The organism is Paraburkholderia sp. BR10872, from assembly GCF_040965835.1.
Classification (GTDB): domain Bacteria; phylum Pseudomonadota; class Gammaproteobacteria; order Burkholderiales; family Burkholderiaceae; genus Paraburkholderia; species Paraburkholderia nodosa_A.
The window spans coordinates 1-114,098 of the sequence record NZ_JBFRCN010000018.1; the positions used below are offsets into that span (position 1 = coordinate 1).

General features: G+C 64.7%; 99 protein-coding genes and 2 pseudogenes (1 of these 101 running past the window's edge). 46 read left to right on the forward strand and 55 right to left on the reverse strand.

Going from position 1 to position 114,098, the window contains the following annotated elements:
• Positions 1-9: 9 nt before the first annotated feature.
• Positions 10-138 (reverse strand): annotated as a pseudogene (locus AB4Y43_RS15985) (2-oxo-hepta-3-ene-1,7-dioic acid hydratase); the annotation flags it as partial.
• Between AB4Y43_RS15985 and AB4Y43_RS15990 the strand changes: the two are divergent.
• Entirely contained in the window at positions 133-912 is a 780-nt protein-coding gene (locus tag AB4Y43_RS15990) for a 2-dehydropantoate 2-reductase (RefSeq protein WP_368728249.1), read from the forward strand. The pseudogene AB4Y43_RS15985 and the gene AB4Y43_RS15990 sit on opposite strands and share 6 nt — an antisense overlap.
• Before the next feature lie 3 nt (positions 913-915).
• Here AB4Y43_RS15990 and AB4Y43_RS15995 read toward each other — a convergent pair whose 3' ends face one another.
• Positions 916-2,205, reverse strand: a complete 1,290-nt coding sequence (locus tag AB4Y43_RS15995; protein WP_368728208.1) for an MFS transporter — start codon at positions 2,203-2,205, stop codon at positions 916-918.
• 436 nt (positions 2,206-2,641) lie between these two features.
• Between AB4Y43_RS15995 and AB4Y43_RS16000 the strand changes: the two genes are divergently transcribed.
• Entirely contained in the window at positions 2,642-5,548 is a 2,907-nt protein-coding gene (locus AB4Y43_RS16000; RefSeq protein WP_368728209.1) for a mechanosensitive ion channel family protein, read from the forward strand.
• A 271-nt stretch (positions 5,549-5,819) separates the two neighbouring features.
• Positions 5,820-6,218 carry an FKBP-type peptidyl-prolyl cis-trans isomerase gene (locus AB4Y43_RS16005; protein ID WP_069261520.1) on the forward strand — a complete coding sequence of 133 codons (399 nt, stop codon included), beginning with the start codon at positions 5,820-5,822 and terminating at the stop codon, positions 6,216-6,218.
• A gap of 83 nt (positions 6,219-6,301) precedes the next feature.
• On the opposite strand, the gene AB4Y43_RS16010 is transcribed toward AB4Y43_RS16005, so the two are convergent.
• The 7 genes from AB4Y43_RS16010 to AB4Y43_RS16040 form a co-directional block, all read right to left on the reverse strand.
• Positions 6,302-7,636, reverse strand: coding sequence for an AAA-associated domain-containing protein (locus AB4Y43_RS16010; protein WP_069261521.1), 1,335 nt, complete (start codon positions 7,634-7,636; stop codon positions 6,302-6,304).
• A 14-nt stretch (positions 7,637-7,650) separates the two neighbouring features.
• Positions 7,651-9,399 carry an ABC transporter permease gene (locus AB4Y43_RS16015; RefSeq protein WP_368728210.1) on the reverse strand — a complete coding sequence of 583 codons (1,749 nt, stop codon included), beginning with the start codon at positions 9,397-9,399 and terminating at the stop codon, positions 7,651-7,653.
• Between the two features lie 206 nt (positions 9,400-9,605).
• Positions 9,606-9,776, reverse strand: a complete 171-nt coding sequence (locus AB4Y43_RS16020) for a hypothetical protein (protein WP_176732804.1) — start codon at positions 9,774-9,776, stop codon at positions 9,606-9,608.
• 873 nt (positions 9,777-10,649) lie between these two features.
• Complete coding sequence (locus tag AB4Y43_RS16025; RefSeq protein WP_342946863.1) at positions 10,650-11,048, reverse strand: hypothetical protein; 399 nt, start codon at positions 11,046-11,048, stop codon at positions 10,650-10,652.
• Between the two features lie 210 nt (positions 11,049-11,258).
• Positions 11,259-11,723 (reverse strand): zinc-finger-containing protein, encoded by a 465-nt coding sequence (locus AB4Y43_RS16030; RefSeq protein WP_069261524.1) that lies wholly within the window; start codon positions 11,721-11,723, stop codon positions 11,259-11,261.
• Between the two features lie 168 nt (positions 11,724-11,891).
• Positions 11,892-13,160 carry an MFS transporter gene (locus tag AB4Y43_RS16035; RefSeq protein WP_342946862.1) on the reverse strand — a complete coding sequence of 423 codons (1,269 nt, stop codon included), beginning with the start codon at positions 13,158-13,160 and terminating at the stop codon, positions 11,892-11,894.
• Positions 13,161-13,232: 72 nt separating this feature from the next.
• Positions 13,233-13,865 (reverse strand): hypothetical protein, encoded by a 633-nt coding sequence (locus tag AB4Y43_RS16040; RefSeq protein WP_368728211.1) that lies wholly within the window; start codon positions 13,863-13,865, stop codon positions 13,233-13,235.
• Positions 13,866-14,170: 305 nt separating this feature from the next.
• Here AB4Y43_RS16040 and AB4Y43_RS16045 point away from each other — a divergent pair, with 305 nt between their 5' ends.
• Positions 14,171-15,490 (forward strand): DUF2325 domain-containing protein, encoded by a 1,320-nt coding sequence (locus AB4Y43_RS16045; protein ID WP_368728212.1) that lies wholly within the window; start codon positions 14,171-14,173, stop codon positions 15,488-15,490.
• A gap of 52 nt (positions 15,491-15,542) precedes the next feature.
• On the opposite strand, the gene AB4Y43_RS16050 is transcribed toward AB4Y43_RS16045, so the two are convergent.
• From AB4Y43_RS16050 to AB4Y43_RS16060, 3 genes are all read right to left on the reverse strand, one after another.
• On the reverse strand, positions 15,543-15,866 hold the full coding sequence (locus AB4Y43_RS16050; protein ID WP_069261862.1) for a winged helix-turn-helix domain-containing protein: 324 nt from the start codon (positions 15,864-15,866) through the stop codon (positions 15,543-15,545).
• A 139-nt stretch (positions 15,867-16,005) separates the two neighbouring features.
• On the reverse strand, positions 16,006-16,611 hold the full coding sequence (locus AB4Y43_RS16055) for a nitrogen fixation protein NifQ (RefSeq protein ID WP_368728213.1): 606 nt from the start codon (positions 16,609-16,611) through the stop codon (positions 16,006-16,008).
• 25 nt (positions 16,612-16,636) lie between these two features.
• Entirely contained in the window at positions 16,637-17,065 is a 429-nt protein-coding gene (locus AB4Y43_RS16060) for a molybdopterin-binding protein (protein WP_069261529.1), read from the reverse strand.
• A 222-nt stretch (positions 17,066-17,287) separates the two neighbouring features.
• Between AB4Y43_RS16060 and AB4Y43_RS16065 the strand changes: the two genes are divergently transcribed.
• Positions 17,288-18,133, forward strand: coding sequence for an extracellular solute-binding protein (locus tag AB4Y43_RS16065; RefSeq protein WP_368728250.1), 846 nt, complete (start codon positions 17,288-17,290; stop codon positions 18,131-18,133).
• Positions 18,134-18,165: 32 nt separating this feature from the next.
• On the forward strand, positions 18,166-19,998 hold the full coding sequence (locus tag AB4Y43_RS16070) for an ATP-binding cassette domain-containing protein (protein WP_368728214.1): 1,833 nt from the start codon (positions 18,166-18,168) through the stop codon (positions 19,996-19,998).
• 414 nt (positions 19,999-20,412) lie between these two features.
• Here the strand turns inward: AB4Y43_RS16070 and AB4Y43_RS16075 are convergent, their stop codons facing one another.
• Entirely contained in the window at positions 20,413-21,435 is a 1,023-nt protein-coding gene (locus AB4Y43_RS16075; protein WP_069261531.1) for a hypothetical protein, read from the reverse strand.
• Positions 21,436-22,181: 746 nt separating this feature from the next.
• On the opposite strand from AB4Y43_RS16075, the gene AB4Y43_RS16080 reads away from it, so the two are divergent.
• From AB4Y43_RS16080 to AB4Y43_RS16125, 10 genes are all read left to right on the forward strand, one after another.
• Complete coding sequence (locus tag AB4Y43_RS16080) at positions 22,182-23,591, forward strand: DUF2957 domain-containing protein (protein WP_069261532.1); 1,410 nt, start codon at positions 22,182-22,184, stop codon at positions 23,589-23,591.
• A 105-nt stretch (positions 23,592-23,696) separates the two neighbouring features.
• Positions 23,697-24,962 carry a DUF2957 domain-containing protein gene (locus AB4Y43_RS16085; protein ID WP_069261533.1) on the forward strand — a complete coding sequence of 422 codons (1,266 nt, stop codon included), beginning with the start codon at positions 23,697-23,699 and terminating at the stop codon, positions 24,960-24,962.
• A gap of 208 nt (positions 24,963-25,170) precedes the next feature.
• On the forward strand, positions 25,171-25,995 hold the full coding sequence (locus tag AB4Y43_RS16090) for an OmpW family outer membrane protein (RefSeq protein WP_342947170.1): 825 nt from the start codon (positions 25,171-25,173) through the stop codon (positions 25,993-25,995).
• Positions 25,996-26,118: 123 nt separating this feature from the next.
• Complete coding sequence (locus AB4Y43_RS16095; RefSeq protein WP_368728215.1) at positions 26,119-27,066, forward strand: MerR family transcriptional regulator; 948 nt, start codon at positions 26,119-26,121, stop codon at positions 27,064-27,066.
• Between the two features lie 214 nt (positions 27,067-27,280).
• Positions 27,281-28,825, forward strand: a complete 1,545-nt coding sequence (locus tag AB4Y43_RS16100) for a flavin-containing monooxygenase (protein WP_368728216.1) — start codon at positions 27,281-27,283, stop codon at positions 28,823-28,825.
• Between the two features lie 32 nt (positions 28,826-28,857).
• Positions 28,858-29,742, forward strand: a complete 885-nt coding sequence (locus AB4Y43_RS16105; RefSeq protein WP_368606532.1) for an SDR family NAD(P)-dependent oxidoreductase — start codon at positions 28,858-28,860, stop codon at positions 29,740-29,742.
• Positions 29,743-29,774: 32 nt separating this feature from the next.
• A complete protein-coding gene (locus AB4Y43_RS16110; protein ID WP_368728217.1) occupies positions 29,775-30,674 on the forward strand; it encodes a metal-dependent hydrolase in 900 nt (299 codons plus the stop codon).
• An 8-nt stretch (positions 30,675-30,682) separates the two neighbouring features.
• Entirely contained in the window at positions 30,683-31,573 is an 891-nt protein-coding gene (locus tag AB4Y43_RS16115) for an alpha/beta fold hydrolase (RefSeq protein WP_368728251.1), read from the forward strand.
• Positions 31,570-32,616 carry an alpha/beta fold hydrolase gene (locus tag AB4Y43_RS16120; protein ID WP_368728218.1) on the forward strand — a complete coding sequence of 349 codons (1,047 nt, stop codon included), beginning with the start codon at positions 31,570-31,572 and terminating at the stop codon, positions 32,614-32,616. Before AB4Y43_RS16115 ends, AB4Y43_RS16120 begins: the two co-directional genes overlap by 4 nt.
• Before the next feature lie 112 nt (positions 32,617-32,728).
• Positions 32,729-33,622, forward strand: a complete 894-nt coding sequence (locus AB4Y43_RS16125) for a DUF1571 domain-containing protein (protein ID WP_368616567.1) — start codon at positions 32,729-32,731, stop codon at positions 33,620-33,622.
• 128 nt (positions 33,623-33,750) lie between these two features.
• On the opposite strand, the gene AB4Y43_RS16130 is transcribed toward AB4Y43_RS16125, so the two are convergent.
• The 9 genes from AB4Y43_RS16130 to AB4Y43_RS16170 all read right to left on the reverse strand — a co-directional run bounded on the left by AB4Y43_RS16130 (position 33,751) and on the right by AB4Y43_RS16170 (position 46,169).
• Positions 33,751-34,365, reverse strand: coding sequence for a thioredoxin fold domain-containing protein (locus AB4Y43_RS16130; protein ID WP_368728219.1), 615 nt, complete (start codon positions 34,363-34,365; stop codon positions 33,751-33,753).
• Between the two features lie 618 nt (positions 34,366-34,983).
• Positions 34,984-35,814 (reverse strand): XRE family transcriptional regulator, encoded by an 831-nt coding sequence (locus AB4Y43_RS16135; protein WP_368728220.1) that lies wholly within the window; start codon positions 35,812-35,814, stop codon positions 34,984-34,986.
• Positions 35,815-37,770: 1,956 nt separating this feature from the next.
• The gene (locus tag AB4Y43_RS16140) at positions 37,771-38,832 is read right to left on the reverse strand and encodes a hypothetical protein (protein WP_368728221.1); all 1,062 of its coding nucleotides are present in this window, start codon (positions 38,830-38,832) and stop codon (positions 37,771-37,773) included.
• A 2,449-nt stretch (positions 38,833-41,281) separates the two neighbouring features.
• Positions 41,282-41,593: a helix-turn-helix transcriptional regulator gene (locus AB4Y43_RS16145; RefSeq protein ID WP_368728252.1), complete on the reverse strand. Its 312-nt coding sequence runs from the start codon at positions 41,591-41,593 to the stop codon at positions 41,282-41,284.
• 635 nt (positions 41,594-42,228) lie between these two features.
• Complete coding sequence (locus AB4Y43_RS16150; protein WP_368682439.1) at positions 42,229-42,735, reverse strand: hypothetical protein; 507 nt, start codon at positions 42,733-42,735, stop codon at positions 42,229-42,231.
• Between the two features lie 253 nt (positions 42,736-42,988).
• Positions 42,989-43,468, reverse strand: coding sequence for a nuclear transport factor 2 family protein (locus tag AB4Y43_RS16155; protein ID WP_069261541.1), 480 nt, complete (start codon positions 43,466-43,468; stop codon positions 42,989-42,991).
• Positions 43,461-44,183, reverse strand: a complete 723-nt coding sequence (locus AB4Y43_RS16160; protein WP_368606527.1) for a TetR/AcrR family transcriptional regulator — start codon at positions 44,181-44,183, stop codon at positions 43,461-43,463. Before AB4Y43_RS16160 ends, AB4Y43_RS16155 begins: the two co-directional genes overlap by 8 nt.
• A gap of 98 nt (positions 44,184-44,281) precedes the next feature.
• Positions 44,282-45,256, reverse strand: coding sequence for a DMT family transporter (locus AB4Y43_RS16165; RefSeq protein ID WP_368728222.1), 975 nt, complete (start codon positions 45,254-45,256; stop codon positions 44,282-44,284).
• 67 nt (positions 45,257-45,323) lie between these two features.
• On the reverse strand, positions 45,324-46,169 hold the full coding sequence (locus AB4Y43_RS16170; protein ID WP_069261543.1) for an AraC family transcriptional regulator: 846 nt from the start codon (positions 46,167-46,169) through the stop codon (positions 45,324-45,326).
• Positions 46,170-46,370: 201 nt separating this feature from the next.
• Here AB4Y43_RS16170 and AB4Y43_RS16175 point away from each other — a divergent pair, with 201 nt between their 5' ends.
• Complete coding sequence (locus AB4Y43_RS16175; RefSeq protein ID WP_342946847.1) at positions 46,371-47,048, forward strand: YceI family protein; 678 nt, start codon at positions 46,371-46,373, stop codon at positions 47,046-47,048.
• A gap of 24 nt (positions 47,049-47,072) precedes the next feature.
• On the opposite strand, the gene tdh is transcribed toward AB4Y43_RS16175, so the two are convergent.
• Both tdh and AB4Y43_RS16185 read right to left on the reverse strand, forming a co-directional pair.
• The gene (gene tdh, locus AB4Y43_RS16180) at positions 47,073-48,104 is read right to left on the reverse strand and encodes an L-threonine 3-dehydrogenase (protein WP_069261545.1); all 1,032 of its coding nucleotides are present in this window, start codon (positions 48,102-48,104) and stop codon (positions 47,073-47,075) included.
• A 17-nt stretch (positions 48,105-48,121) separates the two neighbouring features.
• The gene (locus AB4Y43_RS16185; protein WP_069261546.1) at positions 48,122-49,321 is read right to left on the reverse strand and encodes a glycine C-acetyltransferase; all 1,200 of its coding nucleotides are present in this window, start codon (positions 49,319-49,321) and stop codon (positions 48,122-48,124) included.
• Positions 49,322-49,577: 256 nt separating this feature from the next.
• On the opposite strand from AB4Y43_RS16185, the gene AB4Y43_RS16190 reads away from it, so the two are divergent.
• From AB4Y43_RS16190 to AB4Y43_RS16200, 3 genes are all read left to right on the forward strand, one after another.
• Positions 49,578-50,138: a helix-turn-helix domain-containing protein gene (locus AB4Y43_RS16190; RefSeq protein WP_368606541.1), complete on the forward strand. Its 561-nt coding sequence runs from the start codon at positions 49,578-49,580 to the stop codon at positions 50,136-50,138.
• Between the two features lie 98 nt (positions 50,139-50,236).
• Complete coding sequence (locus AB4Y43_RS16195) at positions 50,237-50,644, forward strand: DUF2471 family protein (protein WP_069261548.1); 408 nt, start codon at positions 50,237-50,239, stop codon at positions 50,642-50,644.
• Positions 50,645-50,697: 53 nt separating this feature from the next.
• Entirely contained in the window at positions 50,698-51,690 is a 993-nt protein-coding gene (locus AB4Y43_RS16200; RefSeq protein ID WP_368728223.1) for a tyrosine-type recombinase/integrase, read from the forward strand.
• A gap of 65 nt (positions 51,691-51,755) precedes the next feature.
• On the opposite strand, the gene AB4Y43_RS16205 is transcribed toward AB4Y43_RS16200, so the two are convergent.
• Together AB4Y43_RS16205 and AB4Y43_RS16210 are read right to left on the reverse strand one after the other, a co-directional pair.
• Positions 51,756-52,958 (reverse strand): DNA-binding protein, encoded by a 1,203-nt coding sequence (locus AB4Y43_RS16205; protein WP_342946844.1) that lies wholly within the window; start codon positions 52,956-52,958, stop codon positions 51,756-51,758.
• A gap of 1,058 nt (positions 52,959-54,016) precedes the next feature.
• Complete coding sequence (locus tag AB4Y43_RS16210) at positions 54,017-54,430, reverse strand: hypothetical protein (RefSeq protein ID WP_368728224.1); 414 nt, start codon at positions 54,428-54,430, stop codon at positions 54,017-54,019.
• A gap of 403 nt (positions 54,431-54,833) precedes the next feature.
• On the opposite strand from AB4Y43_RS16210, the gene AB4Y43_RS16215 reads away from it, so the two are divergent.
• Complete coding sequence (locus AB4Y43_RS16215; RefSeq protein ID WP_069261550.1) at positions 54,834-56,192, forward strand: replication initiation protein; 1,359 nt, start codon at positions 54,834-54,836, stop codon at positions 56,190-56,192.
• A gap of 137 nt (positions 56,193-56,329) precedes the next feature.
• Here the strand turns inward: AB4Y43_RS16215 and AB4Y43_RS16220 are convergent, their stop codons facing one another.
• Both AB4Y43_RS16220 and parA read right to left on the reverse strand, forming a co-directional pair.
• Complete coding sequence (locus AB4Y43_RS16220; RefSeq protein ID WP_069261551.1) at positions 56,330-57,409, reverse strand: ParB/RepB/Spo0J family partition protein; 1,080 nt, start codon at positions 57,407-57,409, stop codon at positions 56,330-56,332.
• Positions 57,410-57,433: 24 nt separating this feature from the next.
• Entirely contained in the window at positions 57,434-58,096 is a 663-nt protein-coding gene (gene parA / locus AB4Y43_RS16225) for a ParA family partition ATPase (RefSeq protein ID WP_042271984.1), read from the reverse strand.
• A gap of 491 nt (positions 58,097-58,587) precedes the next feature.
• Between parA and arsC the strand changes: the two genes are divergently transcribed.
• On the forward strand, positions 58,588-58,941 hold the full coding sequence (arsC, locus tag AB4Y43_RS16230) for an arsenate reductase (glutaredoxin) (protein WP_368728225.1): 354 nt from the start codon (positions 58,588-58,590) through the stop codon (positions 58,939-58,941).
• Positions 58,942-59,303: 362 nt separating this feature from the next.
• A complete protein-coding gene (locus AB4Y43_RS16235; RefSeq protein ID WP_069261867.1) occupies positions 59,304-59,858 on the forward strand; it encodes an NADPH-dependent FMN reductase in 555 nt (184 codons plus the stop codon).
• Between the two features lie 40 nt (positions 59,859-59,898).
• Here the strand turns inward: AB4Y43_RS16235 and AB4Y43_RS16240 are convergent, their stop codons facing one another.
• Positions 59,899-60,618 (reverse strand): hypothetical protein, encoded by a 720-nt coding sequence (locus tag AB4Y43_RS16240; protein ID WP_342946841.1) that lies wholly within the window; start codon positions 60,616-60,618, stop codon positions 59,899-59,901.
• Between the two features lie 165 nt (positions 60,619-60,783).
• Entirely contained in the window at positions 60,784-63,063 is a 2,280-nt protein-coding gene (locus tag AB4Y43_RS16245) for an ATP-binding protein (RefSeq protein ID WP_368616574.1), read from the reverse strand.
• 616 nt (positions 63,064-63,679) lie between these two features.
• On the opposite strand from AB4Y43_RS16245, the gene AB4Y43_RS16250 reads away from it, so the two are divergent.
• From AB4Y43_RS16250 to AB4Y43_RS16285, 8 genes are all read left to right on the forward strand, one after another.
• Positions 63,680-64,048, forward strand: a complete 369-nt coding sequence (locus tag AB4Y43_RS16250) for a response regulator (protein ID WP_028202798.1) — start codon at positions 63,680-63,682, stop codon at positions 64,046-64,048.
• Positions 64,041-64,664 (forward strand): chemotaxis protein CheC, encoded by a 624-nt coding sequence (locus AB4Y43_RS16255; protein WP_069261555.1) that lies wholly within the window; start codon positions 64,041-64,043, stop codon positions 64,662-64,664. Before AB4Y43_RS16250 ends, AB4Y43_RS16255 begins: the two co-directional genes overlap by 8 nt.
• Positions 64,661-65,605, forward strand: a complete 945-nt coding sequence (locus AB4Y43_RS16260) for a diguanylate cyclase (RefSeq protein WP_368728226.1) — start codon at positions 64,661-64,663, stop codon at positions 65,603-65,605. Before AB4Y43_RS16255 ends, AB4Y43_RS16260 begins: the two co-directional genes overlap by 4 nt.
• Before the next feature lie 280 nt (positions 65,606-65,885).
• Positions 65,886-66,737, forward strand: a complete 852-nt coding sequence (gene hpnD / locus AB4Y43_RS16265; protein ID WP_368728227.1) for a presqualene diphosphate synthase HpnD — start codon at positions 65,886-65,888, stop codon at positions 66,735-66,737.
• Entirely contained in the window at positions 66,737-68,005 is a 1,269-nt protein-coding gene (hpnE, locus tag AB4Y43_RS16270; RefSeq protein WP_069261558.1) for a hydroxysqualene dehydroxylase HpnE, read from the forward strand. Before hpnD ends, hpnE begins: the two co-directional genes overlap by 1 nt.
• A 47-nt stretch (positions 68,006-68,052) precedes the next feature.
• Positions 68,053-70,020, forward strand: a complete 1,968-nt coding sequence (shc, locus tag AB4Y43_RS16275; RefSeq protein ID WP_368728253.1) for a squalene--hopene cyclase — start codon at positions 68,053-68,055, stop codon at positions 70,018-70,020.
• A gap of 53 nt (positions 70,021-70,073) precedes the next feature.
• Entirely contained in the window at positions 70,074-70,739 is a 666-nt protein-coding gene (locus AB4Y43_RS16280; protein WP_342947166.1) for a phosphorylase, read from the forward strand.
• 117 nt (positions 70,740-70,856) lie between these two features.
• Complete coding sequence (locus AB4Y43_RS16285) at positions 70,857-71,342, forward strand: hotdog domain-containing protein (protein ID WP_342946838.1); 486 nt, start codon at positions 70,857-70,859, stop codon at positions 71,340-71,342.
• A gap of 103 nt (positions 71,343-71,445) precedes the next feature.
• Here the strand turns inward: AB4Y43_RS16285 and AB4Y43_RS16290 are convergent, their stop codons facing one another.
• Both AB4Y43_RS16290 and AB4Y43_RS16295 read right to left on the reverse strand, forming a co-directional pair.
• On the reverse strand, positions 71,446-72,528 hold the full coding sequence (locus AB4Y43_RS16290) for a VacJ family lipoprotein (protein ID WP_368728228.1): 1,083 nt from the start codon (positions 72,526-72,528) through the stop codon (positions 71,446-71,448).
• Positions 72,525-75,152 carry an MMPL family transporter gene (locus AB4Y43_RS16295; protein WP_368728229.1) on the reverse strand — a complete coding sequence of 876 codons (2,628 nt, stop codon included), beginning with the start codon at positions 75,150-75,152 and terminating at the stop codon, positions 72,525-72,527. Before AB4Y43_RS16295 ends, AB4Y43_RS16290 begins: the two co-directional genes overlap by 4 nt.
• 243 nt (positions 75,153-75,395) lie before the next feature.
• Here AB4Y43_RS16295 and AB4Y43_RS16300 point away from each other — a divergent pair, with 243 nt between their 5' ends.
• Entirely contained in the window at positions 75,396-76,004 is a 609-nt protein-coding gene (locus AB4Y43_RS16300; RefSeq protein ID WP_069261562.1) for a phospholipid-binding protein MlaC, read from the forward strand.
• Between the two features lie 67 nt (positions 76,005-76,071).
• Here the strand turns inward: AB4Y43_RS16300 and AB4Y43_RS16305 are convergent, their stop codons facing one another.
• Positions 76,072-76,737 carry a response regulator transcription factor gene (locus AB4Y43_RS16305; protein WP_069261870.1) on the reverse strand — a complete coding sequence of 222 codons (666 nt, stop codon included), beginning with the start codon at positions 76,735-76,737 and terminating at the stop codon, positions 76,072-76,074.
• 2 nt (positions 76,738-76,739) lie between these two features.
• Positions 76,740-78,218, reverse strand: a complete 1,479-nt coding sequence (locus AB4Y43_RS16310) for a cache domain-containing protein (RefSeq protein WP_368728230.1) — start codon at positions 78,216-78,218, stop codon at positions 76,740-76,742.
• 340 nt (positions 78,219-78,558) lie between these two features.
• On the opposite strand from AB4Y43_RS16310, the gene AB4Y43_RS16315 reads away from it, so the two are divergent.
• Positions 78,559-80,646 carry a carbon starvation CstA family protein gene (locus tag AB4Y43_RS16315; protein ID WP_368728231.1) on the forward strand — a complete coding sequence of 696 codons (2,088 nt, stop codon included), beginning with the start codon at positions 78,559-78,561 and terminating at the stop codon, positions 80,644-80,646.
• A gap of 26 nt (positions 80,647-80,672) precedes the next feature.
• Positions 80,673-80,879: a YbdD/YjiX family protein gene (locus tag AB4Y43_RS16320; RefSeq protein ID WP_069261565.1), complete on the forward strand. Its 207-nt coding sequence runs from the start codon at positions 80,673-80,675 to the stop codon at positions 80,877-80,879.
• Here AB4Y43_RS16320 and AB4Y43_RS16325 read toward each other — a convergent pair.
• Positions 80,849-81,169, reverse strand: a complete 321-nt coding sequence (locus AB4Y43_RS16325) for a hypothetical protein (RefSeq protein WP_368728232.1) — start codon at positions 81,167-81,169, stop codon at positions 80,849-80,851. The two genes, AB4Y43_RS16320 and AB4Y43_RS16325, sit on opposite strands and share 31 nt — an antisense overlap.
• Here AB4Y43_RS16325 and AB4Y43_RS16330 point away from each other — a divergent pair.
• Positions 81,168-83,141 carry an SMP-30/gluconolactonase/LRE family protein gene (locus tag AB4Y43_RS16330; RefSeq protein ID WP_368728233.1) on the forward strand — a complete coding sequence of 658 codons (1,974 nt, stop codon included), beginning with the start codon at positions 81,168-81,170 and terminating at the stop codon, positions 83,139-83,141. The genes AB4Y43_RS16325 and AB4Y43_RS16330 overlap by 2 nt on opposite strands.
• A gap of 76 nt (positions 83,142-83,217) precedes the next feature.
• On the opposite strand, the gene hpnH is transcribed toward AB4Y43_RS16330, so the two are convergent.
• Together hpnH and ispH are read right to left on the reverse strand one after the other, a co-directional pair.
• Positions 83,218-84,369, reverse strand: coding sequence for an adenosyl-hopene transferase HpnH (gene hpnH / locus AB4Y43_RS16335; RefSeq protein WP_028202781.1), 1,152 nt, complete (start codon positions 84,367-84,369; stop codon positions 83,218-83,220).
• 12 nt (positions 84,370-84,381) lie between these two features.
• Entirely contained in the window at positions 84,382-85,326 is a 945-nt protein-coding gene (gene ispH / locus AB4Y43_RS16340; RefSeq protein ID WP_028202780.1) for a 4-hydroxy-3-methylbut-2-enyl diphosphate reductase, read from the reverse strand.
• Positions 85,327-85,734: 408 nt separating this feature from the next.
• Here ispH and hpnC point away from each other — a divergent pair, with 408 nt between their 5' ends.
• Positions 85,735-86,604 carry a squalene synthase HpnC gene (hpnC, locus tag AB4Y43_RS16345; protein WP_368728234.1) on the forward strand — a complete coding sequence of 290 codons (870 nt, stop codon included), beginning with the start codon at positions 85,735-85,737 and terminating at the stop codon, positions 86,602-86,604.
• Positions 86,601-87,779: a glycosyltransferase gene (locus AB4Y43_RS16350; protein ID WP_069261568.1), complete on the forward strand. Its 1,179-nt coding sequence runs from the start codon at positions 86,601-86,603 to the stop codon at positions 87,777-87,779. The genes hpnC and AB4Y43_RS16350 overlap by 4 nt, the downstream gene beginning before the upstream one ends.
• A gap of 73 nt (positions 87,780-87,852) precedes the next feature.
• Here AB4Y43_RS16350 and AB4Y43_RS16355 read toward each other — a convergent pair whose 3' ends face one another.
• Together AB4Y43_RS16355 and hpnA are read right to left on the reverse strand one after the other, a co-directional pair.
• The gene (locus AB4Y43_RS16355; protein WP_368728235.1) at positions 87,853-88,485 is read right to left on the reverse strand and encodes a hypothetical protein; all 633 of its coding nucleotides are present in this window, start codon (positions 88,483-88,485) and stop codon (positions 87,853-87,855) included.
• A gap of 109 nt (positions 88,486-88,594) precedes the next feature.
• Entirely contained in the window at positions 88,595-89,617 is a 1,023-nt protein-coding gene (gene hpnA / locus AB4Y43_RS16360) for a hopanoid-associated sugar epimerase (protein ID WP_069261570.1), read from the reverse strand.
• A 128-nt stretch (positions 89,618-89,745) separates the two neighbouring features.
• On the opposite strand from hpnA, the gene AB4Y43_RS16365 reads away from it, so the two are divergent.
• Positions 89,746-90,042 carry an acylphosphatase gene (locus AB4Y43_RS16365; protein WP_069261571.1) on the forward strand — a complete coding sequence of 99 codons (297 nt, stop codon included), beginning with the start codon at positions 89,746-89,748 and terminating at the stop codon, positions 90,040-90,042.
• Positions 90,043-90,107: 65 nt separating this feature from the next.
• On the opposite strand, the gene egtD is transcribed toward AB4Y43_RS16365, so the two are convergent.
• The gene (egtD, locus tag AB4Y43_RS16370; RefSeq protein ID WP_368728236.1) at positions 90,108-91,112 is read right to left on the reverse strand and encodes an L-histidine N(alpha)-methyltransferase; all 1,005 of its coding nucleotides are present in this window, start codon (positions 91,110-91,112) and stop codon (positions 90,108-90,110) included.
• A 479-nt stretch (positions 91,113-91,591) separates the two neighbouring features.
• Between egtD and rarD the strand changes: the two genes are divergently transcribed.
• The gene (gene rarD / locus AB4Y43_RS16375; protein WP_368728237.1) at positions 91,592-92,485 is read left to right on the forward strand and encodes an EamA family transporter RarD; all 894 of its coding nucleotides are present in this window, start codon (positions 91,592-91,594) and stop codon (positions 92,483-92,485) included.
• 18 nt (positions 92,486-92,503) lie between these two features.
• Here the strand turns inward: rarD and AB4Y43_RS16380 are convergent, their stop codons facing one another.
• Positions 92,504-93,043, reverse strand: coding sequence for a DUF962 domain-containing protein (locus AB4Y43_RS16380; RefSeq protein ID WP_069261574.1), 540 nt, complete (start codon positions 93,041-93,043; stop codon positions 92,504-92,506).
• Between the two features lie 115 nt (positions 93,044-93,158).
• On the opposite strand from AB4Y43_RS16380, the gene AB4Y43_RS16385 reads away from it, so the two are divergent.
• The 3 genes from AB4Y43_RS16385 to AB4Y43_RS16395 all read left to right on the forward strand — a co-directional run bounded on the left by AB4Y43_RS16385 (position 93,159) and on the right by AB4Y43_RS16395 (position 96,028).
• Positions 93,159-93,887 (forward strand): Crp/Fnr family transcriptional regulator, encoded by a 729-nt coding sequence (locus AB4Y43_RS16385; protein ID WP_368728238.1) that lies wholly within the window; start codon positions 93,159-93,161, stop codon positions 93,885-93,887.
• Between the two features lie 176 nt (positions 93,888-94,063).
• Complete coding sequence (locus tag AB4Y43_RS16390) at positions 94,064-94,705, forward strand: HAD-IB family hydrolase (protein WP_368728239.1); 642 nt, start codon at positions 94,064-94,066, stop codon at positions 94,703-94,705.
• 81 nt (positions 94,706-94,786) lie between these two features.
• The gene (locus AB4Y43_RS16395; RefSeq protein ID WP_069261577.1) at positions 94,787-96,028 is read left to right on the forward strand and encodes a dienelactone hydrolase family protein; all 1,242 of its coding nucleotides are present in this window, start codon (positions 94,787-94,789) and stop codon (positions 96,026-96,028) included.
• Between the two features lie 24 nt (positions 96,029-96,052).
• On the opposite strand, the gene AB4Y43_RS16400 is transcribed toward AB4Y43_RS16395, so the two are convergent.
• The 3 genes from AB4Y43_RS16400 to AB4Y43_RS16410 form a co-directional block, all read right to left on the reverse strand.
• Positions 96,053-96,313, reverse strand: coding sequence for a hypothetical protein (locus AB4Y43_RS16400; protein WP_069261578.1), 261 nt, complete (start codon positions 96,311-96,313; stop codon positions 96,053-96,055).
• A 35-nt stretch (positions 96,314-96,348) separates the two neighbouring features.
• Entirely contained in the window at positions 96,349-97,137 is a 789-nt protein-coding gene (locus tag AB4Y43_RS16405; protein ID WP_368728240.1) for a DNA/RNA non-specific endonuclease, read from the reverse strand.
• Positions 97,138-97,380: 243 nt separating this feature from the next.
• The gene (locus AB4Y43_RS16410) at positions 97,381-97,740 is read right to left on the reverse strand and encodes a DUF3564 domain-containing protein (protein WP_042268533.1); all 360 of its coding nucleotides are present in this window, start codon (positions 97,738-97,740) and stop codon (positions 97,381-97,383) included.
• Between the two features lie 306 nt (positions 97,741-98,046).
• Here AB4Y43_RS16410 and AB4Y43_RS16415 point away from each other — a divergent pair, with 306 nt between their 5' ends.
• The 3 genes from AB4Y43_RS16415 (at position 98,047) to AB4Y43_RS16425 (ending at position 100,572) form a co-directional block, all read left to right on the forward strand.
• Positions 98,047-98,469, forward strand: coding sequence for a rubrerythrin family protein (locus AB4Y43_RS16415; RefSeq protein WP_069261580.1), 423 nt, complete (start codon positions 98,047-98,049; stop codon positions 98,467-98,469).
• Positions 98,470-98,613: 144 nt separating this feature from the next.
• On the forward strand, positions 98,614-99,951 hold the full coding sequence (locus AB4Y43_RS16420) for a heterodisulfide reductase-related iron-sulfur binding cluster (RefSeq protein WP_368728241.1): 1,338 nt from the start codon (positions 98,614-98,616) through the stop codon (positions 99,949-99,951).
• 39 nt (positions 99,952-99,990) lie between these two features.
• Positions 99,991-100,572: a DUF3501 family protein gene (locus AB4Y43_RS16425; RefSeq protein WP_368606039.1), complete on the forward strand. Its 582-nt coding sequence runs from the start codon at positions 99,991-99,993 to the stop codon at positions 100,570-100,572.
• Between the two features lie 18 nt (positions 100,573-100,590).
• Here the strand turns inward: AB4Y43_RS16425 and AB4Y43_RS16430 are convergent, their stop codons facing one another.
• Positions 100,591-101,055, reverse strand: coding sequence for a GNAT family N-acetyltransferase (locus tag AB4Y43_RS16430; RefSeq protein WP_069261583.1), 465 nt, complete (start codon positions 101,053-101,055; stop codon positions 100,591-100,593).
• A 102-nt stretch (positions 101,056-101,157) separates the two neighbouring features.
• On the opposite strand from AB4Y43_RS16430, the gene AB4Y43_RS16435 reads away from it, so the two are divergent.
• Entirely contained in the window at positions 101,158-102,690 is a 1,533-nt protein-coding gene (locus AB4Y43_RS16435) for a PLP-dependent aminotransferase family protein (RefSeq protein ID WP_342946821.1), read from the forward strand.
• Here the strand turns inward: AB4Y43_RS16435 and AB4Y43_RS16440 are convergent.
• From AB4Y43_RS16440 to AB4Y43_RS16485, 10 genes and pseudogenes are all read right to left on the reverse strand, one after another.
• Positions 102,638-103,612 carry an aldo/keto reductase gene (locus AB4Y43_RS16440; RefSeq protein WP_069261584.1) on the reverse strand — a complete coding sequence of 325 codons (975 nt, stop codon included), beginning with the start codon at positions 103,610-103,612 and terminating at the stop codon, positions 102,638-102,640. The two genes, AB4Y43_RS16435 and AB4Y43_RS16440, sit on opposite strands and share 53 nt — an antisense overlap.
• Positions 103,613-103,727: 115 nt before the next feature.
• Complete coding sequence (locus AB4Y43_RS16445; protein WP_368728242.1) at positions 103,728-105,032, reverse strand: NAD(P)/FAD-dependent oxidoreductase; 1,305 nt, start codon at positions 105,030-105,032, stop codon at positions 103,728-103,730.
• Entirely contained in the window at positions 105,032-106,324 is a 1,293-nt protein-coding gene (locus AB4Y43_RS16450) for an NAD(P)/FAD-dependent oxidoreductase (RefSeq protein WP_368728243.1), read from the reverse strand. The genes AB4Y43_RS16445 and AB4Y43_RS16450 overlap by 1 nt, the downstream gene beginning before the upstream one ends.
• Before the next feature lie 62 nt (positions 106,325-106,386).
• Complete coding sequence (locus AB4Y43_RS16455) at positions 106,387-107,967, reverse strand: DUF3138 family protein (protein WP_069261586.1); 1,581 nt, start codon at positions 107,965-107,967, stop codon at positions 106,387-106,389.
• Positions 107,968-108,081: 114 nt separating this feature from the next.
• Positions 108,082-108,996, reverse strand: a complete 915-nt coding sequence (locus AB4Y43_RS16460; protein WP_368728244.1) for an ABC transporter permease subunit — start codon at positions 108,994-108,996, stop codon at positions 108,082-108,084.
• The gene (locus AB4Y43_RS16465) at positions 108,993-109,964 is read right to left on the reverse strand and encodes an ABC transporter permease subunit (protein ID WP_368728245.1); all 972 of its coding nucleotides are present in this window, start codon (positions 109,962-109,964) and stop codon (positions 108,993-108,995) included. The genes AB4Y43_RS16460 and AB4Y43_RS16465 overlap by 4 nt, the downstream gene beginning before the upstream one ends.
• 13 nt (positions 109,965-109,977) lie before the next feature.
• Positions 109,978-111,066 (reverse strand): annotated as a pseudogene (locus tag AB4Y43_RS16470) (ABC transporter ATP-binding protein); the annotation flags it as partial.
• 313 nt (positions 111,067-111,379) lie between these two features.
• The gene (locus AB4Y43_RS16475; RefSeq protein ID WP_069261590.1) at positions 111,380-112,501 is read right to left on the reverse strand and encodes a polyamine ABC transporter substrate-binding protein; all 1,122 of its coding nucleotides are present in this window, start codon (positions 112,499-112,501) and stop codon (positions 111,380-111,382) included.
• A 75-nt stretch (positions 112,502-112,576) separates the two neighbouring features.
• Positions 112,577-114,019 carry an aspartate aminotransferase family protein gene (locus AB4Y43_RS16480; protein WP_368606046.1) on the reverse strand — a complete coding sequence of 481 codons (1,443 nt, stop codon included), beginning with the start codon at positions 114,017-114,019 and terminating at the stop codon, positions 112,577-112,579.
• A 20-nt stretch (positions 114,020-114,039) separates the two neighbouring features.
• On the reverse strand, positions 114,040-114,098 hold the final stretch of the coding sequence (locus AB4Y43_RS16485) for a glutamine synthetase family protein (protein ID WP_069261872.1). It continues 1,276 nt past the right edge of the window; only the last 59 of its 1,335 coding nucleotides appear in the window; its start codon lies beyond the right edge, outside the window — the gene reads right to left on this strand; its stop codon occupies positions 114,040-114,042.

The following is a 114,098-nucleotide window of genomic DNA, read 5'->3' on the forward strand; positions in this document are numbered from 1 at the left end:
GCATCCTGATCAGATGAAATGGAAACCGATGCCGCCCAGCGTGCCGTAATCGGCATGGAACGTATCGCCCGCGCGTGCCGGAATCGGCGCCGTGAACGAGCCGCTCAGGATCACATCGCCGGCGCGCAAGACATCGTCTTCGTTTGCCTGAAGGGTCAGGCGCTCGCCCAGTCGGCCGCTTCGCTCGCACCGCTCGTGGGCCCGCACACGCATATCGTCTCGGCGATGAACGGCGTGCCCTGGTGGTTTCTCCACGGCTTCGGCGGCACGCATGCGAACGGCCCGCTCGAAGCGGTCGATCCCGGTGGTGTCGTCTCCATGGCGTTGCCGCCCGCGCAGGCTTCGGGCTGTGTCGTGCATCTGTCGTCGTCGATTGCGGGGCCGGGCGTGATCCGCAAGGGCGGCGGCAATCATCTGATCGTCGGCGAGGGCTCGGCGCACATGGCCGCGCGCGCACAGGAAGCGCGCGAGCTGCTTGCGCGGGCCGGCTTCGAGGTCACGAAGGCCGCGCCGATTCAGGCCGATATCTGGGCGAAGCTCTGGGGCAACATGACGATGAACCCCATCAGTGCGCTCACGCGCTCGACCGCCGACGTGATTCTCGACGACCCGCTCACGGCGCAGCTCGTGAGCGCGGTCATGGCCGAGGCGCGTGCGATCGGCGAAGCGCTCGGCATTCGCCTCGCGATGACCATCGAGGAGCGCAACGCGATCACGCGCAAGCTAGGCGCGTTCAAGACCTCGATGCTGCAAGACGTGGAAGCGGGCCGCTCGCTCGAAGTCGAAGCACTTCTTGGCGCGCCCTATGAACTGGCACAGCGTGTGGGCGTCGCGGCGCCCTCGCTCGGCATGCTCTACGGTCTGGCGCGGCAGCTCGACGCGAATCTCGAAGCGGCGCGCCAGAAAGGCTAACCGTCAATCCTCGAGCGGCTTGCCCGTAAGGTCGCGAATAAACGGCAACGCGAGGCACGAGATCGCCACGCACGCCATCACGTACCACGCGGGCGCGAGCAGATTGCCCGTGCTCTTCACGAGCCAGGTGGCAACGGTCTGCGCGAAGCCGCCGAAAATCGCCACGCCGATGCCGTAGACGATCGCCATGCCTGTCGCGCGTACGGCGCGCGGGAACATCTCGGGCAGCATCGTGATGGAGGGCGCGGCCTGCAGCCCAAGCAGCACGCTCAGGCCGCCTACGGTGACCAAAAGACGCGCGGCATCGGGGCCGCTCGCGAGCCACAGGAACGCCGGGTAGATCAACAGCAGGACACCCACGCGCGGCCAGAAGATCAGCGCGCGGCGGCTGAACCGGTCGCAGAGCAGGCCCGATACGGGCGCCACCAGAAAGGTCACGACGCCGGAAACGAGCCCCGCGAGCAAGGCCGTGGGCGCGGGCACCTTCAGTTCGTGAATCGCATACGTCGGCATATAGAACGTGACGACATAGGCCGTGACCGTGGAGCCGATCGTCAGCAGGATGCCGAGCGCCGCGCGCCGCCAGTGATCGCGCAGCACGGCGAGCACCGGCATGCGCACCACGCTCCCCTGCGGCGGCAACTGCTCGTCAAGACGCCGGCGAATCCACATACCGAGCGGCGCGATCGCCACGCCCATGAGGAAAGGCACGCGCCAGCCCCAGACGAGCAGCGTGTCGGCGGCGAGGAAAGTCGTCAGGAGTCCGGCCGTTAATGCGCCGAGCGAAACGCCCATCCCCTGGCTCGCGAACTGCCAGCTGCCGAGCAGGCCGCGATTGACGGGCGTGCCCGCCTCGATCAGCAGCGTGGTGGATGCGCCCACTTCGCCGCCCGCGGAAAATCCCTGCAGCAAGCGCGCGAACACGATCAGGACCGGCGCGGCCACCCCGATCTGCGCGTAGGTGGGGGCGAGGCCGATCAGCATGCAGCCCAGCGCCATCATGAAGATGGTGAGCGTCATGGCGGGCTTGCGTCCGGCGCGGTCGGCATACGCGCCGATCACCACGCCGCCAAGCGGCCGCATGACGAAGCCCACGCCGAAGGTCGCGACCGAGGCCAGCAACTGCCCGTAGCTCGACATGGTGGGAAAAAACAGCTTGCCGATGGTCAGCGCGAAGAAGCTGTAGACGGTGAAATCGAAGAATTCGAGCGCATTGCCGATTGTCGCGGCGACGATCAACTGCGTTCGGCTCAGTTTGCCCTTGCGCACTCCGGTCATGCTGACGCTGTTCATGGCTCTCCTCGTCGGCCTCTGGCGGGCCTGAATGTTGACCGTGCAACGGTAGCATTCGCCCGGGCGCACGCGCCACTGATCAAAACCCGCGTACGCCACGAACCGCGTATGGCAATGAAACGTCCCTTTTATCGGCGCCCGGCATGCGCGTCTCATCCGCGTTCGTAAGGTAAAAGAGGCATACTCCCGGCATAGTCAGCACTCACGTTTCGCGCGCCGCGCCATTTTTTGGCGGTTCCGCAAACGCACTGCGGGCCACCCACGCACAAAGTGGGCACCGAAATTGCGGCAGCGCGTCGAACGTTCCGACGAATCGGGCGCCGGCAGGCTATGCGCCGCGCCAATGCGCTTCCAGCCGCGCACTTTGTCCCGCTGTCTTTTCCTCCGCCGCCACTGAAGGGTCGCCGCAGTCGCGACCCGTAAGCCCATGACAAGGATGTCCCTTTCTTCTGCCTTTCGGTTCCCGCGCGCGTCGCGCCTGCAAGCTCTCGTTGCCGTCCTCGCCGTTTCAGCCGGCCTGACGCTCGCGCTCGGCGCGTCGCGTGCAGCGGCGGCGACACCGGCCACCGTCGCCGAAGCGTTCAAGCCCGGCGCGAGCCCAGCGCGTCCCGCCCAGCCTGCCGCGCCCGCCGCTAATGCCAACGCGGCCAACCCGGCCGCCCCCGTGGCGCTCACGCCCACCCAGGCGCAAGCCGCCCTGCAGGTGCTCGACGATCCCGTGCAGCGCGGCCACATGGAAGACACGCTGCGCGCCATCGCCGCCGCTGGCGCGCTGGCCGTGCCCGCCTCGGCGAGCGCGGCGGCCAGTGCGCCCGCCGCGGCCTCCGGCGCGGCGGCCGCCACGCCCGCTTCGGCGCCGCTCGCGGGCGCATTGCGCTCCAACGGTCTGGTCGTGCAGATCGCCGATCACGCGGCGCACGGCGCGCGCACGATGGGCCAGCATCTGAGCCATACGTTCGCGACGCTGCTCGGCCTCTGGTCCACGCGCAACTGGTGGCAGGACCATCTGAACACGCCGGAAGGCCACGCGCTGATGCTCGCGCTGCTGCGCGTGCTGCTGCTCACGCTCGTGCCCGCGCTCGCGCTCGCCACGCTGCTGCGCCGCGTCGTCGCCACGCCGGAGCGCGCCATTGCCGCGCATCAGGCCGCGAAACAGCGCGAGGACGCCGGCCCTGCGCAAGGCGGCACGCCGACGCCGCAGCCACAAACACCTGAAGCGACGGGCACGAGCCTCGCGCTCGCCGCGCAGGCGAAAGCCGCCGATGCGAAGGCCGACGCGCAACAAGACGCCCTGCGCGAAGCCGCCGGCATGGAGCCGGCCGAGGGCAAGAGCGGCCAGGACGAAAAGGACAGCGACCCGAACGCCGGCCCCAACGCGAACGCGGGCGCCAACGCGGCAGCGCGCGCCACCGTGGTCGCGGCGCAAGCCGAGGACAACGCCAGCGCCTCGCCAAAAACCGCCGCCGACCGCGCGAAAGAGGCGTACCACGCGCTGCGCGGCGCGCATCACTGGCGCCTCTTGCAGCGTCTGCCGGGCGCGTTGCTCGTGATGCTGCTCGAAGTCGTGCCCGTGATCGCCTTCGGCCTGTGCGCCGCGGGCGTGCTGTCGCTCTTCGGCCCCGACGACGCCGCGCCCGCTGAAGCCGTGGGCCAGATCGTCGATACGTATGTGATCTGCCGCGTGATCGTGATGTTCGGCAAGCTGCTGTTCGCGCCCGACGCCGCCGCGCTGCGCCTCGTGCCGCTGCCCGACGACTGGGCCGCTTACGCGCAGCGCTGGCTCGTGCGCGTCGTCGTGATCGGCGGCGTGGGCGGAGCGATTGGCGGCGCGGTGCCGCTCGGCATGACCGAGGACGCGCATCTCGCACTCGTGAAGGTCGTCACGCTGGTCGGCCACCTCGCGCTTGCCGTGATGATCCTGCAGCTGCGCCGCCCCGTGGCCGACGCCATGCGCGCCGCCGCCGCACGCCATGGCTCGTATGCCTGGTTCATGCAATGGTTCGCCGACATCTGGGTGGGCGTGGCGCTCTTCGTCGTCCTCGCGCTCTGGTTCGTCTGGGCGCTCGATCTGCGCGGCGGCTACGCGGCGCTGCTGCGCGCGGGCGGACTCTCGCTCGTCGTGCTGCTCGCCGCGCGCGTGAGCGCCATCGTGCTGCTCGGGGCGTTGAGCCGCGCGTTCGGCTTGCGCGACGATCAGGAGAAGATGAGCTTCGGCCAGCGCCGTGCGTATCGCTATTACCCGGCACTGCGGCGCATCGTCGTCGTGGCGATCTGGATCGTCTCGCTCGACCTGCTGCTGCACGTCTGGGGCCTGCGTCCCGCACGCATTCTCGCGCTCGCGCCGATGGGGCATCTGCTGGGCTCTGCACTCCTCACTATCGTGATCGCCGTCATTGCCGCCGTCGCGATCTGGGAGTTCGCGAACGGCGCGGCCGAGCGGCGCCTGAACGCATGGACCGACGCGGGCGACTTTGTACGCGCCGCGCGACTGCGCACGCTCTTGCCGATGTTCCGCACCACGCTGCTCGTTTCGATCCTCGTCGTGGTCGGGCTCACCGCGCTCTCGCAGCTCGGCGTGAACACCGCGCCGCTAATCGCGGGCGCGAGTATTTTCGGCGTGGCGCTCGGCTTTGGCTCGCAAAAGCTCGTGCAGGACTTCATCACCGGCATCTTCCTGTTGACGGAAAACGCCATGCAGGTGGGCGACTGGGTGACGGTGGCGGGCGTCTCGGGCACGGTCGAGTTTCTCTCGATCCGCACCGTGCGCCTGCGCGGCGGCGACGGTTCGCTCTACACTGTGCCGTTCAGCTCGGTGACGACGGTGAACAACACGAATCGCGGCATCGGCAACGCGGCGGTGAAGGTGCAGATCGCGCATGGCGCGGATCTGCAGCGCGCCATCGACACACTCAAGGACATCGGCGCCGAGATCCGCAAGGAAGACGCGTTCAAGAACGGCATTCTCAGCGACTTCGCATACTGGGGCGTCGATCAGGTGGATGGCGCGGCCGTCACGCTCGTCGGGCAGATTCAGTGTAAGGACTCGGCGCGCTGGGGTGTGCAGCGCGAGTTCAACAAGCGCGTGTTGCTGCGCTTCACGGAGCGCGGCATCGAGCTGGCGAATCCGCAGCGCAACTTCCTCGTGGGCATGGCGCGCGGTGACGATGTCGAAGGGCATACGCACGGCGACGATCACGACGATGACGACGCCACCGACAACGATCGCGCGCGGGCGCAGGCGCACGGCGCTTCGAAGACGGGCGCGCAAGGCGGCAAGCCGCGCGCCGGCCGCGCCGGTGCGTCGGGCGACGGTAACGGGTCGTCGAGCGGCAAGCCGAATTGATGCGTGGACATCATGGCCGGTGCGCGGCTCGCGCGCGCCGGCCTCACCCGTCGCTTCGCCCGATCGATCTCCCGAAAAGTCTCACCGATACGGGGCGAGCAACGTCGCGGCGCAACGCTGGCAGGGTAAAGTTCTCCGTCTAATCAAGGGTCTGCGAGCGGTGGCATGAGGCGCTGCACGCGCGGCGCGGTGAGTCCCGAAGAAGCTCACCTTTCGTCTGCTTGCGCGGCGCGCCCGATATAATCGATTTGCCATTCAACGAGGACATCTCATGAAATCACTGATTGCCCTGGTCGCCGCTGCCACCGTTGCAACGACCGCGTTCGCCGCCAACCCCATCGACAAGTTGCCGTCGGGCGTCGTCGTCGAACACATCAAGCAAGGCACCGGTCCGCAACCCACCGCCACCGACGTCGTGCGCGTGAACTATCGCGGCACGCTCGCGAACGGCACCGAATTCGACAGCTCCGACAAGCACGGCGGCCCGGCGACCTTCCCGCTCAATCGCGTGATTCCGTGCTGGACGCAAGGCGTGCAGAAGATGAAGGTCGGCGGCAAGGCGAAGCTGACCTGCCCGGCGGCGACCGCTTATGGCGATCGCGCGGTCGGCCCGATTCCGCCGAACAGCGATCTCACGTTCGAAATCGAGCTGATCGGGATCGGCCAATAAGGCCAGCAGATTCTGCAGGCAAAAAACGGGCGGTTGAGGTGTCATCCTCGCCGCCCGTTCTTGTTTTTGCAGGGACGCAGGCCTTACGCCTCGACGTCCTCGAAACTGAAGATTTCCGACTGGTCGTTGTACGAAAAGACCTCGCCGTAACGCGCCCACTCGATCACGGTATCGAGCGTTTCTTCGGCGTCGACATCGGAAAGCACGTCCTCCAGCTCCTGCTCGAAGCGCACGCGCGGCGCGCGATGGCCCGGGCGCTCGTCGAGCACCTTCTTGATGCGCGCCGCGAGCGGCACGTTGCGCAGCAGGTGATCGGCGAACATGAGCTTGCGCGCCTGCGTGCCCATCTCCGCAAACACGCGGGCGGGCGGCGTGAGCAGCACATCGCCTTCGCGCACGTCGGCGAAGCCGAGCTGCTGCAGCATTTCCACGATCGGGAACAGGTCGTCGACTTCCAGATGCAGCGAGCGCGCGATTTCCGGCATGTCGGCGCGGCCGTGATACGGTGCGGCCGCCAGCGTTTCGATCAGACCGGCCATGATGTTGGTCGACACGTCCGGCAGGCGGCTGCCCACTTCGAGACGGCGAGTCGTGGCCTCGGCGGCTTCGCGCGCCGTCATCTTCGCGTAGATGTCGTCGACGAGCTTGCGGAACGCCGGGTCGAGCCGGTTGCGCGGATGCTTGAACGGCACCTTGATCTCTGCCGACACGCGCCCAGGGTTCGACGACAACACGAGAATGCGGTCGCACATGAACACCGCTTCCTCGATGTTGTGCGTGACGATCAGCACGGACTTGATCGGCAGACGCCCTTGCGTCCACAGGTCGAGCAAATCGGTACGCAGCGTTTCGGCCGTGAGCACGTCGAGCGCGGAGAACGGCTCGTCCATGAGCAGGAGCGTCGGGTCGACCACGAGCGCGCGCGCGAAGCCCACGCGCTGGCGCATGCCGCCCGAAAGCTCACGCGGATAGGCGTTTTCGAAGCCGTCCAGACCGATCAGGTCGATGGCCGCCAGCGCCCGCTCGCGGCGCTCGCGCGCGCCCACGCCCTGCGCTTCGAGGCCCGCTTCCACGTTCTGCAGCACCGTGAGCCACGGGAACAGCGCGAAGGTCTGGAACACCATCGACACGCCTTCGGCCGGCCCTTCGAGCGGCTTGCCGAGCCAGTTCACCTCGCCTTCGGTCGGCTCGATGAGCCCGGAGATGATGCGCAGCAGCGTGGACTTGCCCGAGCCGGAACGGCCCAGCAAGCCGACGATCTCGCCCTCGCGCAGCGTGAGGTTCACGTCGTCGAGCACGAGGCGCTCGTCCTCTTTCTTCGCGAAGCCGCGCGAAACATGCTTGACGGCGAGCACTTCCTGGCCGGGAGCGGGCCGCATCGGCAGCAGGTCGGAAGAGACGATTTTCGGATTCAGCATGATGTCACTCCATCTCAATCGAGGCGCAGCCGGGACTCGGCGTAGGTGTACAGCGGACGCCAGAGCACGCGATTGAACAACGTAACGAACAGGGACATCATCGCGATGCCCAGAATGATCTTCGGGAAGTCGCCGGCGGCGGTCGTTTGGGCGATGTACGAGCCGAGGCCATGCGCGACGACTTTCGTGTCGCCCCACTGCACGAACTCGGAGACGATGCTCGCGTTCCATGCGCCGCCGGAAGCCGTGATCGCGCCCGTGATGTAGTACGGGAAAATGCCCGGCAGCATGGCCTTCTTCCACCATTGCCAGCCGCGAATGCGGAAGTTCTTCGCCGCTTCCTTGTAGTCGTTCGGATAGGCGCTGGCCCCCGCGATCACGTTGAACAGGATATACCACTGGGTGCCGAGGACGATCAGCGGCGACAGCCAGATGTCCGGGTTCAGGTGAAAGCGCACGATCACGATTACGAACACCGGGAACAGCAGGTTCGCCGGGAACGCGGCGAGGAACTGCGCGAGCGGCTGAACCTTCTCGGCAATCGCCGGACGCAGGCCGATCAGCACGCCGAGCGGCACCCAGATCACCGAAGCGATAGCGATCAAGAGCAGCACGCGAAAGAGCGTGATGAGGCCGAGCACGAACACGTGCCAGACTTCATCGAGCGTGACGCCCGTGCGCACATAGGCCACGACGCGCCACACCACGAACACAGTCAGCGCGATCACGAACGCGGCCCAGACGATGTCGCCGATACGCGAGCGCTTGCTGATCGTGGTGACGACGGGCAGCGACTTCGGCAGTTGCACGCGCAACGGAATGCGCGCGAGCGTGGCGAGCAGGAAGCCCATCGGCACGAGCAGACGGTGAATGAGACGCGTGCGGCGAATCAGGTCGAGCAGCCACGATTCGGGCGCGTCGCCCGAGCTCGTGTTCTCCATGCGGAACTTGTCGGCCCACGCGACGAGCGGGCGGAACAGGAACTGGTCGTACGCGAGAATCACGACGACCATCGCGAGGATCACCCAGCCCACGGCGTGCAGGTTCTTTTCCGCGATCGCCTGGGCCAGATACGCGCCGACACCCGGCAGCGTGATCGTGTTGTTGCCCACCGTGATCGCTTCGGAGGCCACCACGAAGAACCAGCCGCCCGACATCGACATCATCATGTTCCAGATGAGGCCCGGCATCGAGAACGGCACTTCGAGCTTCCAGAAGCGCTGCCAGCCCGTGAGATGGAAACCTCGCGAGACTTCATCCAGATCGCGCGGCACCGTGCGCAGCGACTGGTAGAAGCTGAAGGTCATGTTCCACGCCTGGCTCGTGAAGATCGCGAAGATCGCCGCGAGCTCGGCCCCCAGCACGCGCGAGGGAAAGAGCGCGAGAAAGAACGTGACCGTAAACGAGATGTAGCCGAGCACCGGCACCGACTGCAGGATGTCGAGAATCGGCACGAGCACCTGGCCCGCGCGGCGGCTCTTCGCCGCGAGCGTGCCGTAGACGAGCGTGAAGATGAGCGAGGCCACCATCGCCGCAAGCATGCGCAGCGTGGTGCGCATGGCGTACTCGGGCAGGTTCGCGGGATCGAGCGAGATGGGCTGCGCCTTCAACGTGGCAATGGGCGCCATCGTTTCGTGAAAGCCCACGGCCGCCATTGCGATCAGGCCGATCATCAGCGGGAACGCCACGAAGTCCCAGCGGTTCGGCAGCACGCGCCACGCCGAGGCGTTGGCCGTGCGGTTCAGGTTGAAGCTGAACTCCATTAGCGGCCTCCGTTAGCGAGTACTGGCGTGGGCACGAGCACGCCGGCGCAGGCGCGCGCTGCGCGGCGGGTCGTTCGCAATGTGTGGTTGAACTGGTTCATGTCGAAGCACCGGCGATGGGTTATTGCGCGAATCCCTCGCGCGGCGCGTAGGGCCGGCCAGGCCGGCTGGGCATACGCGCGGGGATCCGTTACTGCTTGTCTGATTCAGACCCGAAACACGCGCGCTCGCAGGTCTCGCCAGCGCGCGGCGAGTCGCGATTCCCGGCAGGGCGGCGGGGCGCTCGCGCGCTCACGCGCGCCGAGCAGATCGGGATGGAAGGTGTGCTGCGTTTGCTGCAGTTGCGACAGATGCGGCAAAAGAAGGCCGAAGTTCATACTGGTTCTCCTGGCGTCGCGGGGGACGCGTGGGGGAGGAAAGCCAGCAGACCCGGCAGGGCGCAATCTTTCAGCGCGCGGCGGCTCGCGTCTGCCCGCTTTCCTCAGTGCAATTCAAAAGGAAGCGGCATAACGGATAACTGTCACTGTCAGACATCGGAACTCCTTATCGTCACGGCGGCTGAGCCCAGGGCTTGCATCGAGTCGGCAGCTCGAACGCGAAGCGGCTTCAAGGGCTTCAAAGCGCGCATGTGTCGATCCGCGCGTCGCGCTCAGGGCGCAACGAACGAACCGTGCCGCAAGCGCGCATCGATCAGGGCGGGCTTACGGCGCGATGTCGGCCATCCGCGGCGCTCGATACGGTCAAGGCGCTGCGGCGTCGGTCGACGCTATTCAAGAGTGCACGAGGATTTACTGCTGGACGCGCACCATCTGCCTGGCTGGCAAGACGGCGGCGGGAAGAAAAGGAGCGCGGACGTCCTGCCGGTCAGGCAGCGAAACTGTTCGAAGATCGACAACTGCTACTGTCCAAGGCGTCAGCCCCTTTTGTTAAGACGGGCGAATTTTAGGCGCGCCACCTGTCCGAAGTCAACACGATTCGCATCCCGCGTCAAATCTCGTGCCAATGTCACCACAGCGCGCACCGGCGGCCCGCTCGGGCACGCGCCCGGTTCGCCACAGCGCATCCCTGGCTCGATCGGCGCGGCCATGCATTTTTTGGGGATGCATCGCCCGCCGGCGGCCTTCCGTCTCTCGCCTCGATCGTCTTTCAAAGAGGATCGTTCACTTCACCATACTGCCTGCTAACTACTGGGTCTGTGCGGCGACGGTCATCCAAGCCGGCCGCAATGTGCGTACCCGGCGTCGCGCGCGTCACGCGCTCTTGCGCAATGCGTGCTGGCTGGCATCGCCTGCGCCCATGCGCTCGAGCCGCTCGCTTGCCTCGGTCAGCGCCCACAGCGGCGCGCCTTGCAACTGGCGGTCGTACACATTCACGAGTTGCGCAACAGCCTCGAATCCCGCATCGTCCAGCTGCCAGCCGCCGCCCGTGTTGCCGCTCTCGAAACAGGCGATCAGCGCGGCATCCGCCGCTCGCACCTGTTCCGGCTCGAGCGTGCCATATCCGGCCTCCGCAATCGATTGCGCGAGCACGTGAGCATGGAGCAACGCGCGTGCGTCGTCGCCGGTGCCGCCGCGGCGCAGCGCGGCGAGCGCGAGATGCACCTGCAGCGCGAGTTCGTTGGCGACCGCGCGCGGGATCGGCAGCAGCATCGACTTGCTACGTCGGGGGCGACCGGCTTGCGAGCGCTGCGGAAAAGGGATGGTCCTGGCCATGGAAGGGCAAGTAAGAGTCTGTTCCGTGCAATAACGGCACGGCGCGCCGAAGGTTAAGCGCCGACCCTCAAATCGAATGTAACTATCAGTGACAGACATGCGCCGCGCATCGCCTGACAGGCGGGCAAGCGGCTGGCGGCGGCCGGCTCAGCGCGGTTCGCGCTCGCCCCCGCCGTCGGCGCGTCGCGCGGCCATGAACGCCTCGATGTGGGCGATGGCCCGCTCGCACTGCTCGAGGCTCAGAAGGTGGATCGACGGATTGGGCAGGTCGAAGCCCAGTTCGTCCCCGAGCCAGCGGATGGCCTTGCCCCGTGCCTCGAAGGCGTTGACCTTGTCGCGCCGCATCTTCGCGGCCACCAGCGGTTCGAGCGCGTCGTGCAGGCGGCTCTTGGCGTCGCGCAGGGCGGCGTTGGCAAGCCGGCCGAGCGGCACGTTGCGCGTGCTGCGCGCGGGCACGCCGATCCAGGCCTCGCAGGGCGTGCAGACCCATAGCGGGCCGTGATCGTCGCGATACGGGTAGGCCTCGTCGGCGAAGCGCGCGAGCACCGCTTTCGCGCCGCAGTAATCGCACAGCGGCTGCGGCAGCGCCTTGACGGGGCGGCCTACGCGCATGCGGCGCTCCTCGGGACGATGGTCGATGGATGCATGACTTGATGGGTGGATGAGAAAAACGGGGGTCCGCTACCTCCGCTGCTGCGAGCGGGCCTCGCGAAAGGATAACGGCAAACCCCGGCGCACGGCAGCGGTGAAACGGGGCGCCGCGGGTTGCCGCATGCGCGATCAGTTCGCGCTGGCGGTGGCGTGCGCCTCTTCGCGCTCGAGCGAGCGCGTGTCGCGCAGGGCCGGAAAGAGCCGCATCCACAGCAGCGCGACGCAGATCGTCGCCACGCCGCCCACCAGCACGGCGCGCTGCGCGCCCCACCAGCCAGCGGTGAGGCCCGACTCGAACTCGCCAAGCTGGTTCGACGTGCCAATGAACAGCGAATTGACCGCGCTCACGCGGCCGAGCTTTTCGTCGGGCGTGCGCAGCTGCACGAGCGACGTGCGCACGACCACGCTCACGACGTCGGAAGCGCCCAGCACCGCCAGCGCCATCAGCGACACGACGATGTCATGCGACAGCCCGAACGCGATCGTCGCGCAGCCGAACACGATCACGCCGCCAAACATCGCGAGACCCGGGCGGCGGCGAAGCGGAAAATGTGCGAGCCAGATCGAGCCCGCCAGCGCGCCCGCGGCCGTCGCCGAGCGCAACAGACCGAGCGCGATGGGCCCGGCGTGCAGGATGTCGCGGGCGAACACGGGCAAGAGTGCCGTCGCGCCGCCGAACAGCACCGCGAACAGATCGAGCGACAGCGCGCCGAGAATGACGGGCTGCGAACGGATGAACGCGATGCCCGAGAACACCGATTCGAGCGTGACGGGGGCTCGCGCGGGCGGTTTGGCGCGCAGCGGGATCGTGCCCGAGAGCGTAGCGGCCGCCGCGAACGCGAGCGAGCAGGCCGCGTAGGCCGGCGTCGCGCCGATGCCGTACAGCAGGCCGCCCAGCGCCGGGCCGACGATGTTCGCGGTCTGGTTCGCCGAGGTCGACCACGCGGTCGCGTTCGGCAGCTGCGAGCGCGGCACGACACCCGGCAGCAAGGACGAAATGGCGGGCGACTCGAATGCGCGCGCTGCGCCCACGCACGCGGCGAGCGCGTAGATGAGCGGCGCGCTCAGCCAGCCGCCGACCGTGCCGGCCGCGAAGGTCAGGGCGGCGGCGCATTCGATGAGCTGGCAGACGGAGGCGATGCGTCTGCGGTCGTAGCGGTCCGCCACGTGGCCGACGACGAGCGTGAGGCAGAACATCGGCAGGAACTGCGCGAGGCCGACGAGACCGAGCGCGAACGCACTATGCGTGAGCGCGTAGATGTGCCAGCCCATGGCGACGGCGAGCATCTGGAACGCGAGCGACGACAGCACGCGCGCGCCATAGAAGCGCTGGAAACCGCGATTGCGCGAAAGGCTGGGCGGGTCGTCGGACGCCGCCTCCGGAGAAGGTGTGGTCATTGAACAGCGGGAAAAAGCGAAAAATCGGGTGCGCGCGCAACGAGGCAATAAGCGAGGCGCAAAGCGGTAATTTTAGTTCATGCGGCGTGGCGCCACAGGAACACGGGCGCCGCGCGATTCATGCGCTCCGTCTCCGAATCGATGTATCCTATAGAATACATCGAACGACCATCCAGCAGACGGAGGCAGGAATTGGCGAGTAGTCGGCGCCTCGTAAGCGCAACAACGGCAATATCGATACCGCAGGTGCGTCGCGTACCCGCGCCGGCCGGTGCGAACGGCTTCGCGGCCACGATCACCACGCTGCGCCCCGCGTCGGGGCACGAGCGCGCGGAGCTGATCCGCGACCTGATCGACGCGTTCCGGCGGCTGCGCAGCAGCATCGAGCGCTTCGAGCGCATGCTCGCGCGTGGCGACGGCGCTGGCAGTGGCGGCATGGCTGACGCGCACGCATCGCCAGCCGGGGTGTCGCTGCAGCCGCTCCTCGTCGCGCTCTCGCGACGCATCGATGTGGCCCGCTTCGCCCGTCAGCGCGAACTCAAGCGCGCGATTCGCGACGCGCGCCGCCTCGACAAGACGCGCGATGCGCTTTTCAGCGACGCGTTCTGTCTCGACACCGAAGCGCTGCGCCGCACCGTGGCCGAACTGGAGCGGCTCGATGCGGCCTTCGTCGGGCTCGGCGTCGAACATGTGCTTGCGCAGCACGCGAACGCGGCCGAAGCGCGCAATTCGAAGCGCGCTGCGAAGCGCAATCGTCCGGGGCGGCCGCAGGCTGGTCAGTGGCCAATGCCGTCGCCGTCACCGGCATCGCAACGACGCTCATGCGCGAAACCGCCACCTGAACCGCGTCCCCCGGCCGTTATCCGGCCTTCGTTATATTCCATTGTATATTGCGCTCTCGACGCGCAGCCAGCCGGGGGCGCCCAGCCGGGGGCGCCCAGCCGGGTCGAGGCGCAGTCGCCGCTCACGCCATGCACAGCCCCGCGTTCCGCAGTGGATCAGAGGTCACCATGCACGCACCGCCGTTCCGCCTCGCCCGCACCCCGGGCGGCACATCTGCCGAAGAGACCACGCTGCGCGCGATGACGAGCGCAGACTGCTGCGGCCCATCGCAAGCCGAACTCGCCCGCGCGCGTCAGCGCACGCGCCTCGTCGAACTCGACGCCCATCTGCATTGCTCCATCATCGGCACCTGCCTGAGCACGCACGAACTGCGCAAGCTCGTCCCTAAATTCACCCGGCTCGACGCCCAGCGCGCGAGCGATCTCGAGATCCATCACGCCGCGGTCGAACTGGCGATCGAAGGCGGCGCAGGCGGCAAGGCATTGCAAAAGGCTCTCGACACCCGCTATGCAGGCGCGGTGCGCCGATTCGCCAGTGCGCGCGACACGCAGGCCGTGCTCGCGCTCTGGAACGACGCGCTCGCGAACGGCGACATCCCGCCCGCGTACTGGGCGGTGATGACACATCCGGCCACGACGATGGAAGTGCGCCAGGCCGCGTTCGGCGAGCTGCACATGCTCTCGCACCTGGTTGGCGCGGCCAATCGCGCGGACTTGCGCCGCCTCGTGGCGCTGGAAGCGGAAAACGCCGAACTCCGGGCCAAGATCGAGCGCCAGCAGGCGCGCCTGCACGAGATGAGCCGTGAGCGCGACGCCGCACGCCAAGCCCTCGACGCGCAGACCGCACAGCTGACGGCGCAGCGCGAAAACACGCCGCAGCACGCGCAACTCGAGGCGCTGCAGGAAGCGCTCGCGGCACGCGACGCGCGGGTCGCGCTGCACACGAGCCGCCGCGAGATCGCGGAGCAGCGCGCGAATGCCGATGCCGCCGCACTCCACACGCTACGCGCGCAGCTCGACGAAGCCCACGCGCTGATCGACGCCTTGCGCGCCGAAGTCCACGCGATGGAGCAGACCACGCAAGCGCACGAAGACCCGCAAGCCCAACGCACGCTTCCCGAGGATGCGTTAAAGGGCCGCCGGATCGTCTACGTGGGTGGCAGGCCGGGTTCGAATCACGCGCTCAGGCGCTGGGTGGAGTCGGCGGGAGGCGAGCTGACCGTGCACGACGGCGGTGTGGAAGATCGCAAGGGCCTGCTCGCCGCAGCCCTCGCCAACGCGGATCTCGCGGTGTTTCCCGTCGACTGCATCGACCACGATTCGATGAGCACGCTCAGGCGCGTGTGCGAACGGCACCAGGTCACGTGGCACCCATTGCGAACGGCGAGTCTCGCCAGCTTCGTCGAGTTGATGATGCGGCTCCATGCGAACGCGCCGCCCACGCTCGCGGCGGTACCCGTCTCGCGTTTCTGCCTGCGCCACGGCTAGGCGCCTGGCGTTGGCGGCAGTGCGCCGCCGCGGCACATCACGTCACATCGCGTCAGGATTTCACGAGTTTGACGAGGGCTTCGATCTCGGCCTCGCAGACCGCCGCCGCACGCGCCTCGATGCTGCGATACAGGCGCACGATCTCTTCGCCCACCGGCGTCAGCATGCTACCGCCGCCGCTCTGCCCGCCATGCTCCGAAACCGTGGCCGGCGACTCCAGCGCGCGGTTGAGTTCATCCATCAGCAGCCACGCGCGGCGGTACGACATGTTCATGCTGCGCGCCGCAGCCGAGATCGAGCCATGTTCGCGGACGGCTTCGAGCAGCGACACCTTGCCTGGACCGAGCGCGATCGTGCCATCCTGAAGGATGCGCATGCGAAAACGCACCTCGGGTCGGCCCGGTTTCTGCGCCTGGGCGGGCGCGGGAGCGTCTGCGCGCGGTTGATCGTTGGGGGACTTGGTCATGCGCGCAAGCATACACGATGCGTGCTACGCGCCGTTCCCCTCTGCATGGCTAACGCCCGGCGGGAAAACAGAAGCCGAAGTCCTCGCAGCCGGGGCAACCGGGCGCAGGTCCTGGCGTGGCGCCCGACGCCAGCGCGAGTTCACGCGCCAGCAGCTTCTTCCAGCGCAAGCCTTCCACGTTGCGCGCCACGACCTCGGGAAAGAAGCGCTCCAGCATGCCTGTCACGTCATCGCGGCCACGCAGGCCGAGATCGCGCCACAGATGATCGGGACGCAGGCACGCGTGGGCAACGATCGCGGCGAGGCAACGCACGTCGTCGGGGTCGGCTTGCGGCGCGGCAAGCGCAACGAGAAAGTCATGCATTGCGGTGGCGAATGCAGCATGCGACGCATCGGCCATCACGTGCGTGTGCAGCGCTTCACTCGTCACCGCACACACGAAGTGCCGCGCACCGAGCGCGTCGAACTGCGCGCGCGTTAGACCGAGCAACGGCAATTCGCCGCGCACCTCGCGCGCCGCAACGAGCCGCGCGAAGAGCCAGGCGTCGGGCGTGCGCGGCGCCTCCGGCGCCCCCGTCAGAGTGTCGCAGCGCGCGACGGCCAGCGCATCGACATCGCGCGGCGGCGCGCCGGAGTCCTGTCTACCGTGTGTCATGGCATTCACGCGAGTTTGGAGCGCATCAACCGTCTACGCCGACGATCACGCTCGATGCCTTGAAAAGCGCCGCAGCCTGCTTGCCCGCCGCGAGGCCGAGACGATCGACGCTGTCGTTCGTTACGATGGCCGCGATCTGCGCACCGCCCGGGGCCGCGAGCACGACTTCGGCGTTCACCGCGCCCTTCGTGACCGACGAAACCGTGCCCGCCACCACATTGCGCGTGGACACCTTGCTCGCATCGCCGTCGACCATGAGGATCACCGACGATGCCTTCACAAGCGCGAAGGCCGGCTTGCCAGCGGCGAGACCCAGCGAAGCGGCGCTGCCATGCGTAATGATCGCGACGATCTCGAGGCCGCCGTCGGCGCGCAGCGTGACTTCGTCGTTGACAGCGCCGGCCTTGACCGCGCTGATCTGGCCGGAGAAATGGTTGCGGGCGCTGGTACGCATAAGGACCTCCACAATTGAACAGAACAATGAAACGGCAAAGAACCGGAGCCTCAGTTTAGCCGTGTCACTGTGACGCGCACAGGCATGGATCGCCAAAATAGCGAATGTCGCAAGCACATGAATACAGCAGTCCATCGTAATATATGGGCCTTTATAACGAACGGGGTGTCGAACATGTTTATCCGCAAGCTGGCGGCCTCAGTCGTCGTGATGAGCGGTGTGATGGGCGCGATGGGTGCGAGCGCCAACGCATTCGCCGACGAATCCGATGTCAACGTGCTCTATGCAGGCTCGCTCGTGAACCTCATGGAAAAGAGCGTGGGCCCCGCGTTCGAAAAGGAAACGGGCCTGCATTTCAAGGGATACGCAGCCGGCTCGAACAAGATCGCCAATGAGATCAAGGGCAAGCTGCGCCGCGGCGATGTGTTCATCAGCGCGAGCCCGAAGGTCAACACGAGCCTCATGGGCGAGGCCAGCGGCAATCACGTCACGTGGTACGTGAATTTCGCCGAATCGCCGCTCCTGATCGGCTACAACCCGAAGAGCCGTTTCGCCGCCGACTTCAAGACGAAGCAGTGGGATCAGGTCCTGCAGGAACCGGGCATCCGCCTCGGCCGCACTGATCCGAAGCTCGACCCGAAGGGCGCCTTCACCGTCGAACTCATGACGAAGGCCGCGCAGGCGTACAACCAGCCTGATCTCGTGCAGAAAACACTTGGCACGCCGGAGAATCCCGAGCAGGTGCTGCCGGAAGAAACGCTCGTTGGCCGTCTGCAGTCGGGTCAGCTCGACGCTGGCTTCTTCTACTCGACCGAAACGTCCGACCTGAAGATTCCGGCGATCCACCCCGCGCCTGAACTGAAGATCAAGGCGAACTACACGCTCACGATTCTCAACGACGCCCCCAACAGCGCCGGCGCCGCGCGCTTCGTGAACTTCCTGCTTTCGGCGGAAGGCCGCAAGCTGCTCGCCGAGCACGGCGTGGATGTGACCAGGCCTGCCGTCAACGGTCAGGTCCAGGCGATCCCGCCGTCGGTGCAAGCCGTAATCGACGCTGCACAGCAATGACACAAGCCGCGCAACGTGCCGAACAGGTTGCCGTGAAACGCTCCCAGCCGCTCTGGTGGCTCGGCGCGCTGCTCGCGGTCTACCTGTGCGCGCCGTTCGTTGCGAGCATTCCGCAGATCGGGCAGGCGGACTGGGCCGGCGTCGACTGGCACGCCACCTGGTCGGCGGTTGGCGTGTCGGTCGCGAGCGCGAGCGTGGCCGCACTCGTCATCCTGGTGGGCGGCGTGCCGCTCGGCTATTGGCTCGCGCGTTCGCGCGCGCGCGGCATTGCCCTGCTCGGCTTCGTCGTGCAGTTGCCGCTCGCGTTGCCGCCGCTCACGAGCGGTGTGCTGCTGCTGTTTCTCATCGGGCCGTATAGCGGCATTGGCCAGCTCTTCGGCGGCTCGCTCACCGACTCCTTCACGGGCATCGTGCTCGCCGAGACCTTCGTGGCGGCGCCCTTCCTGATCGTCGCGGCACGCTCGGCGTTCAGCGCCGTCGATCCCGTCTACGACGACGTTGCCGCCACGCTCGGCCATCACGCCGCCAGCCGTTTCTTTCGCGTCACGCTGCCCATTGCGTGGCCCGCTATCCGCGCGGGGCTCGCGCTCGCCTGGCTGCGCGCGTTCGGCGAATTCGGCGCGACCGTGATGGTCGCGTATCACCCGTATTCGCTGCCTGTGTATACCTACGTCGTGTTCGGCGGCCAGGGCCTGCCCGCGATGATGCCGCTCCTGCTGCCCACGCTCGGCATTGCGATCATCTGCGCGGTGCTCTCCGTCTATAGCCGCGGCGCACGCCCGACGCCGGCGGTGAGCCTGGACAACGGCGACGAACTCACCAGTATCACGCCGGCCGCCACCGCGGCAGAAAACGCCGGCCTGCGTCTTGCCTTCGCGGCGCGCCGGCATCTCGGCGCGTTCACGCTCGATGTGGCGTGGCAGCCGCAAACGCACCGGCTCGCGATCATCGGCCCTTCGGGCTCGGGCAAGTCGCTCGCGCTGCGCATCATCGCCGGGCTCGAGCGCAACGACGCGGGCTCTGTCACGCTCGGGGCAACCGACCTCGGCGCGCTGCCGCCCGAGCGCCGCCAGATCGGCTACATGCCGCAGGATTACGGGCTCTTCCCGCACATGACAGTGGCGCAGCAACTCGCGTTTCCTGTCGATGCCGACGCGGCCAGCGCCCGCTACTGGCTCGCGCACCTCGGCCTCGACACGCTCACCGAACGCCTGCCGCGGCAGCTCTCGTTCGGCCAGCGCCAGCGCGTGGCGCTCGCGCGCGCGCTCACGCGGCACACGCAACTGCTGCTGTTCGACGAACCGTTCGCCGCGCTCGACACGCCGCGCCGCCGCCGTCTACAGCAGTCGTTGCGGGCGCTGCAACGCGAAGTAGGCGCAGTGACGGTGATCGTCACGCACGACCCCGACGAGGCGGCGCTGCTCGCCGACGAAGTGCTCGTGATCGAACAGGGCTGCGTGCTGCAGGCGGGCGCCGTGGCCGACGTGTTCCGGCGGCCCGCCACGCTGCGCGTGGCCGAACTGCTCGGCCTGCACAACGTCGGCGAGGGGATCGTGCGTGCCGGTGGCACGATCGAAACGCCGGCGGGACTGCGCCTGCCCTGCGCCGATCCATCGCTTGCGGTGAGCACGCGCGTGATGTGGCGGGTCTCGCCGCGCGCGCTCGTCGCGACGCAGGAAGGCGCGTGGCAAGGGCGTATTGCCGGCACGTCGCTGCGTCACGGAGACCGCTACGTTACCGTCGAGATCGCCGGAGAAACCTTCGATATCGCCGCAGAAGATGCGCCGGCATCGCATGCCGGCGAGCTGCGCTTCTCGATCGACGCGAACGGCGTGCTCGCCTGGCCGGCGTCGCAGGGCGCCTGATTCACCACTCCTGAAAACGCTCACCTTTCGCGGCGACATACCAGCAGCGGTGTCGCCGCTGATGACAAAATAGCCCCTGTTAAAGGGGCTTTTTGCATAAGCGGTTAGCGATCCGATGCGCCATTTCGCACCGTTGCTCACGGTTCCCGAAAACGCTCACCTTTCGGCGTCTCGCGCTCGGACACGCAAGGTTTCGACTGCCAACACCTGGTAGTCGGCAATATTCGCATCCCTTAACCTGGGACTACCAGGAAAATCTTGCGCGCCAGAACCAGGTTCTCCTGTCCATCGGGATCACGAAACTTCTGCAGCCGATCACGCGCGACGGTGATTTCGGCACGCTTCGTTCACGAACCGTCGAAACGCTATGCGCGCGGCTCCCGGATCTTCTCACCTATGACCGTGGCGCCGTGTTCAGATCATGAAGCGGCTGTCTTCCACGAGCACACGCGGCAACGGTTGCAGGTCGGTGCGCGCGAAGCGCACCAGAGAGAAGGCGCGCAGACCTTGCGGGCTCGACGGCAGCCGCGCGAGCGGGAACGTGATCGAGGCGCTGTTGCCCGGGCCGCCGTTTGCGAGCAGCACATTCATCGGACTCAGGCAGATCTCGCGCATTTCGACGTTCGTGTATTGCGCGGGATTCGCGAGCACCCTGCAGATCACCGTGAGCTGGTGTTCGAGCGCTTCGCTCTTGAGGCCGAGTGCGGCAATCTCGCTCTCGTTCTGCGCAATCTGCGCCTCGACCTTCGCCACTTCGGCGACGTTTGGCACGGCGTGCTCGCCGAGCATGCGTTGCGTCCCCGCGCCGTGGCGCGTGAGCAGTTGCAGGCGCGTCCTGAGCAGCGCACGCTCCTGTTCCAGCACGTCGCGGCGCGACTCGTCGGCGCCGATCTGCTCGAGGCCTTCCAGGGCGATCTGCTCGACCACGCGCTGTACGATCTGCTCGCGAAGGTCGCTCTCGGTTTCGCCGCATACACGCACCTGATGGTCGTCGAAGCTCAGCGTCGTCTGCATGACATCGGTGTGCACCTCGTCGCCATGCTGCTCGGCACCGAAGGCATGCCGCTCGTTCAGGGCCATGCCGAGCACCGCGTAAGTCTCGCGCGCAAGTGGATGAGCCTCGAACCAGGCATGCAGTTCAGGCGAGCGGCTCAGCACATGGCCGACCTCGTCGGGCGCAGCGAAAAACGCGTGGATATAGGGGTCGCTCGACCAGGTGGCGGCGCTCGCTTCGCGCGCGGGTGGCATGCGGTCCACCACCTCGCGCACGTACGCGACCGATTGCGCGAGCGCGGGGGCGAGCCGCTCGCGCCACTCGGGCACGAGCTTGAGCGTAGGGCTGAGCACGAGCAGACGCTCGATCAGCGTCTGGATTTGCGGCGATTGCGGCGCCTGCTTCGCGCGGGCGCGCGGCCAAAGCCTTTCCAGGATACCCATCGATAACTCCGTTGCAGACCGCTAGGACGCGGCGGCGGTGAAGCGCAGGGCGCACAACGAGGCCTCTTGTCGCGAATGACTATACCGCGAATCACGACCCGGCCGCGGCGATACTGCCGCAACGCAGCAACGCCTCACGTTGCGTTCATGTTCCCGGAAACACTCACCTTTGAGTTGCGTGACGTGCGCCACATAGACCTGAACCTGGCCGCCGATATGCGCAACGGTGCAACGAAAACCCGTGCGGCGCACACCGCAGTGAACTTGCGCTCCCGCACACGCTCACCTTTGGTTTTCTTTGGAGCGCCCACCTTGCTACGCAGGTTTGTGCAGTGCTTCATCCCGGCCGTTCCCGTATGCACTCACCGTCGAGCATGGCGGCGCGATGACGGCTCCCGAATATCCTCACCATCAGACAGCACGCGCTGTCTTGATCTGCAATCCGAATCAATTGCCTCGCTAACGTGATCCCATCCTCACCTTTCCTCTGCCTTTCAGGGACCGTCGCGGACGCAACGAATCGCGATGACATGTCAACGAGGCGTTTCAGGCACGCCAATTGCGCAGGGGGCACGGCGCGTGCACGAGGGCCTCGGGAAAAACCCCGCTTGCTGGGTGCGCAAACCGCGAAGCATCAAGCAAGAGCGACCTCGTCACGCGTTTTAGACGGTTCGTTCAATTGACAGTGGCCAATGTCATGATCCAATCTTCTGCGCATAAATACGACACAGGGAGGCAGACAAATCATGGAGAGCATTGTCCGCAGCAGCTTGATGCTGGCCGCGGCCGCGACCCCTTTGCTGGTCGCCTGCGGCGGAGGTACCGCCAGCAATCCGGCACCCATCACCCCGGCGCAATGCTCGGGTTCGTCATGCGCGAACCAGGGTCCGCCCAGCAGCGCACCGACCGCCACGGCGTTGTGTCCCGCCGCGGCGGACATCGCGGCGAACACGTATCTGGGCGGTGCAGGCAGTGGCGAGGTCGTGAGCCTGAACATCGACCCGACGAAGATGACGTACAAGCTCACGTTCCTCGCCTCGCCCATTCCCGTGGCCGCGAGTTCGGTGCAGAACACGCGTGCGGGTCTCACCATCACGGGCGCCGTGCAGCATCCGCCCGCGGGCTCGCTGCCGACCGCCGCGCAGATCACGTGTGCGTTCCAGCTTCAGGCGGGCACGGGCACGATCAACGGCAGCACCTACACGACGGCGTACAACGCCAACAATCCGCCCACGATCTATGTTGGCTTTGGCGTGGCGGGCGGCGGCATTCCGGGCGCGACCGTGAACATCGACGGCGACACCACTGCAAATCTGCTCTTCAGCGGGGTGGCGCCGCGCACGTTCGACTTCTATCCGTTCATCGGCTTTTCGTCGGTCAGCACGAGCCTCGCCGATCTCAAAGGCTCGTATAACGCGCTGCTCTATCACATCCTGCCTTCCAGCAGTTTCGCGCCGGCGGCGAAGGTGACGCAGGAGCAGTACGACGCAAGCGGCAATTGCAGCGTGCCGGCTGGCGCGACCAACACGAGTTGCGCAACCGCTGCGAACGCATGGACGGCGAGCACGAGCGGCAGCTATTTCGACAGTACCGACGCACCGCAGATCGAGACGCCCACACCGTTGCCGTTCCCCTTGAACCTCGGCAACAACGTCATCGTCAGCCGCCAGGGCGGCGCCGGACACCTCATCCTCGGCAAGCTCAATGGGGCCATCGTGCCCGTGGTCGTACGCACCGGCTACGTGAACGAAACCATCAGCCTGAGCAATCAGATCGCCGTGGACGACGAGTCCGGCATCGCCCTGCTCGCGCCCGCGACGACGCTCACGTCGGGCGCGTTCGACGGTAGCTACATTGGCGCGGACTCGAATTTCGCCTACACGGCAACGCTCATCAACGGCCAGCAAGCCGGCTTCCTCAAGCCCTCGACGATGACGACGCAGAGCCAGTTCACGCTCGATTACACGCAGACGCACCCCGGCCTGATCGGCGTAACCGATACCCAGGGCAAAGCGGGCAATCTGATTGCGGTGGGCGGTCTTTACGGCATCTTCATCAACGGCGAGGAGAACGGCGGCGTCACGGCCAGCTCGGCGAATAGCGCCACGCCCAATCAGCCTTACTTCGGCGTCGGTGCACTGATCCAGCCACAGTAGTTCATCAGGCGGTCGCGGCATCCTGATCGTTGACGACCGCCTTAATTTCGCACTGCGAATGACTGTCAGTCGCTCTCGCCAACAACAATACTCTGGAGACGCGGTATGAAATGGAAACTTTTTGCGGCGCTCTCGATTGCCGCACCGACGATCGCAGCGCTCAGTGCATGCGGTGGCGGCAACGGCAGCAGCAGTAGCCCTCCGCTCGTGGAAGCAGCGCTTTGCCCCACCTCGCTCGATTACAACACGGTGTACACCGGCGGCGGCGGCGACGGCGAACTCGTCAAGCTGCAGCTCGACACGGCCAAAATGACGTGGCAGATCACTTATGTCGAGTCGCCGATCCCGCAGACCACCGGCACCGTGACGCCCACGCGCAAAGGCCAGGTCGCCACCGGCACGCTGACGGCGGAAACCGGGCTCCCCACGGCGAAGCTCAACCAGTGCGCGTTCCGCCTGAATGGCGCGAGTCTCGATCCCAACCGCCCGGCGCGCGTCTTCATCGGCGAAGGCGTGGCCGGCGGCACGATTCCGGGCGCCGAGATCGCGTACAAGGGCTCCGGCGGTATTGGCGTCGTGCCGGACACGACGTTCCCGTACTACCCGTTCATCGGCTTCTCCGCGATCGAAACGAATCTCGCGAATGTCGCCGGCACGTACAGCCAGCTCGGCTATCACCAGGTGCCTTCGCAGAATTTCCAGCCCGCAGCGGTCGACGCAAAGATCACGATCAACGCCAACGGCACCTGGACCGAATGCGACAACACGGGCGTGAACGCCGGCAAATGCCAGCAGCCCGGCACGAATTTCGCGCAGTCGGCCGATGGCAGCGGCGCGTTCGAAACCGATCACTTCCAGGGGCAGGTGAAGCCGACGCTCGTCACCACGGAGCCGGCCGGCAAGGGCTTCATGATCGTCGGCAAGTTGCGCGGCCAGCTCGTGCCCGTGCTCGTCCGCACCGGCGTGGCGTATCCGCAGGTTGGCGTCGATCCGCAAAGCGGCGCCACGGGCCCGGTGGCCGACGACGAATCGGGCATCTCCGTGCTCGCGCCGCAAACGGCTATCGCGCAGGGCTCGCAGAACGGCGAATACATCGGCGTGGACAGCCAGTTCGACTATCGCACGCTCGCGCTGGAAGGCACGCAGGCCACGCTGCTCGATCCGTTCAACGCCTCGCAGGCCGCGCTCGCCACTGCCCTCGATCTGAACTTCACCCAGACCGTACCGGGCACGGTGACGACCACGCATGTGGGCGCCTCCACCGGCTCGACACCCACCGGCAAGATGATCTTCACGGGCGGCGTGTTCGGCTACCTCGACATGACGACGCCGTCGGACCCGTACTTCACGGCTGGCGCGTTCGTTCAGTAAGGATGACGAAGCAACGTATCGAACAATAACCGGCGCGGCAAACCGCGCCATTCACGAGGTGGCCACTCCCGGCCGTCGCGCAACGCGGCGGCGGCCGGGCCACAAAGGCGCGCGCAGCAAAGGCGGACGACGCATGCCGGACATCCCGAAGCATGCATCGAGCCGTCCCGCGCGCGGGTAAGGCACACCCGCTCCTGGGAGGGACATGATGAAACGCATTGCAGTGGCGGCGCTGACCGCCGGGCTGGCGGCGAGTGCGTATGCACAGCACGCCGGCGACAACGTCGTCGCACTCGGCTGGTTTCACGTCACGACGCAGCATTCGAGCACGCCGCTCACCACGGACGTCGCGCCCGTGCCGATCAACACGCCGCTGCGGCTGCCCAGTTCGTTCACTTCGGCGGGCACGGGGCTTTCGGCATCGAATGCGGATACGGTCGGCCTCGTCATCAGCCACTTCTTCACGGACCATATCGCGCTTACCTCGGTGGCGGGCGTGCCGCCCACGTTCAAGCTCTATGGTCACGGCACGATCAAGCCGCCAGGCCCGGCGGGCGCGCTCGGTAGCCAGAATCTCAGCGATCCGGCGACGAACCCCATTGTCGGCAGCGTGCGCCAATGGAGCCCGGCGCTGATCTTCCAGTATTACTTTCGCGACGCCGATGCGAAATTCCGCCCGTTCCTCGGCATCGGCGTGTCGTACAACTGGTTCTCGGACATCCAGCTCAATCCGAACTTCGTGAAGGCCACCCAGGACGATCTCGGCTCCGTGCTCGCAGCGGGCGCCGGCAAGTCGGGGCAAACGCAGATCAGCGCGAAGGCGTCGTCGTCGTGGTCGCCGGTTTTCAATCTCGGGGCCACCTACAACGTCACGAAGCATCTGGGGATCGTTGCGTCGGTCACCTATATTCCGCTGAAGACGACGTCCTCGGTGATCGTCAAGGCAGCGGACGGCAGCGAGCTCGGCGTGAGCCGGGCCGACCTCAAGGCTGATCCGATCATCTCGTTCCTCGCGCTTTCTTACCGCTTCTAAGGGCGCGTCGTGCCGGCGCAACGGCGAGGAGGCGCATGCGCGTAAGGGCGAGAACGCCCGCGCCAGAGCATGCACCCTCCCGTGCGCTCGCGTGGGCCGGGCCGCTCGCGCTAAAATTGCGGCATGCCGAAAACGCCCAAAGCCCCCGTGACCGATTCCGCGCCCGAGCGTGTCACCGACAGCGAATACACCGTCGACGAACTCGCTCGCGTGGCGGGCACGACGGTGCGCAACGTGCGCGCCTATCAGGACCGCGACCTGCTCATGCCGCCCGAGAAGCGCGGGCGTGTCGGCATTTACAACGATTCGCACGTCGCGCGGCTCAAGCTCATCAACCACCTGCTGGCGCGCGGCTACACGCTCGCCAACATTCAGGATCTCATCCTGGCGATCGACGACGGCGGCGACCTGCGCTCGATCCTCGGCCTGGAGAATGCGATCGGCGGTCCGTGGTCGCACGCGCGGCCAAAAACGTATTCGCTGCCGCAGCTCATCAAGCTGTTCGGGCCGCAGGCGCCGAGCAGCCTTTCGCGTCTTGCGGATCTCGGGCTGCTCGAACGCCAGGGACTGTCGTTCGTCTCGCGCAATCCGGGTATGCTCGACGCGGCGGCCGCCACCGTGCGCGAAGGCATTCCCGCACGCGAGCTGCTCGACGTGCTCGAAGAAACGCGTCCGCATTTCGACGCCATCGCGCGCGTGCTGGTGGAAATGGTCGTGCGCCATCTGGATCGCTACGATCAGGGCGCGCTGCCGCCCGCCACGGACATGCCCGCGCTCGTCGACGCGATCTGGCGGCTGCGCCCGCTTTCCACGGTGTTCGTCGAGCACGAGATCCTGCGCGCGCTTGAAGCGCAGTCGAGCGACTACCTCGGCGGCCGGGTCGCGACGATCCTCGACAAGACGCTCGGCCGCGAGCGTGCAAGCGAGGCCGCGCCTTCGCCCGCTTCCGCGCCTGCCAGCGCCGCGAAGCAGCGCGCGCCCAAAGCCGCGCCTCGCAAGAGCGCCGCGCGCGCGCCGGCTGCCGCAAAACCGGCTCGCCCCGCGGAGAAAACCGCGCTCAAGAAGCGTTAAACGCGCGCGTCGTCTCTCCTCGTTTCTGCTTCCCCGAGCGCGTGAAAGGCCCCGCCAGGCGGCCTTTCGCGCGCTGGCGTCCCCTTGCGCCCCTACTGTTGTTCATGTGTTAGAGCGCTGAATCTAGCCCCTTGCGCATTGGCGTCGATCGCACTATGTTTACATCCATCAATGTCACAGTCATAGATGGATGGACAACAGGGAGACGCTCCGGATGAACGCACCCGCCCGTACCGGCGACGCGATCGGCATCGCCATCATCGGCACTGGTTTTGCCGGCCTGGGCATGGCGATCCGCCTGCTGCAAAGCGGCAACCAGGACTTCGCGGTGTTCGAGAAGGCTGACTCCGTGGGCGGCACCTGGCGCGACAACCATTACCCCGGTTGCGCCTGCGACGTGCAATCGCACGTGTACTCGTTTTCGTTCGCACCCAATCCGCGCTGGACCCGCATGTTCGCGCCGCAGCCCGAGATTCGCGCCTATTTGAATCGCTGCGTCGAGCGCTTCCGGCTTTTCCCGTGGCTCAACTTCGGGCACGAACTCACGAACGCGACGTGGGACGAAGCCGCGCACTGCTGGCGCCTTGCGTTCGCCAATGGCCGGCGCCTCACCGCGCGCGTGCTGATCTCGGGCATGGGCGGCCTTTCGCGCCCCGCGTTGCCGGCGATTGCGGGACTCGACACCTTCGAAGGCAAGGCCTTCCACTCGCAGCACTGGGACCACGACTATGCGCTCGAAGGCAAGCGCGTCGCCGTGATCGGCACGGGGGCAAGCGCTATTCAGTTCGTGCCGCAGATCGCGCCGCGCGTGGCGCAACTCTCGCTCTTCCAGCGCACGCCGCCGTGGATCATGCCCAAGCCCGACCGCGCCATTTCGGGCTTCGAACAATGGCTGTTCCGCACGCTGCCCATCACGCAGGCGCTCGCTCGCGCGGGCCTTTACTGGATGCTCGAAACGCGCGTGCTCGGCTTCGCGGTGCATCCCGCGCTCATGAAGAACGTGCAGAAGCTGGCGTTGCGCCATATCCGCCACCAGGTGCCCGATCCTGAACTGCGCGCGGCCGTGACGCCCGACTACACGATCGGCTGCAAGCGCGTGCTCATATCGAACGACTACTATCCGGCGCTCTTACGCGAGAACGTGCAGGTGGTGACGAACGCAATCGAGCGCGTGGACCGCACCGGCGTCGTGACCGCCGACGGCGTGCATCACGAGGTCGATTGCCTGATCTACGGCACCGGCTTTCAGGTGGCCGATCCATTCCCGCCGGGCACGATCGTGGGCCGCGGCGGCATCGATATCGTCGAGACCTGGCGCGACGGCGCACATGCCTACCTCGGTACGAGTCTGCCTGGTTATCCGAACTTTTTCATGCTGGTCGGCCCGAACACCGGCCTCGGCCACAGCTCGATGGTGTTCATGATCGAATCGCAGATCGAGTATGTGCTTGGCGCGCTCGCCGCCATGAAGCGCGACCACGCCGATTCGATCGACGTGCGGCCCTATGTGGAAGCGCGCTACAACGAGCGCATCCAGAACAAGCTTGGCCGCGCGATCTGGTCGGTGGGCGGCTGCAAGAGCTGGTACCTCGACCCGCGCAACGGCAGGAACACGACACTGTGGCCCGGTTTCACCTGGCGCTTTCGCCGCGCCACCGCGCACTTCTCCCTCGCCGATTACCAGGTCTATCGCGCGCCGCATGCCGCACAGCACGAAGCGCCGCTCGCCGTGGCCACGCAACCCACCGAGGCCGCCTGAACAGGCGCAATCGCCCCACCCGGAGCCCGCCCATGAAACGCTTTGACAACAAGGTCGCCGCCATTACCGGAGCCGGTTCGGGCATGGGCCGCGCGCTCGCGCTCCAGCTTGCCGGTGCCGGCTGCCATCTCGCGCTCGCCGACCGGAACGCCCCGGCGCTCGAGGAGACCGCTCGCATCGTGGGCGCGCTTGCCCCTTCAGTACGCGTGAGCACGCGCGTGCTCGACGTGAGCGAGCGCGACGCCGTATTCGCGTGGGCCGACGAAACAGTCGCCACGCACGGCGGCATCAACCTCGTCTTCAACAACGCGGGCGTCGCGCTGTCGAGCACCATCGAAGGCATGGCGTACAGCGACCTCGAGTGGATCGTGAATATCAACTTCTGGGGCGTCGTGCATGGCACGAAGGCATTTCTGCCGCATCTGAAGGCGAGCGGCGACGGACACATCGTCAATACGTCGAGCGTGTTCGGTCTTTTCGCACAACCAGGCATGAGCGGCTACAACGCGACCAAATATGCCGTGCGCGGCTTTACCGAAGCGCTGCGCCAGGAACTCGACATGATGCGCTGCGGCGTGTCCGCGACCTGCGTGCATCCGGGCGGCATTCGCACGAACATCGCGCAATCGAGCCGCGTGGCGCACAACATGGTCGGCTTTATGGTGGCGAGCGAGCAGCAAGGCAAAGACGACTTCGAGAAGTTCTTCATCACCACTGCCGACGACGCTGCCCGCATCATCCTGAACGGCGTGAGGCGCAACGCGCGGCGCGTGCTGATTGGCCGCGACGCGCGCGCAGCCGACTGGCTCGCGCGCACGTTGCCCGCCGCGTACCAGGCGCTGGTCGTGATGAGCGCGCGGCGCGAAGCCGCGAAGGCGCGCCGCCGCGCCGCGCGCGGGTCCGCCGCCACGCAATGAATAACAGCAGGCACACAACAGGGAGCCATAACATGATGCCGATACGGCGCGACATCCGCTTCGCATTACCGCCCGAAAGGGCCTGTGACTGGCACGTCCAGGGCGTGCCGGTCACCCACTTCTTCAACGCGCTTTCGCTGCTTTTTCCCGCGGGCGAGCGCTTCTTCATGGATTCGGTGCGGCACTATCGCGACCGCATCGAGGACCCCGAACTCAAGAAGCAGGTCATGGGCTTCATCGGCCAGGAAGCGATGCACACGCGCGAACATGTCGAATACAACGACTTGCTGCAGGCGGCGGGCTTGCCTGCGCACAAGCTCGACAAGCGGTTGTGGGCCATCCTCAACTTCGCGCGCAAGGTGTTGCCGCCTTCGCTGCAACTCGCGCAAACCGTGGCGCTCGAACACTACACGGCCATGCTCGCCGACCTGCTGCTCGCCGATACGGGCACGCGCATCGAAGGCTCGGTGGCGGGCTACAAGCAGATGTGGCTTTGGCACGCGCTGGAGGAAACCGAGCACAAGTCGGTCTCGTTCGATGTCTGGAATCTCGTGATCGAGCCGGGCGTCAAGCGCTATTTCATGCGAACCGGTACGATGCTCGCCACCACGGTTCTCTTCTGGCTCATCGTGTTCGACTATCATCTGGCGCTTTTGCGCGCGCACCGCCGACGCCAGGGCAAGGTGCGCGGCACATGGAGGCTCGTGAAGTTTCTCTACGGGCCGCGTCACGGCGTGTTTCCCGGCATCGCGCTCGAATGGCTGCGCTTTTTCAAGCCCGGCTTTCATCCGTGGGATCACGACAACCGGCAGCATCTCGCGCGCATCGACGGCCTCGTTGCGCAGATCGACGAGACCAACGCGCAGTACGCCTCGCGTGCCGCCCCGCGCCGCGTGCCGCTGCATCCGGCGGCAACGCCGCGCGCGGTGTGAGCCACGTCATGCGCGGCGCACCCGAACCCGTGTTCGTCCAGTCCGACGACGTGCGCCTCGCGGTCTACGTCAGCGGGCCCAACGATGCGCCGCCCGTCGTGCTCGTACACGGCTACCCGGACTCGGCGCGCATCTGGAGCGCGCTGCGCAGCGAACTGGAGACGCGCTTTCGCGTGATCGCCTACGACGTGCGCGGCATGGGGGCCTCCGAAGCGCCGCGTGCGCAGTCTGGCTACGCGCTCGCGCAACTCGCGCGCGATCTGTTTGCGGTCGCCAATGCCACCTGCGGCGCGCAGCCGTTTCATCTGCTGGCGCACGACTGGGGATCGATCCAGTGCTGGGAGGCCGTGACCGATCCGGCGAACGCTTCGCGCATTGCTTCGTACACCTCGATATCTGGCCCGTGTCTCGACCATGTTTTTCTCAAGCCGCGCGTCCCGGCGCAGTTGCTGAAGTCGTGGTACATCGCGTTCTTTCATCTGCCGTTCGTGCCCGAACTGGCCTGGCGGCTTGGCGGCGCGGCGTTGTGGCCGTGGTGGCTGCGCAAGACCGAGCGCGTGCGCGTCGAGCCTGATCCCCGGCAGTTGCGCAACGCGCTCAACGGGCTGCAACTCTATCGCGCGAATTTTCTTGCCTGTGCGCGGCGCCCGCGCGAGCGCAGCACGCGTATTCCGGTACAGTTCATCGTGCCGCGTTTCGACCGCTATGTGACGCCGGCCATGTCCGAAGGCATCGAGCGCTGGCTTGGACAACATCAGCGCGAGATTATCGCCGCGCCGCATTGGGCGGTGGTGAGCGAGGCGCGGCAGATCGCGGCGCGCTTCACGCGTTTTGCCACTTGCGCTTCGTCACGCGCACAAGGCTTCGAACCCAACCTGCCCCCAGAGGACCGCCAGTGAACCCACTTGCCCTGCCTGCCGCGGTCGTTGCAGCCGGCGCTGCACTCGCCGCGCTCGCCGCATTCACGCGACGCGCCACGCGCCGCATCGAAGCCGCCGTGCCGATGGACGGTCAATTGGTCGACATCGACGGCGACCAGATTCATTACGTCGAGTTCGGCAGTGGGCCGCCCATCGTGTTCATTCACGGCCTGAGCGGACAAATGCGCAACTTCGCGTGGCTGCCCATGCAGGCGCTCGCGCGCGAACATCGCGTGATACTCATCGATCGCCCGGGTTCCGGCTACTCCACACGCGGGCCGCACGCATCGGCGACCATCCGCGCGCAGGCGCGCACGGTCGCGCGCTTCATCGAAGCGCTGGGTCTCGAATCGCCGGTGCTCGTCGGGCATTCGCTCGGCGGCGCGATCGCGCTGGCCGTAGCGCTCGATCATCCGCACGCCGTTTCGCGGCTCGCGCTGATCGCGCCGCTCACGCACGTGCAGACCGAGGTGCCCAAGGCCTTCCGCGCGCTCGTGCTGCGCTCGAACGCCGTGCGCCGCTTCGTGGCGTGCACGTTCGCTACGCCCATCGGCCTCGCGACCAGTTCCGCGGTCCTCAAGCAGGTGTTCGCGCCCGAGGCCGTACCGGGCGATTTCCGCACACGCGGCGGCGGACTCCTGAGCTTGCGGCCCAGCGGCTTCTACAACGCCTCCGCCGATCTCATCGCGATTGAAGACGCCGATGATCTCGTGCAGATGGAACAACGCTACGCAGAACTGAGCGTTCCCGTTGATGTTCTGTTTGGCCGTGACGACGTCGTGCTCGACTGGACCCGACACGGCGAGGCGCTCAGCCGCCTCACGAGCCAGGTGACGCTCAAGGTGGTGAGCGGCGGCCATATGCTGCCCGTCACCGCGCCGTCCACGACCTACGACTGGCTGCTCTCCGCGCTCTCGGGCACAGTGCACGCGAGCCACGCGCGCGCGATCGAGGCGGATGAGTCGCGCACGGACATCGGTTCGCCGGCACCGGGCGTGTTGGGCAATCCGTCTGTGACTTAGCCGGCCTCGCCACACGGCGTGCGCTGCGTGAAGAGGAAATCGCGAAGCCGAAAAATGCGTCGGCCCGCGTGCGAACGCGCGGGCCGCAAGCATTCATCAAGGGAGACAGGAAATGAAAATTCAGAAAGCGCGGACGTTCATCGCGTGTGCGGCGCTTGCGCTCGCCAGCAGCGCGGCATTCGCGCAAGGCAACGGCGCGCAAACAAGCGACGCATCGCAAAGCGCAGCGTCCGCCGCCGAAGTCGCAAAACTGAGCGTCGATCAACAGGTGCGCTGGCTGCAGCGCGCACAGAAGAACGACACGCTCACGAAGATGGACGACGCGCAACTGACCGCGCTCTTCGAGGCGTTCGATCCGCTCGTCGTGCCCACGCTCATCAAGCTCGGCCCGGCGGGCTATCCCTCATACGAATTCGTGCTGTCGCGCTGGGAGCGCCTGAACGGCAAGTGGCCCGCGAAGCCCGCGCACATGCTAGTGAAGCTCGAGCACGAGCCGCTGCGCATCTACGCGAAATGGCTGCCCGACGGCGATCATTCGGGCGAGGAGGTGATCTACGACGCCTCGAAGCGCAGCGACGAAATGTACGGACACCTGGGCGGCCTGCTCGGCGTGATGCCGATGTGGACCGCACTCGACGGCACGCTCGCGCGCTCGCAATCGAATCACAAGATCACGGATCTCGGCACCGAATTCATCGTGAGCCAGTTCATGACCGACGCGAAGAAGTACGTCGAAGTGGGCGCGTCCTACAAGCCGCAAGTCGAGGTGAAAACGATAGACGGCGTGCGTGTGGTGGCGCTGACCTACGTTTCGCCGAGCGGCAAGCCGCAGTTCTACGCGAAGAAGCAGACGCTGGGGCTGGACCTGCGGCATCCGTATTTCCGCACCGTCGAAGCCTACGGCGACGACGGACAGATGTTCGAGAAAATCGTCATCGACAGCATCACGCCGAAGTCCTTCGACGACGAAGCATTCGATCCGAAGAATCCCGATTACAAGTTCTGAAACCTGGGCTACGAGAACAAAGGTGAGGCTTTTCGGGAGGAGCGCACGACATTCGACTCCTGGAACTCCTCACCTATCGTTGTATCGGTGAACTCACGATGCGGTGAATGACTCACCGCCGCGCGCGCTCAACGATACTTCTGCAACTCGGCATCGGTGATGGGTTGCGCCGGCAGATTCAGCATGCCCGGCAAGTCGTCCAGCTTCGGCAAGCCGCTGACATTGGCCCAGCGTCCGCCCGAGCCTTGATAAACAAGCGTAGGCGTACCGTCGAAACCGAGGTCCTGAAAGAGCTTGATGTTGTCGTCGAGCTTGTTCTTGTCGGCGGCGGAGATGTGCGCGAGCGGGGCGATGCCGCCCGATTCGTCCTTCTCCGAGTAATGCGTTTCCAGCTCTTTGAGCAGCGCGGCGCCGTCTTTCGCCTCCAGCAGCGCAGCCGCCTTGCCCGCCGAATCGGGCTTCAGAAAGCCCATAGGAATCCAATGCACCTGCAGGCCGACCGCTTCATACGGTTGCAGTGCTTTCCACACTAAGTGACAGTAAATACAGTTTGGGTCCATAAAGACATAAAGCGTCGACTTCACGTTCGGCCCATTCGCGCCTTCGACGATCGCACTCGCATTCTGCAGGCTTGCAGCCGCCGTTGCGGGCAACCAGGTGGGCTCAGCGGCCGCGGCGGCCGTAGCGCCAGCGCTCATTGCCAGCGCGCCTGCAGCGATCAGCATGCGTGTGAACTTCTTCATTCTTTCCCTCTGACTGGATAGCGCGTCACGTCGCGAGTCTGTGAAGCGAAGGCTCGTATCTTAGGTTCGGGCCATGGCACGTCACTGACGCCAATATGGCAAAGGCGTCAGGTGAGCAGCAAAGGTGAGAGTTTGCGGGAGGACGTTGGACCTGTCAGTATTCAATTGAGTTGTGACACCACACCTAGCGCAGACAATGCCTTCAAGACAGTGGTGCCTGCTCACTCCTCATGCAGAGTTGGAAACAAGTCCGTTGCAAAGGGTCTAGCTGCGACGAAGTCTGCACACAAAGTCGTGACAGCCGCAAGCAGCAGGGCTTTGCGGGGTCGCCTTAGACCGATGCAAAACTGCTGGCCCACTCCGAGTTCTGTGCGGCCAGTTTGAGAGTTTTCGCCCTCAGCGCGTGCCAAGGCGACACGATAGATGACGCAAGGAGGCCACTGTAAGGGTCACCGTGCCGACCTTACTCATCGCTTTCATGCGAATTCCTCTGAGTCAGGAGAATTGCTTCACGCACTTGGTCAGCCCCGTCGCGATCTGCGAAATCGTTCGGGACGCCGTGTCGAGCGTGATGCGACAAGCAGCCGGTCTCCGGTTCCGTTCGAGATGATCGTTGCCTTAGTTGACCCACATCTGTGATTCATCAAACTCGAAATCATCTATCCCGAGCTTCTTCATTATCACAGGCAGAACCTGGTGAATTGCCCGCATCCCACGCAGCAATTCGTTCATGTAGACGTCAGGGTGAAGTTGAAACGCGTTCAGTCCCAAGCTCTCTTTCTCGGCTTCCTCGCGAAGATCTTCAACGTCTGCCTGCACCAACCAGAGAAGTTCCGCACGCAGGGCAACACCCGACCGATAAGCCTTCCGCTTGACAGTGTTGAGCCAGGCAACATACTGCCTAAGCAGTTCGTGCTTGAATTTCCGGAATTTACCAGCGAAATTAGCCTTCTCGCCAATATCGATCTTGGTAGCTGCAAGCGACATCAGGTGTGAGTCAATGTTCTCGCCAACACCGTTCCAAACATCCAGTTCCTCATCGAACAGCAAGTTAAGAACGTATGCGGCATAGAAGCCGTAGACATTGACGAACGCGTCGAACATCTTGGCAATCAACGACGCGACCGGGTCCTCCTTAACCAGCTCATCGAAATTATCGGGAACATCGTCGTAGTCGACGTCCAACTTTTTCGGGAACGTCTTGGGCAATTCAACGCCCATCTCGTTCAGAGTGTCAAACACGCGCCAGCCAAGGAGACCCGTATCGTCGCTGAACGGCTCCGTGTCGTATCCAGTTTCCGACCTAGACTCCGCAACCTCGGCCAGGTAATTGATAAGGTTCTCCCACTTCTCCGCAGCCTCAAGCGAACCCGCCCATGCTATGAATTGCGGATCCTTATCTCCAATGTTCGCAAGAGCTCGAATCTTGGCTTCCATATCGGAAGACATGTGCTCATTTTTCTTCCACTTGCTGATTTGAGTAGGCGACACTCCTACCGGCTGAAGGACAAGCGAAAAGCAGGACAAACGGGAACGCGGGCAACAGCCAAAGCAGCCGCGTGACACAGGACCCGGGTGGGTCAGATTTACTTCGGCGAATCGTCGAAAGGTGGGTCAGAATTCAATCGGCGTTGACAGCCGGGCTCGTGCTCGAGCCCGGTCGCTTATTTCAACTGCAGCGCCCTACTTCAAACCGCCTGTTCGCCGTGCATGTATAAACCGCTCCGTCGAGCATCAGACCAATATTGCCAAAGCGCGAACGACCGTTTGAGAGAGGCCGGTACGAGCCGACATCCATTCTCACCCCAGGGCGAGACTCGTTATCAACTTTTGCCATAGTTTCGTCACCGCGTCCGTTCTGCACAATCTCGCAGTTTGGGCTTCAACACTTACCGGCCTTCTTGCGTAGACCGGAGACCACAAAGCGGTACATCTCCTTGTCTTAGAGTCGGATCTTCCTGTGCGAACTGCGGGTAACCAGAACAATGCCGCGCTTACGCAGTTCAGCAAGAACTGACTTTTCCAAGAATTCGGTGCCACGAACTTCACCAATCCCGGAGCCAGTTCGTCGACAAGGGTAAAGCGCATCCCAAACGTTGATCTATCGGCGTATAGCTGTATGCCGGGGGTAAAGCGCGGCGCGAATATTCCGGTGGGGTCAACATGGAGAGCCGAATAGCGATTCATTGCACATCGCATATCCCACCGCAGATTTTGAATTGCGCGCGGGGTCGTATTCGCCCGGAGTTTGAAGGGGCGCAATCGATTGCCAATGCTCATCAACCGATCCTGCATCTCGTCCGCTGTTGCGGGAGGTGGCGAACCATTAGCGGACACGGAGATATAGACGCGACCGTCTTTCGGTTGACGTTGAGGGTAGTCAGCTAACCATTCGAGGTCTCCGCAATATCTATCCGACGTTCCCTCGCGAATCCAGCCGACTCCGGCGTTCTCAGAAGTCGGGTTATCCTCTCGGTCGTCTTTTGGCGGCTGCCCCAAAGGCACTCCTCCGATGCGCAGGCAGCCTATGTCGATCTCCGAGCGGTTAAGTATTCGCAAACTGCGAGTCCTTAGTTGGCGTACGGCCGCCAGTGCTGTTTCAGCGCATTCCCGATGGCTCGATGCGCCCAGAAACGCGGGTGTCCACAAGATCGGTACATCCGCTGAAATTGCTTTGAGCCAGTGACGTGCGCTATCTATCTGCGCCTCATCGATGTCGCCAAGGAGTAGTAAAAAGTCAATGTCGCCGGGTATCGGACTGATGTTCCAAGAGAATTTTGCACAATGGACGACCACTCCGTGAGGCAACTTCGTGCCGCAAATTTCGTCTGAGAAATTCGTTCTACTGAACATGTATTTTCCTTTCCGCGATAATTCGGGAACCGACTGAAGCAAACTTTAACGGCACGTTACGCAGCGAGCCCTCATCGGACGTTTGCTAATTCGTGATATGGAGGACGACCGCAAGCGATCTATTGTGATGGCGAGGGTTCGTCGAAGAGGTTTGGCAGTCGATGGACGAACGGTAGCCGGACTCACTCGAGCGTTGGGCTGGGGGTGCGGCCGCGAGGACAGGGAACCTCTGTACGCCAAGGTCAAAGCGATTGGCTTAGCGGCAGATCTAGATGAACTAGGTTCAACGCAACAGGTCCGTCCGCGCACTCGGCGCTTGACATACTTCCGATGAAAAGAAGGAACGGGTCGTTTTGGTCGATGTGCTCGGTGCACCTGAACGCCGATAGCTACGTACGACGTAATACGCCTATATCGACCTGAAAGGAGTACGAATAATACAAAAAAGTCGCTTCGAATGTCAATTTTACAGCGCATATCTCCAGCAAACCGTTGCCCAGCGGGCGTCTGGCGTTGCTACCGTGCCAGCCGCCCCTGACCAGTCGCAGCTAGTTAGAGCACGCCCATAAGATCGACACCGTCCAGAACCCCAACTTCGTTGTGGGCCCCATCATCGAAGGCATCGATTTCATCAACGCAATCAAGCCAGTCGCCGGACATCGCGGTTTCGACGCGGAAGATCGCAGGTTCCTCAAGCTCGTCGATCTCAGGGGGCTCTTCGGCCAGTACCTCGGAAAAGTCGAGTTTGGGTGTTCCATACACCACGTGACAGAATTCGGCGAGGCGCGCGGACAGAGTGACGGCGTTGAAGCTGCCACGGCCCACCGTCTTGCGATGCTCCTCTGCCACGATAGCGAGCGTTTCGAGCCTGTAAACGGAACCGCTTGCCCAGTTGAGCAAAGGCGATATCGCGAATTGCGGGAGCGGAGTCGACGAATGCGTGCTCCAGACCAAGCTGCACATCAGACGGCCATCAACCTCGTCGAAAGTGCCAAATCGAAAAGCGCGCTCGAATGCGCAAACGCATTTGCGCTTCAGCCGCGCTTGAATCTGGGCAGCACGGTCCGGTCGTTCGTCGCTAGCGGCCAAAACGACTGTCGCCGCCTTACTTCGAATAGCTTTGCCGATCCCGTCAGCGAGCCCATTCAGGCCCTGAACACGGTCTACTCCCTCAATAAGGATTACGGTTGGCGAACGGTGCGCCTCATGGTCGAGAAGCGCCTTCGTCACCCAACGCAGGACCTTCCAAGCGCGCATTTTTCGATGAACATGGAGTGGGCCCTCGAAGTTCGCGGCTAATGACGAAAGTTCGCTAACGAGCCAGCGCATTACGTGTAGCGCGATCCTCTCTGGTAGGTCGCTCACGTGAATCAGGCAGCGTTGAGTCAGGAAAGGCTGACGAAGCAACATGAGACCAAACGCAAGGCACGAAGAGTAGTCGCCAAAGCTAAAACTCGCCTGCTCCGAGTGGCTCCCGCGATTCGGAGGCTCACCACCGGCAGGAGGTCGACCACCAGATGCTCCTCCGCCAGTTGACGACGCCAGGGGAGTCTCGTCGGCGCGGTGACAATCGGAAGAAGCCCCAACGCCAATGGAAATTTCCGGGTTTTCCATTATTCTCGTCCTTTCGCTAAGTTATTGACGAGCGAACACGCCGGGAGTTAAATTAACCCACCGTGAGCAGTTCACCACGAGATGCGGCGACCCCCGGCCCGTCAAAGCAAGGGTCGCCGCTTTTTTTAAGTATCTACTTCCACACTCCCTCCCATTTCAGCGTAACTTCAAACTCGTCCCGAATTGAATCTGCATCTTCTGTCAATCGGGATATTCAGCGTCAGCCAAAATCTGAAAAACAGAAATCGTGGTTTACCTAGGATTTTCTCGATTATTCATTCCACTCAAAATCGATAACAAACATATTATCTTCTCACAACCATATAGTTAACTAACTTATATTAATAATATGATACGATGTTTTGTAAGTATCTGATAAAGTTGAATTTTTGTATAAGCGAGTCAAAAATTTACACATCGAATTTTTAATAATTGAAAAGTCTTGTTTTGCTGTTTTCAAATCGAAATAATATCAACTGCGCCATTGTCAATTGCCGGAACGCTGAATTTTCAATGCGGGTTGCGGCGCGGTCCTATGGGCACGGATTTAAAATCGCAGCAACCGTTAAATCAGTGTCAGTTCGAACACCCTTATACAGTTGACAAAGCCTTACAAATAATGAAATATTGCTTTGTGATTTTGGCACCTAGACTGCGGCGTGAATATTTGAATGCTTTTCTTAAGAGTCCAAGTATTAACAGCGCCGAGCAGGGCCGGTCGGCACTGGGAGGCTCAACGGTCTACAGATCCTCGTCGTCTCTGAGCGCGGAAAATGCGATTACCCAGAAGCTTGTTGCCACATAGCGACCACAGAACGCAGGGAGAATTTGAGGAGTCGCCTTCATTGTGGTTATTGCTACTAGCCCTGACTCATTCAACCCGTCGGCGCGACCACTTGACGGGAACCCGTGGCGACTGATTCACTGGCTCAGCGAGACTTATCGGGCTTGCTTATCAATTGCCACTCCGGCTTTGAAAATTCCCGATGAGCTCGGTAATCGAGGCCTTGGCAGCATTCCTAACCACGCGATCCTCTGTGTTCGCGGGCAACGGGGTGACTAAGATTGCTGGAAGGCGCTCACCAAAATTGCCGTCTGTGTGTCCCCTGGTTTTCCTCACCTATTGGGCAAATGAGCTATTGGGCTGCACTGCTGCGTCAGCCAGAATGCTTCTGCGCAAACCGTCAGCTACCGACACGCACGGTCTCGGCCTGTCAAAGTCGACTTGAGTTTTGGGCAGCGAGGTGAATTCGATTGGCAGATGACGCTCACCGAAGCCCCGAATCTCATGGTTTTCCTCACCGATGCTGCGAATGCTATTAGATAGGGCTCTCGCGTCCAGCCAGAATGCCTCTGAGCAAGCCGTCAGCCACTGCCACGCGTGGGCTCGGCCTGTCAATATCGACCCGCGTTCGAGTTCTGGGCCGCGAGGTGAAATCGATCGGTAGATGACACTCACCGAAGCCCCGCATCTCCTGGTTTTCCTCACCGATGCTCCAAAAGCTATCAAGCAGCGCTGTCGCGTCCAGTCAGAATCCCTAACGCGGTTATGTGGATCGAAACCTTCACCACTAAATACGGACTACCAATCAATTACTCCGGTTTTGCTTTGAACAACCCATGACTCTTCCTACCTAGAAAAGAATCTCTCAAACGTCAACAATCAAATTCGGGTCGAACGGTCGTCGCATTGAGCTAGGCTGCCACGGATAACCTCGCCCATTACATATCACACGGGTACCGGAGATTTCACTCATGGTGAAGATCGGACGCTATTTGTAGTCTCACCGAACCATCTCCCCGAATCCAAGCAATCGAGATACACCATAGGGTAGATGAGCGAGAAATGCAATCTATAGATGTCTTTTTCTGGGGGGATCCAGAAGGTCTGCTTGCGCCGGTGAAGACTGCAATTGGGGACGGATATGCCGCCAGTAATGGTTTGCCCGGCGCGCCACCACCGCGATAGTCAGGGTCCGCTCGCGTATCGGATCTTGAACGGGAGACTGTGCCGGCCATTGATGAAGCGAGGCCTTGTTAGCAATTCCACTTCGGCTTGGACGATCATTGAGCGAATTCAGCCGGCACGTAGGTCGTTGAATTCCGTCGCAGCCTTTTCGCGCCGGCAACCCCGCAGAGCGTCCAGAGTCGCCGACTGACGGTGAGAATTTCCAGGAGGGCGAGGAATTGGTGAGGAATTCCAGGAGATGTCCGTATGGTGAGGACTTCCAGGAGAAGACACTGCTTTCGCTCGCGACAGGCTCTTGTCGTCCCACTGCACCCGGATAGTTACGTGGAAAATGTAGACGAAAAGATTCGCAACTCCAGGGTCGCGGCTATCGAACTGCAATTTTGGCGGATCGCCATGACCGTGGTTAGCGGCCCGAAGCTCCGCAAAAGGCGGAGCAGCAGACAACAACGATCTGCACATCACGTCGTTCCGTCCGGACTAGTCGCCCACCGACGGCTCTTGAGTGCCTTCGAATTCGGACGCGCTCCTGCCATTTTGCTCGACCTCCCGGAACAGCAATGCAGGAGTGGTTTCGAGTACAGAGCAAATTCGAAGAAGAGTTTCCAAGGAAACGTTTATGCCTCCGCGCTCAAGCAGCCCGAAGAACTGGCGCGTTACACCTGCAGCATCCGCTGCGGATTTCTGTGTAAGCCGCCGCCTCTTTCGAGCGCTCAGGATCGCATCACCCAACCGACGGCGATAGTCCTCGACTTCATGATCAGAAGGTTTCGTCAATTGACAACGCCGCATTAAATACTGTTGATCTGGTCCAAGCAGACCGCGAGATCGCTTCGAACGAGATTTTATCAATTCGCACACTTCCGTCCCAACGGCGGCCGCCGGAGAGCGAACAGCGGACGGACGATGTGCCAAATTCCGGCCCTTGCCAGCGATGGAGACCAAACCTGCCACCCGATTAAAAATGAAAGGTTCGACATTACAGGTTCGTCGCGGCTGAGGCCCAAGCTAATAATCGCTGATTTGCACACACCCAAAAGCACTAAGAGGCTATCCAGTGAGAGGCAACGTGGCCATTCTGCATCGCACACCGTCGGGAGCCCCACCCATTGGGCACCCCATACGCCGGTGCTTCACGGGCGAAATCCCTATTTTTCTGGTCAATGATTCTTCAAAATTGGCAAAAATGGCTACAGAGCCCGGCGGACACGGTTGACACAACCTTTAATTCGGCATCCTTAGCTAGCATTCACTTGGTTTTCTGCCGATGCGAGTTTGCTGCTATGCAGCATAAATCAAGTAGCGGCGGCGGGAATCCTTTGTCTGGCGGACGTCACCCCACTTTGATCAGTTGGTTTGTTCTAGACTTAATTGTGCAAAATTAGCGCTGTTTTCTTGTCACAACTCTATTGTTTGGGCACAGGACCCTAGAACTTGAACCGCAACTGAAACCCGATGGTAAACGGCAGATCGTCAGACGGTATCGGCGGAATGACGATGAAGTTCACGCCCACGCGCTTGTACGCGACCATCACGATAGGCGCGACCACGGGCCCGATCGTATGGTCGTGGCCGAGGCCCCAATTGCCATAGTTGTAGCCGGAGATGATGCCGCCCATCGCCGCGAGCCGCACGAAGCCCCAGTGCAGAAACTCGGGCGCCCACACTGCGCCGCCATAATAAGAGGGCCGGCGCAACGAGTTGCGAAAACCGCCTGCCGTGAGCGCCCACGTGTCGCCAGGCCAGCATTCGATGCCGAGGCCCGGATTGAATTGTTCGAAGTCCTTGTCGGGATGGATGTGGTACGAGCCCACCATTGCATCGACCCACAGGCCCGAACTACACCAGTTCGCCGCGTGCGCCGACTGCGCTGCGCCGAACAGCAGCAGCGGCAAGAGCAGCAGGGCAGCCGCCGCGCCGCGTTTCGTTCTCATCGCCTGCGTTGTCGACGTCGTTGTCGTTATGCTTGCTGCGTCACCTTGCTTCTGCCAAAACCGCATGGGCTCTCCGTCCTTTCTTGCGCCGATCCGCTTGAGGATCGTCAGTTTTCTGATTGCTGGTTCGCGGTGAATGACGAACTGTACCGCAACCCGAAGCGTGCGCAATGGAGTCGAGGCTCGGATCGGGCAACTCGCTCGCCGCCGGCATGGTGCCAGCGTAGCGAGTCGTCCCGATGAAAGCGAAGCGTCAGAGGCCGAGGTCGGAGAGGCCCGGATGATCGTCGGGACGGCGCCCGAGCGGCCAGTGATAGAGACGATCCGCCTCGCGGATCGGCAGGTCGTTGATCGATGCGTGACGGCGCGCCATCAGGCCGTTCGCGTCGAACTCCCAGTTTTCGTTGCCATACGAGCGGAACCAGCTGCCCGAATCGTCGTGCCACTCATAGGCGAATCGCACCGCGATGCGATTGTCCGTGTACGCCCATAGCTCCTTGATCAGGCGATAGTCGAGTTCGCGCGCCCACTTGCGCGTGAGAAGTTCGACGATGGCCCCGCGGCCCGTCACGAACTCGGCGCGATTGCGCCACACGCTTTGCGGCGTGTATGCAAGCGAAACGCGTTGCGGGTCGCGCGTGTTCCAGCCGTCTTCCGCTGCGCGCACTTTCTGTATGGCGCTCTCGCGCGTGAACGGCGGCAGCGGCGGACGCACTTCGGGCGAATCACTCATGGTCTTGCTCCTTGCGTTGGGCGGCGCGCCGTGGCGGTGCGCGCGATGGGGATCGGTTTTGGGATTGGCTTGGGGAATCGGAACCGCTTTTCGGTGCGAGGGCGTCGAGCAACGATCGGCCTGCCGCGCGTGCGTCGAGCGCCGCATCGGCGTCGCCGCTGACGAGCGCGACGCCGATCGCGCCATCGATCAGGATCAGCCATTGCCGCGCGAGACGGGCGGCGATCCGGCGATCGACGCCGACGATCGCGGCCCACGCCTCGCTCTGTTCGCGCACGAAGTCGAGCAGACGCTCCTTGTGTTCGCGCGCGACCACGCGCACGGGGTCGGCAGGCGACGCGATCTCGCCGGCGGCGTTGAGAAACGCGCAACCGTGAAAGCCTTCGGACGTGAACCACTCGCGCAATACGTCGAACATGCCGACAAGACGTGCCTGCGGCGTGCGTCCACGCGCGAGCGTGCCGGCGACGAACCAGCGCATCCAGCGCTCGTCGCGCCGCGAAAGCGCAGCCGCGACGAGCGCGTCCTTCGATTCGAAATACGTGTAGAAGCTCTTGCGCGCCGCCCCCGCCGCGCGAACGATCGCATCGACGCCCGTTGCGTGAATGCCGCCCGCGTAGATCAGCGCCTCAGCGGCTTCGAGCAGGCGCTCGCGCGCATCGGCCTGCGGCGCATCTGCGTTCGCTTCGGTGTTCGTTACGGCGGGCGGGCTCATAGCTAGTCTCGTTGGGCGCGATTGCGGCGGGATTGCGAAGGTCAGCGGGAGAATGATCGTTCTCCCAGTCCGCAATGTAGAACGATCATTCTCCCAAGTCAAGACACTTTGCTGTCGCGCGCGCTGCGCTGCGCCCTAACGCGATCCCACAGCCCGCGTCCTGAGACCGCGAACACGGCGACCACGACCAGCGTGAGGCCGAGCACGCGCGTGAGCGTAAGCGGCTCGCCGAGCAGCACCGTGGCCAGCGCCACGCTCGACACCGGCGCCACCGCGGTAAAGACTGCGGCCTCGCCGCCCGGCACGCGCGCCGCGCCCGCATACCAGAGCCAGAATCCGGCCACCGTCGGCACGAGCGCGTAATACGCCACGCCGAGCAAGGCGTTCAACTGCACGGTGTGAGCCGCGCCAAACCAGCCGGGCAGCGCGCACAAGCCCGCTACGACGAAGCCGATGCCCGTCATCGCGCTCGCCTGCGCAAGGGGCGGCCACGGTTGCGACAGCCGTTTGTTCAGCAGGACGAACAGGCTTTCGCACACGACGGCGCCAAGGATCATCGCGTCGCCCGTGAGCGAGCGAGCGCCATCGCGATGCTCGCCGGGCGCGAGTGTGACCATCGCCACGCCGAGGCTCGCGATCGTTACCGAAACGAGCGTCCTTGCGCGCAGCCGCTCTCCGAGCACCAGCGCCGCCGTCAACGCGCAGACCGCCGGTAGCGTGCCGAGGATGATGCCGGCATCGCTCGCCGAAGTACGCTGCGTGCCCGCGATCAGCAAGACCGTATACCCGACGCTGCCGATCGCAGCCTGTGAGACGAGCAATAGCGCGTCGCGCAGGCCGGGACGCGGAAACGCCGTACCGGTCAGACGCATGAGCAGCAGAAAGACCGGCAACGCCATCCCGAAGCGCAGCGCGGTGGCCGGCAGCGGATCGAGCCCGGCGCCGATGGCCTTGCTCGCAATGACCGTGCTGCCCACGGTGAGCATGGCCGCCGTCAATTGCGCCTGCGCGACGGATCGGGGGGAGAGGGTCAAGCGCCGCGCGTTTTCGCGCGACGGCAATCGGTTCGACATGGAGCGCTCCTCGTGGTGATACGCCTGTATAGGCTCACGACGGCGCGCCGTCTTGGATCGTTGTGCGTCAGCGGATGATGCGCGTGCGACTCATGCCGCGCGCAAGCCGGTAACGCCCCGGCGATACGCCGAACTGCCGCGCGAACGCGCGGTTCAAGTGGCTCTGGTCGCAAAAACCGGCGGCCAGCGCGGTCTGCGCCGGGGCATGGCCCGCCTTGAGCAGGCGCCGCGCGAGCGCCACGCGGCGATGCAGGATGTAGCCGTGCGGCGCGACACCGAACGCACGCAAAAAGCCGCGATGGAGCTGGAAGCGGCTCAGCCCCGCCGCCTGCGCGAGTTCGGCGAGTAAGAACGGTTGGGCCGGGTCGGTGTCGATCATGTCGCGCACGCGCGCGAGCGACGCCGGTGAGCACTGCGCGAGCACGCGCCGGTGGCCGAGCGCCTCGACGAGCCGGGTCATCATCTCGAGCGCGGCGGCGTCGAAGGCCATCTGCGAGAGGTCATGGCCTGGGTCGGTGACATGAGTGAAAGCCGCATCGAACAGCGCGCGCAAACGCGGCTCGCTGATCACCGGCGCGTGGAGCGCAAAAGTGGCGTCCTCACCTTGCGTGATGTCGGCTTGCAGCGCGTCGACCCAGCGCGGCTCGAAATACAACATGCGCCACGTGCGCCCAGCGGCGTCGAGCGGGCGGCCGTCGTGCACCTCGCCCGGATTGACGAGGATGAGGTCGCCCGGCACGGCCTCGACCTGGCCCGCATCGCTGAGCGAGACATGGCCGCCGCGATCGATCACGCCAATGCCGTACTGGTCGTGCGTGTGACGCCCGAACGCGCGCGCCGTGGCGGCCGTCATCGCGTCGACGTCGCGCACGAGCGTGGCGTGAAAACGCACGGCGTGGTTCGTGGCTGGCATGGTCGGCTCTCCGCTCGTTCGGGCTCCAATCGGCGTATGAGACCCGAGTTTCGCGCGGCGCGCAATGTGCGCGTGACCTGGACAAGAAACTGCGCGGGTCGCCGCGATCCGGCCCCGTCGCGTTATGCTTCGCGAACCGGATGGAAGAAACGCACGTCGCCAAACGTCCTTACGGGTGTCGACGAGTCAAAGGGAGATGAGATGAAAGACCGGCAGCTGGTATCGCTTGCGCCCCTCGTTCGCGGCTCGCGCCGCGCCTTCTGCGTGGCGCTGTGCGCAGCGAGTCTCGCCGCGTGTACGCCGCTGCGCGTGGTCACGCACAGCGTGAGCCGCACGGAAGCCGACGTGCCGGCGGGACACTACGTGATGGATGCGCATCACTGGAGCGTCGTGTTCGACGTCGATCACTTCCACTACACGCGCTTCGTCATGCGCTTCGACCGCGCGCAGGCGACGCTCGACTGGCAGGCAGGCGGCCTCGAAGCGGCCGCGGTCGACGCAACCATCGACGCCACGAGCCTCGACACCAATGTCAGTGCGCTCGACACCATGGTCAAAGGACCGCAGATGCTCGATGTAGCACGCTATGCGCAGATCCGCTTCACGAGCACGCACTTCGAGCGCACGGGCGAAGGGCGCGGCACGCTCACCGGTAATCTCACGATACGCGGCGTAACGCAACCGGTGACGCTCGACGTCACCTTGAATGGCTACGCGCCGAATCCGCTCACCAAGCAGCCTACGTTAGGCTTCACCGCATCGGGCCATTTCAAGCGCTCGGCGTTCGGGTTGACGAGCTGGTATCCCGCCGTGGGCGACGAGATCGACGTGCGCATCGAGGCCGAATTCGAACAGCCGGCGCCGGGCGCAGCGCCGTAACAGCCTCTTCAAATCAATGCGCGTTCAGGCCGTGGTCCAGTCGAGAATCACCTTGCCGCTCTCGCCCGAGAGCATGGCCGCGAAGCCCTTCTCGTAGTCGTCCACCCCGAAGCGGTGCGTGATGATGGGCGAGAGATCGAGCCCGCTCTGCAGCATCGCGACCATCTTGTACCAGGTCTCGAACATCTCGCGGCCGTAAATGCCCTTGATTTCCAGCCCCTTGAAGATGACCTGATTCCAGTCGATGGCGGTTTGCGCGGGCGGAATGCCGAGCAGCGCCACCTTGCCGCCGTGGTTCATCGACTCGAGCAACGCCGTAAACGCGCTCGGCACGCCCGACATTTCGAGGCCCACGTCGAAGCCTTCGGCCATGTGCAGTTCGTTCATCACGTCGCGCAGCGACTCGCGCGAAACGTTCACGGCGCGCGTTGCGCCCATCCTGCGCGCAAGCTCGAGCCGGTAGTCGTTGACGTCCGTGATGACGACGTTGCGCGCCCCCACGTGCTTCGCGATCGCCACCGCCATGATGCCGATCGGCCCCGCGCCCGTAATCAGCACGTCCTCGCCCACGAGGTTGAACGAAAGCGCCGTGTGCGTGGCATTGCCGAACGGATCGAAGATCGCGGCGAGATCGTCGGAGATCTCGGGCGGAATCTTGAACGCGTTGAAGGCCGGAATCACGAGGTATTCGGCGAACGCGCCTTCGCGGTTCACGCCGACGCCCGTGGTGTTGCGGCACAGGTGACGCCGCCCCGCGCGGCAATTGCGGCAAAAGCCGCAGGTGATATGCCCTTCGCCCGATACGCGATCGCCAATCTGGAAGCCGCGCACCTCCTGGCCCATTTCGACGATCTCGCCCACGTATTCGTGGCCCACGTGCATCGGTACCGGAATGGTCTTCTGCGCCCAGTCGTCCCATTTCCAGATGTGGATGTCCGTGCCACAGATCGCGGTCTTGCGGATCTTGATCATCACGTCGTTGTGGCCGACTTCGGGCTTCTTCACGCGCGTGAGCGTGAGTCCGGGCGCGCGTTCGAGTTTGGCGAGTACTTTCATTTGATTCGCAATCCTTGTTAAATCACGCCGAGCTGCCGCCCGACCCGCGCAAACGCCTCGACGGCGCGGCCGATCTGTGCGGACGTGTGCGCGGCGCTCATCTGCGTGCGAATGCGCGCGCGGCCCTTCGGCACGACGGGATACGAAAAGCCGATGACGTAGACGCCCTCGTGCAGCAGCGCGTCGGCCATTTTCGAGGCGACCTGGGCATCGCCGAGCATCACCGGAATGATCGGGTGCTCGCCGGGCACGAGCGTGAAGCCGAGCGCGCTCATTTCGCGACGGAACTGTGCGCCGTTCTCGCGTACCTGGCGGCGCAGTTGTGCGCCTTCGTCGCTCTCAATCAACTCGAGCACCGCAAGCGTGGCGGCCGCGATGCTCGGCGTCAGCGTGTTCGAGAAAAGATAGGGGCGCGAGCGCTGGCGCAGCAAGTCGACGACTTCCTGCTTCGCCGCGATATAGCCACCCGACGCGCCACCCAGCGCCTTGCCGAGTGTGCCGGTGATGATGTCCACGCGCTGCAGGACGCCGCAGTGCTCCGGCGTGCCGCGCCCATGCTCGCCGATGAAGCCGACCGCGTGCGAGTCGTCGACCATCACGAGCGCGTCGTAGCGGTCCGCGAGATCGCAGATGCCCTTGAGGTCGGCGATGATGCCGTCCATCGAAAACACGCCGTCGGTGGCGATGAGCTTGTAGCGCGCGCCGGCTTCGTCCGCTTCTTTCAGCTTTGCTTCGAGATCCGAAAGATCGTTGTTCTTGTAGCGATAGCGGCGCGCCTTCGAAAGGCGCACGCCGTCGATGATGCTTGCGTGATTGAGTTCGTCGCTGATGATGGCGTCTTCTTCGCCGAGCAGCGTTTCGAAGAGACCGCCGTTCGCGTCGAAACAGCTGGAATAGAGAATGCAGTCTTCGGTTTGCAAAAACGTGGCGAGCGCGCTTTCGAGCTGCTTGTGCACGCTTTGCGTGCCGCAGATGAAACGCACCGACGCCATGCCGAAACCATCGCGCTCGAGCCCGTCCTTTGCGGCGGCGATGAGACGCGCGTCGTTGGCGAGGCCGAGGTAGTTGTTTGCGCAGAAGTTGAGCACGTCGCTGCCGTCTGCGAGCCGGATGTCGGCCGACTGCGGCGTGGCGATCACGCGCTCGTTCTTGTAGAAGCCATCGGCGCGAATCTGGTCGAGCGTCGCGCGCAAGTGGTCGAGATACGGGGTACGCATGAATCGTGCTCCTCACATCGCTGCGGCCTGCCGCAGTTTTGCTGCGACAGGCCTGCGGTTTGTCTGCAGTTTGCTATAGTCGCCGTCAGCCGCTGGCGAAAATTTCCTTTATTTCGAACCCGGGTTCGATATGTCGAACGCACTCTAATCGATGAGGCCGTGAATGGCAAGCACCCGCAAACCGCGATCCGCCCCGGCGGGCGCCGTTCCTGACGCCCCTGCGTCGGCCGCAACTCACGTACTACCTGCTTCCGCCATGCCGGCCATCGCGCCGCCGCGCGTGGGCGAGCAGATCCAGCGGCTGCGCACCGAGCGCAAGATGACGCTCGACGACCTCTCGCGCGCCGCGGGCGTCTCAAAATCCATGCTATCGGAAATCGAGCGCGACAAGGCGAACCCGACCATTGCCGTGGCATGGCGGCTCACGAACGCGCTGGGCGTCAAACTCGATTCGCTGTTCGCCGCCCCGAAGGCGCCCGAGGCGATCGCGGTGGCCGGGCCGCACGACATCCCAACGCTGCACGGCCACGACGCGGGTTACCAGTTGCGCGTGTGGGGACCCATTGAGCTGGCCGGCCACTTCGAATGGTATGAGCTGACGCTCAAGCCCGGCGGGGCGCTGGTTTCGGCCGCGCACGAACCCGGCACGCGCGAGCATCTCACTGTGCTGCAGGGAAGCATCGAGGTGGAGGCGGCCGGCGCGACGCAGCGTCTGAAGGCCGCGGACACGGCGCGCTACATCGCCGATCAGGCGCATGCGATCCGCAACGCCGGCAAGGGTGAAGCACGCGCGCTGCTGGTGGTGATTCATGGCTGACGGCCCGCCTCACGGCTGGCGCTGACCGAACGGACGAGGCTGCGCGATCGGTCCGACTACTGTATATTTATACAGTTAAAGTCCGACTGGAGCCGTCGATGTCCCTCCCAACCGAACTACCGCGTGAGCCCGCTCTGGCGGCCTTGCGCTTTCAGGCCGCCGCACGCGACCTCGAACACATCGTTCGCAACATCGCGCAGCGTTATATCGCGCGGCAGGTGCCGCTAACGTGGCGCCTGCTGCATGCCATCGAGGCCGAAGCCCTCGCGGATCTCGGCTTTGCCAGCCGCCACGACGCCTTGATGCTTGGCCTCTTTCAGCGGCCGGGCGACCTCGCCTGGCCGGAAACCGACGAGGCCGTCGACTTCGGACACTCCAACGCGTTGCCGGCGGTATTTGCATTCGCGGTGTCGGCCTACGAACGCGCCGCACAAGGCGCGGAAGAGTCGCGCCGGCAGGCAAGACGCCACGACGCGGTACGGCGTGCGAGGGCTTGGGGTGGCTGATCATCGAGCTATCGCTATAATGTTCGTGTAACGCAACTAACGGAATGATAGAGATGGCGTCTTCGACTTCCTCACGCGACCTCTTCGACCAGCAACGCCAGGACTGGCAGCGCGACCCCGTCGCGGCGTTCGACGCCTGGCTCGCCTCGCAGGACTTGCGCAGTTCGTCCGCCGAGGTCTATCGCGTGCAATGGGGACGCTTCCTCGAATGGCTCGCGCTCAAGCGCAAGACGATCATGACCGTCGATACGGGCACGATCGCCGAATTCGTCGCTAGCCTCGATATAAAAAAACCGCAGCGGCTTCGCTACCTGCGGCTCATCGAGCGCGTGCTCGATCACGTGCGCGAAATCGAACTCGCCTCCACGAATCCGGCGCGCTTCATCGCCCAGGACGGCGAAGCCGCATGGCGCAACGCGCGCGAAAACGAGCCAACCGGCTTCCTGACGCCCGCCGAGCGCGCCGCGATCATCGGCCAATTGTTCTCGCCGCTCGTCGAGCCATCGGCTGCGAAACGATGGCGCGAGCGCCGCGACCGTGCGCTCGTTGCCATCTTCCTGGGCGGCGGATTGAAAACGGGAGACGCCATCGCGCTCACGCTCGATTGTGTGGCGATCGGCTCGGAGTGGGTCACGATTGAAGCCGCCAATCCGGCGTTTACGCGCGTCACGCGACTGACGCCATTTGCCGTCGACGTGCTCGGCGCCTGGCTCGATGCGCGCCGCCTGGCCGGATTGCCCGGGCAGCTGGTGTTTCCGGGTTCGCCCTCAGGGCGCCCCATGCACAAAGCCACAGTGCTGCGCGCCATCGACGCATTGATGGAAGCGGCGGGCGTGGCGAAAACGCGCGCCGAACGCGCGAGTCCGCAGACCTTGCGTAACACGTTCGCGGCAGACCTGTTCGAGCGCGGCGCGGATATCGATCAGGTAGGACAGTGGCTCGGCTTTCTGCAGCCGATCTCTGCGGGGAGGCTCCATCGTGCATGGAAGACGTGGGCGGAACGCGAGGCGTCGCAGCACGTATCGGCGCAAAACGACGAGGCATGAAACGTCGCGTCGGCCGGCGATTGAACGTTTGAGAGGCGTGTGCGCGCCTCCCGTAAAAGCTCACGTCAAGCCTGTTCGTGTGAATGCTTGCCGGCCATGAAGCGCGCGTACGCCGCAAGCTTCGTCGCGCCCGTGCCCGAGGTGTGCTCGCACTCCGGGCAAGTGAATTCGAAACCATCGTCCACTTCGGACAACTCCGGTTCCCCTTCGTGACAGTTAGGACAACGCGCCGGCAAGGCGACTTGACCGTCGACTACGGTGCCGAGACTCGCCAGTTCGGCTGCGCCCAGCCGGCCCGCGGCAGCGAGTGAACACAGCAACGACGCGACCGAGGTATCGAGTCCCTGCTGCCCGCGTAATGCCGTGACCTGCCGGGTAAGCACGTCCACTTCGTCGGACCGTTCGCGCAGCACGGCGTCGAGCCGGTCGGCGCGGGCCTTCGCCGTCGCCAACTGCTGGATGAAATCGAATTCCTTCTTGCTGGCATCGCGCTGGGCCGCCTGCCACGTCGACGACATGGTGCGCAGCGAATCCAGTTCGACCAGCATAGGCTTCACGCGCCGTTCGGCCTCGGCGAGCGCGTCCTTGATCTGCTGCGCGTAGTGCTCGGTGCTCTTGCGCATTTCCTCGTGCAAGCCGTCGATGCGGTCGCGGAGCCCCGCGTTGGTGGTCTGCTCCGCCTCGAGCCGCTTGCGCAGGGCGTCGTTTTCCATCTCCAGACGCTGTACCAGCACTTCCCGATTGCCATGCGCTGCGACGCCCTGCGCGGACGCCGCGGCGAGCTGGCTTTCGAGTTCGCGCACCCGCTCATAGGCCGCTTCCACGCGCGCTTCGCTGCGCTGCAGCATCTCATCGGCGGCTGAACGACGGGCCTCGGCCTCCCGGGTCGCCTGCTCGGCATCGAGGCGGCCGGCTTCGAATTCCGTACGTTCCGCCTGCAGGGCTTCGCCCGCGAGCGCGAGCGCTTCCTCGAAAAGCGCGCCCAGCAGCTCGCCGGCGCGCTCTTCCAGTGCGGGCGGAATCGCCCCGGCGCCGACACGCACTTTGGAGGTCGCGCGAATGCGCTGCCAGAAAAGCTCTATATCCTTGGGGATGTCGCTGGCGCTTCCGGTTTGGGTCAGCTCGCGGACGGCAGCCATCGAGGGCTTGATCTCGAAATCGAAGAACAAGCGTTTGCAGGCGTGTAAGGACAGTTCCTGCCTGCGTGCTCCGTTTTTTCGCAAATCCTCGATTTCTTCGCGGATTGCCTGGCGGTCCTGGTCTCGCATATTCGTCTTCTCGGCAGTGGAGTGGACGAATAATAACAAATTACGTTCTATTTGCTACGTTTTTGAGTCCTGAGCTTGCCAGCGATAGGGTGATGGCCGTCAAGGGGTCATCTATCTCGTCACGAGAAGAGATCAGCGCGGGTTTTCCGTGAAACAAATCGAACTTTGTTTCATAAGCCCTTGTAAACACGTGAATTTCTCGCCTGATTCTACTGCGATCCGTTGTTTCACGCGAGCCGCCTCGGGGAGGTGGCGCGGTGGTGGGTTAGGAATGTGGATATCTCGGGTAGCTCGCGGGAGGATTCTTGCTTGAGAGATATAAAAGTAAACACCCTTGATACCGGTTAAAAACGTTAACGCCACGGCAAATCCTTGCCTGGCGGGGGTTTCCGGCCGATCAGGTGAAGCTTTACGGGATCTTGGGTGAGCGCCTGCGGGACAGTTCGGTGGCGGGCTTCGGGAACGCCGGTGAGCCACTGCAGGAGAGGACGTGAGCGGGTTCAGGAGCGGGGGGATTCTTGACTTCCCGGCAAGGGTGAGGCGATACGGGAGGCCACGGCCGGGCATATCACGCACGGCCGGGCCCGGCTCCGATGTTACGGGAAATGCAACGGTGAGGGGATTCGGGAGCGGCGATTCGCGCCATTTTTTGGCTAAATCGAGGGGCTGAAATGCGTGCGGTGAGAAGGATCGGGAAAAAATGCAGTTCGAAGGTGAAGTTTTTCGGGAGCCAACGCCCGAAATCGGGCGAAATGGGCGCTTTCAGGGCCCAGAGGTGAGCTTTTTCGGGGGCTTGCCATCGAGCCGCACGAATCTTCCGGCTGCTCGAAGGACGTTCCCGAAGACTTTACGCGACATAGGGTGAGGATTTTCGGGAGATTGCCGCAGTGCCGCGAAAGTCTCAGGATCCGCCGACGCTCTTTAGCTAAGGTGAGGTTTTTCGGGAGCATTTTTTGGCATATTTCCTGCCGAAGGTGAGCAGTTTCGGGAGAAAGTTGGCGTTCACTGCGCTGCAGACGCCGAGAATACGGGCTCGCGGAGGGTGTTACTCCCGGTTGTCATCCGGTATGGGTGAGAATATTCAGGAGGTTTTTCTCGGCAAACTCGCATATGCCTGAATCTGGTGTCTCGATCTGAGGTGAGGGAATGCGGGAGCCGATATCGCCTTCCCCTGCCTGCCGCACATGTGGATAAGTTACGGAATCCATTGATTTTTTCTTTTCGGCGCAATGAGCGGTGAGGATTTCCGGGAGGCGCCACGACGGTGCAGCGCAACCGGACCGGATGCAAAAGGTGAGGTTTTTCGGGAGCAATTCCGGCGTAACAGCCGCAGCGTCGGCTTTCGGGAGCGCGCCAATAACTTTGGCCTGCACGACGACAGGTGAGGATTTTCGGGATATCTGGGGCACTCCCTCGTAACGCGCTGATGATTTGGCGCTTCGATCGCCGTGTCGGACAGCTTTTGCCGCCACAAGTGGGACTTTCCGATCGTTTTGTCCGTGCGGCGGGCCACGCTTTGTTGCAGTGCGATCGCACCGTTGTGGATTTTTTAGCTGGCAACCGGTTGGTTGCCAGGATTTCGCGACCATCGACGGACTTTTTTCACCGTCAGCACGAAAATATTTAAGGTGAGCGAATACGGGAGCCGATGGCAACCTTTGGTACTCAGGCAGAAATGCGGGATCCGGCCGGAGCGTGCATGACGCAAAGCGCCCCACTGGATGGGCGTCTGACCAAAGGTGAGGCGATACGGGAGAGTGCCGCGGTGAGCGGCGCGCGCGAGATGCGCATCACCGGCAATGGTGAGGGAGGCCCTATAGACGCCTATCACCACAGACGGTATCCTTTCGCGAAATTCTCTTCTCGACCCGACGCATGGCCACGAAGCGCGTGAAAAAGACCGATGTGGTAAGCCCCAGCTCGGCGGAATTGCGCAAGGCCGTCGAGGCGATCGCGATCCAGCCGAAGAGCGGCAAGATCACCCTGCTGACCCGCAAGCTGTTCAATGTCCTGTTGGCCGTCGCCCAGCAGGCCGACGAGTCAGGTGATACCTACCGTGCGCTACTGTCCGACATCGTCGCCAACTCGGCGTTTGATTCGAACGATACGGCGCTCGTAAAGGAGCATTTGCGCCGCATGGTGTCGGTGCAGGTCGAATGGAGCCAGGGCACGTCGAGCCAGAAGCCCGGCCGCAAGTGGGGCATCTCCACGCTGATTGCGGACGCGGAAATTCTCGAGGATCCGCAAACCCGTCGCGTCTGGGTGGAGTTCTCGTTCGCGCCGAAGATCAAAAAGAAGCTGCTGGATCCGGTCCAGTACGCCCGCCTGAGCCTGCAGTTCCAGAGTCAGTTGCGCAGCAGCGCGGGGCTGGCGCTCTACGAGATCTGCGTGCGCTATCTGACCAACCCCAGCCATCTGACGATGCGCGAGACCTGGGAGTGGTGGCGCCCAATCCTTTCCGGTACCCCGGACACCGAAGCCGGCGACGAAGCCAAACGCGAGTACAAGTATTTCAAGCGCGATTATCTGCGGCCCGCAATTGCCGAAGTCAACGCGGTGACGAACATCTTCGTCGAGTTGATCGAGCATCGCGAAGGGCGCCGTGTCGCCGAGATCCAGTTTCGCGTGACCGAGCGCAAACAGCCGATGCTCGCGCTCGACGAGCATCCGAATGTGTTCGACAGCACGCTCGTCGACCGCATGGTCAAGATCGGGATTCCGCTCAAGGAAGCGCAGTCGCTTTACGCCGACAGCGAGGAAAACCGCATTCGCGCAGCGTTGCAGCTGACCGAACAGCGCATGCGCAGTACGAGCTTGCCGCCGGTACGCAGCGCCGCTGCGCTGTTCAAGGACGCGTTGAAGAAGGGCTATGCGCCGCCGGTCGAGACCGCGGCAGGCGCCACACCGGCCGTTGGCCGCGGTGCGGCGGCAGCGGTCTCAGCCGACGATCCGAAGGCGCGGCTGCTCGATGAGTACGCGGCGTATCGGCGCAAGGAAGCGCGCTCGCTCTATGAGGAGCAGGGCGACATGGAGCGTGAACTGGCGCGTCAGTCGTTTGAGACGGATGAACTGCCGGGACTGGGATCGCATTTGCGCGACGACTGGCGTCGTCGCGGGCTGGAATCGAAACTGGCCGATACGGCGTTCTTCGACTGGCTCGCGCGCAAGACCTGGGGCGAACCGACCGACGGCGATCTGCTCGCGTTCACGCTGAGCCAAACGCGCGCTGCATGAGCATCAGTTATGGCCGGCCCGTGCAATGCGGGGCGGTGAGGGTGTGACCGTTCGGGCGATTGTGAGGCATGAAACGATCGTGCCTCGATCGTCGACGGTCCGCCAGTGCGTGGCAGCCGTCGACACATTTTCCAAGGTTATTTCGTTTTCAGGATCTGTTCGATCTGCTGAAGAATCGCGTCCCGTCGATCTTTGGTGAGTCCCTTCAGGCGCAACTCGAGCCGGTCGTCGCCATAAGACTTCAAGTCGCCGACGGCGACACCGTCCAGCTTGATCTCCAGCCGTTGTGCGTAGCGTTGCCGCCCAGCCGGTTTCGGGCTTTCCTGCGCGCTCGCCCGGCCTTTCACGATATCCGCTACCTGACGCGTGCTGAGGTCGTCGGCCACGATGCGGTTGATGAGACGCAGCGTGGCATCGGTGCCGCGCGCGCCGTGATAGCGCCCGACCTGATAGGCCATGTTCGAGCCGAAGCGGTCCGGGCGTGCCACCATTTCCTGCATGACCGATTCCGGCAACTTGCCGATCGATAGCGCAACCGCCACCGTCGATTCGTCGAGGCCGAGGTGGTCGGCAAGTTCACGTTGACTCAGAAAATGCTTTTCGTCGATGAATCGCTTCCACACCACCGCGTTATCGAAAACGGTCTGCGAATCGCGCTGGACGTTCAGGTCGTAACCGAGTTTGTAGCTCTGAATGCCGATCGGCAGGTCGACGACGATTGCCTTGACGACTTCCTTGTTCGCTTCTTTCAGTGCCCGCACGCGACGGCCGCCATCGCTCACGTAGTAGCTGCCCGGCGCCGCATAGTCGGGAATGACATGGATCGCCTGCTGTTGCCCTTGCTTCGCAAGATTGACAGCGAGTTCAGCGATCGATGCCTTCAGATAGAAGTGACGCGGATTGAAGGGGCTCGGCTTGATGTCCTTGAGCGGCAACTCGATGATCTGCCCCGGACGGTAGCCTTGAGCGATGCGCCAGGTGCGGTATTCGACCGATTCATTTTCGAGGCCAGGCGCATCGTCGAGGATCGGCTCGACGGCAGGTTCAAGGCCGGTCACAAGCGCAGGCTGACTCGAGCGCCCAGCAACTTCGCGCGTTTTTGGCTTGTCCTGGACGAGGCCGTCGATGGCGTTGAGACGGTCGAGCGCAGTGCGCTTCTCGCTGCTCGTCGTATCCGGACGAGCCTGAAAGCCTTTGGCGAATTGGGAGGGTTTCATTCAGGGTCCTTTATGCGCATAAAGTCAGGGAAGCATGGCCGCGATCTCGTCGGCGCATGCGCGCACTTCCACCGCGGCGAGGCGAGCGCCGCGATCGTTCATTTGCAGAACGGTCTGGCCCAAGGCCATCGCCTGCTTGTACGCCTCACGTGTGGGAATCTGCGTTCTGAGCAGAGGGAAACCAAGCTCTTCGAGGGCGCGCTTCAGCTCGCGGGTGAGCATGCGCTTCTCCTCGGTCTTGTTCAGCAGAAATACCGCGCGCAGATCTTCGTTCATGACCTGAGCCTGCTGGATGAGCTTCACGAGACCAACACTCGACCAGTAGTCAGCCGGAGAAGACGAAGTCGGAATGACGGCGACGGTCGCAGCGAGCAACACCACACCCGAGACCTTTTCCGTGATCGACGGCGGACAGTCCACGACGATCACGTCGTAGTCGTTGACGAACTTCTTGATCTCCCGATGGATCTGGCCACCGGCTTCGGAAAGATTGACGACCGGGAACGGGATGCCGGTGTCACCATCGGCTGACGCACTGGCCCAATGGACCAGCGTGTTTTGGCCGTCGGCATCCACGACGAGAACCCGCTTCCCCTTTTCGTGAAAGGCCGCGCCGAGATGCATCGCGATCGTGCTTTTGCCGACCCCGCCCTTTTGCTGCGTGACTGCGATTATCTCTGCTGCCAATTGGTATTCTCCTTTTTGCTATTAGCTTGGGATTTTACCTGGAATGTTTTTCAGTTCAATGATTTTTGGCGTAATTTGCAGTCGAATTAGCCATTCGGACAAGGTTTATGCGCATAAAGCTCGGACAGGGGCGTGGGAACGTCGCTAGCGTTCGCGCGCGGCACTGAAATCTGCCTCGGCAATGCCTTCGATGCATGGCGTCGATCTGCTAACGGGCACACCGGACGATGATATCGGCGCACCTCACGGCTTTATGCACATAAAGTCCGCGCCTCACTCCATCGCTTCCCCGTCGCACACAAAGCGCGACCGGAAAATCTCACCGCGAATCCACATGACGCCCCCATGGCAGCAAACCTCGGCACCAAGAGTCAGGAATGGTCCGCAGAAGCGGCCTACGCGTGCCAGCGCGCCCCCCGGTAAAATCGCAGCGAGGCCCCAGTCTCACCGAGGCTCACCCACCACCACTCCTCTCTCGCAATTGCGACGTCATGATCACGATCTACCACAACCCCCGCTGCTCCAAGTCCCGCGCGGCTTACGAACGGGTATCCACTGCAACGGCAAACGAGTCAGTCAAGGTAATTGAATACCTGACACAACCGCTCACCGTCGACCAACTCAAAGCGCTGCACGCGATGCTGGGCTGCCCGCTGCTCGACATGATTCGCACCGGCGAAACCGAGTACGCAGAACTCGGCCTCGATGCGCCTGGCGTTACAGATGATCAGCTCTACGAAGCAATTGTGCGGCATCCGATTCTGCTGCAGCGACCCATCGTCGTGCGCAATGGCCGCGCCGTGATCGGGCGCCCGACCGAAAACATTGCCGCACTGTTTGGCTGACATCGCCGGGATGCATGCGTTGGGGTACTCAGGCGCCAAAAGCGAGCGAATCGCGAGCGCGAGCGCCCGCGTGCATGGACGAGGTGCAATCCCTGCCATGCACGCATGGAAATTGCATCTTTGCTAACCTGCAGACGAATCCGACGCGAGGCCCGTGTTCATCGGCTCTTCGCGCAAGTTGTCCACAAGCTTATGCCCAAAATCTGTGGATAAATTCGCGTTACCCACGGTTATCCACAACGCCTCGCCGATCCCGATATCGGGCTGACCCGAGCGAGCGTCTGCGCATCGCCGGAAGGCGCATACGTCTATGATGACGTTTCCTTCCATTGCGCTTCGCGCGCGCTTCCGAGGAAACCGAAATGGCCTACAAGATCGCAGTGGTAGTCGGCAGTCTGCGCAAGGATTCATTCAACCGGCAACTCGCACACGCGGTGACTTCGCTCGCACCCGCCGATTTTACTTTCGAGTATCTCGACATCGGCGTGCTGCCGCTCTACAGCCAGGATTACGACGCCGACTATCCCGAGGTGGCGCGCCGCTTCAAGCAACAGATCGAAGCGGTCGACGCCCTGCTGTTCGTCACGCCCGAATACAACCGCTCGATTCCGGGCGGGTTGAAAAACGCACTCGACTGGGGTTCGCGGCCGTGGGGCACGAATTCGTGGCGCGGCAAGCCGGGCGCGGTGCTCGGCACGTCGGTGGGGGCAACGGGCACAGCGCTCTCGCAGCAACATCTGCGTAACGTGCTCGCCTATCTCGACGTCCCGCTGCTCGGTCAGCCCGAGATGTTCATCAAGCACGACCCGAGCCGCGTTAACGAGAAAGGCGAGATCGTCAACGAGGACACCCGCAAGTTCCTGCAGGGCTTCGTCGATACGTACGTGGCCTGGGTCAAGCGCCAGCTCGGCCGCTGACGCCTGAAACGCAACCCACGCGGCATTTGCGCGAGGGGCTTCAGTGCAACGTTCGGCGCTGCCCCGGCATGTCCTTGTGGTGCTCGGGCGTATCTTCCTCGTATTCGAGGAATTCGTCCGGAATTTGCGGCGCGACGCCTGCTGCGGGTCGCGTCGCTTCGGGTGCGCCAGGAACGTCCACATGATGCGCGCCCATCACCGCACCAGCGCCCGGTGCACTGGCCGATGTGAGCACGGTCGCTTCGGCCTCGCTCGTCGGCCGCATCGGTTCGACAGTGGGTTCGACGGTCGGGTCAACGGAGGCTTGTTCGCGCGCGGCTTCGGTCTGCGCGGCACGGCGGCGCATGGCATCGGCGAATTCGGAGAGACCCAGTTCGTCGAGCGCCGAGTGCTCGCGCGCGACCGGACGGTCCGTCGCGGGCCATGCCCACGGCGTGCCGCGTAGCGCGACTTCCGTCGCATGCTCTTCGCGCAGCGTCTCGTACGCGAGGTTGGCGTGCGCCTCGTCGCTCACATGCACGCCGATGCGCACCGCTTCGCCCGGCGGCGGCGTCATGCCCGTCTGGGCCTCGGTGGTGCGACGCGCATCGCCCGTCGACGAGAAAAAACTTCCCACGAGCCGCTCGATGCCGGCCAGCACACCCTCGGTGCGCGCCGGCAGGTCGATGTCGCCCGCCGCGAAGCCGCGCTGCAGCAGCGCGTCCTGCGCGTGGCGTGCTTCCTCGTAGGTTTGGAAAACGCCGGTCACGGTCTGTTTCATGGCAGCCTCCTTCGCCAGATGGCGACGCCTGCTTACATCATGCGCCGATTGTGCTTTGCTCGTGCATCGGTTGGCGCATGCTGCGCGCGACGTCTAACCGCCTGATTCTGCGGGTCGTGCTGGCTGTCGCAAGCCTCGTGCCGCGAAGCGTGTTCCTGCGACTTGTCATGCTCGCGGGCTCGGGAGCGTCGCATCGTGTTCGCGCTTCGCGCGCGCCTGGCGGTCCTCGCGAATCGCCTCGAGCATCTTCTCCAGCAGCGCGATGTCGAAGGGCTTCGATAGCACACGCACATCGGCATTGCGCGTGCGCTCGAGCTCCTCCGCATAGCCCGTCACGAGGATCACGGGCAGGTCCGGCTCGAGCCCCTGCAGCGCCTCGGCCAGATCGATGCCGTTCATCGTCCCCGGCATGTGGATGTCGGAAAGCACGAGGTCGAAGCGCGGCGTGGGCTCGCCCTCGGCAGGCGGCGCTTCGACCCGTTCCAGCGCACTCGCCGCGTCGCTCGCGCAGGTCACGCGGTGGCCCATCATCTGCAGGAGCGCCTCGGTGCCGGCCGCGACTTCGTCGTTGTCCTCCACGAGCAGCACGTTCAGCCCATGCTGCACCTCGGCGCTCTCCTCGCGCGGCTCGCTCGGACGCGGCGCGGGCGGCTCGGCGAGCGAGCGCGGCAGATACAGATGCACCGTCGTGCCCGCGCCGATCGCACTGTCGATCGCGGCGAGTCCGCCGGTGCGCTCGCAGAACGCGAACACCTGCGGCAGCCCGAGGCCGGTGCCCGTGCCCTTCGACTTGGTCGTGTAGAGCGGCTCGAACGCGCGCGCGAGCACGTCCGGCGGCATGCCGGTGCCGGTGTCTTCGAGGGTGACGTGCACGAAGTCGCCGTCGAGCGGGAAGCCTTCGTCGGGCCGGAAGCTGATGTTGCGCGCGCGCACCGTGAAGCGGCCGCCGTTGGGCATCGCGTCGCGCGCGTTCACCGCGAGATTGATGAGCGCGAGCTCGAATTCGGCCACATCGACGAGCACGGGCCACACGTCGTCGTCGACTTCGACGATGAGCGACACTTTCGCGCCCAGCGACGCGCGCAGCAGTTCGCGGGCCGCCGGCAGCCAGCGCCCGACGTGGATCGTCTCGTTGCGCAGCGGCTGCTTGCGCGCCACGCCGAGCAGTTGGCGCGTGAGCGACTGGCCGCTCTTGAGCGCGCGCTCGACCGCCGAGAGTTCGCGCTCCAAACCCGCCGCGCCGCGCCGCCGCGCGATCTGCACGTTGGCCGAGACGATCATCAGCAGGTTGTTGAAGTCGTGCGCGACGCTGCCCACGAGGTTGCCGAGCGCTTCCATCTTGCGCGACTGCCGGTAGGCGGATTCGATCGAGCGGCGCATCGAGGCTTCGGCCTGCCAGCGCTCCCACGCCTCCTCTTCGGCGGCGAGGCGCCGCAGCGACAGCCAGATCACGCACCAGAGGGCAATCGACGGGACGAACATCGAGATGATGAGCACGCTCAGGTGCCGGTACCACGCCGCCCAGATCGCGGGCGTGCGATACGCGCAGGTCACATAGACGGGGTACGCGCCCACGCGCCGGAACGCGAGGATCACGTTGCTGCCGAGCAGCGCGGAATGCATGCGCACGACACCGGACTCCGTGCCGCGCTGGAGCGCGGCGCCCAGCGGCGAGTGCGGCGTGATCGTGGGCCCGTCCACGCGCGGGGGCGGATCGAAGGCGAGGATCGTGCCGTCGCTGCGCACGAGGCCGAGCGACATCGGCGAGCCGGAGCCGAGCAGGTCGCGGTAGAACGAGCTGAAATAGCCGGGGCGCAAGGCGACCGAGACGAGACCCGCGAATCCGCCGGCTTCGTCGAGGCGCGCCACGCCCATGTTGAACACGGTCTCGCCGCTCACCTGGCCCTGCATCACGCGCGAGACGTGGTCGAGCACGCGGCCGTCGCGGATGCCGGCGAAGTCGTCGCGCGAGGCGATCGACATGGTCGGCGGCGGCGAATAGCGGCTGCTCGCGAGCAGGTCGCCGTTAGTGCCGAAAATCGACACCGCGGCCACTTGCGGATAACCGCCGCCGATGGCATCGAGTTTCTCGTGGATCTGCGGCTCGCTGGCGCGGATGCCGTCGTCGTTCAGATCGCGCACGAGGTCGACTACGCGAGCATCGAGCGCCTCGTTCATGTCGAACACCTTGAGCGCGTGCTCTTCGGCCACGCGCACGGTGCGCAGCGTGGTGTCGGTGGCGTCGGCTTCGCGCGCGCGCAAGTCGTTGTACGCCATGGCGGCGACGTAGAGGCACGGCAGCACGATCGCCGCGACGAGCAGCGCGAGCAGCGTGCGCCGGCGTACCGTGAAGTCGTGGCCCGGCGCGGCCGGAAACGGCGCGTCGTCGGCAGGGGGTGGCTGGGGTATGCGTTCGTCTGGCCGCTCGGGCCGGTCAGCAATCATCGTACGGAAAAGCAGGGAAAAGGCGGCGGGGCAGTCGACATGATAAACGACCGCGATGACGCCCCGACGGCCAGCGCATACCCGGTGCGCCGCAAGCATCGCCGGTCAGGCAGGCCGCCAGGGGTTTTCTCTCGCTGAATGCCGAATTCGCGAAAATCGGCGAAGCGCAAACGTACCACAAAGGGATAATCAACGTTCTTTATTTAAGGGATGGATAATTTATTTCCATAAATTAGCCAGAATGAGTCGATTTTGTTCGTCGAATGATTAACGGCGAGTTGCATTTGATTCAATTTGATTCGAGAATCCCGGACACGATAAATAACGCATTCGCATGAACGCCACGCTCGCCATTACGGCGGATGGCCATGCTACGGGGTGGCTGCAGGCATGCAGACGAGGGCCTTCACACCGGCGCACGGGTTGCCGGTAGCCATTGGGCAACGGCGCAGCCATGCGCGTTGCGTCGGCGCGCCAGCGCGCGGGTCCGTTTATGCGTTACGAATTATTCGGCCCGGTTCGCATTTTTCTTTGAAGTCTCCCTAAAGTAATTGCCCGCTCCGCCGTTAATCCGTCGAAACGCACTCCGTCCAACGCACACTCATTCAGCATATCCATGTCCTTGCCCATCGTGATCGCCGATGACTCGCTGTTAGCCCGCAAGGTGCTCACGAAGGCGCTGCCCGAGGACTGGGACGTGGCGATTTCGTACGCGTCGAACGGACACGAAGCGCTTGCCCATTACCGCGCCGGTCGTGCGGCTGTGATGTTCCTCGACCTCACGATGCCCGACCTGACGGGCTTCCAGGTCCTCGAAGCGTTGCAGCACGAAGACCTGAACACGTTCGTGATCGTCGTTTCCGCGGACGTCCAGCCTCGTGCCCGCGAGCGCGTGCAGGCACTCGGCGCGGCGGCGTTCGTCGCAAAGCCGGTAACCCAGGAGGCGCTGCTGCCCATCCTGAAGGAGTACGGGTTGTATGCCTGATCGAGTGTTCACGGAACTCCAGCGCGACGCGCTGCAGGAGATCGCCAATCTCGGCATGGGGCAGGCCGCGACGCGTCTGTCGGCGCTGCTCAACGCCTTCATCGAGTTGTCGGTGCCGCGCGTGCGCGTGGTCGCCGTCTCCGAGGCCGCGGCGGCGCTGCGCGAGATGACCGGTATCGACGGCCCGGTTGCGGCCGTGCGCCAGGGCTTTCGCTCGGAAATCAAGGGCGAGGCGCTGGTGATCTGCCGCAGCGGCGAGATCGCCGAACTTGGCAGCCTGGTCGGCGGGCCTTACGCGACGATCGGCGACGATGCCCTCACCGAGGAAGAGCTGATGTTCGACGTCGCCAACGCGCTCACGGGCGCGTGCGTGTCGTCGATGCTCGACCAGCTCGGGCGCATGCCAGTGTTTTCGCAGCCGGGGCTGCTCGGCGAGGCGATCATGCTCGACGAGGTGTTCCAGCCGGGCCTGCTCGCGTGGGACGTCGCGCTGCTCGTCGAAGTCAATTTCGCGCTGGAAGACCAGCGCTTTCGCGCCCACCTCGTCATGCTGATGGCCGAGGAGTCGATCCATGTCGTGAGCCGGGCCATCGACGCGTTGTTACATAGCCTATGAACGAGCCAGCCGGGTTGCCAACACTAGCGGACCTCGTTGTCGAACGGGTGGGCTTCGGCATATTCGTGGTCGATCGCGACATGAACGTGCTGAGCTGGAACCGCTTCATGCAGGATCACAGCGGCGTGACCGCCGAGGACGTGATCGGCCGCTCCATCTTCGAACGCTTCCCGGACCTGCCGCGCGCGTGGCTCACGCGCAAGGTGGAAAGCGTGTTCCAGCTGGGCAGCTTTGCGTTCAGCTCGTGGGAGCAGCGCCCGTATCTGTTCCAGTTCGACCATGACCGGCCGATCACGGGCGGTGTGGACTACATGCAGCAAGACTGCACCTTCATGCCGCTCATGCGCGGGCGCGACGTAGTAGCCGTGTGCGTGACCATCTCCGATGTCACCCACGTGAGCGTCATGCAGCGCGAGCGCGAGGACGCCGTGGCGAAGCTGCGCGAATACGCCGACCGCGACGGTCTCACCGGCATCGCGAACCGGCGCTTTTTCGAAACGCGCCTCGCCGACGAATTCCTGCGCTGGCAGCGTTACGGCGGCGAGCTGTCGATGCTGCTGTTCGACCTCGACCACTTCAAGCGCATCAACGACGAATTCGGCCATGTGGCCGGCGACACGGTGCTGCGCTCGATGGCGCAGCGCGTGTCGGGCGTGGTGCGCAAGCAGGATGTGTTCGGCCGCTTCGGCGGCGAGGAATTCGCGCTGCTCCTGCCGTGCACGCCGCTCGACGACGCGCTCTACGTCGCGGAGAAGATCCGCCGCACGATCGGCGACGAGCCGATCGAGGTGCAAGGCGTGATCGTGCCCGTGACGGCCAGCGTCGGCGCCGCGACGGCGCGCACGGGTGCGCCCGACTACGGAGGCATGATCAACGAGGCGGACGCCGCCCTCTACACGGCGAAGCGCCAGGGGCGCAACCGCTCGGTCGCGCTCGCCTGATCCGAGTCGGGCGCAAACGGCTCCCGCCTCAGTCCGGCTCATCGCCCCATGCTCCGGGGCTGCGCGGCCATGCCTCCACTGCGGTCCCCAGGCGCTGACGGCCCTGCGCGGGTCGCCCAAAGGTTGATATACTTTTGCCCGTTTCCGGCCTTGCACGCCTCCCGGCAAGCAATTTAAGGGTCTGGTGCCTCGCGCGTGTCCGCGCGCGCGGGCGACCCGCGGCAATGCGGGCCCGAATAGAGTCGAACGCCCGGTGAGGGCGCCCCCAGCGGAGATCGTCTTGGCTGTTTCCAATCTCGTCGTGGACGATACACAACAAACCGACGCTGCCGCCGCTTCGTCGGGCAGCTCGTTTTATCTGGCGATGCGGATCCTGCCCCCTGCGCAGCGCGACGCCATGTATCAGGTCTACGCCTTCTGCCGCGCTGTCGACGACATCGCGGACAGCGACCTGCCCCGCGCCGAGCGCGCGGCGGGGCTCGACCAATGGCGCGCCGACATCGACGCGTGCTATGCGGGCACGCCGCGCGCCTCGCTCGCGGCGCTCACGCGCCATATCCATACGTTCGGGCTGCAGCGCGCAGATTTTCACGCGATGATCGACGGCATGGCCATGGACGCCGCCGAGGACATCTGCGCCCCCGACGAGGACACGCTCGACCTGTATTGCGACCGCGTGGCGAGCGCCGCAGGCCGGCTGTCGGTGAGAATTTTCGGGATGCAGGAGGAGCCGGGCCGCTTGCTGTCGCACCATCTGGGGTGCGCGCTGCAGCTCACCAACATCCTGCGCGACATCGACGAAGACGCGGACATCAACCGCTGCTATCTGCCGCGCGAACTGCTCGCGCGCGAAGGGATTGCGGCGGGCAATCCGCACACGATCGCCGCCGACCCGTCGCTGCCGCGTGTGTGCGAGACGCTCGTGCAGCGCGCCCGCGCGCACTTCGCGCAGGCCGACGCGATCATGGACGCCGCGCCGCGCGCGCAGGTGAAAGCGCCGCGCATCATGTCGGCCGTCTACCGCGTGCTGCTCGAGCGCACCGTGGATCGCGGCTTCGACCTGCCGCGCACGAAAGTCAGCAAGCCGCGCGCACGGCTCATGTGGATCGTCGCGCGTTACGCGCTGTTCTGATGCCTCGGCTAGTCCACGTCATCGGCGCTGGGCTTGCGGGCCTCGCGACGGCCGTGCGGCTTCAGCGGCGCGGCGTGCAGGTGGCGCTCTACGAGGCCGCCAGCCAGGCAGGTGGACGCTGCCGCTCGTACTACGACCGCACGCTTTCGGCGACGCTCGACACGGGCAATCATCTGGTGCTGGCGGGACATGCGCGCACGCTGGAGTACGTGCGCACGATCGGCGCCGGCGACGCGCTCTCCGGTCCCACCGAGCCGGGCTTCGCGTTCATGGATATCGCCGCGGGCTCGCGCTGGACGGTGCGCTTCTCGCGTTCGCGCATGCCGTTCTGGATCGGCGACTCGCGCTCGCGAGTACCGGGTACGCGCGCCGCGGACTATCTGGGGCTGCTGCCGCTCCTGTTCGCCAAGCCGGGCCGCACGATGGCGCAGACCATGCGCTGCGAAGGCGTGCTGTGGGACCGGCTGCTGCACCCGTTCTTTCTCACGGCGCTCAATGTCGAGCCGCGCGTGGGCAGCGCGGAGCTGGCGGGCGCGATGCTGCGCGAGTCGCTCGCGGCGGGCGGCGAGTCGTTCCGGCCGCTGGCGGCGCGCGGGGGCCTTTCCAGCGCATTCGTCGATCCGGCCTTGCGCATGCTTCAGCACGGCGGCGCGGCGATCCGCCTCGACTCGCCGCTCAGGGAGATTGAGTACGACGACGCGGCGGGCCGCGTCTCCGCACTCGATTTTCCAGACGGGCGCATCACGCTCGCAGCCGACGAGGCGGTGGTGCTGGCCGTGCCCGGCGCGGCCGCCGCGGCGCTCGTGCCGGCGCTGCAGGCGCCGCAGCGCCACAATGCGATCGTCACCGTGCACTACGCGGTGCCGGCGCCGCCGGGCCTCGTGACGCCGATGGCGCTCGTCAACGGCACGGCCCACTGGCTGTGCACGGCCGAGGGGCGCCTGTCGGCGACGATCCACGACGCGCACGGCGTGCTCGACCTCGACCCCGAGGAGATCGCGCGCCGCGTGTGGACCGACGTGGCCGAGGCGGCCTCGCTGCCGCTTGAGCCGATGCCTGCCTGGCGCGTGTGCGCCGACGCGCGCGCGACCTTCGCCGCGGTGCCCGACGAGGAATGGCGCCGGCCCGCGACGCGCACGCGCTGGAACAATCTGATGCTTGCAGGCGACTGGACGGCTACCGGTCTGCCCGCGACGATCGAAGGAGCGATCCGCTCGGGCCGCAAGGCCGCCGAGCTGCTCCTGACCGAAAATTTGGAACGTAGATGAACGATTTATCCCAGGACATGCTCGGCGTCGCCACGCCGGGCGTGGCGATGCCCACCCCCACGTTTGCCGAAGAGACGGCCGCACCGCTCGCCATGCTCGACGCCGCCGTCGTGCGCGCGACCGATGCGATCCTCGCCGACCAGCGCGCCGATGGCCATTGGGTCTACGAACTCGAAGCGGACGCCACGATCCCGGCCGAATACGTGCTGCTCGTGCATTACCTGGGCGAAACCGCGAACCTCGAACTCGAACAGAAGATCGCGCGCTACTTGCGCCGCATCCAGCTGCCGGACGGCGGCTGGCCGCTCTTCACCGACGGCGCGATGGACGTGAGCGCAAGCGTGAAGGCTTACTTCGCACTCAAGATGATCGGCGACGCCGAAGACGCCGAACACATGGTGCGGGCGCGCGAGGCGATTCTCGCGGCGGGCGGCGCGGAGCAGGTCAACGTGTTCACGCGCATCCTGCTCGCGCTGTTTGGCGTGGTGACGTGGTACGCAGTCCCGATGATGCCCGTCGAGATCACGTTGCTGCCGCAGTGGTTCCCGTTCCATCTGTCGAAGGTGTCGTACTGGGCGCGCACGGTGATCGTGCCGCTGCTCGTGCTGGGCGCGAAGCGTCCGGTGGCGCGCAACCCGCGTGGCGTGCGCATCGACGAGCTGTTCCGCGGCGCGCCGGTGAGCGTAGGCCTGAACGCCCGCTCCCCGCATCAGAGCAAGGGCTGGTTCGGTTTCTTCCGCGCCGTGGACGGCGTGCTGCGCGTGACCGATCCGCTCTTTCCGACCTACCTGCGCCAGCGCGCGATCGACGCCGCGGTGGCGTTCGTCGACGAGCGCCTGAACGGCGAGGATGGTCTGGGCGCGATCTTCCCGGCCATGGCCAACGCCGTGATGATGTACGACGTGCTGGGCTATCCCGCCGATCATCCGCACCGCGCGATCGCACGCCAGTCGCTCGAAAAGCTGGTGACGGTCCACACGGAGGAAGCGTACGTCCAGCCCTGCCTGTCCCCGGTGTGGGATACGTCGCTGGCGGCGCACGCCCTGCTGGAGACCGGCGACGCCCGCGCGGAGGAAGCCGCGCGCCGCGGCCTCGAATGGCTGCGTCCGCTGCAGATTCTCGACGTGCGCGGCGACTGGATCTCGCGCCGCGAGGCGGTGCGTCCGGGCGGCTGGGCATTCCAGTACGCGAACCCGCACTACCCCGACGTCGACGACACGGCCGTGGTCGTGGCCGCGATGGACCGCGTGGACAAGCTCGACAACACGAAGGCCTACGACGCCCCGATCGCCCGCGCGCGCGAATGGGTGGTCGGCATGCAAAGCAGCAACGGCGGCTGGGGCGCGTTCGAGCCGGAGAACACGCAGTACTACCTGAACAACATCCCGTTCTCGGACCACGGCGCACTGCTCGATCCGCCGACCGCCGACGTCTCGGGCCGCTGTCTCTCGATGCTCGCGCAGCTCGGCGAGCTGCCGGCCGCGAGCGAGCACGCGCGCCGCGCGTACAACTATCTGCTCGAAGAGCAGGAAGCCGATGGCAGCTGGTACGGTCGCTGGGGCATGAACTACATCTACGGCACGTGGACGGCGCTGTGCGCGCTCAACGCGGCCGGTCTCAGTCACGACGACCCGCGCATGAAGCGCGCGGTGCAATGGCTCGTGCAGATCCAGAACGACGACGGCGGCTGGGGCGAAGACGGCACGAGCTACAAGCTCGAATACCGCGGCTATGAGCGCGCCACCAGCACGGCTTCGCAAACGGCCTGGGCGCTGCTCGGCCTGATGGCGGCGGGCGCGGTCGATCATCCGGCGGTGGCACGCGGCATCGAGTATCTGCAGACAACGCAGCAGGAACACGGCCTCTGGGACGAAACGCGCTTCACGGCCACGGGCTTTCCGCGCGTGTTCTATCTTCGCTACCACGGCTATCGCAAGTTCTTCCCGTTGTGGGCGCTCGCGCGCTACCGCAACCTCAAGCGCGCGGGCGTGACGCGCGTCACGGTCGGTCTGTGAGCGCGGCGGCTGGTATCAAGGCGCGCGCCCTGCCCGTGATCGCAGTAACGGGCATGGCCTTCGAGGCGAGCATTGCCGCGGGCAAAGGCCAGGATGGCGTACGCGCCGTCTATGCCGCGCGCGCCGATCTGCTGCAGAGCGCGCTTGCGGCGGCGCTCGAGGACGGCGCGGCGGCCATCGTCAGCTTCGGCACGGCGGGCGGTCTTGCACCCGATCTCGAGCCTGGCACGCTGGTGATCGCGCAAGCGATCGAAGGGCCGTTCGGGCGCGTCGCGACCGACGCCGCCTGGAGCGCACGCATGGCCGACGCGCTGATGGCCTCGCCGCTCGCCGCGAAAACCCGGCGCGGCGTGGAGGCAGCCGTTGCCGCGCCGCTCACCGGTGCGGCGGACAAGGCCGCGCTGTTCAGCGCGTGCGGAGCGCTCGCCGTCGATATGGAATCGCACCTGGCCGCCGCCGCCGCGGCCGCGCATGGCGTGCCGTTCGCAGTGTGCCGCGCGATCGTCGATCCGGCGTGGCGCAGCCTGCCGAAAGCGGCCATGGCCGGCTTGCGCGATGACGGCACGACGGCGGTGCTCCCGGTCCTGCGCGAACTGGCGCGCGACCCGGCGCAGCTGGGCGGCCTGCTGCGCGTGGCGGCGGACGCGAAAGCGGCACGCCAGTCGCTGAGCGCCGCGCGGCAGGTGTTGACGGCCGCCGGCGCTTTTTTCCCGAAATGACCCTGCCCGGTTATTGAAAAACTAGGGTAAACCCCTATCTCTGGTAACATCTCAGTGTTAACCCTAGGTTCGTTCCTGCGAGCTGGGGACAAATCACATATCGGGGAGTGGCCAGCCATGAATTTTCATACTCGCAAGTGGGTCAAGCCTGAAGACCTGAATCCGAACGGCACGCTGTTCGGCGGCAGCCTGCTGCGCTGGATCGACGAAGAAGCGGCGATCTACGCGATCTGCCAGCTCGACAATCAACGCGTGGTGACCAAGTTCATGTCGGAGATCAACTTCGTGAGCTCGGCGCGTCAGGGCGACATCATCGAGCTCGGCATCACGGCCACGGATTTCGGCCGGACGTCGATCACGCTGCGCGCCGAAGTGCGCAACAAGATCACGCGCAAGAGCATCCTGACGATCGAAAAGATGGTGTTCGTGAACCTGGGCGCCGACGGCATGCCGGCCCCGCACGGCCGCGAGCGTATCCGTTACGCCGACGAAGCCTACGAGCGCTATCGCCAGACCGTGCAGACGACGGCGGATGCCACGGCGCTGGCGGCGGCGAACGAGGCCGAACGCCAGGCCGAGAGCGAGGACGCTTCGGTGCATTGAGCGGTGCTCGCGACGCGATAAAAAACCCGGCAACCTCGAAAGGTTGCCGGGTTTTTTGCATTGATACGCCGCCCGCCCGCATACGGGCGGCCCTATGTTGCGTTCAGGGCGCCGATGCGGGCTTCACAGGCGCTGCCGTCGCACCCGAAGCCGCGACAGGCGCCGATGCGCTCGCCGGTGCGGAAGCGGCTGCCGCGGCTACACCCGCCGTGCCGGCCGCCGCAGCAGCACCCGGACCCGCGCCAGCCGCGGCCGCACCGGTCGTAGCAGCCCCGGTAGCGCCCGTCGCGCTCCCCTCGCCAGGATCCTCGTAATTCGGCAGACCATTGTTCGAAGCGCCGGGGGCCGCCGTGCCACCTGCGCCACCTGCGCCACCTGCGCCACCTGCGCCGCCGGCACCGCCCGACTCGCCCGGGTCTTCGTAATGGGGTGCCCCGTTCTCGTTCGGTGCGGCCTCGCCGCCCGGCTCGCCGTAATCGGGCAGCGGCGCATTGTTGCCGCGCGAGCCGCGGATCAGCGATTCGCGCTGCTGGCGGTAGGCGTCGCGCACGAACGAATACGGGTCGAGTGCCGCCTGCTTGAGCAGGTCGGTTGCGCCGAGCAGGTCCGCACGCGCGCTGATGAACTGCGCGAGATACATCGGGTTGCGCACCGCCGGCTCGAAGTAGTTGATGACGTTGAACTTCACGTCCACGGCCATGCCGATGCCGTCGCGCACCGAACTGGGCCCGAACAGCGGCAGCACGAGATACGGGCCGGCCGGCATGCCGTAGTGGCCCATCGTGAGGCCGAAGTCCTGATGGTGCTTGGGCAGCCCCGCCAACGTCGCGAAGTCGATCAGGCCGCCCAGACCGAAGGTCGTGTTCATCGCGATGCGCATCAGATCCTGGACGGCGTCGGTGATCTTCAGCTGCAGCACGTTGTTTGCGAAGTTGTCGACGTCCCCGATGTTCGAGAAGAAGTTCGTGATCGCCTGACGCAGCGGCTGCGGCGTCACCTTCTGGTAGCCCTTGGCAACCGGCTGCGCGACGTAGGTATCGAGTTTGTCGTTGAACGTGAAAATTGCGCGATTCGCGGGCTCGAACGGATCGCCCGGTTTGCGGTCGGGGCCCGTGGCGCAGCCCGACGTCACGAGGAGCGCCAGGCTCGCCGCCGCCATGGTGAGCGCGGCTTGATTCTTCTTCATTGGTCGATCCCCTGAGTTTCCGATCTCGCGCGTTTTGCGCGCGGCTTGCCCATCAGCACCGGCTGGAAGACCACGGCGCCTATCAGCGTACAGAACAAGGACAGTGCGAGCAGCTTGCCCATGCTCGACGTGCCCGGATGATGCGATAGCCACAGGCTCCCGAACGCCGTGGCGGTGGTCGCGGCGGAAAAAAGCACCGCGTGTGTGAGGCTCGAATGCAGGAGGCCGGTCTGCCCCGCGCGCCAGGCCATCACGAAGTAGATTTTGAACGCGACGCCGACGCCGAGCATCAGGGGAAGCGCGATGATGTTGGCGAAATTTAGCTGAATTCCGAAGACGACGCACAATTCGAGCGTAACGAGCGCCGATACCAGTAGAGGAATGATCGTGCGCAGCACGTCGCCGAAATTGCGCAACGTGATCCAGAGCAGCGCCGTGATGAGCAGCACCGACCACCCCGCTGCCTGGAAGAACGCGAGGATGATCACGTTCGCCGAGTGCAGGATCGAGATCGGGCCGCCGATCGCGTTCGGCTCCGCCGCCTTCACCGCGTGTGCGAAGCGCGCGAGCATCACATCGTCGTTGGGGTCGACGCCCGGCGGCACGCGCGGCGCGACGTCCACGATCGCCTGGCCGGTCGGCGCCACCCAGTCGCGCGCCATCTCGGGCGGCAGGTTTTCCCGCGTGATCTCCGAGGGCTGCAACAGGCGCGCGAGCTGCGCGAAGGCGAGCCTGAGCGTGAGGCTGAAGGCGGTTTCCGCGCGGTCGCGCGTGGCCGGGCTCGCGTTCGCGAGTTTGTTGAGCGAGTCGGACAGATGCTTCGCCTCCGCCGCGCCCGGCCCCGGGTGGTCGCTCGCGGCGAGCGAAAGCTGGTTGGCCGCGCGCTTGAGCGTCTGCACGCGCACTTCGTCGGTCACGGGCGAGGACGGCTGCTGCGTGAGCGCGGGCAGAAGCTGCTGCGCGGCGCTCGAGATCAGCATGAGCTTTTGCTGCTGATCGTCGGGAATCAGCGAACTGAGCGTGGTGGCCCGAGCGACTTCGGGCAGCTTCGAGAGCCGCGCGGCGATCTTGTCGGCTTCTTCGAGCGACGGCGCGAGCACGCTCACATCGTTGATCGAGATGACGGGCGAGTTCTTGAGCGCCAGCAGCGTCGCCATCGACTCGGTATGCGGATCCTTAAGATGCAACGGATTGAAGTCGAAGCGCAGATGCAGCAGCAACGGCGTCGCGCCCACCACGATAATGAGCGTGGTGATCAGCACGGGCTTGCGATGCTCGGCGAGCCATTTGTCGACGGGCGCGAGGAACGCGAAGCCCGGCGAGGCGCGCTCGCCCCTGGGATTGAACACGCGGATGAGCGCCGGCAGCACCGTCATGTTGCACACGTATGCCACGAACATGCCCACGCCCGCGATCTGCCCGAGTTCCGAGAGGCCCTTGTAGGCGGTCGGCAGGAAGGAAAAGAAACTTTCGGCCACGGCGATCGCCGCGAGCGTGAGCGGCACGCCGATGGTCCGCGCGGTCTTGAGGAGCGCGGCGTCGAGCCGCTCGTCCTGGAAGCGCTCCTCGCGATACTTCACGCCGAACTGCACGCCGAAGTCGACGCCTAGCCCCACGAACAGCACCATGAAGGCGACCGAGAGCATGTTGAACGAGCCGATCATCATGAGGCCGAGCGCGGCCGTGATGACCAGACCGACCACGAGTGTGATGAGCGTTGCGCCGATCAGCTTGCCCGAGCGCAGCGCGAGCCACAGGATGGCGAGCACGACGATGATCGTGATCACGCCGTTGAGCGCGGCGCCGTCCTGCACCGAGGCGAATTCGTCGTCGGCGAGCGGCTGTTCGCCCGTGAGGCGCACGCGCGCGCCGAATTCGCTGTCGAGATGAAGCGAGGCGGCGGTCGCGCGGATCGCCTCCGACGCGTTTGCGCCTGCCTTGAGCGCGCCGAAGTTAAGCACCGGCTGCACGGTGATGAAGGCGAACGCCGGCTTCGTCGCCGCGTCCTTGTCGACGAGCGCGCGCCACGAGAACGCCGCGGGCTTGCCGGCGAGCACCTCGTCGACGACGGTGGCGGCGCTGCCGAGCAGATTCGCCATTTGCGGCAACTTGATCTGGCCGATCGTGAGCGGCAGTTGCAGCGTGGTCGTGAGCGTGCCGGCCAGACCCGCGAGACTCGGATCCTTCGCGAGCTGGTTCACGAGCGGGCGCGCCTGCACGAGCTGGCCCGTGGTCGAGAGCACCGTGGCCGTAGACGGGAACAGCAGGCCGTTGTGCTGGAAGAACGGGCCGCCCGCGGGCTGCGAGACGGCGCTGAATTCGCGCGAGTCGGCCTTGAGCGCTTGCGCGAGCTTGTCGGCGGCGGCGTCGGCGAGTTCGGGCGCGTCGGCTTCGACGACCACGAGCAGCGAGCTCGCGCGCTGCGGGAACGCCTTGTCCTTGGCTTCGCTCAACGCGGCCCATTCGGCCGTGTTCTCGACGAGACCGCTGACGTCGGTATTGATCTTGAAATGCCTCGCGACGTACACGCCGGAGAGCATGGCAAGCACGATTGCAAATGTGATCACCCACGCCGCGCGGCGCACCGACCAGGCGACGAGGCTAATGATGAATGGCTTCAGCATACAGGCGAGGGGGCCCTGTCAATTAGGTTCTTTGACGCGAAACGCACAAGTATACCGGCCCCGCCCGTCCCGGCGCGGGTCTTGCACACCTGGGCTCGAGGCGGCGCCCCGGCAGCGCATCTGCCAAAGCCGTTATACTGGCTCAGCCGGCGGCGCGAAGGTTACGTGATTGCACTTGCACTTAACCGCACGCACTGAGTCGCACTGTACCGGCGCCTGAATTTCACTGTTCCAGAAGAGCGTATGAAACGTTACCTGACCGCATTTTTCGTCGCCGCCTGTTTCACGGGCGTTTCGGGCGCCGCGCTCGCGCAGACCTCGCCGGACGCCATCGTCAAGGCCGCCGTGGAAGGCACCGTGAAGGCGATGCAGGCCGACCCGCAGGCCCGCGGCGGCGACATGAACAAGATCACCCAGGTGGTCGAGACCCATTTCGTTCCCGCCACCGACTTCAAACGCACCACGCGGATCGCCGTTGGCAAACCCTGGGCGACGGCCACGCCCGAACAGCAGCAGAAGCTGTATGAGCAATTTCAACTCCTGCTCGTGAAGACGTATGCCTCGTCGCTCTCGCAACTTCGCGATACCCAGGTGACCTTCAAGTTCGCACCGTCGAACACGGGTGCCGGCGCGAAAGACACCGTGGTGCAGTCGCACGTGATCAGCAACGGCGGCGACGACGCCATCGACTACCGTCTCACGCAAACACCCAACGGCTGGAAGATTTACGACATCAACATGATGGGCGCCTGGCTGATCCAGGTCTACCAGACGCAATTTGCCGACCAGATCGCCAAGGGCGGCATCGACGGCCTCATCAAGTTCCTCGTCGACCACAACGCGCGCAGCTGATCGTCGATCGGTGGTTGTACACGCATTGCGCATTGACGGGCACTCCGGGTAAGCCGGAGCGCCCGTTTCACTTTCTGCGGTGCTCCACCGCGAACTTGATCAACTCCGCCTGCCCTTCGATCTCCAGCTTGCGCTTGAGGTTGAGCCGGTGCGTTTCCACCGTGCGCACCGAAAGTCCCTCGCGCTGCGCGATCTGCTTGCTCGAGAGTCCTTGCGCGAGCGCGTCGAGAATGTCCCGCTCGCGTGGCGTGAGACGCTCGACGGGTGTGCTGCGCGCCGACGCCTGGATCATGCGCGCACTCAGGCCCGCGCTGAAATACGTACGCCCGGCCAGTACCGCCTCGATCGCGCGGATGATCTCGGTGGCCGGCGAATCCTTGAGCACGTAGCCGCTCGCGCCCGCGCGCACCGCCTCGGTTACGTATTCGACGTTGTCGTGCATCGACAGCATCAACACGCGGATGGCCGGAAAGCGCTCGTGGAAAATGCCGGCGAGCGCGATGCCGTTCACGCCGGCCATGCCCACGTCCATCAGTACGAGATCGGGTTCGAGCGACGCGGCGAGCGCGATGGCCTCATCGGCGTTGCCGGCTTCGCCCGCCACCTCGAATCCCGGCACGGCCTCGAGCCGTGCGCGCAGGCCGTCGCGCACGAGAGGATGGTCGTCAACGAGGACGAGCCGCGCGGGTTTGGCGCCCGGGCTGGTCGAATGGTTCACGTTTGCATTCGTCATCGTCATTTCGGTGTTCCTGATACAGCGGCTTTGGATGCTGCATTGGACGCAATAGGCACCCACGCGGTGACGAGCGTATGGCCGGGCTGCGAGGTGATGTCGAGGCGCCCGCCGAGCGACTCGAGGCGCTCGCGCATGTTGCGCAGGCCCAGACCCGCGCGCGGGTCGGCCAGCGCGTGCGCCACGTCGAAGCCGCGGCCGTTGTCGGCAATGCCGAGTGTCACGCCGCTCGCGGCGACCTCCAGCGTGAGCGCGGCGCGCGCCGCTTGCGCATGCCGCACGATGTTGGTGAGCGCTTCCTGAGCAATGCGAAAGAGCACGGTGTTGACGGCGTCCGGCAGCGCGGGAACTTGCGCCTTTTTGCTCGCCGGTTTCGGCGCGGTTTGCGTGAAGGCGATCTCGATGCCCGTTTGCTCGGCCATCTCGCGCGTGAGTTGCTCCAGTGCGGCGGCGAGGCCCAGGTCGTCGAGCATTGAGGGGCGCAGGGCGTGCGAGATGCTGCGCACTTCACGCAGCGTGTCGGACAGTCGTGAGAGGCCGGTGGCGAGCGACGCTTCGGCGGCGGGCACGCGCGTTTCCCCGCGCTCGAAGCGAGCCAGCGCCGACTCCAGCAGCAGCTTCACCGAAACGAGCATCTGGCTGATGCCATCGTGCAGTTCGCGCGAAAGCCGCGCCCGCTCCTGCTCCTGAGACTCGACCACCTGTTGCGCAAGGCGCTTGAGTTTGGCGTCGGTGCTGCGGTGCTCGCTCACGTTGAGCACGAGCGCACCGAGCGCGATCACGAGCACGCCCGCGAGTGCGATCGCGCCGAGCCACTGAATGGTGTGCTCGATATTCGCGGAGGCGCGCTCGTCGATGTGCGCGAGCGTCGAATCGACGTCGTCGAGATAGATGCCCGTGCCGATCATCCAGCCCCAGCGCGGCAGCGGTACGACATAGCCGAGCTTGGGCGCGAGCCTGCCCGTGGACGGCCGGTGCCACATATAGCGCACATAGCCGCCGCCGCGCTGGGCCGCGGCAATCAGTTGCTGGATCGTGAGCGCGCCCTGCGGGTCGCGCAGATTCCAGAGATCCTGCCCGACGAGCGCGGGCTCGCGCGGATGCATGAGCGAGCGACCGTGCATGTCGTAGACGAAGAAATAGCCATCAGGGCCGAAGTCCATCTTCTGCAGCACGGCTAGCGCGGCCAGCTGGCGGTCGGCTTCGCTATCGGGTGCGGGCAACGCGTCGCTGGCGTTTTCCCCGGGCGCATAGAGCGGCGCGATGGCGCTCGTGGCCAGCTCCACGTAGTGGCGCAGCTCGATTTCCTTGCTCGACATATACGCGCTCTGCATCGTCGCGTGCTGCGTTTGCGCGAGCTGCGTGGCCTGCTGGCGCACACCGATCCCGATGCCGGCAATCGCTGCGAGGAACGGCACGACGGCGAGCAGGAAGATTTTCGTCTTCAGGCGGCGGTCGGCAAAGAAAAATGGGGCGGGCATGACGGTGTTCGGAAGCTGAGTCTGCAAGCATAACCGGGCGCGCGCGGCGCAGGCGCCAAATTCACGCGCCGCGCGAGAGAGTGTCCTTGCGCGACACCCTGCGCGGCGGTCCGCGATTATCGTTGCGCGCGCAACGAATTGTTGCCTTCCCTACGTAGTTCTACGTAGCGCGCTTACGTAGTTGTCCGGTTGTGGCTGACGGTCTGAAAGCGAATACTACCGCCCACGACATGGCGTAACGCGTCATGCATGCGCCGCCATCGCCACGATGCTGTGGACGGCGCGCAAGGGTCCGGTTCCGATGCCGGACACAAAGCTAAAAACATAACGGAGACACCGCATGAGTCGGACATCCAGTTTTGTCGTCTGGACGCTGGTCGCGCTGCTTGGCGCGTTCGCGTTCGGTACCATCGCGCTCGCGCACGGCGAGCGAATCAGCGCACTGTGGATCGTGATCTGCGCCGTGTGCGTCTATCTGATCGCGTATCGCTTCTATAGCCGCTTCATCGCCACGCAGGTCCTGCAGCTCGACGGCCTGCGCATGACGCCGGCCGTGCGCCACAACGACGGGCTCGACTACGTGCCCACCAACAAGTTCGTACTGTTCGGCCATCACTTCGCGGCGATCGCGGGCGCGGGTCCGCTCGTGGGCCCGGTGCTGGCCGCGCAGATGGGCTACATGCCCGGCATGCTGTGGATTCTCGCGGGCGTGGTGTTCGCGGGCGCCGTGCAGGACTTCGTGGTGCTGTTCCTCTCCACGCGCCGCGACGGCCGCTCGCTCGGCGACCTCGTGAAGATGGAACTCGGTCCGGTGCCCGGTGTGATCGCGCTGTTCGGCACCTTCCTCATCATGATCATCATTCTCGCGGTGCTCGCGCTGATCGTGGTGAAGGCGCTCACGAACTCGCCGTGGGGCACGTTCACGGTGGCCGCGACGATTCCCATCGCGATCTTCATGGGCCTGTACGTGCGTTACATCCGTCCGGGCAAGATCGGCGAGATCTCGATCATCGGTTTCGTCCTGCTGATGGCTTCCATCGCCTTCGGCCAGCACGTGCACGATTCGCCCACGCTCGCCGCCTGGTTCACGTTCACGGGCACGCAGCTCACCTGGATCCTGATCGGCTATGGCTTCGTCGCTTCGGTGCTGCCGGTGTGGCTGCTGCTCGCGCCGCGCGACTACCTTTCGACGTTCCTCAAGATCGGCACGATTCTCGCGCTTGCGATCGGCATTCTGATCGTCGCGCCGGAACTGAAGATGCCGGCCTTCACGAAGTTCATCGACGGCACGGGCCCGGTCTGGTCGGGCAACCTGTTCCCGTTCCTCTTCATCACGATCGCGTGCGGCTCGGTGTCGGGCTTCCATGCGCTGATCTCGTCGGGCACGACGCCCAAGCTGCTCGATAACGAAACCAACGCGCGCTTCATTGGTTACGGCGCGATGCTGATGGAATCGTTCGTCGCCATCATGGCGCTCGTGGCCGCTTCGGTGATCGAGCCGGGTGTGTACTTCGCGATGAACGCGCCGCTCGCCGTGCTCGGCACGACGCCGGACGCGGTCGCGCAAACCGTGGGCCACTGGGGCTTCATGCTCACGCCGGACATGCTCACGCAAACCGCACACGCCGTGGGCGAAACCACGATCGTGGCGCGCGCAGGCGGCGCGCCGACGCTGGCCGTAGGCATGGCGCAGATCCTGCACCAGGTGGTGGGCGGCGAGGCGATGATGGCGTTCTGGTATCACTTCGCCATCCTCTTCGAGGCGCTCTTCATCCTGACCGCCGTCGACGCGGGCACGCGCGCGGGCCGCTTCATGCTGCAAGACCTGCTCGGCACGTTCCACCCGTCGCTCAAGCGCACGGAATCGCTGCCGGCCAACCTGATCGCCACGGGCTTGTGTGTGGCCGCATGGGGCTACTTCCTCTATCAAGGCGTGGTCGATCCGCTCGGCGGCATCAATACGCTGTGGCCGCTCTTCGGTATCTCGAATCAGATGCTCGCCGGTATCGCGCTCATGCTCGCCACCGTCGTGCTCTTCAAGATGAAGCGCGAGAAGTTCGCATGGGTCACGGCACTGCCCACGGTGTGGCTCCTCATCTGCACGCTCACGGCGGGCTGGCAAAAGATTTTCGACAGCAACCCGAAGGTGAGCTTCGTCGCGCACGCACAGAAGCTGTCGGCGGCGATCGCGGATGGCAAGATCGTCGCGCCCGCGAAGTCGCTTGAGCAGATGCAGCGCATGGTCTTCAACGACTACGTCGATGCCGCGCTTTCGGGCCTGTTCATCTTCGTCGTGGTGAGCATCGTCGTGTATGGCCTGATCGCGATTGCGCGTGCGCGCCGCATCGACCGTCCGACCGTGCAGGAAACGCCGTATCAGGCGATGCCGGCTGGCGGCGCGGCGGCCGTGACGAATCGCGTGCATTGAATCGACGTTATTGAACGGAGCACACCATGTTCTCGGGACTTCGCGACAACGTACAGACGGCCGGGCGCTATCTCGGCCAGGCCATGCGTTTGATGGTCGGCTTGCCGGACTACGAGGGCTACGTCGCGCATGCGCGCGAGACGCATCCCGAGCGCCCGGTCATGACCTACGAGGAGTTTTTCCGCGAGCGGCAAAATGCCCGCTATGGGTCGGGCGCGGGGAAGTGCTGCTGACTCCCGACTGAGCGGATACGTTCGGCAAGAAGCGCGACGGCGAAGGCCGTCGCGCTTTTTTTACGCCTGTAATCTTCGCGGCTCGGCGCGCGCTCAAAAAAGCCCTCAATTCCCGCAGGGTGGCTGCCGTTAACTTTGACGAAGTTCCACACCAATTCGACGCATGACGCCGCGCGCGGCGGCGCGCACGGATTCGAATCGTCGGGAATCGGCCTGCGGGCTTGCCCCGTGGGCAACACGGCATTTTCAACAATCGCACCGTAAGGTGTGCGAATCAAAGAATCTTTCATGATCTTGCATCGAATCGGCGCAGCCTGGCTGGCGGCCGCTCTCACCGCAACGGTTACGCCCGTTTGCGAAGCGCAATCCTCCACCGACTGGATTGCGAACACCTACGGCGCCAACGCGACGCACGTGGGCAATGTGGCCCGCTCGATGTGGGTCGCGCCCGAAGGCGTCATCTACACCTCGTCGATGTGGGATGAAAACGAAGGCGGCGTGGCGATCTACCAGAACGGCCAGAGTCTCGGCTCGATCGGCGGGCATGGCGACTTCCAGGGCGGCGCGATCACGGGCAACACGACTTCGCTGTTCGTCGCGATGCAGTACAACGCCACGTATGGCAGCGGCAACGTCGGGCGCTACAACCGCACGAGCGGCGCGCGCGACCTGCTGATCCCCGTGAGCGCCGATACGACCGAAAAGCTCGCCGATGTCATCACCGGACTCGCGACCTCGGGCTCGCTGCTCTACGTGAGCGATTTCCCCGGCAACCGCGTGCGCGTGTACACCACGGACGGCATCTGGCAACGCGATATCAGCGTGGCGTGCCCGGGCGCGCTCACGCTCGACGCGGGCGGCAACCTCTGGGTCGCCCAGAAGAGCGCGGGCGCGGTGCTCGAATTCAGCGCCGGCGGTCAGCTGCTGAATACCATCCAGCTGGCGTCCACGGCGCGGCCGTCGTCGCTGTATTTCGATGCGCAGACCTCACAGTTGATGATCGGCGACTCGGGTCCCGACATGAACATCAAGACCTTCAGCGTAGCGGGCACGCCTTCGCAAACCGGCACGTTCGGCGTGCTGGGCGGCTATCTCGACACGACCACGGGCGTCAAGGGCCAGGTGGGCGACAAGCGCTTTACGCGCGTGGTCGGCATCGGCAAGGATTCCGCGGGCATGCTGTACTTGCTGAACAATCCGTGGGGCGGCTCGTGGGACCTCGGCCGCAACGGCGGCACCGATCTGCAGGCTTACGACGGCACCGGCACGCTGCGCTGGAAGCTCCAGTCGCTCAACTTCGAAGGCAATGCGGCGCCGGATCCGGGCACCGACGGCGTGCTGTTCTACGGCGGCATGAATATCTATTCGGGCACGGCCGGCGGCACCTTTGTGGCCAACACGATCGACCCGATCACGTATCCGTCCGATCCGCGCATCAATCTCGCCGACGCCGGTCGCGGCGACCATTTCGCGCAGGTGGCGAGCGTGAGCGGCAAGCGCATTCTCGTGGCGGCCGGCCAGAACCCCGATACGTTCTACTTCTTCCACTTCAATGCGGCGAGCGGCTATATCGCCATTCCGGATTACACGCTGCCGGGGGCGGCGTTCAGTACGACGGCCCCGGTGCGCAACGGCTTTTGTCTCGACAGCAAGGGCGACCTGTGGGTCGGCCTCGACAAGACCAACGTCATTTCCCACTACCCGCTGACCGGCTTCGACTCGACCGGCAAGCCGACCTGGGGCGCCGCGATCACCACGCCGATTCCTGCCACGATCTCGCGGCTCACCCGCATCGCCTACCTGCCCGAAAGCGACACGATGATCCTCACGGGCGAGGACGCGAGCGTGACCGACTGGACGGCGATCGGCACGCGCGTCGAGGTGTATCACGGCTGGCTCGCCGGCAATACGAGCGCGCCGAATCCGGTGATCACGCTCACGAGCGCGAATCCCAAATCGATAGCGGCCGCCGGAAACTATCTGTTCGTGGGCTACGTGCACACCGTGCCGAACATCGATGCGTTCAACCTCACCACGGGCGCGATCGACACGACGCTCATCAACAGCAACCCGAACGCGGTGTACGTGGGCAACGACGTGGATTCGATGTACGGCCTGCGCGCGTATCTGCGCTCGACGGGTGAGTATGTCGTGACGAAGGACAACTACAACGCTTCGAGCGCGGTGGTGTACCGGTGGACGCCGGCGGCGGCGAGCACGACTACTGCGAATGCAACGGCGTCGCCGTTCAGCGCGAAGTGATAAAAAAGACAAAGGGCGCAACGGCTAAAACCGTTGCGCCCTTTTTGCGTTTCATCCGCCCTTGGCGGAAACCGCTTTAGCTAGCCGCGACCGTAACCGGCTTCTTGGTCTTGGCCGAGTTCTTGATCTCTTCGAGCTTGATCTCGACGTGACGCGAGAACACGTATTCAGCCGGACGTGCGCCTTCGAGCGGGATGTCCTTCGCAAACGCGCCCGTCGTGCGCGGGCCCGAGAGGGCGATGCGCGCGGCCTTGAGCGGATGTGCGACCGTGTCCATCACGGCGGTGGCCTCGAAGCCGCAGTGGACCATGCAGTCCGCGCACTTCTCGTACTTGCCCGTGCCGTATTTGTCCCAGTCGGTCGTTTCCATCAACTCCTTGAAGGTCTTCACGTAACCTTCGCCGACCAGATAGCACGGCTTTTGCCAGCCGAACACCGTACGCGCCGGGTTGCCCCACGGCGTGCACTGGTAGCTCTGGTTGCCGGCCAGGAAGTCGAGGAACAGGCTCGACTGGCTGAACGACCACTTCTTGCCGTTGTTGCCGCGCTTGAAGATTTCGCGGAACAGGTTCTTGGTCTTGTCGCGGTTCAGGAAGTGCTGCTGGTCCGGCGCGCGCTCATACGCATAGCCCGGCGACACCGTGATGCCGTCCACGCCGATCTCGCCGACCGTGTCGAAGAACTTCGCCACGCGCTCGGGCACGGCGTCGTTGAACAGCGTGCAGTTGATGTTCACGCGGAAGCCGCGGCGCTTGGCTTCCTTGATGGCCGCGACGGCCTTGTCGTACACGCCTTCCTGCGAGACCGAGTGATCGTGCGCTTCGCGGTCGCCGTCGAGGTGCACCGACCAGACGAAGTACGGGTTCGGCTGGTAGTCGTCCATCTTCTTTTCCATGAGCAGCGCGTTCGTGCAGAGATACACGAACTTCTTGCGCGCCATGATGCCCTTCACGATCTGCGGCATTTCCTTGTGCAGCAGCGGTTCGCCGCCTGCGATGGAAACGACCGGCGCGCCGCACTCGTCGACGGCTTCGAGGCATTCCTCCAGCGACAGGCGCTGGTTCAGGATGGGATCCGGATAGTCGATCTTGCCGCAGCCATTGCAGGCGAGATTGCAGCGGAACAGCGGCTCGAGCATGAGCGCGAGCGGGTAGCGCTTGTTGCCGCTGAAATGCTGGCGGAAGATGTACGAGCCAACGCGGACTTTTTGTAGCAGCGGAATAGACAAAGCGTGTCCTCCTTAAACTTCGCGCGCGACGAGCGGTTGCAAGAGCTTCGACGGCAACTTGAATTCGACTTTTTCTTCACGGCCCGCCATCGTCGACACCTCGACAGGCCCCAACGCGCGCAGCGCGTCAATGACGTTCTCAACCATTTCTTCAGGCGCCGATGCGCCGGCCGTGATGCCGACCGTTTGCACATTGGCGAACCACTCGGCCTTCACTTCCGAACCGTCGGCGACGAGGTAGCTCGGCACCCCCGTTTCGCTGCCGATCTCGCGCAGACGATTCGAGTTCGAGCTGTTCGTCGCACCAACGACGAGCAGAACGTCCACCTGATCCGACAGTTCGCGCACCGCTGCCTGGCGGTTCTGCGTTGCGTAGCAGATGTCGCGCGTGTCCGGACCGACGATGTCGGAGAACCGCGCGAGCAGCGCGTCGATGATGCCGCGCGTGTCGTCCACCGAAAGGGTGGTTTGCGTCACGTACGCGAGCGGTGCATCGAGCGGCAGATCGAGCTTCGAAACATCGGCTTCGCTCTGCACGAGCAGCACGGTGCCGGGAATCTGGCCGATCGTACCTTCCACTTCCGGGTGACCGGCATGGCCGATCAGGATCAGCGTGCGGCCCGCCGCGACGTACTGGCGGCCCTGTACATGAACCTTGGTGACGAGCGGGCAGGTGGCGTCGAGCACGTCGAGGTCGCGTTCCTCGGCGGCGCGTTCCACGGTCTTGGCCACACCGTGGGCGCTGAAAATCGCCACGGCGCCTTCCGGCACTTCGTCGAGCTCTTCCACGAAACGCGCGCCCTTGTTGCGCAGGTTTTCGACCACGTGACGGTTGTGGACGATTTCATGGCGCACATAGACCGGCGCGCCGTGCTTCTGCAGTGCGCGATCGACGATTTCGATAGCGCGGACAACCCCCGCGCAAAAGCCGCGGGGTTGGGCAAGGATCACTCGCATAGGGTGGCGAACTCCGACTGCCGCATAAGACGAGCAAGTCGGTAAAAATGACCTGATCGCCGGCGGCTGTCTATTATTAAAGATGCAAAAATCCGCCAAAGGAGTGACGGAGTCAAAACCAGACGCGCATTTTAACCCCTTCGCCTTTCGTTTGCTGTGTGCAGCGCGCGCAGTGCGGCGTGCACGCGACGCCGGACCCCGGTCAGCCACCCATTTTTCTCAAAAAGCCCGCCGCGTGGCGCTCCCACGGCCTGTGCAAGGCGCTTCGTGCACGCGATGCAGGAGGGGCTGTGGAACGGCCGCTGCCTCGTTGCGCGGTGCAACATACCCCGGGAACGCTTAAAATATCGCGGTCCCGCGGGTCGCCTGGATGGCGCGTCGGGATACGACCCCATTCTGGACGGCTTGATGGAACCCGACCACTACGACGATTTTCCGGTAGCGCGCGTATTGCTGCCGAAGGCGCTGCGGGCGCCTGTCGGCGTGATCTACCACGTCGCGCGCACGCTCGACGACATCGCGGACGAAGGCGACTGGAGCCCCGAGCAACGCCACACGCGTCTCGCCGATTTTCGCGAAGGCCTGAACGCGGTGGCCGAAGGCCGCCCGGCGCGCGTGCACCCCATGCTGTTCGCGAAGCTCGCGGACGTGGTGCGCGAGTGCCGCCTGCCGCTCGCGCCGTTTTACGACCTCGTCGCGGCGTTCGATCAGGATATCGACACGACGCGCTATGCCGATCGCTTCGAGCTGCTGGATTATTGCCGGCGCTCGGCGAATCCGGTCGGCCATCTGATGCTGCATCTGATTCACGCGGCGACGCCCGAGAATCTGGCCGATTCCGACGCGATCTGCACCGCCTTGCAGCTCATCACCTTCTTGCAGGACGTGAGCGCCGACTGGGCGCGCGGCCGCATTTACCTGCCGCTCGCTGACCGCGAACGCTTTGGCGTCACCGAAGCGCAGATCGCCGCGGGCAAGGTGGACGACGCCTGGCGCGCGCTGATGGCGCACGAGGTGGCGCGCGCGCGGGCGCTGATGGTGAGCGGCGCGCCGCTCGCGCTGCGCGTGCCGGGGCGCTTCGGCCTCGAGCTGTGCAGCGTCGTGCATGGCGGACTGCGCGTGCTCGAAATCATCGAGCGCGGCGGCTACGATGTGTTCCGCGCGCGGCCTGCGCTGCGCGCGCCCGACTGGGCCGTGGTGCTCCTGCGCACGGCGGCTATGTGGCTGTCGCGCCGCGTGGGTGTGCGCGCCCCTTCGATCGAGAGTAACAACGTATGACTACGACCATTCTCTTTGCCGTCTCCTGTCTCTCGCTGCTCATCTGGCTCGTGCTGCTGTTCGGGCGCGGCGGATTCTGGCGCGCGCGCCCGGCCGCGCCGCTGCCGATCGTCGAGCCCGCGGCCGGCTGGCCTGCCGCGTGTGCCGTCGTGCCGGCGCGCAACGAGGCCGACGCGATCGGCGAGGCCGTGACCTCGCTGCTCCAGCAGGACTACGGCGGCGAGTTTCACGTGATCGTGATCGACGACCACAGCACCGACGGCACCGCGGAAGCCGCGCGCGCCGCCGCGCTCGCGCTGCAGTGCCCGGAAAAGCTCAGCGTGATAACGGCCAAGCCGCTGCCGGCGGGCTGGTCGGGCAAGGTGTGGGCGCAGTCGCAGGGCATCGAGGCGGTGCGCACGCTCAAGCTGCCCGCCGACTACCTGCTCCTAACCGACGCCGACATCGGCCATCCGCCCGAAGCGCTCGCGCAGCTCGTCGTGCGCGCGCAGGCCGAAGGCCGCGACCTCGTCTCGCTGATGGTGCGGCTGCGCTGTGACTCCTTCTGGGAAAAGGCGCTGATCCCGGCGTTCGTGTTCTTCTTCGCGAAGCTCTATCCGTTCTCGTGGGTCAACAACCCGAAGAACCGCACAGCGGCCGCGGCCGGCGGCTGCATGCTGGTGCGCCGCCAGGCGCTCGAAGAGGCGGGCGGCATCGAATCGATCCGCGCCGAGCTGATCGACGACTGCAGCCTCGCCGCGCGCATCAAGCATCGGGGCGAAGGGCATCACCCGATCCGGCTCGACGTCGCCGCGAAGAGCGTATCGCTGCGCCCGTACGATTCGTGGAAGGACATCTGGAACATGATCGCGCGCACGGCGTTCACACAGCTGCACTATTCGGCGTGGCAGCTCGCGGGCACGCTGCTCGGCATGACGATCATCTATCTCGCGCCGCCCGTGGTCGCGCTCGTGCTCGGGCCGCACGGCTGGCCCGCGTGGATCGCCTGGGCGCTGATGTGCTGCGCCTACTCGCCCATGCTTGCCTACTACCGGCGTTCGCCGCTGTGGGCGCCGTTCCTGCCGCTCGTCGCGCTGTTCTACGTGGGCGCGACGTTCGCTTCGGCGTGGCGCTTCTGGCGCGGCAAGGGCGGTCAGTGGAAGGCGCGTGTGCAGGCGCCGGCGCAGGGGCGATAAAGCGCTTCGTGCGAGAAGCTGCCAATGAAAAAAGCCGTCGGTTTCGACGGCTTTTTTTCGATCCCCGCGCGCGTTAGCGCTGCGTGAGCATCATGTACATCTGCACGACGATGTCGGGCGAGAACGTGAACGGCACCCAGCCGTGGCCCGTGTGGCGCAGCACCAGCAGGCGGTCGCCGTTGGACTGTTTCTGCACGGCCATCATCGGATTCTTCGTCGACGCGAAACGCCAGCCTTGCGGAATGCCGGGCGGCGGTTCGGGCTGCATCGAGGCGCGTGCGTTCGACAGCTCCTCGATCATCTGGCCGACTTGCAGCGGGTTGAGCGTCACCGTCTGGCCGCCGATCGTCAGCGTGATCTCGTTTTGCGACGGGCGCGCCACGTGCAGTTCGGGCTGCGCAGGCGCGGCGCGGGCCGTTTCGGCAGCGGGTTCGATGGCTTCGGCAGTGTCGGTCACGGTTGCATTGGCGGCTTCAACGGGTTCTGCGGTGGCGGCCGCACCGGCAGCCTCCGCGGCCGTGTCGACGGCAACGGCGTGCGGCTGCTCAGCGACGGCTTGCTCCGCTTCGCTGCTTGCAACGGGAGTGTCCTGCTGGGGAACTGCGGCGGCGCGTTCATCGGCGCGCGGTGCGTGCGCGGCGGCGGCGGCCTGAAGGAGCTGATCGACGCCCGCTTCGAGCACGCCAATCTGGTCTTGAAGATTCATGCGAGCTTCTCAGGTAAGACCCGCGATTCTACCCGCAGCTTGCGCGCATTGCCCTTCAGGCGTTGTACGCATGTCGCAAGAAAAGTTGTAACAGTTTCCTCAGCTTGCCTCATCTGGCGTTCAGATAGCCGGCCTCGCGGAACCATGCGAGCGCATCTTTCAAGCCCTCGCGATACGGCCGCGCGCGATAACCCAGTTCGCGCTCCGCTTTCGCCGACGTGAAATACATCTTGTTCTTCGACATCTTGAGCGCATCGACAGTTACGAATGGCTCGCGCTTCGTGAAGCGCGCCACGGCTTCCGCGCCCATCGCAAGCGGATAGAGCGGCCAGCGCGGCAGCGCGATCGTGGGCGGCTTGCGGCCGACCATGCCGGCGATGTCGGTGAGCATCTGCTGCAGCGGCAAATTCTCGCCGCCGAGGATGTAGCGCTCGCCGATGCGTCCGCGCTCCAGCGCGAGGAAGTGGCCGTTCGCCACGTCGTCCACGTGCGCAAGGTTCAGGCCGGTGTCGACGAACGCGGGAATCTTGCCGGTGGCCGCTTCGACGATGATGCGGCCCGTGGGCGTGGGCTTCACGTCGCGCGGACCGATCGGCGTCGACGGATTGACGATCACCGCGGGCAGCCCGTCGCGCTCGATCATGCGCTCCACGGCGCGCTCGGACAGCACCTTGCTGCGCTTGTACACGCCAATGGCCTGCTCGGGCGTGAGCGGCGAGGTTTCGTCGGCTGAGTTGCCCGAACTCGTGACCTTGAGCGTGGCCACGCTGCTCGTGTAGACGATGCGCTCCACGCCCGCGTCGAGTGCCGCGCGCATGGTGGCTTCGGCGCCTTCGAGGTTGGCGCGCTCGATCTCGTGCGGATCGGGCGCCCACAGGCGGTAGTCGGCGGCCACGTGGAAGAGATAGCGCACGCCGTCGAGCGCACGGCGCATCGAGGCGGCGTCGCGCATGTCGCCGGTGACGACTTCGGCGTCGAGCGCTTCGAGGTTCTTGCGCGGGCTCGTCTCGCGCACCAGCAGGCGCACCGCATAGCCCTTTTCCTGCGCGATGCGGGCGACGGCCGAGCCGACGAAGCCGGACGCGCCGGTGATCAGCACGAGATCGCGGTTGGCTCGGGAGGTGTCGGTCATTGCAGGGTCGTTTCCATGTTCGGTATTGGCGCGGCGGCGTGGCACGGATTGTACGTGGCGCGGGCCCGGCGCGTGCGCGCGTTGGCGTCTACAATGCCGACCGTAAAGCCTGCATGGAGAAAGGAACAATGAGCGAACCGGATCTGGATACGCGCCTCGAAACGTACTACGTGCGCGTGCACGGGACGGTGCAGGGCGTGGGTTTTCGTCACGCGACGGTGCGCCAGGCGCACGCGCTGCGCATTCGCGGCTACGTCGCGAACATGGAGGACGGCTCGGTCGAAGCCGTGATCCAGGGCACGGCGAACCAGGTGGACCGCATGCTCTCGTGGCTGCGCCACGGGCCGCCGGCCGCGCGCGTCAGTTCGGTGGAAAGCGAGGAACGCCTGACCGAAAAACGTTACGAGCGCTTCGAGCAGCATTGAGCGTCGCCCGATAAAAAAGCGGTGCGCCAGGCATTGGCGCACCGCTTTTTCGTTTCGGACGCCGCTTACTTCACGGCCAGCAGGCTCTCCGCGAATCCCCAATCCTTTTCGACCCACTGACGCGTGCATTCGAAGCCCGCGTCGGCGGCGATCGCCGGGATTTCGTCGGCGTGATACTTGTGGCTGCTCTCGGTCCAGATCGTCTCGCCTGCGCCGATGTCGACGGTGAGATGCGCCGAGCGCACTTCGGCATGCACGTCGCGCTTCGCGCGCAGATGCATCTCGATGCTGCGCACGTCCGGATTGAAGCGCGCGACGTGCTCGAAGTCGTGCAGGTCGAAGTCGGCGTCCAGTTCGCGGTTGATGCGCGACAGCAGATTCAGGTTGAATGCGGCCGTGGCGCCGATGGCGTCGTCGTAGGCGGCGATCAGCGTATCCACGGGCTTCACGAGGTCGGTGCCGAGCAGCAGCGTGTCGCCGGGGCGCAGCATCGCGCGGATGTCACGCAGGAAACGCGTGGCCGCGAGGCGCGCGAAGTTGCCGATCGTACTGCCGAGAAAGAGCACGAGCAGTTGCTCGCCCTCTTTGCGCTGGCGGCTCACTTCGGACAGTCCGGCGAGATAATCGCGCTCGTAGCCGACGATCGAAATGCGCTCGATGTCGGCCAGTTCGCGCCGGCATAGTTGCAGCGCGGTACGCGAAATCTCGATCGGGCAGTACGACGTCGGGCGCTTGCGGCACAGCGCTTCGAGAATGCGGCGCGTCTTGCGACCGCTGCCGCTGCCGAGTTCGGCAACCTTCACGTCGGAGGGCAGCGCCTCGACGATCTCGGACGCGTAGCGCGTGAGCAGGCGCTCCTCGCTGCGCGTGACGCCGTATTCGGGCAGCACGGTGATGACCTCGAAAAGGGCCGAGCCGACTTCGTCATACAAATATTTCGACGGCAGTTCCTTTTGCGGCGAGCGCGTCAAACCGGCGCGCACTTCGGCGGCGAATGTGCTGGCGGCGGGCGAAAGGCCGAATGCACCGGCGAGGTCGGCAACGGCGGGGCGGGGCGCAGAAGATGGCATGCGGGCTCCAGGGGGCGTTGGACGTTGGGGACGGCGTCGTGAATCACGGCGGCGGGGGCTGGCGTGGCGCTCCGGGATAAGCCGGGCTGCGGCTCCAGCGGCCCCGGTGAAATCTCGCTCGTCGAAGCGAATTCCAGCCGCGAGTTCCAGCCGCGGTTTGCAGCCGGTTAAGGCGACGGCGGGCTGGCGTGGCGAGACTTACGTTCTAGTCCATCGTGGCGTGATCTGCCGGACAAAATTGCTCGCCCTGCACCAGGGCGCAAAGCGCGCACGGCGTGTGCCCGCCTTGTCCGGCGCGGGTTTGCGCCGCCTGCCGCCGCCCAAACGCGACTAGAATGCGGTCTCGCCGACGCCAACGCGCGCCCAAGCCTTATTCAATAGCCGATTCAAATGACAACGTTCTTACTCGCGCGTGCGAAAACTACGCACCGCGCCGTTTGCGATCCCGCTGTTAGCGCTTTCTGTCACCACGTGCCCCGATGAACCAGTACGAACCCGGGCGCGGCATTGCGCTTTCCGTGGGCGCTTCGGCGCTGTTCGCGCTGATGTCGGCCTATACGCTCCTGCTCGCGCCGCTCGGCGGCCTCGACATTTTCGCGTGGCGCGTGATCTGGACCGCGCCCGGTGCGCTGGCCCTGCTGGTGCTGCGCAAGCGCGCGCCGCAATTGCGCGCGCTCGTCGCGCGCATGGTGAAGGAGCCGCGCACCGCGCTCGCCCTGGTGGCGAGCGCCGCGCTGCTGGGCTCGCAGCTATGGGTGTTTCTGTGGGCGCCGCTGCACGGGCGCATGCTGGAAGTGTCGCTCGGCTATTTCCTGCTGCCGCTCATCATGGTGCTGGTGGGACGTTTTTACTATCACGAGCGCCTCGAGCCGCTGCAATGGCTCGCCGTGGCGTGTGCCGCCGTGGGCGTGGCGCACGAGCTGTGGGCGACGCACGCGTTCTCGTGGCCCACGCTGCTCGTCGCGTTCGGCTATCCGCCGTATTTCGTGCTGCGCCGCAAGATCCACGCGGATTCACTCGTCACCTTCGCCGTAGAGATGCTGCTGCTCGTGCCGGTGGCGGTGATCGAAGTGCGTGCGGGCGGCTCGCTCGCGCTGCTCGACGCGCACAAGTTCCTCGCTTTCGCGCTGCTGCCGGGGCTCGGCGTGCTCAGCACCGTTGCGCTCGCGTCGTACCTGAAGGCGAGCCGGCTGCTGCCGATGGCGCTGTTCGGCATCCTCGGCTATGTCGAGCCGGTGCTGCTCGTGATCGTTTCGGTCACGCTGCTGGGGGAGCACCTCGGCATGCGCGAACTCGGAACTTACGTGCCGATCTGGCTCGCCGTCGCGCTCACGGCGGTGCACGCGGCACGGCTCATCCGGTTCGAGCGCTGAGGACCTTGCAACGGCCGCTTACTGCCGCGCTGCCTGGGCGCGCGGCGGATTGATACGCGTAGGGCCCACCTTCGCCTCGATCGCCGCGCGCAGCTCAGGGCGCCAGCCGATGCTGAACAGCGCTTCGGCGAGCACGAAGAGCGGGCCGATCATGAGGCCGATGAGATCGTCGACGAAGGCCGGCTTGCGATGCTCCCACGCGATGTGACCGACGAACTGGAAGATCCAGCCGACCACGAACAGCCCCACGCCGCCGCCCAGCCACGCGGCGGTGCCTTGCTGCGCGAGCCAGGCGCCGAAGGCCACGCACGCGACGGAAACGACCGCCATCATGAGGCCGAGCGGCACGTCCAGTACGAGGTAGTAGATCGTCGCGGCGCCGAACAGGAGCCACGCCGGCGAGACCGGAACCGGCATCCCGAGTGCGATCACCGGACGCGACAGCAGCACCGCAAGCGCGAGCACGATGAGCGGAATGCCGACGAAATGGGTGCCGATGTTGCGCACGTCGCGGTGATAGGCCGCGTACTGGGTGAGCTGCCCGGTCAGGTTTCTCATGGGTGTCTCTCTGTCTCCAAAATCATTATGATCGTCGGGCTGACGAGCGCAAACCTTCGGCTAGCCGACAATTGCGCCGCTTTGTGACTCGCCTCGCCCCGCTTGCCCTGTCCCGATGCCCTCACGTTCCGTCCCGCCCGTCATCGCCAGTTCGCCGTCCGCCGCCGCGCTCGAGCGCAGCGCATGGTTTCGCGGCGCGCCCGCACCGTTGCGCGACGCGCTGCGCGCGGCGGGGCGCGTGCGCACGCTGCAGGCGGGCGAGCGCCTTTTCATGCGCGGCGACGCCGACGACGGTCTCTACTGCGTGCTGGAAGGCGTGGTGCGCGTGGGGGCGGCGAGCGTCGCGGGCCGCGAGGTGCTGCTCGCCGTGGTCGGGCCGGCGCACTGGTTCGGCGAGATCGCGCTTTTCGACGGCGGCGCACGTACGCACGACGCCTACGCCGAGCGCGACTCCACGCTCTTTCACGTGCCGCGCGCGGCGCTCGTGGCGCTGCTCGACGCAACGCCTGCGTACTGGCACGCGTTTGGTCTACTGCTCGCGCAAAAGCTGCGACTCGCGTTCGACGCGATCGAGGAGACCGCGCTGCTGGGCGCTTCCGCGCGCGTGGCGCGCCGGTTGCTGCTGCTCTCGAACGAGTACGGCGAGGCGGCAGGCACGCAAGGCGGGCGGCGCGCGCGCCGTGTGATCAACGTGCCGCAGGAGGATCTCGCGCTGATGCTCGCACTCTCGCGGCAAACGGTGAACCAGATCCTGCGCCAGTTCGAGCGCGAAGGGTTGCTCGCATTGCGCTACGGCGAAATCGAGATCGTCGATGCCGCGGGTCTGGCGTCTAACGCGCAATGACGCTCATGCATCGGCATCGATGCGCGTCCATATCGATGCATGTTGACGAATTGCGTCAACATCACGCGCGCGCTTGGGCTGCGTTGCAGCTGCATCGCGTTTGCGCCGACAATGACGCCCGTTCGGCGCGCCCAGCCGCGTCGCCTTTCCCTTCCACGCCAGGCCCATACCGCTTCATGAACGACCGCGTCGTCGCCGCATTCGACTTTGATGGCACCATCACCACGTCCGACAGCTTTCGCGCGTTCATGCTCGACGCCGCCGGCCCCGCCCGCTTCGCCGCCGCCGCGCTGCGCTGCCTGCCCTCGCTCATCGGCGTCCCGCTAGGCTGGTCGCCGCGCGGGCCGACCAAGGCGCGCTTCCTGTACGCCGCGATGGGAGCCGTGCGGCGCGAGGTGCTCGAAGCCGCCGCGCAGCGCTTCGTCGAGCGCCGTCTCCCCGCGCTGCTGCGCCGCGAGATGCTCGCGCGCGTGGTCGAGCACCAGGCGCTCGGCCATGAGGTCGTGCTCGTGAGCGCGTCGCCGTCGATCTATCTGCGCATGTGGGCCAGGACGGTCGGCATCGGCACCGTGCTTTCGAGCGAACTCGAATGGCGCGATGGCGTGTACACGGGCCATCTGGCGGGCAACAACTGCTGGGGTCCGGAAAAGGTCGCGCGGCTGCGAGCCTGGTGGGGGGCGAACGCGCCCGCTACGCTCTACGCGTATGGCGACAGCCGCGGCGACAAGGAAATGGCCGAGCTGGCGCAGTACGCATGGATACGCGGCGAGTCGGCGCTGCCGCCGCTCGCGGCGGCGGGCGGCTTCGGCGCGGCGTGAATGGTGCGACGCGCTGCAGCGGCGCGCGATCGACGCTAATCTACGGCAGCTAAACCAGACCGAAGAGAGGAGACAGCCCCGATGAACGGACAATGGACCCAGGTGAAGTCGCACGACGGCGGCGAATTCCGCGCCTACACGGCGCTGCCGCCCGAGGGCAGCGGCCCCGGCCTCGTGCTGCTGCAGGAGATCTTCGGCGTGAACGGCTACATGCGCGCGCTCGCCGACCGCTATGCCGAGGAAGGCTACGTCGTGATGGTGCCGGACCTGTTCTGGCGTCTGGAGCCGAACGTCGATCTTGGCTACGAAGGCGCCGACGCGCAGAAGGCGTTCTCGCTCTACGAGCGCTTCGACGTCGACCTCGCGATGCAGGACGTGGCGCAAACGCTCGCCGCGCTGCGCGCGCACCCGCAACATCGCGGCAAAGTCGGCGTGGTGGGTTTCTGCCTGGGCGGCAAGCTCGCGTACCTGAGCGCGACGCGCACCGATGTCGATTGCGCGATCGGCTATTACGCCGTGGGCCTCGAAAACGATCTGGACGAAGCCTCGCGCATCACGTGTCCGCTGATGCTGCACTTCGGCGCCGACGACGCGCACTGCGACGCCGCCACGCGCGAGCGCATCGCGCAGGCGCTGGCGGGCAAGCCTGGCGTCGAGCTGTATACGTACCCTGGCTGCGATCACGCGTTCGCTTCGTCTTCGCGCTCGACGTACGACAAGCCCGCCACGATGATGGCCTACTCGCGCACGCTCGCCATGCTGCGCCGGGTGCTCGGTCCGATCTACGACTTCAACGCGCTGTGGGAAGAGCACTGCTACCACGAGTTCGTCGCGCGCAACCCAAGCGACGTGATGCCGACCATGGTCGCGCAGCCCTACGTCAACCACATTCCGACGATGACGGGCGGCGTGGGCCACGACGAGCTCAAGCGCTTCTACACGCACCATTTCGTGCATTCGAACCCCGAGGACACGCGCCTGATCCCGATCTCGCGCACGATCGGCTCGGACCGCGTGGTGGACGAGTTCATCTTCTGCTGCACCCACGACCGCGAGATCGACTGGCTGCTGCCGGGCCTCGCGCCCACGGGCAAGTACTTCGAGGTGCCGATGCTCGCCGTGATCTGCTTTCGCGGCAACAAGCTCTATAACGAGCACATCTACTGGGATCAGGCGTCGGTGCTCGCGCAGATCGGCGCGATCGATCCCACCGGCCTGCCGATCGCGGGGGCACAGAGCGCGAAGAAGCTGCTCGACGAAACGCTGCCCTCGAACACGCTCATGGCGCGCGCCTGGAGCGAGAGCGAAGGCAAGCCGTTCTAAAGCGTGCGCTTCGCGTGGGCCTGATCAGTTGAACGGATTGTCGACGACCCCGGGCTTCCGGTCCGGCTCGTCGGCAACCTTCGCGGGCAGGTGCGGATCGGCCTGCAGTGTCTTCACGACGTCGTCGAGCGCCGCCTTCAGCGCCAGCGCAGCGGCGAGCCCGCGCTTGTCGCGCGTGAGTTCGAGCGTGCCGGCGAGTGTCACGCGCGTCGTGCCGTTCGTGAGCGTGAGCGCGTCGCCTTGCACGTTGAGCACGTCGTTGTCGTTTGCATATGCGTCGAACACCTTGTGATCCTCCTTATGCGTAATGGGGGGCGCGCCTACCGGCCCCATTTGCTCACGGCAAAGCCGCGGCCATTGAACGAAACTTTTTCCTTCGCCGCGACATTCGCCGGAATTCCGGGGAATGAAATGCCGCTCTGCGCTTCGAGATCGCGCACCGAGCGCACGTCGTAACGATCGACAGCCGTATTGTCCGCGACGATCGCGAACGCGAGCTGCTGCGAAGGCACGTACACGACCTTGAAGATCTGCGTCGGCACGAGCACGCGCGTCGCGCCGATCGTCTGGAGCTGTGCGCCAGTGAACAGCGGACCGGTCACGACATAGGCTTCGCCATACTTCGACGCGAGCTTGCGCACGGCGCTTTCGATATGGGCCCAAAGGCGCTGGTTGTTGTCGCGATTCTGCGGAACGATATTGGCGAGTGAAAACGATTCCGCCATCGCCTGTGCATTCCAGCGGTTGCCTGCGGGGCTCATGTGGCCGCGGTCGAAGCCGCTGCGCTTGTAGTCGGCGAGCGTCGCGCCTTCGCCTTCGGGCAGGCGGTCGTCCTCGAAGAAGCGGTTCGTGCGCGTCATGTCCTTCGCGGCTTCGAGGTGGTCGCGCGTGAGATGCTCGGCGGACCACAACGGCCCGTGCGTGACGCCCGAATGCAGCACGGCAAAATCCGAATAGCAGAGCATGCGCGTTTTCGGCGCCATGCGCTGATTCGTGAGCGTTGGGAACTGGCCGTCGGGCACGAATTGCGAACAGGCCGGTGCGGCTATTGCATGACTCGCGGCGGCGAGCAGCAGGGAGGCAACAAGCGAGGCAAACAGCTTCTTCATCGAAAGGACAGGCTGGACTGGGGTAGGATCAAGCGGGCTGAAAGTATAGCGGGCGCATGACGCGCGTGGAGGCGGGAGAAAAAATGCGGGCGCAAAAAAACGCGCGCCCGCTCAAGGGCGGGCGCAAGCGAGAGGTGACGCACAAACAGCTGCAATGAGCGCGGCAGCGTTGCGTTGCTGCGCGAGGAGCGAGGCGGCAAATGATGCCGCCTGCATTCAATCGGTCAGATCATCAACAACGACTCAGCCTGCAAAAAGCGAATGCTCGGCGCGGACCATCTGACGGTCCACAGCCTGGAGTCGCCATTGGCCCTCCATCGGCGAGTGCGAGGTTTCGCACGACCATGTCGCGTCGCCGTGTGCTGAACTGATTTCCTGGCGGCGGTTTACATGCAGGCCGCGTAACGTGCACAGCGGCTCGTTTTCGAGCGGTGCGCACAGCGACGTGACACCATTCACGTCGCGCAATTCACCCCATTCTGGCAGGTCGATCCCTTCGTGAGACTCGCGGGACCAGCGTTGCTGGTCGGTATCGAGCCAGAGCACTGCATAGTCGTGATTGACGGTCGGATCGGAACCGTTGATCAAGATTGTAAGTCGCATGGCATCTCCGCAAAATTGATCGGGCGCGTCGGCAATTTCCAAGTCTAGGACGACTCCGCGCGCGCGCAAAGTGAAGAGTGCAGGACAGTTCGTCGCGCGCACGGCGCGTGCCTGAACCCTCCCCCTTTCCGCGCATTTCGGCTCGCGTAAACCCCGCTACGCTATCGCTGGGATTGAAATTCACAATTGGGAACGCAAACGCCACAACCTAGATTAATAGTGCGGCGAAGTCGCCCACGCATGCTGCATTGCACGAGGCGAATGGCGTCGCGTCCCCACATTTCAGGTCGAACGATGGAGGCACAGATGGCACAGCTAAAGGGCTCGAAGACGGAACAGAACCTCAAGGATGCATTTGCCGGCGAATCACAGGCCAACCGCCGTTATCTGTATTTCGCAGCCAAGGCCGACGTAGAAGGACAAAACGATGTCGCGGCGCTGTTTCGCTCGACCGCTGAAGGCGAAACCGGCCACGCGCACGGCCACCTCGAATATCTGGAAGCGGTAGGCGACCCGGCCACCGGGCTGCCGTTCGGCACCTCGCGTCTGAATCTGCAGGCGGCCATTGCGGGCGAAACGCACGAATACACCGACATGTACCCCGGCATGGCCAAGGTCGCGCGCGACGAAGGCTTCGACGAAATCGCGAACTGGTTCGAGACACTGGCCAAGGCGGAGCGCAGCCACGCCAACCGCTATACGAAGGCGCTGGACGTGCTGGCGGACTGAGGCGCATTGGGCATCGCCGCGTGCCTGACGGCACGCGCCCATGACGCGCGCGCTTTTGTTTCGCGTGCCGGGCAAGCACCGGCGCGCGTTCGCGCGCGCCCACCTAGCCGTGTATTGGGCTGATAAATAAAAGAAGGAGACGTCATGCCCCACAAGGAAGGCAGTCTCGAAGCGCCAACCCGCCATCCGCTCGACTGGCGCTCCGACGCTTTTTACGACCAGGGCCAGCTCGATACGGAACTCGCGCGCGTGTTCGATATCTGTGCGGGCTGCCGGCGCTGTGTGTCGCTATGCGGCGCGTTTCCCACGCTGTTCGATCTCGTCGATGAAACCGATAGCGGCGAAGCGCACGACGTCGACAAGGCGTCGTTCGACAAGGTCGTCGACCAGTGTTACCTGTGCGATCTCTGCTACATGACGAAGTGCCCCTACGTGCCGCCGCATCCGTGGAACGTGGACTTTCCCCATCTGATGCTGCGTGCCAAGGCCGTTCATTACCGCAAGGGCGAAGTGAAGCTGCGCGATCGCGTGCTCTCGAATACCGACGCGCTCGGCCAGATCGCCGGCATTCCCGTCGTGACGCAAACGGTCAACGCGATCAATCACACGAAAGCGATGCGCGGCGCGATGGAAGAGATGCTGGGCGTCGATCGCAAGGCGTGGCTGCCCGATTTCGCTACACACAAGTTTCGTAACGTTGCTAAACGCGCGGGCTCGAGCGACGTGCGCGACGGCGAGCGCACGCCGGGCAAGGTCGCCATTTACGCGACGTGTTACGTGAACTTCAACGAGCCCGGCATCGGCCACGATCTGCTCGCGGTGCTCGACCACAACGAGATTCCCTACGAGCTAGTGAAGAGCGAATGGTGCTGCGGCATGCCGCTGCTGGAGCAGGGCAATCTGGAGGGCGTGGCGCACAAGCAGGCGCAGAACATGCCGATGCTCGCGCGTTACGCGCGCGAAGGTTATGCGCTGATCGGCGCGGTGCCGAGTTGCGTCCTCATGTACAAGCATGAGCTGCCGCTGATGTTCCCCGACGATGCCAACACGAAAGCCGTGAGCGACGCGTTCTGGGACCCGTTCGAGTATCTCGTGGCGCGTCATCGCGACGGCCTGCTCAAGACCGATTTCCGTGCGCCGCTTGGCAACGTGTCGTATCACGTGCCGTGTCATGCGCGCGTGCAGAACATCGGCCGCAAGACGTTCGATCTGCTTTCGCTCGTGCCCGAAACAAAAGTGACCGTAGTCGAGCGCTGTTCGGGCCACGCGGGCACGTTCGGCGTGAAGAAGGAATTCCACGCCATGTCGATGAAGATCGGCACGCCCGTGTTCAAGCAGATGGGGCAGGCCGAACCGAATTTCATCTCGTCCGATTGCCAGCTTGCGGGGCATCACATTGCGCAGGGCATCGAAGAGAACCAGCTAGGCGAGCCGCCGCTCGCTCACCCCATTAGCTTGCTGCGCCGCGCCTATGGCATCTAGGCCCCGACGCCAACCCGCAACATTCACGAGGCACGACTCATGACGATCGCGAGAAATTCGCTGTTGACGCTGGAAGCCTACGCCAGGGTGCGGGGCGACATGCGCAAACGCATCATCGAGCACAAAAAGCAGCGCGTGGTATCGCTCGGCAATCACCTCACGTTCCTGTTCGAGGACGAGACGACGATCCGCTACCAGATTCAGGAGATGCTACACATCGAAAAGATCTTCGACGAAGACGGCATTCAGGGCGAACTCGCAGCCTATCTGCCGCTCGTGCCCGACGGCGGCAACCTGAAGGCGACCATGCAGCTCGAATACGCGAGTGAAGTCGAGCGGCGCGCGGCGCTGGCGCGGCTGATCGGCATCGAGGACAAGGTGTTCGTCCAGGTGGATGGCGAGCCGCCCGTCTACGCGATTGCCGACGAGGACCTCGAACGCGAGAACGCCGAAAAGACTTCGGCGGTGCATTTCGTTCGCTTCGAACTCACGCCGCAGATGAAAACGCGCTTGCGCGAAGGCGCCGCGCTCACGATAGGCTGCGATCATCCGAATTACCGCGTGCCGACCCAGACCATCGACGGCGAGGTGCGTGCCTCGTTGCTCAAGGATCTCGCCTGAGGCGCTTCAGACGCCCCATCAAACGTCCTTGCGGTACATGACGAAGCCAGGCTTCACGGCCACGTCGTCGTAAAGCCGCATGGCCGTGTGATTCGTCTCGTGCGTGTGCCAGTACACGCGCGCCGAATTCGACGCCTTCGCGTGCGCATACACGGCCTCGATCAGCGCGCGGCCCACGCCCTGGCCGCGCGCGTCTTCCACGGTGAAGAGATCCTGCAAATAGCAGATCGGCCCTTCCAGAATCGTGTTGCGGTGATAGATGAAGTGCACGAGGCCGAGCACGCGTTCGCCGCGCACGGCGATGAACGCGTGCATGGGCTCGTAGCCGTCGAAGAAGCGCGACCAGGTCGTGCGCGTGATGTGCTCCGGCAGCGCGGTGGCGTCGAAGCGGCCGTAAAAGCGGTTGTAGCCGTCCCAGAGCGGCAGCCATGCGGCGAAATCGTCGGGTGCGACGGCGCGGACCACAAGCGTCGTGTCGGTCATGTGTTGTCTCCTTGTTCACAGGCTTTCCCGGACTCCCAAGCGTAAGCGACTTGTGGCACCATTGTTAGTCCCACAGAAACTAAAAACAATGGAGCCACGGGTTTGGACTACGCGTTGATGATGACGGCCTATGCGAAGCGTGCCGTGCGCAAGCTCACGCAGCAGGACCTGCTTTACGAGAGCCTGCGCCGTGCGATTCTCGACGGCGACATTGGCCGAGGCACGCGCCTCGCGTCGAGCCGCGCGCTCGCGGAGCAGCTAGGCATCGCGCGCAACTCGGTGCTCTATGCGTATGAGCGGCTCGTGGAAGAGGGCTTCGTCAGCGCGACGCGCCACGGTTCGGTCGTCAACGCGGTCAGCGCCGGTGCAGTCGCAACCCCGGCCCAGACCACGCAGCGCGAAGAACCCGTGCCTGCGCTTGCGCGCCGCGTGCGCGAACTGCCGCCGCGCCGCGCGGGCCGCGACGGCTCGAAGGCGCTGCGCCCAGGCGTGCCCGCGCTCGACGCGTTTCCTTACGCGCAATGGCGCACGGCGGTCGAACGCGCGCTGCGCGAGTTGCGCGCGCACGATCTCGGCTATGGCGACAGCGCGGGCATGCCCGCACTGCGTCAGGCAATCGCGCAATACGTACGCGTGTCGCGCGGCGTGCGCTGCCAGCCCGACCAGGTGTTCGTCACGGACGGCACGCAGTCGAGCCTCGACCTGTGTGCGCGTCTCTTCGCGGACGAGGGCGAACGCGCGTGGATCGAAAATCCGGGCTACCTCGGCGCGCGCGTGGCGTTCACGGCCGCGGGGCTGCAACTCGTGCCGATGAGTGTGGATGCGGCGGGCATGTCGACGCGCCCCGAGGACTGGCGCGAGCGGCCGCCGCGACTCGTCTATCTCACGCCGTCGCACCAGTATCCGCTGGGCTGCGTGCTGAGCCTCGAGCGGCGGCTCGCGCTGATCGAGCAGGCGCGCGCGTGCGGCGCGTGGATCGTCGAGGACGACTATGACAGCGAGCTGCGCCACGACGGGCCGCCGCTGCCGTCGATCCAGGGCCTCGCCGACGACGCGCCCGTAATCTATCTCGGCACCTTCAGCAAGACGCTGTTTCCGGCGCTGCGCATCGGCTTCATGATCGTGCCGCGGCGTGTGGCCGCGCAGTTCGCGCAGGCGCACCACACACTCGTGCGCCAGGGGCGCGTGGCGGAACAACTGGCGCTCGCGGAATTCATCGAAAGCGGGCGTTACGCGCGCCATTTGCGGCGCATGCGCAAGCTCTACGAAGAGCGCCGCGACGGTCTGGTCGCCGCCATCGACAAACATCTGGCCGGCGTGATGACGGTGTCGGCGGACGCGGGCGGCATGCATTTGAGCGTACGCCTCGACGCGCCGCTCGCCGACGCCGATGTGAGCGAAGCCGCGCGCGCACACGGCCTGCATCTTTCGCCGCTGAGCGCGTATTGCGTCGATGCACCGGACGCCGCGCGCTACAACGGCTTCCTGCTCGGCTATGCGGAAACGCCGCCGGAGGTCGCCGACGCGCTCATGCAGACGCTCGCGCGCATCGTGCGCGAACGTCTGCCAGCGGCTCCATCGCTTATTGGTGGCCCGCAATCACATGCGGCAGATACGGCGCTTCGAGTGTCTTGATCTCTTCGTCCGAGAGCTTGAGCGAAAGCGCCGCCACAGCGTCTTCGATGTGCTGTGGCTTCGAGGCGCCGATGATCGGCGACGTGATGGCGGGCTTGTGCAGCAGCCACGCGAGCGCGACCTGCGCACGCGGGACGTCGTGAGCCCGCGCGATGGTGGCGACCGCATCGATGATAGCCTTGTCCGCATCGGCGCCATAGAGCGTCTTGCCGAACTTGTCGGTGGCCTCGCGCTCGCTCGTCTCGTTCCAGTCGCGCGTGAGGCGGCCGCGCGCGAGCGGGCTCCATGGCATGACGGCAATGCCCTGGTCGGCGCACAGCGGCAGCATTTCACGCTCTTCCTCGCGATACAGCAGGTTCACGTGGTCCTGCATGCTGATGAATTCGGTCCAGCCGTTTAGGCGCGAGGTGTAGAGCGCCTTGCTGAACTGCCACGCGTGCATGGAAGAAGCGCCGATATAGCGCGCCTTGCCGGCCTTCACGACATCGTGCAGCGCTTCGAGCGTTTCTTCGATGGGCGTGTTGTAGTCCCAGCGATGGATCTGGTAGAGATCGACGTAATCGGTGCCGAGGCGCTTGAGGCTATGGTCGATTTCCGTGAGGATGGCCTTGCGCGACAGGCCCTGGCCGTTCGGGCCGGGCCGCATGCGGTTGTACACCTTCGTGGCGAGCACGATGTCGTCGCGCTTGACGAAGTCGCGCAGCGCGCGCCCGACGATCTCCTCCGAGGTGCCGTCCGAATAGGTGTTCGCGGTGTCGAAGAAGTTGATGCCGGCGTCGAGCGCCTGACGGATGAGCGGGCGGCTGGCGTCCTCGCCGAGCGTCCACGGGTGCGCGCCGCGTTCGGCCACGCCGTAGGTCATGCAACCGAGACAAAGACGCGAAACCTGCAGCCCTGTCGAGCCGAACCTGACGTAATCCATTGCTGGTGCTCCTTGCGAATAGGCGTTTCAAGCAGAGGAAGTGCGTGCGCCGCGCGAGCGCGGCGGACTTTCGCAAGGGTATAACAGGCCGGCGGAACGTGCAGGGCGTGCCGCGTCAGAACATTTCCATCACACGGTGGTAGAGCATGCCGATTTCGAGCGCGGGCCGCCGCCACGCGGGGCCGCCGGGGAAGCGCGCGTGCCGCAGCTGCGCGAACAGATCGAACGAGGCGCGCTCGCCGACGATGGCCTGCGCAACGAGACGCCCCGCCATGCCCGTGAGCGCCACGCCGTGCCCCGAAAAGCCTTGCACATAGTAATAATTCGGGTCGATCGCGCCGAAGTCGGGCGCGCGGTTGCGTGTGACATCGACGAAGCCGCCCCATGCGTATTCCACGCGCGCACCGGCGAGCTGCGGGAAGGTATCGCTCATGCGCGTTTGCATGGCCGCTGTAAGGCGCTCGGGCGCGGCACCGGTCGAATCGGCGCGGCCGCCGAACAGCATGCGGTTGTCCGCCGAGACCCGGAAGTAGTCGAGAAAGAAGTTGTTGTCACATACGGCTGAACGTTGCGCGATCAACGAGTCGGCCAGCTCGCGCCCCAGCGGCTCGGTCGCGATGATGTACGAGGCGATCGGCGCGATACGCGCGGCCACGCTGCCGGGCAGCACGCCGCCCGGCGCGGCGTTGCAGCACGACACCACGAAGCGGCAGCGTACTTCGCCGTGCGTCGTTCTGACCACGGGCCGCGCGCCGCGTACGACTTCGAGCGCACGCGTATGCGCGAAGAGTCGCGCGCCTTCGCGGCGCGCTGCGTCGGCGAGGCCAAGACAGTACTTGAGTGGATGCAGATGCCCCGAGACGGGATCGTAGACCCCCGCGATATAACGCTGCGACGCCACCCGTGCGCGCGTGGCGTCGGTGTCGAGCCATTCGAGTCGATCGTAGCCCCAGCGCGTGCGTGCGGCGTCCATCCATGCGCGTAGATCGGGCACGCGCTTCGTTTTCGTCGCAACGGTCAGATAGCCCGGCGTGAAGTCGCAATCGATGCCATAGCGGGCGATGCGCTCGCGCACGAGGTTCACGCCCTCGATGGAGAGCGCCCACGCCGCACGTATGCCTTGCGCGCCAAGCTGCTTTTCGAGCACTTCGTCTTTCGCAAAGCCCACGAGCGTCTGCCCGCCGTTGCGGCCCGAGGCGCCCCAGCCGGGACGATGGGCGTCGAGCACCACGACCGAAAGGCCGCGTGCGCGGCACTCCAGCGCGACCGAGAGTCCGGCGAAGCCCGCGCCGATCACACAGACGTCGGCGTCGAGCGTGCCTTCGAGCACGGGGTCGTCGTCGGCGGGGCGCGTGGCGGTGGCTTCGTAGTACGAGTGGCGGGCGAGGGCGTCCGCCTGGGCGTCGAGGTCGAGTGTCATCAAAGCAGGTCCTTCATCCGATACCACGCCATCGCGAGCACGAGGGCAGGGGTTCGCAGTGTAGCGCCGCCCGGGAAATCGCGGTGACGGACCTTGCCGAACAGGTCGAAGCGCGCGGCCTGGCCGTGGATCGCCTCGGCGATCAGCGTGCCAGCGAGTCCCGTGGCGTTCACGCCGTGACCCGAGAAGCCCTGCGCGAAGTACACGGTGGGCGAGAGGCGGCCGAAGTGCGGCGCGCGGTTCATCGTGATGTCCACGTAGCCGCCCCACGCGTAATCCACCTTTACGTCGGCGAGTTGCGGAAACGTCTTCAGCATGTCGCGGCGCATGGCTTCGCCCAGATTGGGCGGTGCGAAGGTGGAATAGCTCACCTTGCCGCCCCAGAGCAGGCGCGTGTCCGCAGCGGGACGGAAGTAGTCGAGCACGAAGCGGCTGTCGCATACGGCAGCCTGGGCGGGCATCAGCGCATTCATGCGTTCGGCGCCGAGTTTTTCGGTGGCGATCACATAAGTGCCCACGGGCATGATCTTGCGCGCGAGCGCGGGAGCGAGATCGCCCAGATACGTATTGCATGCGAGCACGACGAACTTCGCGCGCACGCTGCCACGCGCGGTTTCGACCACATGCGCACCGTTTTCTTCGCGCAGTCGCGTGACAGGGCTGTTTTCGTACACGCGCACGCCCGCTTCGATCGCCGCACGCGCGAGCCCAAGTGTGTAGTTGAGCGGATGCAGATGCCCGCTATCGGGATCGTAGAGGCCGCCCGGATAGCGCGACGACGCGACGTAGCGTCCCACACCGTCGCCGTCTACATACTGGAACCGGTCGTAGCCGAAGCGCTGCGCCGCCTCGTCACGCCAGCGCTTGAGCGCATCCACGTCGCGCGCCTTGTTTGCGGCGGTGAAATAGCCTTCCGTGAGCGCGCAGTCGATGTTGTGCTGCTTGACGCGCCGCTTCACGATGTCGAGCGTCTCCAGGCCCATGTCCCAGATCTGCCGGACCTCCGCTTCGGGCATGAACTGCGCGAACGTGTCGATATCGCAGGCAAAACCGCCGATCAACTGCCCGCCGTTTCGCCCGCTTGCGGCCCACCCCACTCGCGAGGCTTCCACGAGCGCGACGCGGTGGCCGCGTTCGGCGAGGTTCAGCGCGGCGGAAACCCCTGTGAGGCCGGCGCCGACCACGCAGACATCGGCATCGAGCGCCTCTTCGAGCACCGGGTGCGCGGTGGTGTCGTTTGCGGTGGCCGCGTACCAGGACGGGGCATGAGGCTGATTGGCGAATTTGAGCATAGCGGAAAGCGAATCAGGAAACAGCGGGCGACAGCACGAGGCCGCCGCCCGCCGCGACTTCATCAGAACGAGTAGATGAACTGCGCGCCCAGCAAGTCGTTGCTCTTGCTGTACGAGCCGTCGCTGTTCAGGAACACGCGCTGCGTGGCCCAGTCGTGGCGATATTCCACCTTCACCTGGATCTGCTGCGTCGGGAAGAACAGCAGGTCGAGCGCGACGTCCTGACGTGTTGCACCCTTGCACTCGAAGCCGAAGCCGCCGCCCGCCTTCGAGTTTGCCAGGCAGTCCGCACCAATGCCGAAGCCGTTGGCCGTATCCATGCCGTTCGAGTTGAGCACGATGCCGCCGCCACCACCGCCGTTCTTGCCGTTCGCGAGCAGGTCGTAGCGCGCCGTCACGCCCATGCGGCCCACCACCGGTGCGAAGAACTTACGGTGCGCGAGCAGTGAGAAGCCGTACCACTGCGCGTTGCCGCCGTTGAATGCCGCGCGCTGCTGCTGGCCGTAATCGACTTCGGCGTTGTACTGGATGTCCGCGAGCGTGTAGCTTGCGTCCACTTCGCCGAAGAAGAAGTAGCCGCCCGAGCTCGATGCCTGGCCACCCACGCCGTACACGGCCTGACCCGTCGTCGAATCGAACGCGCTCGGCAGCGTCTGGCGGCCGATGTTGAACGAGCCGCCGATGTCGAGTGCGCTAGACCACGTGTAGTCGGCTCGCGCCGTGAACGTCGGGATCCTGTTGCTCGTGGTGATCGGGTCGCCCAGCGCGTTCTGGCCCGTCTGCACGACCGCGCCATTGGTGCGGTACTGCTCGTTGCCGATCATGAACTTGAACGCCCACTGGCTGCCGCTCGGTGTGTAGTTCCAGCCGATACCCACATAGCTGCCCGGATCGGAGAAGTCATAGAGCAGGTTATGCGTGAGCGTGAGCATCTGGTTGGACTGCTGCACCTCGTAGCCGCCAAAACTCGGCATGAGACCGGCGACGAACGTGCCCGTGGCAGTCACCGGCACGGTAACGACTGCCGTGTTCAGGATGTTGTTGCCAATTTCGCCGTGCTCGTTCTGCAGCAGCGTGATGCCGTTGCCGCGGTTGGGCATGAGCGTGATTTCGGCCGAAGGCGCCATCGGGCCCACGCCGAAGGTCTTCTTGATGTCGAGATAGACATCGCCGAACGTGCTGTTGAAGTAGTTATACGAACCCGTGTGGTTCGCGAACAGGAACGACGAGGTGCCCGGTGCACGGTTGTAAATGTACGTCGGGTCGATGTAGCCGGTGATCGACAGGCCCGCGAGCGGACCGGTGTTGGCGGCGTCGGTGAGCGAATCGACCTTGAGCTGCTGGTTCGCGATCTGCTGCTTCATCGCATCGACCTGGTCGTTGGTCAGGTTCGCCTGCGCCTTGCCGTAGTCGGGCGAGCTGATGTCGACCGGCGCTGCTGCGGCTACGGGTGTCACCGGTGCTGCGGCTACCACCTTGCCGCTGCTCTTCGACTGTGCCAGCTCGGTCTTCAGGGACTTGACCTCTTTTTGCAGGGCGTTGAGCTGCTCCTGCAGGGCCTTGATCTGTTCGCTGGTCGAGTCGGCAAAGGCGAGCCCTGGCAACGCCCCGGCCACCAGCAGACAGATTAACTTCTTCTTCATTGGAATTCTCCTTGTTGGTCGTTAATACAGATACTTCGGCGTGTGGCTGGGGCGCGGCGGGCGGCGCGCGCCGCCACCCGCACGGGTCGCATAGGGCTTCTTATGGATTGCTCGTCACGCCGCGCGCCGTCCGATCGGCGCACCCACCGCGCCGGCAGGGGCGGCGGCTGGCGTGCTGGCTTCGGCGGCATCGGGCTGGACGAAGGCGAGTTGCATGTCGCGCATGCGCTTCTTCTCGCGTGCGCTCATCAGCTGGTTCACAGCGATCACGCCGATCGTTACCGCGCTGATGAAGAGCGTGGCGAGCGCGTTCATCTCCGGGTTCAGGCCGAGACGTACGCGCGAGAACACGACGAGCGGCAGCGTGGTCGAGCCCGGTCCGGAAAGGAACGCGGACAGCACGAGGTCGTCGATCGAAAGCGTGAACGAGAGCAGCCAGCCCGAGAGCAGGGCCTGCGAGATGAGCGGCAGCGTGATGACGAAGAACACCTTGAGCGGCGTGGCGCCGAGATCGAGTGCGGCTTCCTCGAGCGACTTGTTCATCTCCTTCACGCGCGACTGCACGATGATCGCGACATACGACACGCACAGCATCACGTGGCCGATCCACATGGTCAGTACGCCACGTCCCTTTGGCCAGCCGAGCAACTGCTCCATTGCAACGAAGAGGAGCAGCAGCGAGATGCCTTGAATGACCTCGGGAATTACGAGCGGCGCGTTGATCATGCCCGCGAAGAACGCGAAGCCCCTGAAGCGGCCCATGCGGGCGAGCACGTAGCCGGCCCATGTGCCGATCGCGACAGAGGCGAACGCCGTCATCAGACCGATTTTCAGCGACAGCCACGCGGCGCTGAGCAGTTCGTCGTCCTGCAGCAGGGCGGCGTACCACTTCAGCGAGAAGCCCGACCAGACGGTGACTAGCTTGGACTCATTGAACGAATAAACGACGAGGCTGACGATCGGGATATACAGGAACAGCATGCCGAGCGTGAGCACCCCTGCGGAGAGTGCGCGATTGGGCTTGATCATTTGCGGTCCTCCAGTTCCTTGACCTGGTTGTGCTGGAAGAGAGCCATCGGCACGAGCAGCAGCAGCACCATCGCGACGGTGACGGCGGACGCCATAGGCCAGTCCATGTTGTTGAAGAACTCGTCCCACATCACGCGGCCGATCATGAGCGTGTCGGCGCCGCCGAGCAGTTCGGGAATCACGTACTCGCCCACGGCGGGAATGAACACGAGCAGGCTGCCCGCGATGATTCCGTTCTTCGAGAGCGGCAGCGTGATCCGTGTGAAGGCCACCCAGGGCTTCGCGCCCAGGTCGTAGGCGGCTTCGAGCAGCGTGAGGTCCATCTTCACGAGGTGCGCGTATAGCGGCATCACCATGAAGGGCAGGTACGAATAGACCATGCCGATGTAGACGCCCGCGTCGCTGTGGTAGAGACGCAGCGGAGAGTGGATCAGGCCGATGGCCATGAGCGCGTGGTTGAGCAGGCCGTCGTCCTTGAGAATGCCGATCCACGCGTACACGCGAATCAGGAACGAAGTCCAGAACGGCAGCATCACGGCCATCATGAGCAGGTTGCGTGTGGCCGGATTCGAGCGCGCGATGTAGTAGGCGATGGGGTAGCCGATCAACAGGCAGAAGATCGTCGAGACTGCCGCCATCTTCAGCGAGCTGATGTACGTGGCGATGTACAGGCTGTCCTGCAGCAGGAACGCGTAGTGGCCCAGCTGCAGCGCGAAGTGCACCACGCCGTCCTTCATCTCGATGAGATTCGAGTAGGGCGGTACGGCCATCACCTGGTCGGCGAAGCTGATCTTCAGCACGAGCACGAACGGCAGCGCGAAGAACAGCGTGAGCCAGATGAACGGCACGCCGATCACGGCGGTGCGGCCCGAGGGCACGAAGCGCGAGAAGAAGCGCGCGAGCGCGCCCCGGCGAGCATCTGCGGCGGCGCGGCCTGAGCCGGGCGTGGCGGGAATGGTGGTACTCATGATGGAGGTCTCCTTACTGCGTGAGCACGACGCCGCTGGCCGGCGACCAGGACACGTAGACATCGTCGTTCCAGGCGGGCGCGCCATCGTTCATGAGGTGCGAACTGGAGAGGTTCGAGACGACCACCTTGCCGCCCGGCAGACGCACGTGATAAAGCGAATAGCTGCCCATGTAGGCGACATCCGTGACCACGCCGCGCGCCCAGTTGTGCGGCGTGCCGGGCTTCTCGCGCGTTACGCGCACGCGCTCCGGCCGCACCGAAATACCCACGGGCATGCCGAGCGGGCCGGTCACGCCGTGGCTCACGTACATGCGCGTTTCGAGGTCTTCGCTTTCCACGAAGATGTGATCGGGCTCGTCCTCGACGACCTTGCCTTCGAACAGGTTGGTCGAGCCGATGAACTCGGCCGAGAAGCGGCTGTTGGGGAATTCGTAGACTTCGCCGGGCGAGCCGATCTGGACGATGCGGCCTTCGCTCATCACGGCGAGGCGGTTGGCCATGGTCATCGCCTCTTCCTGATCGTGCGTGACCATCACACAGGTGACATCGACTTTCTCGATGATGTTCACGAGTTCGAGCTGGGTCTTCTGGCGGATCTTCTTGTCGAGCGCCGACATCGGTTCGTCGAGCAGCAGGAGCTTGGGGCGCTTCACGAGCGAGCGCGCAAGCGCCACGCGCTGCTGCTGGCCGCCCGAAAGCTGATGCGGTTTGCGCTTGGCGTAACGGCCCATCTGCACGAGGTTGAGCGCGTCGGCCACGCGCTCGCGAATTTCGTTCTTCGGCACGCCTTCCTGCTTGAGGCCGAACGCGACGTTCGACTCCACGCTCATGTGCGGGAAGAGCGCATACGACTGGAACATCATGTTGACGGGGCGGCGGTACGGCGGCAGCGACGCGAGATCTTCGCCATCGACGAAGATGCGGCCCGACGTGGCCGTTTCGAGGCCCGCGAGCATGCGCAGCAGGGTGGACTTGCCGCAGCCCGAGCTGCCGAGCAGCGCAAAAAGCTCGTTCTTGGCGATGTTCAGGTTCACGTTGTCCACGGCAGTGCTATCGCCGAACTTCTTGACGACGTTTTCGATACGCACGAACGCATCGTTCGTTGCCGGGGTCGCGTTGGCGCGCGAAGCTTCTGGGGCGTTGACTTTGGACGTCGAATTCATGATCTGACCTTGGTTCCTTTCTGATCGCAGTACACGTTTTTCAGGCGCGAGCCGGCCTGCACGGGGCGCTGACGCGACTCGCGATTAGTACTGCGAACGGAGCTCGGAAAAGGCTCGCGCGCGTCGTCAAAGCAGGGGGGCGGCGCTGCGCGGCCTGACTTCGGAATTGCGTACTTCAGGCGGAGAGGGGTCGAGCGATCCCTCTTCCGCGTCGTCTCCTTCTTGTTTCCTTCAGGGGGGAATCAACGCGTCAGTGGCCGGTCTTCAACTGGGCCCACAGACGGTTTTCAAGGCGCAGGATGTCGGCCGGCATCGGCTTCATCAGCGTCATCTTCTTGAGCACGTCTTCCGACGGGTACACCGTCGCGTCCTGCGCGACTGCCGGCGTGACGAACTGGCGTGCGGCCTTGTTCGCCGTCGGGTAGAACACTTCGTTGGTGATCTGCGCGTTGACCTTCGGATCCGAGATGTAGTTGATCCACTTCATCGCGTTTTCGGGGTGCGGTGCGTCCTTGGGTATGACCATCACGTCGAACCACAGCAGACCGCCTTCCTTCACGTTCGAGAATTTGACGTCGTACGAGCGCTTGGCTTCTTCGGCGCGGCGGTGCGCGATGCCGACGTCGCCCGACCATGCCACGGCAACGCAGATATCGTTGTTCACGAGGTCGTTGATATAGCCCGACGAATTGAACTGGGTGATATACGGGCGGACTTTCTTCAGCACTTCGAATGCGGCTTGATAGTCCGCGGGGTTCGTGCTGTTGGGGTCCTTGTGCATGTATTGCAGCGTCGCGGCGAACACGTCCACGGCCTGGTCGAGGAACGACACGCCGCAGCCCTTGAGCTTCGAGAGATTTTGCGGATCGAACACGAGCGCCCAGCTATCGACCGGCGCGTTCGGCCCGAGCGCCTTTTCCACGGCCTGCTTGTTGTAGCCGATGCCATCGGTGCCGAACGCCCAGGGCACGCCGTACTGGTTGCCCGGGTCCGCGTCTGAGATCATGTGCATGAGCACGGGATCGAGGTTCGCGAGGTTGGGGATCTTCGATTTGTCGAGCTTCTGGTAGACACCCGCCTGAATCTGCTTGGCCATGTAATTCGAGGTGGGCACGACGATGTCATAGCCCGAGCTGCCGGCCAGCAGCTTGGCCTGGAGCGTGTCGTCGCTGTCGTAGTTGTCGTATTTGACCTTGATGCCCGCTTCTTTTTCGAAGTTCGGGATCGTGTCTTTCGCAATGTAGTCGGACCAGTTGTAGACGTTCAGATCGCCGTCTGCCGCGTGCGCTGGCGCGCTGGGAATGGCCGTGAGGCCTGCACACGCTGCGAGGGCCGCGATCGCGACCGCATGACGAAGATGACTAACACTCATGTTGCTTTCCCCTGAAGATGAAGATCGGCGGGAGGCCCAGCACCCCGTTGCGCCGCCCGCCGTGGACAAGTCGCGTTAAGAAAGACCCAGTTGTTGCGCGGTTTGGTCGATGGCCTTCTTCGCCTTCGACACGATTTCATCGATTTCGCCGCGCGTGACGACGAGCGGCGGCGAGAGCAGCATGCGGTCGCCCGTGGCACGCATGATGAGGTTGCCGTTGAAGCAGAAGTCGCGGCACAGCGTGCCCACGTCGCCGCCATTCGCGAAGCGCTTGCGCGCCTTCGGATCTTCGGCGAGCTGCAGGCCCGCCACGAGACCTGCGCCCGAGATGTCACCGATGATCGGATGATTGGCGAACGTCTCGCGCAGGCGTTGCTGGAAGTACGGGCCGGTGTCGTTCTTCACGCGCGTGACGATGCCTTCGTCGCGCAGCAGCTTGAGGTTCGCCACGGCCACGGCGGCGGCGACCGGATGCCCCGAGTACGTGAGGCCATGATTGAACTCGCCGTTCTCGATGAGCGCCTTCGCAATGCGGTCGTGAATGCCCACCGCGCCCATCGGCACGTAGCCGCTCGTGAGGCCCTTGGCCATCGTGATGAGGTCGGGCTCGAAGCCGAAGTGCTGATGCGCGAACCACTCGCCGGTGCGGCCGAAGCCACCGATGACTTCGTCGGCGCAGAGCAGGATGTCGTACTTGCGGCAAATGCGCTGTATTTCCGGCCAGTAGGTCGAGGGCGGGAAGATTACACCGCCCGCGCCCTGAAACGGCTCGCCGATGAAGGCGGCCACGTTCTCCGCGCCCACTTCGAGAATCTTCGCTTCGAGCTGCTGCGCACGCGCGAGGCCGAATTCCTCGGGCGACATGTTGCCTTGCGCTTCGCCATAGAAGTACGGCTGGTCGATGTGCACGATGTTCTCGACCTTCGAGGGCATCTGCTCGTGCATGTAACCCATGCCGCCCAGCGTGCCGCCCGCGATGGTCGAGCCGTGATACGCGTTGCGGCGCGAGATCACGACCTTCTTCGAGGGCTTGCCTTGCGTGAGCCAGTACTGATGCACGATGCGCAGCACCGTGTCGTTGCCTTCGGAGCCGCTGTTGCAATAGAAGAAGTGGTTGAACGGCTCAGGCGAAAGCTGCGCGAGCAGCGCCGACAATTCGATGACCGGCGGGTGCGTGGTCTTGAAGAAGGTGTTGTAGAAGGGCAGTTCCAGCATTTGCTCGTAGGCGGCGTCGGCCAGTTCCTTGCGGCCATAGCCCACGTTCACGCACCAGAGCCCGGCCATGCCGTCGATGATCTGGTTGCCTTCCGAGTCCCACAGGTATACGCCTTTCGCCTTCACGATCACGCGGCTGCCCGTCTGGTTGAGCGAGCCCATATCCGAAAACGGGTGAATGTGATGCGCGGCGTCCAGCGCGCGGTACTCGCTCGTCGAGCGCGCCGTTCGGCTGGATTGCGCGCGTAGCGTCGTCGGCACTTCCTGCAGCGCGCTGGCCGGGGCGTCGATTCGATAGCTCATTGCTGTATCTCCTTTCGTTTTTACACGTGCAGCAGCAGGTGCTTGCGTTCCCACGAACTGATCACGCGGAAATAGGCTT

What these genes read in the sequence shown, in the direction of transcription:
- AB4Y43_RS15995 (WP_368728208.1), bottom strand. Translation starts at nt 2,205, where the DNA reads ATGAACAGCGTCAGCATGACCGGAGTGCGCAAGGGCAAACTGAGCCGA.
- AB4Y43_RS16000 (WP_368728209.1), top strand. Translation starts at nt 2,642, where the DNA reads ATGTCCCTTTCTTCTGCCTTTCGGTTCCCGCGCGCGTCGCGCCTGCAA.
- AB4Y43_RS16005 (WP_069261520.1), top strand. Translation starts at nt 5,820, where the DNA reads ATGAAATCACTGATTGCCCTGGTCGCCGCTGCCACCGTTGCAACGACC.
- AB4Y43_RS16010 (WP_069261521.1), bottom strand. Translation starts at nt 7,636, where the DNA reads ATGCTGAATCCGAAAATCGTCTCTTCCGACCTGCTGCCGATGCGGCCC.
- AB4Y43_RS16015 (WP_368728210.1), bottom strand. Translation starts at nt 9,399, where the DNA reads ATGGAGTTCAGCTTCAACCTGAACCGCACGGCCAACGCCTCGGCGTGG.
- AB4Y43_RS16020 (WP_176732804.1), bottom strand. Translation starts at nt 9,776, where the DNA reads ATGAACTTCGGCCTTCTTTTGCCGCATCTGTCGCAACTGCAGCAAACG.
- AB4Y43_RS16025 (WP_342946863.1), bottom strand. Translation starts at nt 11,048, where the DNA reads ATGCTGCTGCCGATCCCGCGCGCGGTCGCCAACGAACTCGCGCTGCAG.
- AB4Y43_RS16030 (WP_069261524.1), bottom strand. Translation starts at nt 11,723, where the DNA reads ATGCGCGTAGGCCGCCCCGTCAAGGCGCTGCCGCAGCCGCTGTGCGAT.
- AB4Y43_RS16035 (WP_342946862.1), bottom strand. Translation starts at nt 13,160, where the DNA reads ATGACCACACCTTCTCCGGAGGCGGCGTCCGACGACCCGCCCAGCCTT.
- AB4Y43_RS16045 (WP_368728212.1), top strand. Translation starts at nt 14,171, where the DNA reads ATGCACGCACCGCCGTTCCGCCTCGCCCGCACCCCGGGCGGCACATCT.
- AB4Y43_RS16050 (WP_069261862.1), bottom strand. Translation starts at nt 15,866, where the DNA reads ATGCGCATCCTTCAGGATGGCACGATCGCGCTCGGTCCAGGCAAGGTG.
- AB4Y43_RS16055 (WP_368728213.1), bottom strand. Translation starts at nt 16,611, where the DNA reads ATGACACACGGTAGACAGGACTCCGGCGCGCCGCCGCGCGATGTCGAT.
- AB4Y43_RS16060 (WP_069261529.1), bottom strand. Translation starts at nt 17,065, where the DNA reads ATGCGTACCAGCGCCCGCAACCATTTCTCCGGCCAGATCAGCGCGGTC.
- AB4Y43_RS16065 (WP_368728250.1), top strand. Translation starts at nt 17,288, where the DNA reads ATGGGCGCGATGGGTGCGAGCGCCAACGCATTCGCCGACGAATCCGAT.
- AB4Y43_RS16075 (WP_069261531.1), bottom strand. Translation starts at nt 21,435, where the DNA reads ATGGGTATCCTGGAAAGGCTTTGGCCGCGCGCCCGCGCGAAGCAGGCG.
- AB4Y43_RS16080 (WP_069261532.1), top strand. Translation starts at nt 22,182, where the DNA reads ATGGAGAGCATTGTCCGCAGCAGCTTGATGCTGGCCGCGGCCGCGACC.
- AB4Y43_RS16085 (WP_069261533.1), top strand. Translation starts at nt 23,697, where the DNA reads ATGAAATGGAAACTTTTTGCGGCGCTCTCGATTGCCGCACCGACGATC.
- AB4Y43_RS16090 (WP_342947170.1), top strand. Translation starts at nt 25,171, where the DNA reads ATGAAACGCATTGCAGTGGCGGCGCTGACCGCCGGGCTGGCGGCGAGT.
- AB4Y43_RS16095 (WP_368728215.1), top strand. Translation starts at nt 26,119, where the DNA reads ATGCCGAAAACGCCCAAAGCCCCCGTGACCGATTCCGCGCCCGAGCGT.
- AB4Y43_RS16100 (WP_368728216.1), top strand. Translation starts at nt 27,281, where the DNA reads ATGAACGCACCCGCCCGTACCGGCGACGCGATCGGCATCGCCATCATC.
- AB4Y43_RS16105 (WP_368606532.1), top strand. Translation starts at nt 28,858, where the DNA reads ATGAAACGCTTTGACAACAAGGTCGCCGCCATTACCGGAGCCGGTTCG.
- AB4Y43_RS16110 (WP_368728217.1), top strand. Translation starts at nt 29,775, where the DNA reads ATGATGCCGATACGGCGCGACATCCGCTTCGCATTACCGCCCGAAAGG.
- AB4Y43_RS16115 (WP_368728251.1), top strand. Translation starts at nt 30,683, where the DNA reads ATGCGCGGCGCACCCGAACCCGTGTTCGTCCAGTCCGACGACGTGCGC.
- AB4Y43_RS16125 (WP_368616567.1), top strand. Translation starts at nt 32,729, where the DNA reads ATGAAAATTCAGAAAGCGCGGACGTTCATCGCGTGTGCGGCGCTTGCG.
- AB4Y43_RS16130 (WP_368728219.1), bottom strand. Translation starts at nt 34,365, where the DNA reads ATGAAGAAGTTCACACGCATGCTGATCGCTGCAGGCGCGCTGGCAATG.
- AB4Y43_RS16135 (WP_368728220.1), bottom strand. Translation starts at nt 35,814, where the DNA reads ATGTCTTCCGATATGGAAGCCAAGATTCGAGCTCTTGCGAACATTGGA.
- AB4Y43_RS16140 (WP_368728221.1), bottom strand. Translation starts at nt 38,832, where the DNA reads ATGGAAAACCCGGAAATTTCCATTGGCGTTGGGGCTTCTTCCGATTGT.
- AB4Y43_RS16145 (WP_368728252.1), bottom strand. Translation starts at nt 41,593, where the DNA reads ATGCGGCGTTGTCAATTGACGAAACCTTCTGATCATGAAGTCGAGGAC.
- AB4Y43_RS16150 (WP_368682439.1), bottom strand. Translation starts at nt 42,735, where the DNA reads ATGAGAACGAAACGCGGCGCGGCGGCTGCCCTGCTGCTCTTGCCGCTG.
- AB4Y43_RS16155 (WP_069261541.1), bottom strand. Translation starts at nt 43,468, where the DNA reads ATGAGTGATTCGCCCGAAGTGCGTCCGCCGCTGCCGCCGTTCACGCGC.
- AB4Y43_RS16160 (WP_368606527.1), bottom strand. Translation starts at nt 44,183, where the DNA reads ATGAGCCCGCCCGCCGTAACGAACACCGAAGCGAACGCAGATGCGCCG.
- AB4Y43_RS16165 (WP_368728222.1), bottom strand. Translation starts at nt 45,256, where the DNA reads ATGTCGAACCGATTGCCGTCGCGCGAAAACGCGCGGCGCTTGACCCTC.
- AB4Y43_RS16170 (WP_069261543.1), bottom strand. Translation starts at nt 46,169, where the DNA reads ATGCCAGCCACGAACCACGCCGTGCGTTTTCACGCCACGCTCGTGCGC.
- AB4Y43_RS16175 (WP_342946847.1), top strand. Translation starts at nt 46,371, where the DNA reads ATGAAAGACCGGCAGCTGGTATCGCTTGCGCCCCTCGTTCGCGGCTCG.
- tdh (WP_069261545.1), bottom strand. Translation starts at nt 48,104, where the DNA reads ATGAAAGTACTCGCCAAACTCGAACGCGCGCCCGGACTCACGCTCACG.
- AB4Y43_RS16185 (WP_069261546.1), bottom strand. Translation starts at nt 49,321, where the DNA reads ATGCGTACCCCGTATCTCGACCACTTGCGCGCGACGCTCGACCAGATT.
- AB4Y43_RS16190 (WP_368606541.1), top strand. Translation starts at nt 49,578, where the DNA reads ATGCCGGCCATCGCGCCGCCGCGCGTGGGCGAGCAGATCCAGCGGCTG.
- AB4Y43_RS16195 (WP_069261548.1), top strand. Translation starts at nt 50,237, where the DNA reads ATGTCCCTCCCAACCGAACTACCGCGTGAGCCCGCTCTGGCGGCCTTG.
- AB4Y43_RS16200 (WP_368728223.1), top strand. Translation starts at nt 50,698, where the DNA reads ATGGCGTCTTCGACTTCCTCACGCGACCTCTTCGACCAGCAACGCCAG.
- AB4Y43_RS16205 (WP_342946844.1), bottom strand. Translation starts at nt 52,958, where the DNA reads ATGCGAGACCAGGACCGCCAGGCAATCCGCGAAGAAATCGAGGATTTG.
- AB4Y43_RS16215 (WP_069261550.1), top strand. Translation starts at nt 54,834, where the DNA reads ATGGCCACGAAGCGCGTGAAAAAGACCGATGTGGTAAGCCCCAGCTCG.
- AB4Y43_RS16220 (WP_069261551.1), bottom strand. Translation starts at nt 57,409, where the DNA reads ATGAAACCCTCCCAATTCGCCAAAGGCTTTCAGGCTCGTCCGGATACG.
- arsC (WP_368728225.1), top strand. Translation starts at nt 58,588, where the DNA reads ATGATCACGATCTACCACAACCCCCGCTGCTCCAAGTCCCGCGCGGCT.
- AB4Y43_RS16235 (WP_069261867.1), top strand. Translation starts at nt 59,304, where the DNA reads ATGGCCTACAAGATCGCAGTGGTAGTCGGCAGTCTGCGCAAGGATTCA.
- AB4Y43_RS16240 (WP_342946841.1), bottom strand. Translation starts at nt 60,618, where the DNA reads ATGAAACAGACCGTGACCGGCGTTTTCCAAACCTACGAGGAAGCACGC.
- AB4Y43_RS16245 (WP_368616574.1), bottom strand. Translation starts at nt 63,063, where the DNA reads ATGATTGCTGACCGGCCCGAGCGGCCAGACGAACGCATACCCCAGCCA.
- AB4Y43_RS16250 (WP_028202798.1), top strand. Translation starts at nt 63,680, where the DNA reads ATGTCCTTGCCCATCGTGATCGCCGATGACTCGCTGTTAGCCCGCAAG.
- AB4Y43_RS16255 (WP_069261555.1), top strand. Translation starts at nt 64,041, where the DNA reads ATGCCTGATCGAGTGTTCACGGAACTCCAGCGCGACGCGCTGCAGGAG.
- AB4Y43_RS16260 (WP_368728226.1), top strand. Translation starts at nt 64,661, where the DNA reads ATGAACGAGCCAGCCGGGTTGCCAACACTAGCGGACCTCGTTGTCGAA.
- hpnE (WP_069261558.1), top strand. Translation starts at nt 66,737, where the DNA reads ATGCCTCGGCTAGTCCACGTCATCGGCGCTGGGCTTGCGGGCCTCGCG.
- shc (WP_368728253.1), top strand. Translation starts at nt 68,053, where the DNA reads ATGCCCACCCCCACGTTTGCCGAAGAGACGGCCGCACCGCTCGCCATG.
- AB4Y43_RS16280 (WP_342947166.1), top strand. Translation starts at nt 70,074, where the DNA reads ATGGCCTTCGAGGCGAGCATTGCCGCGGGCAAAGGCCAGGATGGCGTA.
- AB4Y43_RS16285 (WP_342946838.1), top strand. Translation starts at nt 70,857, where the DNA reads ATGAATTTTCATACTCGCAAGTGGGTCAAGCCTGAAGACCTGAATCCG.
- AB4Y43_RS16290 (WP_368728228.1), bottom strand. Translation starts at nt 72,528, where the DNA reads ATGAAGAAGAATCAAGCCGCGCTCACCATGGCGGCGGCGAGCCTGGCG.
- AB4Y43_RS16295 (WP_368728229.1), bottom strand. Translation starts at nt 75,152, where the DNA reads ATGCTGAAGCCATTCATCATTAGCCTCGTCGCCTGGTCGGTGCGCCGC.
- AB4Y43_RS16300 (WP_069261562.1), top strand. Translation starts at nt 75,396, where the DNA reads ATGAAACGTTACCTGACCGCATTTTTCGTCGCCGCCTGTTTCACGGGC.
- AB4Y43_RS16305 (WP_069261870.1), bottom strand. Translation starts at nt 76,737, where the DNA reads ATGACGAATGCAAACGTGAACCATTCGACCAGCCCGGGCGCCAAACCC.
- AB4Y43_RS16310 (WP_368728230.1), bottom strand. Translation starts at nt 78,218, where the DNA reads ATGCCCGCCCCATTTTTCTTTGCCGACCGCCGCCTGAAGACGAAAATC.
- AB4Y43_RS16315 (WP_368728231.1), top strand. Translation starts at nt 78,559, where the DNA reads ATGAGTCGGACATCCAGTTTTGTCGTCTGGACGCTGGTCGCGCTGCTT.
- AB4Y43_RS16320 (WP_069261565.1), top strand. Translation starts at nt 80,673, where the DNA reads ATGTTCTCGGGACTTCGCGACAACGTACAGACGGCCGGGCGCTATCTC.
- AB4Y43_RS16330 (WP_368728233.1), top strand. Translation starts at nt 81,168, where the DNA reads ATGATCTTGCATCGAATCGGCGCAGCCTGGCTGGCGGCCGCTCTCACC.
- AB4Y43_RS16325 (WP_368728232.1), bottom strand. Translation starts at nt 81,169, where the DNA reads ATGAAAGATTCTTTGATTCGCACACCTTACGGTGCGATTGTTGAAAAT.
- ispH (WP_028202780.1), bottom strand. Translation starts at nt 85,326, where the DNA reads ATGCGAGTGATCCTTGCCCAACCCCGCGGCTTTTGCGCGGGGGTTGTC.
- hpnC (WP_368728234.1), top strand. Translation starts at nt 85,735, where the DNA reads ATGGAACCCGACCACTACGACGATTTTCCGGTAGCGCGCGTATTGCTG.
- AB4Y43_RS16350 (WP_069261568.1), top strand. Translation starts at nt 86,601, where the DNA reads ATGACTACGACCATTCTCTTTGCCGTCTCCTGTCTCTCGCTGCTCATC.
- AB4Y43_RS16355 (WP_368728235.1), bottom strand. Translation starts at nt 88,485, where the DNA reads ATGAATCTTCAAGACCAGATTGGCGTGCTCGAAGCGGGCGTCGATCAG.
- hpnA (WP_069261570.1), bottom strand. Translation starts at nt 89,617, where the DNA reads ATGACCGACACCTCCCGAGCCAACCGCGATCTCGTGCTGATCACCGGC.
- AB4Y43_RS16365 (WP_069261571.1), top strand. Translation starts at nt 89,746, where the DNA reads ATGAGCGAACCGGATCTGGATACGCGCCTCGAAACGTACTACGTGCGC.
- egtD (WP_368728236.1), bottom strand. Translation starts at nt 91,112, where the DNA reads ATGCCATCTTCTGCGCCCCGCCCCGCCGTTGCCGACCTCGCCGGTGCA.
- rarD (WP_368728237.1), top strand. Translation starts at nt 91,592, where the DNA reads ATGAACCAGTACGAACCCGGGCGCGGCATTGCGCTTTCCGTGGGCGCT.
- AB4Y43_RS16380 (WP_069261574.1), bottom strand. Translation starts at nt 93,043, where the DNA reads ATGAGAAACCTGACCGGGCAGCTCACCCAGTACGCGGCCTATCACCGC.
- AB4Y43_RS16385 (WP_368728238.1), top strand. Translation starts at nt 93,159, where the DNA reads ATGCCCTCACGTTCCGTCCCGCCCGTCATCGCCAGTTCGCCGTCCGCC.
- AB4Y43_RS16390 (WP_368728239.1), top strand. Translation starts at nt 94,064, where the DNA reads ATGAACGACCGCGTCGTCGCCGCATTCGACTTTGATGGCACCATCACC.
- AB4Y43_RS16395 (WP_069261577.1), top strand. Translation starts at nt 94,787, where the DNA reads ATGAACGGACAATGGACCCAGGTGAAGTCGCACGACGGCGGCGAATTC.
- AB4Y43_RS16405 (WP_368728240.1), bottom strand. Translation starts at nt 97,137, where the DNA reads ATGAAGAAGCTGTTTGCCTCGCTTGTTGCCTCCCTGCTGCTCGCCGCC.
- AB4Y43_RS16410 (WP_042268533.1), bottom strand. Translation starts at nt 97,740, where the DNA reads ATGCGACTTACAATCTTGATCAACGGTTCCGATCCGACCGTCAATCAC.
- AB4Y43_RS16415 (WP_069261580.1), top strand. Translation starts at nt 98,047, where the DNA reads ATGGCACAGCTAAAGGGCTCGAAGACGGAACAGAACCTCAAGGATGCA.
- AB4Y43_RS16420 (WP_368728241.1), top strand. Translation starts at nt 98,614, where the DNA reads ATGCCCCACAAGGAAGGCAGTCTCGAAGCGCCAACCCGCCATCCGCTC.
- AB4Y43_RS16425 (WP_368606039.1), top strand. Translation starts at nt 99,991, where the DNA reads ATGACGATCGCGAGAAATTCGCTGTTGACGCTGGAAGCCTACGCCAGG.
- AB4Y43_RS16430 (WP_069261583.1), bottom strand. Translation starts at nt 101,055, where the DNA reads ATGACCGACACGACGCTTGTGGTCCGCGCCGTCGCACCCGACGATTTC.
- AB4Y43_RS16440 (WP_069261584.1), bottom strand. Translation starts at nt 103,612, where the DNA reads ATGGATTACGTCAGGTTCGGCTCGACAGGGCTGCAGGTTTCGCGTCTT.
- AB4Y43_RS16445 (WP_368728242.1), bottom strand. Translation starts at nt 105,032, where the DNA reads ATGACACTCGACCTCGACGCCCAGGCGGACGCCCTCGCCCGCCACTCG.
- AB4Y43_RS16450 (WP_368728243.1), bottom strand. Translation starts at nt 106,324, where the DNA reads ATGCTCAAATTCGCCAATCAGCCTCATGCCCCGTCCTGGTACGCGGCC.
- AB4Y43_RS16455 (WP_069261586.1), bottom strand. Translation starts at nt 107,967, where the DNA reads ATGAAGAAGAAGTTAATCTGTCTGCTGGTGGCCGGGGCGTTGCCAGGG.
- AB4Y43_RS16460 (WP_368728244.1), bottom strand. Translation starts at nt 108,996, where the DNA reads ATGATCAAGCCCAATCGCGCACTCTCCGCAGGGGTGCTCACGCTCGGC.
- AB4Y43_RS16465 (WP_368728245.1), bottom strand. Translation starts at nt 109,964, where the DNA reads ATGAGTACCACCATTCCCGCCACGCCCGGCTCAGGCCGCGCCGCCGCA.
- AB4Y43_RS16475 (WP_069261590.1), bottom strand. Translation starts at nt 112,501, where the DNA reads ATGAGTGTTAGTCATCTTCGTCATGCGGTCGCGATCGCGGCCCTCGCA.
- AB4Y43_RS16480 (WP_368606046.1), bottom strand. Translation starts at nt 114,019, where the DNA reads ATGAGCTATCGAATCGACGCCCCGGCCAGCGCGCTGCAGGAAGTGCCG.